The organism is Aquabacter albus, assembly GCF_040049275.1.
In the GTDB taxonomy this organism is placed as follows: Bacteria; Pseudomonadota; Alphaproteobacteria; order Rhizobiales; family Xanthobacteraceae; genus Aquabacter.
The window spans coordinates 112,605-207,048 of the sequence record NZ_JBDZDT010000012.1 but is presented as its reverse complement, the minus strand read 5'-3'; the positions used below and the strand labels follow the sequence as shown (position 1 = coordinate 207,048).

Annotated in this window: 70 protein-coding genes and 11 pseudogenes (1 of these 81 running past the window's edge); 35 read left to right on the top strand and 46 right to left on the bottom strand. The window is 64.9% G+C overall.

Features of this window, described 5'->3' with window-relative positions:
• Positions 1 to 240: 240 nt before the first annotated feature.
• On the bottom strand, positions 241 to 1,170 hold the full coding sequence (locus tag ABLE91_RS26255) for a LysR substrate-binding domain-containing protein (RefSeq protein WP_348935488.1): 930 nt from the start codon (positions 1,168 to 1,170) through the stop codon (positions 241 to 243).
• Positions 1,171 to 1,321: 151 nt separating this feature from the next.
• Between ABLE91_RS26255 and ABLE91_RS26250 the strand changes: the two genes are divergently transcribed.
• The 4 genes and pseudogenes from ABLE91_RS26250 (at position 1,322) to ABLE91_RS26235 (ending at position 6,458) form a co-directional block, all read left to right on the top strand.
• Positions 1,322 to 2,449, top strand: coding sequence for an MFS transporter (locus ABLE91_RS26250; protein ID WP_348935487.1), 1,128 nt, complete (start codon positions 1,322 to 1,324; stop codon positions 2,447 to 2,449).
• Positions 2,450 to 2,507: 58 nt separating this feature from the next.
• On the top strand, positions 2,508 to 2,933 hold the full coding sequence (locus ABLE91_RS26245) for a GFA family protein (protein WP_348935505.1): 426 nt from the start codon (positions 2,508 to 2,510) through the stop codon (positions 2,931 to 2,933).
• A gap of 498 nt (positions 2,934 to 3,431) precedes the next feature.
• Positions 3,432 to 4,928: a GGDEF domain-containing protein gene (locus ABLE91_RS26240; protein ID WP_348935486.1), complete on the top strand. Its 1,497-nt coding sequence runs from the start codon at positions 3,432 to 3,434 to the stop codon at positions 4,926 to 4,928.
• Positions 4,929 to 5,075: 147 nt separating this feature from the next.
• Positions 5,076 to 6,458 (top strand): annotated as a pseudogene (locus ABLE91_RS26235) (IS1182 family transposase).
• A 366-nt stretch (positions 6,459 to 6,824) separates the two neighbouring features.
• Here ABLE91_RS26235 and ABLE91_RS26230 read toward each other — a convergent pair.
• Positions 6,825 to 8,543, bottom strand: coding sequence for a tetratricopeptide repeat protein (locus ABLE91_RS26230; RefSeq protein WP_348935485.1), 1,719 nt, complete (start codon positions 8,541 to 8,543; stop codon positions 6,825 to 6,827).
• A 195-nt stretch (positions 8,544 to 8,738) separates the two neighbouring features.
• Between ABLE91_RS26230 and ABLE91_RS26225 the strand changes: the two genes are divergently transcribed.
• A complete protein-coding gene (locus tag ABLE91_RS26225; RefSeq protein WP_348935484.1) occupies positions 8,739 to 20,024 on the top strand; it encodes an Ig-like domain-containing protein in 11,286 nt (3,761 codons plus the stop codon).
• On the opposite strand, the pseudogene ABLE91_RS26215 reads toward ABLE91_RS26225, so the two are convergent.
• The 3 genes and pseudogenes from ABLE91_RS26215 to ABLE91_RS26205 form a co-directional block, all read right to left on the bottom strand.
• A pseudogene (locus tag ABLE91_RS26215) lies at positions 20,017 to 20,515 on the bottom strand (recombinase family protein). The gene ABLE91_RS26225 and the pseudogene ABLE91_RS26215 sit on opposite strands and share 8 nt — an antisense overlap.
• Positions 20,516 to 20,581: 66 nt before the next feature.
• Positions 20,582 to 20,875: pseudogene (locus ABLE91_RS26210) on the bottom strand (MucR family transcriptional regulator); the annotation flags it as partial.
• A 652-nt stretch (positions 20,876 to 21,527) separates the two neighbouring features.
• On the bottom strand, positions 21,528 to 21,893 hold the full coding sequence (locus ABLE91_RS26205) for a PRC-barrel domain-containing protein (protein WP_348935481.1): 366 nt from the start codon (positions 21,891 to 21,893) through the stop codon (positions 21,528 to 21,530).
• A gap of 271 nt (positions 21,894 to 22,164) precedes the next feature.
• On the opposite strand from ABLE91_RS26205, the gene ABLE91_RS26200 reads away from it, so the two are divergent.
• On the top strand, positions 22,165 to 22,635 hold the full coding sequence (locus tag ABLE91_RS26200) for a Ros/MucR family transcriptional regulator (RefSeq protein ID WP_348935480.1): 471 nt from the start codon (positions 22,165 to 22,167) through the stop codon (positions 22,633 to 22,635).
• A 468-nt stretch (positions 22,636 to 23,103) separates the two neighbouring features.
• On the opposite strand, the pseudogene ABLE91_RS26195 reads toward ABLE91_RS26200, so the two are convergent.
• From ABLE91_RS26195 to ABLE91_RS26175, 5 genes and pseudogenes are all read right to left on the bottom strand, one after another.
• A pseudogene (locus tag ABLE91_RS26195) lies at positions 23,104 to 23,857 on the bottom strand (IS5 family transposase).
• Positions 23,858 to 23,901: 44 nt separating this feature from the next.
• Positions 23,902 to 24,486, bottom strand: a complete 585-nt coding sequence (locus ABLE91_RS26190) for a DUF2182 domain-containing protein (RefSeq protein WP_348935479.1) — start codon at positions 24,484 to 24,486, stop codon at positions 23,902 to 23,904.
• Positions 24,483 to 24,918: pseudogene (locus ABLE91_RS26185) on the bottom strand (DUF899 family protein); the annotation flags it as partial. The gene ABLE91_RS26190 and the pseudogene ABLE91_RS26185, both read right to left, overlap by 4 nt.
• A 107-nt stretch (positions 24,919 to 25,025) precedes the next feature.
• On the bottom strand, positions 25,026 to 25,151 hold the full coding sequence (locus ABLE91_RS26180; RefSeq protein ID WP_348935478.1) for a hypothetical protein: 126 nt from the start codon (positions 25,149 to 25,151) through the stop codon (positions 25,026 to 25,028).
• A 550-nt stretch (positions 25,152 to 25,701) separates the two neighbouring features.
• On the bottom strand, positions 25,702 to 26,247 hold the full coding sequence (locus ABLE91_RS26175) for a hypothetical protein (RefSeq protein ID WP_348935477.1): 546 nt from the start codon (positions 26,245 to 26,247) through the stop codon (positions 25,702 to 25,704).
• Positions 26,248 to 26,387: 140 nt separating this feature from the next.
• Between ABLE91_RS26175 and ABLE91_RS26170 the strand changes: the two are divergent.
• A pseudogene (locus ABLE91_RS26170) lies at positions 26,388 to 26,694 on the top strand (response regulator).
• A gap of 178 nt (positions 26,695 to 26,872) precedes the next feature.
• Here the strand turns inward: ABLE91_RS26170 and ABLE91_RS26165 are convergent.
• Positions 26,873 to 28,108: a TSUP family transporter gene (locus ABLE91_RS26165; protein WP_348935503.1), complete on the bottom strand. Its 1,236-nt coding sequence runs from the start codon at positions 28,106 to 28,108 to the stop codon at positions 26,873 to 26,875.
• Between the two features lie 217 nt (positions 28,109 to 28,325).
• Here ABLE91_RS26165 and ABLE91_RS26160 point away from each other — a divergent pair, with 217 nt between their 5' ends.
• From ABLE91_RS26160 to ABLE91_RS26135, 6 genes and pseudogenes are all read left to right on the top strand, one after another.
• Positions 28,326 to 28,697 carry a hypothetical protein gene (locus ABLE91_RS26160; RefSeq protein ID WP_348935476.1) on the top strand — a complete coding sequence of 124 codons (372 nt, stop codon included), beginning with the start codon at positions 28,326 to 28,328 and terminating at the stop codon, positions 28,695 to 28,697.
• 94 nt (positions 28,698 to 28,791) lie between these two features.
• Positions 28,792 to 30,662, top strand: a pseudogene (locus ABLE91_RS26155) (DUF3141 domain-containing protein).
• Positions 30,663 to 30,678: 16 nt separating this feature from the next.
• On the top strand, positions 30,679 to 31,257 hold the full coding sequence (locus tag ABLE91_RS26150; RefSeq protein WP_348935475.1) for a Spy/CpxP family protein refolding chaperone: 579 nt from the start codon (positions 30,679 to 30,681) through the stop codon (positions 31,255 to 31,257).
• Positions 31,258 to 31,326: 69 nt separating this feature from the next.
• The gene (locus ABLE91_RS26145; protein ID WP_348935474.1) at positions 31,327 to 31,626 is read left to right on the top strand and encodes a DUF2933 domain-containing protein; all 300 of its coding nucleotides are present in this window, start codon (positions 31,327 to 31,329) and stop codon (positions 31,624 to 31,626) included.
• A pseudogene (locus ABLE91_RS26140) lies at positions 31,623 to 32,263 on the top strand (methyltransferase family protein). The gene ABLE91_RS26145 and the pseudogene ABLE91_RS26140 overlap by 4 nt, the downstream one beginning before the upstream one ends.
• Positions 32,256 to 34,640, top strand: a pseudogene (locus tag ABLE91_RS26135) (heavy metal translocating P-type ATPase). Before ABLE91_RS26140 ends, ABLE91_RS26135 begins: the two co-directional pseudogenes overlap by 8 nt.
• A gap of 350 nt (positions 34,641 to 34,990) precedes the next feature.
• Here the strand turns inward: ABLE91_RS26135 and ABLE91_RS26130 are convergent.
• The 10 genes from ABLE91_RS26130 to ABLE91_RS26085 form a co-directional block, all read right to left on the bottom strand.
• Positions 34,991 to 35,275, bottom strand: a complete 285-nt coding sequence (locus tag ABLE91_RS26130; protein WP_348935473.1) for a copper-binding protein — start codon at positions 35,273 to 35,275, stop codon at positions 34,991 to 34,993.
• A gap of 20 nt (positions 35,276 to 35,295) precedes the next feature.
• Positions 35,296 to 35,769 carry a cupredoxin domain-containing protein gene (locus ABLE91_RS26125; protein ID WP_348935472.1) on the bottom strand — a complete coding sequence of 158 codons (474 nt, stop codon included), beginning with the start codon at positions 35,767 to 35,769 and terminating at the stop codon, positions 35,296 to 35,298.
• 36 nt (positions 35,770 to 35,805) lie between these two features.
• A complete protein-coding gene (locus tag ABLE91_RS26120; protein WP_348935471.1) occupies positions 35,806 to 37,206 on the bottom strand; it encodes a multicopper oxidase family protein in 1,401 nt (466 codons plus the stop codon).
• A gap of 13 nt (positions 37,207 to 37,219) precedes the next feature.
• Positions 37,220 to 38,629 carry a TolC family protein gene (locus ABLE91_RS26115; RefSeq protein WP_348935470.1) on the bottom strand — a complete coding sequence of 470 codons (1,410 nt, stop codon included), beginning with the start codon at positions 38,627 to 38,629 and terminating at the stop codon, positions 37,220 to 37,222.
• Positions 38,629 to 38,847, bottom strand: coding sequence for a hypothetical protein (locus ABLE91_RS26110; protein ID WP_348935468.1), 219 nt, complete (start codon positions 38,845 to 38,847; stop codon positions 38,629 to 38,631). The genes ABLE91_RS26115 and ABLE91_RS26110 overlap by 1 nt, the downstream gene beginning before the upstream one ends.
• Before the next feature lie 277 nt (positions 38,848 to 39,124).
• Entirely contained in the window at positions 39,125 to 39,592 is a 468-nt protein-coding gene (locus ABLE91_RS26105; RefSeq protein ID WP_348935467.1) for a hypothetical protein, read from the bottom strand.
• Positions 39,593 to 39,937: 345 nt separating this feature from the next.
• Complete coding sequence (locus ABLE91_RS26100; RefSeq protein ID WP_348935466.1) at positions 39,938 to 43,102, bottom strand: efflux RND transporter permease subunit; 3,165 nt, start codon at positions 43,100 to 43,102, stop codon at positions 39,938 to 39,940.
• Positions 43,099 to 44,502, bottom strand: coding sequence for an efflux RND transporter periplasmic adaptor subunit (locus tag ABLE91_RS26095; RefSeq protein ID WP_348935465.1), 1,404 nt, complete (start codon positions 44,500 to 44,502; stop codon positions 43,099 to 43,101). Before ABLE91_RS26095 ends, ABLE91_RS26100 begins: the two co-directional genes overlap by 4 nt.
• Positions 44,499 to 44,906, bottom strand: coding sequence for a FixH family protein (locus ABLE91_RS26090; RefSeq protein WP_348935464.1), 408 nt, complete (start codon positions 44,904 to 44,906; stop codon positions 44,499 to 44,501). Before ABLE91_RS26090 ends, ABLE91_RS26095 begins: the two co-directional genes overlap by 4 nt.
• Positions 44,907 to 45,034: 128 nt before the next feature.
• Positions 45,035 to 45,388, bottom strand: coding sequence for a hypothetical protein (locus tag ABLE91_RS26085; protein WP_348935463.1), 354 nt, complete (start codon positions 45,386 to 45,388; stop codon positions 45,035 to 45,037).
• A gap of 239 nt (positions 45,389 to 45,627) precedes the next feature.
• Between ABLE91_RS26085 and ABLE91_RS26080 the strand changes: the two genes are divergently transcribed.
• Complete coding sequence (locus tag ABLE91_RS26080; protein WP_348935462.1) at positions 45,628 to 46,857, top strand: Fic family protein; 1,230 nt, start codon at positions 45,628 to 45,630, stop codon at positions 46,855 to 46,857.
• A 223-nt stretch (positions 46,858 to 47,080) separates the two neighbouring features.
• Here ABLE91_RS26080 and ABLE91_RS26075 read toward each other — a convergent pair whose 3' ends face one another.
• The 6 genes from ABLE91_RS26075 to ABLE91_RS26050 all read right to left on the bottom strand — a co-directional run bounded on the left by ABLE91_RS26075 (position 47,081) and on the right by ABLE91_RS26050 (position 51,009).
• Complete coding sequence (locus tag ABLE91_RS26075) at positions 47,081 to 47,908, bottom strand: ABC transporter ATP-binding protein (protein WP_348935461.1); 828 nt, start codon at positions 47,906 to 47,908, stop codon at positions 47,081 to 47,083.
• Entirely contained in the window at positions 47,901 to 49,064 is a 1,164-nt protein-coding gene (locus ABLE91_RS26070; protein WP_348935460.1) for a hypothetical protein, read from the bottom strand. Before ABLE91_RS26070 ends, ABLE91_RS26075 begins: the two co-directional genes overlap by 8 nt.
• Positions 49,065 to 49,126: 62 nt before the next feature.
• A complete protein-coding gene (locus ABLE91_RS26065; protein ID WP_348935459.1) occupies positions 49,127 to 49,525 on the bottom strand; it encodes a periplasmic heavy metal sensor in 399 nt (132 codons plus the stop codon).
• Positions 49,522 to 49,965: a hypothetical protein gene (locus ABLE91_RS26060; RefSeq protein WP_348935458.1), complete on the bottom strand. Its 444-nt coding sequence runs from the start codon at positions 49,963 to 49,965 to the stop codon at positions 49,522 to 49,524. The genes ABLE91_RS26065 and ABLE91_RS26060 overlap by 4 nt, the downstream gene beginning before the upstream one ends.
• Positions 49,962 to 50,543 (bottom strand): RNA polymerase sigma factor, encoded by a 582-nt coding sequence (locus ABLE91_RS26055; RefSeq protein WP_348935457.1) that lies wholly within the window; start codon positions 50,541 to 50,543, stop codon positions 49,962 to 49,964. Before ABLE91_RS26055 ends, ABLE91_RS26060 begins: the two co-directional genes overlap by 4 nt.
• 31 nt (positions 50,544 to 50,574) lie before the next feature.
• The gene (locus tag ABLE91_RS26050; RefSeq protein WP_348935456.1) at positions 50,575 to 51,009 is read right to left on the bottom strand and encodes a hypothetical protein; all 435 of its coding nucleotides are present in this window, start codon (positions 51,007 to 51,009) and stop codon (positions 50,575 to 50,577) included.
• Positions 51,010 to 51,246: 237 nt separating this feature from the next.
• Here ABLE91_RS26050 and ABLE91_RS26045 point away from each other — a divergent pair, with 237 nt between their 5' ends.
• The gene (locus ABLE91_RS26045; protein WP_348935455.1) at positions 51,247 to 51,699 is read left to right on the top strand and encodes an EF-hand domain-containing protein; all 453 of its coding nucleotides are present in this window, start codon (positions 51,247 to 51,249) and stop codon (positions 51,697 to 51,699) included.
• Positions 51,696 to 52,124 carry a VOC family protein gene (locus ABLE91_RS26040; protein ID WP_348935454.1) on the top strand — a complete coding sequence of 143 codons (429 nt, stop codon included), beginning with the start codon at positions 51,696 to 51,698 and terminating at the stop codon, positions 52,122 to 52,124. Before ABLE91_RS26045 ends, ABLE91_RS26040 begins: the two co-directional genes overlap by 4 nt.
• On the opposite strand, the gene ABLE91_RS26035 is transcribed toward ABLE91_RS26040, so the two are convergent.
• Complete coding sequence (locus ABLE91_RS26035; RefSeq protein WP_348935502.1) at positions 52,010 to 53,482, bottom strand: ParB/RepB/Spo0J family partition protein; 1,473 nt, start codon at positions 53,480 to 53,482, stop codon at positions 52,010 to 52,012. The genes ABLE91_RS26040 and ABLE91_RS26035 overlap by 115 nt on opposite strands.
• 331 nt (positions 53,483 to 53,813) lie before the next feature.
• Here ABLE91_RS26035 and ABLE91_RS26030 point away from each other — a divergent pair, with 331 nt between their 5' ends.
• Both ABLE91_RS26030 and ABLE91_RS26025 read left to right on the top strand, forming a co-directional pair.
• On the top strand, positions 53,814 to 54,164 hold the full coding sequence (locus ABLE91_RS26030; RefSeq protein ID WP_348935501.1) for an antitoxin Xre/MbcA/ParS toxin-binding domain-containing protein: 351 nt from the start codon (positions 53,814 to 53,816) through the stop codon (positions 54,162 to 54,164).
• Positions 54,165 to 54,173: 9 nt separating this feature from the next.
• Positions 54,174 to 54,671 carry an RES family NAD+ phosphorylase gene (locus tag ABLE91_RS26025; protein ID WP_348935500.1) on the top strand — a complete coding sequence of 166 codons (498 nt, stop codon included), beginning with the start codon at positions 54,174 to 54,176 and terminating at the stop codon, positions 54,669 to 54,671.
• A gap of 535 nt (positions 54,672 to 55,206) precedes the next feature.
• Here ABLE91_RS26025 and ABLE91_RS26015 read toward each other — a convergent pair.
• The 3 genes from ABLE91_RS26015 to egtB all read right to left on the bottom strand — a co-directional run bounded on the left by ABLE91_RS26015 (position 55,207) and on the right by egtB (position 57,977).
• Positions 55,207 to 55,566 (bottom strand): hypothetical protein, encoded by a 360-nt coding sequence (locus tag ABLE91_RS26015; protein ID WP_348935453.1) that lies wholly within the window; start codon positions 55,564 to 55,566, stop codon positions 55,207 to 55,209.
• A 165-nt stretch (positions 55,567 to 55,731) separates the two neighbouring features.
• A complete protein-coding gene (gene egtD, locus ABLE91_RS26010) occupies positions 55,732 to 56,715 on the bottom strand; it encodes an L-histidine N(alpha)-methyltransferase (protein WP_348935452.1) in 984 nt (327 codons plus the stop codon).
• Positions 56,715 to 57,977 (bottom strand): ergothioneine biosynthesis protein EgtB, encoded by a 1,263-nt coding sequence (gene egtB, locus ABLE91_RS26005; protein WP_348935451.1) that lies wholly within the window; start codon positions 57,975 to 57,977, stop codon positions 56,715 to 56,717. The genes egtD and egtB overlap by 1 nt, the downstream gene beginning before the upstream one ends.
• A gap of 683 nt (positions 57,978 to 58,660) precedes the next feature.
• Here egtB and ABLE91_RS26000 point away from each other — a divergent pair.
• The 4 genes from ABLE91_RS26000 to ggt all read left to right on the top strand — a co-directional run bounded on the left by ABLE91_RS26000 (position 58,661) and on the right by ggt (position 63,689).
• Complete coding sequence (locus ABLE91_RS26000) at positions 58,661 to 59,311, top strand: glutathione S-transferase family protein (protein WP_348935450.1); 651 nt, start codon at positions 58,661 to 58,663, stop codon at positions 59,309 to 59,311.
• A gap of 100 nt (positions 59,312 to 59,411) precedes the next feature.
• On the top strand, positions 59,412 to 60,185 hold the full coding sequence (locus tag ABLE91_RS25995) for a haloacid dehalogenase type II (RefSeq protein ID WP_348935449.1): 774 nt from the start codon (positions 59,412 to 59,414) through the stop codon (positions 60,183 to 60,185).
• Positions 60,186 to 60,322: 137 nt separating this feature from the next.
• Entirely contained in the window at positions 60,323 to 61,726 is a 1,404-nt protein-coding gene (locus ABLE91_RS25990) for an NAD-dependent succinate-semialdehyde dehydrogenase (RefSeq protein ID WP_348935448.1), read from the top strand.
• A 193-nt stretch (positions 61,727 to 61,919) separates the two neighbouring features.
• Positions 61,920 to 63,689, top strand: a complete 1,770-nt coding sequence (gene ggt, locus ABLE91_RS25985) for a gamma-glutamyltransferase (protein WP_510182002.1) — start codon at positions 61,920 to 61,922, stop codon at positions 63,687 to 63,689.
• Between the two features lie 67 nt (positions 63,690 to 63,756).
• Here the strand turns inward: ggt and ABLE91_RS25980 are convergent.
• Positions 63,757 to 63,999, bottom strand: a pseudogene (locus tag ABLE91_RS25980) (hypothetical protein); the annotation flags it as partial.
• A 151-nt stretch (positions 64,000 to 64,150) separates the two neighbouring features.
• Here ABLE91_RS25980 and ABLE91_RS25975 point away from each other — a divergent pair.
• The gene (locus tag ABLE91_RS25975; protein WP_348935446.1) at positions 64,151 to 64,726 is read left to right on the top strand and encodes a TetR/AcrR family transcriptional regulator; all 576 of its coding nucleotides are present in this window, start codon (positions 64,151 to 64,153) and stop codon (positions 64,724 to 64,726) included.
• Complete coding sequence (locus ABLE91_RS25970) at positions 64,723 to 65,436, top strand: DNA-3-methyladenine glycosylase I (protein WP_348935445.1); 714 nt, start codon at positions 64,723 to 64,725, stop codon at positions 65,434 to 65,436. Before ABLE91_RS25975 ends, ABLE91_RS25970 begins: the two co-directional genes overlap by 4 nt.
• 12 nt (positions 65,437 to 65,448) lie before the next feature.
• Here the strand turns inward: ABLE91_RS25970 and ABLE91_RS25965 are convergent, their stop codons facing one another.
• The 6 genes from ABLE91_RS25965 to ABLE91_RS25940 are packed head-to-tail and all read right to left on the bottom strand — an operon-like array spanning position 65,449 to position 70,345.
• A complete protein-coding gene (locus ABLE91_RS25965) occupies positions 65,449 to 66,006 on the bottom strand; it encodes a chlorite dismutase family protein (RefSeq protein WP_510182005.1) in 558 nt (185 codons plus the stop codon).
• 48 nt (positions 66,007 to 66,054) lie between these two features.
• Positions 66,055 to 67,743: a methyl-accepting chemotaxis protein gene (locus tag ABLE91_RS25960; RefSeq protein WP_510182001.1), complete on the bottom strand. Its 1,689-nt coding sequence runs from the start codon at positions 67,741 to 67,743 to the stop codon at positions 66,055 to 66,057.
• Between the two features lie 45 nt (positions 67,744 to 67,788).
• Positions 67,789 to 68,298: a DoxX family protein gene (locus ABLE91_RS25955; protein WP_348935443.1), complete on the bottom strand. Its 510-nt coding sequence runs from the start codon at positions 68,296 to 68,298 to the stop codon at positions 67,789 to 67,791.
• The gene (locus ABLE91_RS25950; protein WP_348935442.1) at positions 68,295 to 69,080 is read right to left on the bottom strand and encodes an HvfC/BufC N-terminal domain-containing protein; all 786 of its coding nucleotides are present in this window, start codon (positions 69,078 to 69,080) and stop codon (positions 68,295 to 68,297) included. Before ABLE91_RS25950 ends, ABLE91_RS25955 begins: the two co-directional genes overlap by 4 nt.
• Positions 69,070 to 69,993: an MNIO family bufferin maturase gene (bufB, locus tag ABLE91_RS25945; protein WP_348935441.1), complete on the bottom strand. Its 924-nt coding sequence runs from the start codon at positions 69,991 to 69,993 to the stop codon at positions 69,070 to 69,072. The genes ABLE91_RS25950 and bufB overlap by 11 nt, the downstream gene beginning before the upstream one ends.
• A gap of 46 nt (positions 69,994 to 70,039) precedes the next feature.
• Complete coding sequence (locus ABLE91_RS25940; protein WP_348935440.1) at positions 70,040 to 70,345, bottom strand: BufA1 family periplasmic bufferin-type metallophore; 306 nt, start codon at positions 70,343 to 70,345, stop codon at positions 70,040 to 70,042.
• 255 nt (positions 70,346 to 70,600) lie between these two features.
• Between ABLE91_RS25940 and ABLE91_RS25935 the strand changes: the two genes are divergently transcribed.
• The 3 genes from ABLE91_RS25935 to ABLE91_RS25925 all read left to right on the top strand — a co-directional run bounded on the left by ABLE91_RS25935 (position 70,601) and on the right by ABLE91_RS25925 (position 72,668).
• Positions 70,601 to 71,212, top strand: coding sequence for a carboxymuconolactone decarboxylase family protein (locus ABLE91_RS25935; protein ID WP_348935439.1), 612 nt, complete (start codon positions 70,601 to 70,603; stop codon positions 71,210 to 71,212).
• Positions 71,213 to 71,481: 269 nt separating this feature from the next.
• Entirely contained in the window at positions 71,482 to 72,036 is a 555-nt protein-coding gene (locus tag ABLE91_RS25930; RefSeq protein ID WP_348935438.1) for a sigma-70 family RNA polymerase sigma factor, read from the top strand.
• A complete protein-coding gene (locus ABLE91_RS25925) occupies positions 72,033 to 72,668 on the top strand; it encodes an NrsF family protein (RefSeq protein ID WP_348935437.1) in 636 nt (211 codons plus the stop codon). Before ABLE91_RS25930 ends, ABLE91_RS25925 begins: the two co-directional genes overlap by 4 nt.
• Before the next feature lie 9 nt (positions 72,669 to 72,677).
• Here the strand turns inward: ABLE91_RS25925 and ABLE91_RS25920 are convergent, their stop codons facing one another.
• Both ABLE91_RS25920 and ABLE91_RS25915 read right to left on the bottom strand, forming a co-directional pair.
• Positions 72,678 to 73,328, bottom strand: coding sequence for a DUF1109 domain-containing protein (locus tag ABLE91_RS25920; RefSeq protein ID WP_348935436.1), 651 nt, complete (start codon positions 73,326 to 73,328; stop codon positions 72,678 to 72,680).
• A 532-nt stretch (positions 73,329 to 73,860) separates the two neighbouring features.
• Entirely contained in the window at positions 73,861 to 74,832 is a 972-nt protein-coding gene (locus ABLE91_RS25915) for an AraC family transcriptional regulator (RefSeq protein ID WP_348935435.1), read from the bottom strand.
• Positions 74,833 to 74,860: 28 nt separating this feature from the next.
• Here ABLE91_RS25915 and ABLE91_RS25910 point away from each other — a divergent pair, with 28 nt between their 5' ends.
• From ABLE91_RS25910 to dinB, 3 genes are all read left to right on the top strand, one after another.
• A complete protein-coding gene (locus tag ABLE91_RS25910) occupies positions 74,861 to 75,865 on the top strand; it encodes an SDR family NAD(P)-dependent oxidoreductase (protein ID WP_348935434.1) in 1,005 nt (334 codons plus the stop codon).
• Between the two features lie 202 nt (positions 75,866 to 76,067).
• On the top strand, positions 76,068 to 76,244 hold the full coding sequence (locus ABLE91_RS28995) for a GNAT family N-acetyltransferase (RefSeq protein ID WP_510182004.1): 177 nt from the start codon (positions 76,068 to 76,070) through the stop codon (positions 76,242 to 76,244).
• A 266-nt stretch (positions 76,245 to 76,510) separates the two neighbouring features.
• Complete coding sequence (gene dinB / locus ABLE91_RS25905) at positions 76,511 to 77,617, top strand: DNA polymerase IV (RefSeq protein ID WP_348935433.1); 1,107 nt, start codon at positions 76,511 to 76,513, stop codon at positions 77,615 to 77,617.
• Between the two features lie 60 nt (positions 77,618 to 77,677).
• Here dinB and ABLE91_RS25900 read toward each other — a convergent pair whose 3' ends face one another.
• On the bottom strand, positions 77,678 to 78,148 hold the full coding sequence (locus ABLE91_RS25900) for a Ros/MucR family transcriptional regulator (protein ID WP_348935432.1): 471 nt from the start codon (positions 78,146 to 78,148) through the stop codon (positions 77,678 to 77,680).
• A 413-nt stretch (positions 78,149 to 78,561) separates the two neighbouring features.
• Between ABLE91_RS25900 and ABLE91_RS25895 the strand changes: the two genes are divergently transcribed.
• Both ABLE91_RS25895 and ABLE91_RS25890 read left to right on the top strand, forming a co-directional pair.
• On the top strand, positions 78,562 to 79,800 hold the full coding sequence (locus ABLE91_RS25895) for an MFS transporter (protein WP_348935431.1): 1,239 nt from the start codon (positions 78,562 to 78,564) through the stop codon (positions 79,798 to 79,800).
• Complete coding sequence (locus ABLE91_RS25890; RefSeq protein WP_348935430.1) at positions 79,797 to 81,011, top strand: amidohydrolase; 1,215 nt, start codon at positions 79,797 to 79,799, stop codon at positions 81,009 to 81,011. The genes ABLE91_RS25895 and ABLE91_RS25890 overlap by 4 nt, the downstream gene beginning before the upstream one ends.
• Positions 81,012 to 81,225: 214 nt before the next feature.
• Here ABLE91_RS25890 and ABLE91_RS25885 read toward each other — a convergent pair whose 3' ends face one another.
• The 3 genes from ABLE91_RS25885 to ABLE91_RS25875 form a co-directional block, all read right to left on the bottom strand.
• On the bottom strand, positions 81,226 to 82,842 hold the full coding sequence (locus ABLE91_RS25885; protein WP_348935429.1) for an FAD-dependent oxidoreductase: 1,617 nt from the start codon (positions 82,840 to 82,842) through the stop codon (positions 81,226 to 81,228).
• A 135-nt stretch (positions 82,843 to 82,977) separates the two neighbouring features.
• A protein-coding gene (locus tag ABLE91_RS25880) for an IS5 family transposase (protein WP_348935428.1) occupies positions 82,978 to 83,732 on the bottom strand; the annotation gives its coding sequence in 2 pieces (ribosomal slippage) (positions 82,978 to 83,399 and positions 83,399 to 83,732; 756 coding nt in all).
• 615 nt (positions 83,733 to 84,347) lie between these two features.
• Positions 84,348 to 89,357: an autotransporter domain-containing protein gene (locus ABLE91_RS25875; RefSeq protein ID WP_348935427.1), complete on the bottom strand. Its 5,010-nt coding sequence runs from the start codon at positions 89,355 to 89,357 to the stop codon at positions 84,348 to 84,350.
• 285 nt (positions 89,358 to 89,642) lie between these two features.
• Here ABLE91_RS25875 and ABLE91_RS25870 point away from each other — a divergent pair, with 285 nt between their 5' ends.
• On the top strand, positions 89,643 to 89,978 hold the full coding sequence (locus tag ABLE91_RS25870) for a hypothetical protein (RefSeq protein WP_348935426.1): 336 nt from the start codon (positions 89,643 to 89,645) through the stop codon (positions 89,976 to 89,978).
• Between the two features lie 268 nt (positions 89,979 to 90,246).
• On the opposite strand, the gene ABLE91_RS25865 is transcribed toward ABLE91_RS25870, so the two are convergent.
• Positions 90,247 to 91,140 carry a helix-turn-helix transcriptional regulator gene (locus tag ABLE91_RS25865; protein ID WP_348935425.1) on the bottom strand — a complete coding sequence of 298 codons (894 nt, stop codon included), beginning with the start codon at positions 91,138 to 91,140 and terminating at the stop codon, positions 90,247 to 90,249.
• 280 nt (positions 91,141 to 91,420) lie between these two features.
• Here ABLE91_RS25865 and ABLE91_RS25860 point away from each other — a divergent pair, with 280 nt between their 5' ends.
• Positions 91,421 to 92,005 carry a DsbA family protein gene (locus ABLE91_RS25860; RefSeq protein WP_348935424.1) on the top strand — a complete coding sequence of 195 codons (585 nt, stop codon included), beginning with the start codon at positions 91,421 to 91,423 and terminating at the stop codon, positions 92,003 to 92,005.
• 139 nt (positions 92,006 to 92,144) lie between these two features.
• On the opposite strand, the pseudogene ABLE91_RS25855 reads toward ABLE91_RS25860, so the two are convergent.
• Positions 92,145 to 93,147 (bottom strand): annotated as a pseudogene (locus ABLE91_RS25855) (3'-5' exonuclease); the annotation flags it as partial.
• 553 nt (positions 93,148 to 93,700) lie between these two features.
• Between ABLE91_RS25855 and ABLE91_RS25850 the strand changes: the two are divergent.
• Positions 93,701 to 94,444: the 5' portion of an MFS transporter gene (locus ABLE91_RS25850; RefSeq protein ID WP_348935423.1), read on the top strand. 630 nt of this gene lie beyond the right edge of the window; 744 of the gene's 1,374 nt are visible here — the first part of the coding sequence; its start codon is at positions 93,701 to 93,703; the stop codon falls past the right edge of the window.

The window sequence follows — 94,444 nt, the reverse complement described above, 5'->3', positions numbered from 1 at the left end:
GACCCCTCTCTCGGACGAGATTCTGGACCGCGCGAGAAGGCGCCTGCGCCGCTAGATCGGCCGGACTGCGTCAACGGCGGAATTGGTGAGATGCCAGAAACCGGACTTTTTCTTTTTTAAAGGTGGAAGGAATCGAACCTGCGACCCGTGCCCGCTAGCCTGCTGCTAAGCGCCAGGAGCGGTCGTCAGCGCTCTGCCGGCAAGCGGACATTTAAACAACGCCACGACGGTGGCCGATCTCTACTGCTCACCGATTTGCGTTAGGGGCGTGCTGTCGAAGCCCTCGATCCACGCACATACTCGGTCGCTGGCGACGCGCAGCGGCGAGTCAAGTGGCGTGTAGGCAAAATAGGTGCGCGACGGCAGCCAGACGTGCGGAAAGGGCGTTATCAGCCGCCCGGCGCGTAGGTCGTCCTCTATCAGGGTGGACGGCGCCATCGCCACGCCGAGGGCGTCCACGGCGGCCTGGATCGACAGATAGAAATGGTCCAGCGTCAGCATCGCCTCCGGTTCGAGAGAACCATGCCCGGCCTTCGCTAGCCAGTCGCGCCAGAGCCTCGGCATGCTGGCGACATGGAGAAGCGTGTGCCGCGCCAGATCCCCCACCTCATCCAGCGGCTGGCATCGCAGCAACGCGGGGCTGCAGGCGGGGAGCCGTCTCTCCGGGAGCAGCGGGCGGGCCGCGAAGCCGTGGAAGGCATCAGGCCCGCCGCGGATGATCAGGTCATAGTCGCCGGCTAGCCCGTCCACCGGCTCGTTGCTGGTCGTCAGCTCGATCTCGATCTCGGGATGTGTCTCGCGCAGCAGCCCGAGCTTCGGCACCAACCAGCGCAGGCTGAAGGTGGCGAGCGCGTTAACCCGAAGCACCACCGTGCCGCCGGCCTTCCGGCCGTGGACTGCCGCCGCTCGGCCGATGCGCTCGAGCGCCGGCTGAATTTCACCGAGCAGCACGTGGCCCTCCGCCGTCAGGGCAACCCCGTGGCTCAGGCGGCGGAACAGCGCTGGCGGGCCGAGCCACTCCTCCAGAAGCCGAACCTGCCGGCTGACCGCGCCATGGGTGACGCCGAGCTCCGCCGCGGCGTCCTTGAAGCTCGACCGGCGCGCGGCCGCCTCGAACGCACGGACGGCGTTGAGAGGCGGCAGAGGACGGTCTTTCGAGGGAGCTGTCATGTGAGTTTATCTGACATCGACAGGGCGAATTAGTCGTTTGCGCGCCGCATTCTAGCAGGTGCACAGTCGCGAAGTGACAAATTCATCCAGCGACGCCTCCACCACCACATCGTTGGCGCCGACCTGCGCGCCGCCGACCCGCAGGCGCACTTTGGCCCTTTCCGGCCTCGCGCACGCGCTGCATGACGGCTACACCGACGCCATCTACGTGCTCCTTCCGGTATGGCGGGCCGAGTTCGGGCTCGACTATGTCGCGCTCGCGCTGCTGCGCGGTCTCTATGCCGGCGCCATGGCCGTGCTGCAGGTGCCCGCGAGCTGGCTCGCCGATCATGTCGGCGGACGGGCGGTGTTGATCCTCGGGACGGTGCTCGCCGCGGCCGGCTATGCGTTGGCCGGCTTCAGCGGCGGCGCGATGGGGCTGTATGCCGCGCTGCTCGTCTCCGGCGCCGGCTCCAGCGTCCAGCATCCGATCGCTTCCAGCGCGGTAGCGCGCGGCTACGGATCGGCGGCGCGCGGGCCGCTCGGCACATATAATTTCAGCGGCGACCTTGGGAAGGCCATTATCCCGGCCGCGCTGTCCCTCAGCCTGTCCATCGCGCCGTGGCGGCCGTCGCTGTGGCTGCTAGCCCTCGCCGGCCTCGCCGTCGCCGCACTGCTCGCTCTGTCCATGCCGAGGATCGAACCGGCGCCGCCGACCTCAGCCTCTCCACCCGGGACGCCGCGCCGCAGCGGGCGTGGTTTCCCGTTGCTGCTCTCCATCGGGGTGATCGATACCGGCGTGCGTATGGGCTTCCTGACGTTCCTGCCGTTTCTGCTGCAACTGAAGGGCGCGTCGCAGCCGCTCATCGGGGCGGCGCTCGCCCTCGTTTTCCTGGGCGGTGCGTCGGGTAAACTCGCCTGCGGCTGGCTCGCCCAGCGCTGGCGCATCGTCGCCGTCACCCTGTGCACCGAGGGGATTACGGCCCTTATGATCGCGCTTGCCACCGTACTGCCGCTCGTGCCGCTGATGATTGTCCTGCCACTGCTGGGGCTCACCTTGAACGGCACCTCGTCGGTGCTCTACGGCACCGTGCCGGAACTGGCGCCAGCTGACCGAACCGAGCGCGCCTTCGCCATCTTCTATACGGGCGTGATCGGCTCTGGAGCGCTGTCGCCGCTGCTATTCGGCGCGGTAGGCGATCAGGCCGGCCCCGTCGTCGCGACGCTGGGGACCGCCGCCGCGGCGCTGGTCAATCTGCCGCTCGCCCTTGCCCTCGGGCCGCGGCTGGCAAGGCGGTGAGTGGCGACCGTCGCGCCTATACATGCCCGCGCCGCGCGAGAATTCGACAAGGAACGACATGGTAAGCGATACGAAGGCCCGGGCTGGCCAGTGCCATTGTGGAGCCGTGCGCTTCGAGGTGGCGCTCAGGGACGGCTTCAACTCGATCAGGCGCTGTACCTGCTCCTATTGCCGCATGCGCGGTGCGGTCGTCGTGATGGCCGAAATGGGCGGGATCCGGATCCTCGAGGGCGAGGAGATGTTGACGACCTACCGCTTCCATACTGGAGCCGCACAGCACTTCTTCTGTTCGCGCTGCGGGATTTACACGCACCATCAACGACGATCCGATCAGAGCCTGTACGCTGTTAACGTCGCGTGCCTCGACGGAATAAGCCCGTTCGATTTCTTCGAGGTGCCCGTCATGGACGGCGTCAACCACACGAGCGACACCGGAAAGCCAACGCGTCGAGCCGGCACCCTGCGTTTCATTCCGGCAGGCTGACCGTCACGGCCCCCCAAATTCTACTCAGCGTTAAGGCGCCGGCACCATCGTCTCCGTTTGCTATATCCGGTCCAAGCGCCCTTGTTGCTACCGCGCCAGGAGCGGAAATTGGTTCGCTCTCGCAAACGGACTTTTCTATTTCCGACCGGGCCGCTAGCTGTCGAGGACATATAATCTCGAAAACTGCGGTGCGATGCGGGCGCGCCGCCATGCGGCATATCGGGGTTGTGCTGAGCCGGATCGCAGGAGGTACGCGCCAAGACATGCCCCGTGAAATGAGGCTGGGGACGGGGTGCCGTTCACCGCACCCGGCCCGGCTTTGTCTGTTGGCATTCGCGGCACTTGGATCTGTAGATAGCATCAGGAGTTGGCAATCGAAATAGCGGCAGGTGTTGCTGGAGTCATTGCTCGGAACGTTGGATATCGTGCGTGAGATGACGCATGGCTTGAATTAAGGGCACCGATTGGAAGCGAAGCCATTTCATCAGAGAGGGAAACATGCGTTCCTCAAAGGCGAACTGGAAGGGCCTTTCCCCCTTTTTCCTGCTCTCCGGCTGTCTGTTACTGACAGGGCTCTACCTGGTCCTCGACTTCCGTCAGGAACGCGCCCGTATCATCGATGACGCGGCGCGGCTCGCTCTCCAGAAGAGCCAACTTATTGGCCGTTCCTTCGGGGACACGTTTCTGGCCGCCGATTATGTGTTGCGAGACGTCATCGGGCGGGTGGATGTGTCTAAGGATCTCTCCTATCCCCCCACCGATCCATCCCGCACAGACCAACTAAGAGCGCTTCTCCGGGAAAAGGCGCAGACCATGACAGGATTGGTGGATCTGGCCCTTCTCGATGACGACTGCACCTTCGTCGCCGTCGGTTATCATCCCGTGGAGGGTAGGAAGAGCATCCAGACCATCTGCCGCGATGCCCGGATCAAGCCCGGTCAGAGCCTGCATTTCGAATACATGACGGCTAAGAATTCGCACTCCGGCCGCCCGGTGATCCTCATGACCCGCTTGATCGGCTCGCCCGACGGGCATCTGGTGGGCGCGGCCATGGCGGTCATCGACCTGGATTTCGCCCAAGGCTGGATTTCGACCGTGGACGCCGACAGCAACGACGTGTTGTGCATCGTCGATACAGACGGCCTTGTCATCGCGCGCAAGCCGTCCCTGCCGTCCGACACCGGCTATCTGTACAAAGCGGCGTTTCTCTCTGCGCTCCGTGCACCAACTTCCTCGAGCGCCGATATTGCAGGAGATGGGCGGAAGCGGATTGCCGGTATCGCTCCGCTCGAGCAGGTCCCGTTTGCCTCGATCGTGGCCTTCGATCTCGATCGTGTGCTGCGCGAGTGGAGGCACCGCGCCTGGCAGTTCGCCATCGGCTTTCTTGCTCTCGCCGGGCTTTCCGTGCTCGCGCTACGCGGGCATCTGGATGTCTTGAAGCAAAGGGAAAAAGCGCACCGTCTCGCAAATCTCGATCCGCTCACCGGGATCTACAATCGTCGCTACTTCATGGAGGCTGGATCGCACGAGTTCGACCGCGCCAAGCGCTATGACCGGCCGCTGTCTGTCCTTGTGGTCGACATCGACAACTTCAAGAATATCAATGATTGCTGGGGGCACCCCACCGGCGATGTGGCCATTCAGGCTGCGGCGAATTCGATCTCGAGCGTTGTGCGGGACCAGGACCTCGTGGCGCGGCTCGGCGGAGAGGAATTCTCTGTGATCTTGCCGGAAACCGATCCACCGCGGGCTCTGGCGATTGGCGAACGGCTGCGCGCCTCCATCGCAACGACGAGCGTGACCAGCGAGGATGGGACGTCCATTCGCTTCACGGTGAGCATCGGGGTGTCGTCGCTGCAGGCGGACGATCCATCATTCCAAGCGATGTCCAACCGCGCAGATAAAGCCTTATACCGGGCCAAGGAGAGTGGGCGAAATCGCGTGATCATTCTCGACTGGACGCACCACGGGGAGACCGCGGGGTTGTCCACCTGAGGACGCGGCGAGGTGAACCCGAGCATCGGTGTCGGAGGGCGTGATCAAACACCCTGGCTCCAGCTCCTGGCGGATGTCGTTGAAAAAGTCGGCATTGCTGCAGGGTGAAGTCCTGATTCAGTCGTCTTCGGGATGGAGGTCGGCGTGATGATGGGCGAGCGAGCAGTGGCGCAGGAGGCGCTGTTCTACGAGTTCAGCCTGGAACGGCACGTCCCGGCCGATCATATGCTGCGCGCGATTGACCGCGTGGTCGACCTGTCCGGCCTGCGGGCCAATCTGCGCCCCTTCTACAGCGAGATAAGCCGTCCTTCCGTCGACCCCGAGCTGATGCTCCGGATGTTGATCGTCGGCTACTGCTTCGGCATCCGCTCGGAGCGACGCCTATGCGAAGAGGTTCATCTGAACATCGCCTATCGCTGGTTCTGCCGCCTTGGCCTCGAAGGCGCTGTTCCCAATCACTCGACCTTCTCGAAGAACAGGCACGGCCGCTTCCGCGACAGCGACCTGCTGAGAGAGCTGTTCGAGATGACCGTCCGACGCTGCATCGAAGAGAGGCTGGTCGGCGGCGAGGGCTTCGCCGTCGATGCCAGCCTAATCAAGGCGGATGCCAACAAGCAGCGCTCCGCGGAAGGCTCGGAGCAGGTGGACTGGGAAGCGCTCGCTGAGACACGCCGCTCGGTTCGGGAATATCTCGACACGCTGGACGAGGCGGCCTGGGGCGCGGCCAGCGAGGTGAAGCCGAAATTCGTCTCCAGATCAGATCCGGCGGCCCAATGGACCGGTGCCTTGAAAGGGCATGCCTTCTTCGCCTACGCCACCAATTACCTGATCGACCTGGACCACGCTGTCATCGTCGATGTGGAAGCCTGCCGCGCCATCCGTCAGGCGGAGGTCGGGGCGGCACGCACCATGATCGAGCGTACGCAAGATCGCTTCGGCCTCTGGCCAGCGCGCCTTGCCGCCGACAGCGCCTACGGTTCGGCCGAGAACCTCCCCTGGCTGGTCCACGAGCGCGGAATCGAGCCGCACATCCCTGTGTTCGACAAATCCGAGCGCCAGGATGGCACCTTCTGCCGGTCCGACTTCACCTACAATCGCGATGCAGATGCCGATATCTGCACGGCCGGCAAGCTGTTGCGGCAGCGGCAGAAGGCCTACCGGATGCCGCGCCACTTGTCGATGATGACGGCATGATGCGCTACCGTGCTAGCAAATTGGACTGCGAGGCCTGCGCGTTGAAGCCCGAGTGCTGTCCCAATACACCCGCCCGCAAGATCCCGCGTTCGATCCACGAAGGGGCCGCGACATCGCTCGGGACATCGCCGCCACGGACGACTACGTCACCTCACGCCGGCAGCGGAAGAAGGTGGAGATGCTGTTCGCCCACCTGAAGCGGATCCTGAGGCTCGACCGGCTAAGGCTACGCGGGCCAAATGGAGCCCGCGACGAGTTCCACCTCGCCGCCGCGGCGCAAACCTCAGGAAGCTCGCGAAGCTCCTGCCGAACGGGCCGCGCTCCGTGACAGCATGAGGTGGAAGGCGCGCGTCTCCGCCCCGGACAGCTATGCCCCCGAGGTTCCGGAACCGACTTTTTCAACGATATCGGCGCAGGTCCGAAACTGGTGCCAAGTGCCTAAACATCCGGGGCGCGATCGAGCGCGGTCATCACAGGCTGAGTTCTACGCCCATTCTATTGCAAGGCGGCTGGATCATCTCGATCGGTCCGGCTTCAAGTCCAGCGGCGGAATTGACTGGCAACCCGTTCCATTCGAGTGCGGGCGGTGTTGCTGAATAATCTCGGCAACGGTGTCGGCCCCCAGCAGCTCCCGTAGGTTCCGCGGGTATCGCAGGGAGCCGGCGATAGGCTTGCCGGTGCCACCAACGCCTGCGAAAACAGTCAGCGCTCCGGCAATCCGATCTCGGCCATGGTGCGCATGACCAGCTTGCTCGCCTCGAGATAAGCCTGGCCCGCGTTCACGGTCGATGGCTGTACGTTGAGGACCGTCGACCCAGGTCTCAGCTCCATGGCTTTTGCGAAGGCCGCGTTTGCCTCGTCCGGCCGACCCAGGCGCTGATAGGCTACGGCCAGCAAGAAATAGGAGCGCCCCGACGCCGGCGTAATGGCGATCGACCGCTTCAGCCAGGACACCGCATCTTCGTTGCGGCCCATGAGCAGGGAAGTCCATCCTGCCCCAAGCAGCCAGGTCCAGCGCGAGACTTCGGGCGTGTCGAACCGATCGGCCTGCTCGAACGTCGCCAGCGCATCCTCGAAGCGTCCCAACTGAATTTGCGCAAGGCCGATGTTGTAAAGAGCCGCCCCGTTCCACGGATCGAAGCTCAACGCTCTCGCGCAGGCCACCAGGCTTTCCGCAAACTGATTGGTCGCCGTCTGGAAGCGGCAATAGGCGTCCAGCACTGGAATGTAACGGGGCTTGGCGCGCAAGGCGCGTTCCAGCAACGATCTGGCGTTGCCCTCAGCCGCCGCGCTCTCGGCGGGATCGTACCAGACCATCATGATCCCGCGCAGCTGAAGCGCGGCAAGCGCGACTTGCAGATCGGCATTGTCGGGTTCATCGGCGAGAGATGTCTCCAGCATGGTCTGCGCCGTGGCAAAACGCTCACGGGTCGTTCGGTTGATCGAGGCGAGCGCCTGTTCGATGACGACCTTGGCATCGCCGGCCCGACGGGCACCGGCTTCCAGGAGCGCGTTCATGCGACGGGCCAGCGGATCACCTGCTCCAGCAGCAAGCCGCGTTTGCTGGAGTTGCAGGTCTCCGACGTTGATCTCAACCGAAGCCGTTGCGACCGATTCTACCTCGCCGGTGACGGTGTTGAGCATGCGTGCCCGTAAGGTCCACGATTGCTCACTCTTCTGCAGATCGCCTTGCAGCACGAAGTCCGATTGCGCGGAGGATGTGGACGCCGGTTCGGAAGCGGCCGCCACTCCTGATCGCGGTGTCGCCACGCGGATATTGCCGATCTCGGCGAAACCCTCGATCAGGCGATCGGTCACGCCTGCCGCCATGGCGCCGCCCTGACGGTCGTCGCTTGCATCGACGATCGGCATCACCGCAATGATCGGCGGCGTCCGCTTGAAGAGAGAATCAGACCGAAGGACCGCAATAGCGACGGCAATCCCGACAATGGCGCACAGGCTCGCCACGGCGGCGGCGACCGCCGGCCCGCGCAGGCCAAACAGGGGCCGCCGCGGCTTTGCAACCTCGGCCGCGGCCTCCACATTCGCCGGTGGATCAACGTGCGGCTCCGGAACGGGCAACGCCGCTTCGGCTGAAGCCGCAGGGCCGACCGGCTCGATGGATGCTTCGGCGGCGAACAGGTATCCACGGCCGGACACGAGCTTGATGATCTGCCGCTGATCGTCGCCGAGCGCGGTGCGAATCTCGCGGATGCATTGGAACAGGCCGTCCTCGCTGACGTGGACGTTGGGCCAGACCGCCTCCATCAACTCCTGCTTGCTGAGGACACGGCCAGCGTTCCCCGCGAACAGCCGGAGCATCTCGAAGGTCTTCGGCCGAAGCTTGATCGCCGCCCCATCGGCTCCGCGCAGCTCAGCACGCTGCTCGTCCAGTTCAAAGCTGGCGAAACGAAACACCATGCCCCCGCCGCCCCGGCAACCCGCCCGATGCGGCGGAATATGAAGAGCAATCCATAAAAGACGAAGCCCAAAAGGCAATTTCAGAAAAATTTCAGAACGCCATCCCCGCCCTATCAGGATGTTTTCCGGCAGCCATGAGATGAGAAACCTGTCGCATTTCGCGAAGATTCCTACCCGACAGGCTGGGCCCCACGCGTGACCACCACGTTCAATATCTCAAGCGCTGCTGATCTCAGCAGCGCGATCGCCGAGATCAGCAGCGGCGGCGCGAGCGCGGCTACCAATACATCCTATACGTTCAATTTCCTGACCGGCTTCACGCTCGACCGCGCGCTGGGATCGATCAGCCTCCTTGCCGCCTCAAGCCTGACGATCCGTGGCGGCAACTTCACCATGGATGGCGCCAATGCGTTTGGCGGCTTCATGGTGATGTCGGGCAGCGTCAGCATCGACCATCTGACCATCGCCAACACCGTGCAGCGCGGCGGCGACGGCGAAGACGGCAAGATGTGGGTCAATGCCGTCGGTGGTAATCCTACCAATGGCGGGGGCGGCGGCGGCGCGGGGCTCGGCGGGGGGCTCTTCGTCGCCGCCGGCTCAAACGTCACGCTCGACACCGTTTCGTTCTCGGGAAACCGGGCGGTGGGCGGCGATGGCGGCGATGCGTCCCGGACGTGGCCGACCGAAACCGGCGGGCCGCATTTCGCCGGCGGCGGACAGCTGAACGGCGTCGGTGCCCTCACGCCTGCGGCCACGAACGGCGCCTTTGGCGACGGCGGCGGCGGCAGCGCAATTTCGGGCACCAGCACTAATGATTATAGCGGCCAGCCCTCAGGTGATGGCGGCTTCGGCGGCGGCGGCGGCGGCGGCTTCCCGCTCAGCTATCCCTACGTCTCCGATCGCGCCCAGGGCGGGTGGGGCGGCGGCATTGGCGGCCTGTACGCCCTCGGAGCGGACCGGAGCCCGGGCGGCGGCGGCGGCGGCCTCGGCGCCGGTGGCGCCATCTTCGTGCAGGAAGGCGGAAACCTCACCATCGCCGGCGCGGGCTCCATCTCGGGCGGGTCCGCGACGGGCGGCGCACGCGGATACACCACCCCCGAAACGAGCTCAAATGCATCCATGCAGGCCGCGGCCGGCATGGGCGTCGGCTCCGGCCTTTTCCTGCAGGGCAACCAGAGCCTGACCTTCGCGCCAGCGGCCGGGGTGACGCAGACCATCAGCGACACGATCGCGGATCAGGGCTATTTCAGCGGCGCGGGCTACGGCTACGGCAAGCTGGTGGTCAACGGCTACGGCACGCTGGTGCTCTCGGCCGCGAACCTGTTCGGCGGCGGCATCCTGGTCAATGACGGCACGCTGTCGCTGCTGAACAGCGCTGCGGCCGGCTCGGGCGCGATCACGCTGCGTGACCACGGCACGCTGCGCCTCGGCGCGGCGGTCGATCCGGCGAACATCATCAAGGGCTTCGACGGCGGCGACGCCTTCAGCTTCACGAGCTACAGCGCGACGTCGCTCTCCTTCAACTACAGCACCAATGTGCTGAGCGTCACCAATGGCAGCGCGACGCGGACCATCTATCTCGATCCCACGCGCAATTATACGGGCACGCATTTCGTCGCGACGTCGGACGGAAGCGGCGGCACCACGGTCACGCTCGGCAATCTGCTCGTCAATGGCGACTTCGACGCGACCGACCTGAGCAGTGGCGCGTCCGGCGTGACGGTGGACGCGGCGGGCGGCAACTATACCCAGGCCGCGCCGACAGGGTGGGTCAGCAGCGGCGGCACCGGCACCCAGGCGCCTGTCGCCAGCCAGCTGGCGGCGTTCGCCGACGGCAACAACAACGTCGCCTATCTCAACGCCGGCGCCTCGCTTTCGCAGACGTTCAATCAGGTCGGCACCTATCGCAATTACGATTTTGCCGTCGATATCGGCCGCCGCACCAATGTGGCTGGCACCACGGGCGTGGTGAAGATTTTTGCCGGCTCAGACCTCATCGCTCAGCAGGCATTCGACACCACGTCGCTATCCGCCGGCACGGTCATGCATCTCTTCCTGAGCGGAGAGATTTTGGCCGCCAACCTCGGCCAGCCCATCAGGATCGAGATCCAGAACACCGGCGCAGCGCAGATCTTCATCGACAATGCGGTCGCCGCCGGCGCGAACCTGCTCAACCAGCCGACGATCTCCGTCGCGGGCGCGACGATGGCGATCGAAGGCGGCGCGGCCGTGACGGTGCTCTCGGGCGCGCCGGCGATCACCAGCTCCCTCGGCACGCTCGACAGCGCGACGGTATGGATCTCGGACTTCAAGGCGGGCGATATCCTCGCGGCGGCGACCGCCGGCACCACGATCACCGCAAGCTACGCGAACGGCGTTCTGACGCTGTCCGGCACCGACACCGTCGCGCACTACGCGCAGGTGCTGGCCTCGGTCACCTATCGGGACACGGGACACGACACCGCCACGAGCGGACGGCCAGAGCGCCATCTTTCGTGGAGCATCGACGACGGCACGTTGAACGCCACCGCGCCGATGCAGATCGAGGTCGCCATCAACCGTGTTCCGGACACCACCAACATCGCGGTGATCCCCGGAATAGCCTCGTATGTCGGCCACATTACCCAGTCGGCACCCGATTATGACGGCGACGGCGTCGCCATTCTCTCGTTCGAGGGAAGCGCCGCCAATGTCGGTGGCTACATGGCGGGCAGCTTCGGCGTGCTGCGTCTCAGCGCGGACGGCAGCTACGAATACATTCCCAACGCCGGGGTGCTTCAGCAGACCGGTGTGAAGCACGACAGCTTCACCTACACGGTGCAGGACAGCACCGGCCATACGGTCGACGTGACGCTCGATGTCGCGATCCTTGGCCCGCGCATCACCACCGCGGACCTGACCGCGAACGCGGCGGCGATCGCCGCGAACCCTGCCGTTCCGTTCTCGATCGTCGATACCGCAGCCAACATCGCGTCCCATGCGGCGGCCATCGATGCGCTGACGGGGGCCGGCCGCATTCTCTCCCAGCAGGTGGTGGACGGTGCGGGCAATATCGTCTCGACCACCTATTTCATCAACAATGCGGAGGATCTGAACGCCGCGCTCGCAGAGATCAATCAGGGCGGCGATCGCGCGACCGCGACGCCGGCCTTCACGTTCGAATTCCTGAACAGCTTCATCCTCGACCGCCAGCTCACCCCGATCAATCTCGACGCCGCCGCGACGCTAGTCATCAACGGCAACGGCTTCGAAATGAACGGCGCCGACACCTATGGCGGCTTCGTCGCAAGGTCCGGCAACATCAGCATCGACGGTCTGGGGATCGTGCACACCACCCAGCGCGGCGGCGATGGCGAGGCGAGCCACTACGGCAGTGGCGGCGGCGGTGGCGGCTTCGGCGGCGGCCTGCTGGTGTTCGCCGAAGCCGCGGTGGAGCTGGGAGACGTCTGGTTCGACGGCAACCGGGCCATCGGTGGCAACGGCTATAACTTGATCTATGGCAGGCCCGGCGGCGCGGGCGGGCAGCTGAACGGCTTTCTCGGCGGGGGCGGCGCGGCCGGCTTTGTGCTCGGCCAGGGCGGCGTTCCCGGCGGCTTCGGCGGTGGCGGTGGTGACGGCCAGGGCGTCGGCGCCGCCGGTGGCTTCGGCGGCGGCGCTGGCGGGAGCGGTGACCAGATTCCATACCGTGCTCCCCCTCAATTCAGCGAATTCGGCGGCGGGGCTGGCTATGGTGGCGCCGGCGGCGGCGCCGGTCTTGGCGGTGCGATCTTCGTGCAGGAGGGTGGCACCCTCTCGTTCACCGGCAGCGCCGCCATATCGGGCGGGTCGGCGATCGGCGGCACCGGCATTACATACCTTTACGACGGCAATGGCGTGGGCCTCGGGTCCGGCATCTTCCTGCAAGGCAATCAGACGCTGACCTTCTCGCCCGAGGTGGGCGAGACCCAGACGATCGGCGGCTCCATCTATATCCAGACCGGCGGCGCCATCGTTCTCGACGGCCCGGGCACGCTTGCGCTCGGGGCCGGCAATTCCGTTGCCGCGACCACCATCAACGAAGGCACGCTGGCCCTGCTGGCGACAGGGGCCGCGGGCAACGGCACGCTCAACTTCGCGGCGCGCGCGCAAGGCACGCTCGCGATCGGGGCGAACGCCGACGTCGGCAACACCATCGTCGGCTTCGACATGACCGACGCGATCGATCTTGCGGGCTATGGCGGATCCATAAGATTCTACGTCGCGCCGAACAGCAACGTGCTGCAGGTGACCAACGGCACGCTGACCGAGTTTCTGACCTTCGATCACACGGTCAATGCATCCCAGTTCAGCGCGACATCTGATGGCATTGGCGGCGCGCTCATCACGCTGAGAAACTTGCTGACCGATGGCACCTTCCGGGCGGTCGATCTCAGCACTGGCGCCGCAGGCGTCATGGTCGATGCCGTGCACGGCAATCACACCGCGACCGCGCCGTCCGGCTGGACAGGCACGGGCAGCGTCGGCGCCATGGCGCCGACCGCCGCCGTGTCCCCCGACTTCGCCAACTCGCAGGTCGCCTATCTCGATGGCGGCGCGAGCCTGTGGCAGACCTTCACGCAGGCCTCGCATTTCTACCAATATCAGGTGTCGCTCGATCTCGGCCGCCGGCTCGACGCGACAGCGGCGACGACCGGCATTATCAAGGTCTATGCCGGCTCCGATCTCATCGGGACGCAAAGCTTTGACACGGGCAATATTGCCCCCGGCGCGGTGACGCATCTCACGCTGACCACGAACGGCCTCGCCGAAGCGCAGTTCGCGCAGCCAATCCGGGTTGAGATCGACAATACCGGCAGCGGACAAGTGCTGCTCGACAATGTGCTGGCGAGCCCGATGCGGCCGCTGACTTACGAGATTGCGAGCGCGCTGGACTTCAACAATGCGCTGGTATCGATCAATGCCGGCGGCGCCGATGCCATCGCGAACGTGCACTACACGTTCAACTTCGCGAACGGCTTCACGCTCGATAGCAACCTCGACACCATCAATCTCCTAAGCTCAGCCTCGCTCACCATCAACGGTGGCGGCTTCACCATCGATGGCGCCAGCGCTTTCGGGTCGTTCGAAATTACATCTGGCGCGCTCGAAATCAACGACATCGCCATCCACAACACCGTCGCGCGCGGCGACAATGCGTCCAACTATAATGGCGGGAATGGCGGCGGCGGCGCCGGGGTCGGCGGCGGCTTGTTCGTCGGTAGCGGCGCGTCTGCCGTGCTGTCCGATGTCAACTTCAGCGGCACCGCGGCGGTTGGCGGCAACGGCTCTTCCGGTGGTCAGTTCTCGGAAGGGGGACCTGGCTTCGGCGCCGCGGGAAGCGTTCCCGGCGCGACGTTCACAGGGGGAAATGGTTCTCAAATCGGCGGCGGGGCACTTATTACAGGCGGAGCCGGCGGCGGAATCAATGGATGGGGCGGTGGCCATGGCACGACGGGTGGTCTGTGGGCCGATCCCGGCGGTTCCGGCGGCGGTGGCGCCTTTGGCGGCGCGATCTTCGTGCAGGACGGCGGCAGCCTGTCCATCGCCGGAGACCTGGATATCAGCGGGGCATCGCTCACCCACGGCCTGGGTTACAATGGCGGCGGCTTTGGCGGTGAGTACGGCGCCGGCATCTTCCTCGCCGACAACCGGCCCCTGATCCTCGCGCCGGAGGCTGGCGCGGTCCAGACCATCTCCGGCCAGATCGACGACCAATATGATCACGGACGGCTCGTGCTGGACGGGCGTGGCACGCTGGTCCTCTCCACCGCCAACTTGTTCGGTGGCGGCGTCACCATCAATGGCGGCACGCTCTCGCTGGCGACCGCAACAAGCGCGGGCACCGGGGGCATCGCCTTCGGCGCGAACAAATCGGGTGCCCTTGAACTTGCCGCCGGCATCGACACGGCGAACATCATCTCAGGCTTCACCTCCGACGACGTGATCCGCCTCGTCGGCTTCGGCGCCGCGACAACCTTCTCATTCGGCGCCGACAGGGTGCTGACCGTCGGCAACGGCACCGACACCGTCACGCTCGAATTCGATCCGCTCGGCGGCCTCGTGGCCTCGCAACTGGAGGCGGTCTCAGACGGCAATGGCGGCACGCTCATCACGTTCGCCAACCTTCTGACCGACGGCAATTTCCAGGCGGTCGACCTCAGCACCGGCGCCGCGGGCGTCGTCGTCGATGCCGTGCACGGCAATCACACCATGACCGCCCCGTCCGGCTGGACCGGCAGCGGCAACGTCGGCACGCTGGCGCCCACCGCTGCGGTTTCCAGCGGGCTCGGGTCGAACGTCGCAACGCTTGGCGGCGGCGCGAGCATGTCGCAGTCGTTCGCCGCACCGGGCGACTACAACAATTACGACATTGCGCTCGACATCGGCCGCAGGCTCGACGACACGTCGCCGACCACGGGCGTGGTGAAGGTCTATGCCGGCAGCACGCTGATCGACACGCAGACGTTCGATACGTCGTCGATCGCACCGGGAGCGACCGTACATATCGCGTTCACCAGCGACGGCGTCGGCATTGCCAACCTGGATCAGCCGATCCGCATCGAGATCGAAAACACCGGCACCGGCCCGCTGCTGGTGGACAATGTTTTCGCCGCGAGCGCGAACCCCGTGCCGACCGCCACCATGTCCGTGGTCGCGGCGGATGTGCACACACAAACGATCCAGTTCAATGTCTCGTTCTCGAGCAGCGTGACCGGCGTTGACGCGAACGCGTTCAGCATCGTCGCCAACGGTATATCCGGGGCGACCATCACCAGCATCACGCAGACCGGTGCCTCCCACTACCTGGTGACGGTGACCGCCGGCACCGTGACCGACAACGACAGCATCGGATCCGTTCAGCTCGTCCTGACGGGAGGCAACGTCACGAGCCTGACCGGCGCGCCGTACGACTCGCGCGGCGACGTCAGCGCGGCGCGCGATGTGTCGAACATTTTCGTCATCGCCGATGCTGAGGATTTCAACGCCGCTGTCGCGCTCATCAATGCGGGCGGCGGGGCTTCGGCGGCGAACAGCCACTACATCTTCGACATTCAGGACAGCTTCACGCTCGACCGCAGTCTGGCGCACATCCAGCTCTTGAGTTCGGCAAGTCTCTCGATCGTCGGGCACGACGAGACGCTCGATGGCGCCGATGCCTTCGGCGGCCTGACGATTCTCTCAGGCACTGTTTCGGTCGAGTACCTGACGCTGAGCCACATGAAGACCGCGGGCGGCACCGGCCAGTCCGGTTCCTACAACGATCAGATCGCGGCCGGCGGCGGCGGCGCGGGCCTCGGGGGCGCGTTGTTCGTCGGCGCAGGCGCATCGGTCACGCTCGACACTGTCGATTTCGCCGGCAACCAGGCGGTCGGCGGCGCGGGGGGAAGCTCGCACGGCTTCGGCCCGGACTATTACTGGGACTGGGCGAGCCCGATCGGCAGCGGTGGCGGCCTCAACGGTGCGGACGGCGGCGCGTACTTTGACCTGCAGGCCGGTGTGTTTCGCGACGCGGCCTTCGGCGGCGGCGGCATGGGCGCCAATGGGGTGTTAGCCGCGGGGATCGACGGCGCGTTCGGTGGCGGTGGCGGCGGCTGGGCCCCCCTCTATAACCTATCTGGTGGCGCCGGCGGCTGGGGCGCTGGCAGTGGCGGCAATATCGCAGAGGGCGAATATCCGCCCGGCGGCGGCGGCGGCGGCCTCGGCGCGGGTGGCGCGGTGTTCGTGCAGCAAGGCGGCTCGCTCACGATCCGCGGCGACGGCGCGATCGATGGCGGCGCGGTCACGGCCGGACTGGGGGGCGGTGACGGCGCGCAGAACGGCTCGGCCTTCGGCTCCGGCCTCTTCCTGCAGGGCAACCAGAGCCTGACATTCGCGCCGGCAACGGGCGAAACGTTCACGATCTCGGAGGTCATCGCTGACCAGGCGGGATCGATTGCGACGACCACCGGCGCGGCCAGCCTCATCCTGGACGGCCTCGGCACGCTGGCGCTTTCGGCGGCGAACACCTTCACGGGTGGCGTCACCATCAAAGGCGGCACACTCTCGCTGATGAATGACACCGGCGCGGGCAGCGGCGCCATCACCTTCGCAATGACCGCGCAGGGCACGCTCCATCTCGGCGCCGACATCGACATCGACAACATCATCAAGGGCTTCAACACCGACGACAGGCTCGATCTCGCCGGCTTCGGCGCGGGCACGACCGCGTTCTTCGACGCGGACAACGTGCTGACCGTGACCTATGGCGGCACGATCGAGACCTTCCAGTTCGATCCGACCGCCGCCTACGGCGCCTATCTCGCGCAAACCACAGCGGATGGCAGCGGCGGCTCATACGTCGCCATCGCGCTGAACGGCGGCCCGACCGCGACGCGTGCGATCGCGACCTATGCGGCGACGGAACGCGAGGCCCTGACGCTCGCCGGCACCGGGCTTTCGGTCGCGGACGCCGATGACGTGGGCGCCATCAATCGCATCACGCTCTCGGTGGGGCAGGGCCAGCTCGATGCCACCGTGGGGGCTAGTGGCGTCACGATCGTATCCGGCAACGGCACATCGTCGCTGGTGATCGACGGCACGATCGCGCAACTGGACGCGTTCCTTGCCAGCGATACGCTCAGCTACATCAATTACAACGATGATCCAGATCTCGCGACCACGCTGACGCTGAAGATCGACGACCGCAGCAACATCGGCGGCATTCTGAGCACCACCGCGACGGCCACGATCGATATCACGCCGGTCAACAATGCGCCGGTCGCCGTGATCGCACCCACAAGCTATGCGGCAACCGAGCAGACGACGCTGTCGCTCAAGAACAGCGGCCTCTCCGTCAACGACGTCGACGGCAATCTCGGCGTCGTGACGGTCACGCTGTCGGTGGGTGAAGGCTCGCTGGACGTAACCGCAGGCGGCAGCGGCGCGACTGTCAGCGGCAGCGGCGGCAGTGCGGTCACGATCACCGGCACGCTCGCGCAGATCAACGCGCTGTTCAATGCGGACGCCTCCAGTACGCTCAGCTATCTCAACACTTCCGATACCCCGGCAGCCCATGTGACGCTGACGCTGCTGGTCAATGACCGCGGCAACACCGGCAGCGGCGGCGCGCTGATCGCGAGCGACACCGCGGACATCGCCGTCGCGGCCGTGAACGACATACCCGTGCTGAGCGCCAACACCGCGCCGACACTCGCCGAGGGCGGCAGCACGACAATCACGGCCGCACTCCTCGACGTCAACGACGCCGACAACACCGACGCCCAGCTCACCTACACGATCACGACGGCGACGGCCCACGGCACGCTGATGCGCGACGGCGTCGCGCTCGGCCTTGGCGCAACCCTCACGCAGCGCGAGATCAACACCAACCGCATCACCTACGTCCATGACGGCGGGGAGACGGTGAGCGATGAGTTCGGCTTCTCGGTCAGCGATGATGCGGGCGGGACGATCACGGGCGAAACCTTCACGTTCGCGATCACGCCGGTGAACGACGCGCCAGTCGCCACGGACGGGTCCTTTAGCGGCAGCGAGGACACCATCATCACCGGTACGCTCAGCGCGAGCGATCCGGAGGGATCCGCGCTGACCTATGCGCGCTTCAGGCAGGCGCAGCACGGCACCGTCGTGGTGAATGCGGACGGCACTTTCACCTACACGCCGGATGCAGGCTTCGGCGGCGCTGACAGTTTCGCCTACACCGTTTCCGACGGCAGCCTGACGGACAATGGCACGGTCTCCATCAGGGTGAACGGGCGTCCGGTGGCCGTTGGCGACACCTTCACCACCGTCCGGGACATTCCTGTCACCTTCGACGTGCGCGCCAATGACACCGACGCCAACGGCGACGTCCTCACCGTCACCCAGGTGAACGGCATGGACATTTTCGCCCACGCTCCAGTCACCCTCCATGACGGTTTCGGCGACATCATCGGCATCATCGTCCTGGGGAGCGACGGCAACCTCACCTTTACTCCGACCGCTGGCTATAACGGGCCGGTCAACTTCACCTACACCGTCTCCGATGGCAGCTTGACGGACACCGGCGCCGTCTCGGGCACCATAACCGTGCCGCCAGTGACGCCGGTCAACCGCGCCCCGTTCGCCCATGGCGATGTCTTCACCATGCCTCAGGACGGAGGGGCAGTAGCGGTGGATGTGCGGGCCAATGACGGCGACCCGGACAACGACCTCCTGCACATCACCGCCATAGGCGGGCATGCCATCGTCGCGGGCGGCTCCGCTGCGGTGGACGGCGGCATGGTAACGCTGACGGCGGACGGACGGCTTATCTTCACCCATGCCGAAGGCCATTCCGGGCCGGCCATCTTCAGCTACACGGTCGCCGATGCCGCGGGGGCCGAAGCTTCTGCCATCGTCACCAGTTCGGCGGTTCTTTTATCGGTCCTGCTACAGCTTAAGGACGTGCTGGGCGAGCATGGCCTCTCCGTCGGCGACCCTCAGACCTTGGTCTCCATCCTCTCGGTGGTTGCGCCGGGGGTCCTGGAGGATGCCCACATCAGCGACGCCGATGCGCTGCTCGGCACGCTCGCCTCCCTCGCCGTCGGCCTGTCCGACACCGCCCCCGGCCTCGTTTCGCCCGGCACCGCGGGGGATTGGCTCAGCGCCAGCGATCAGAGCCTCCTCTTCCAGGCGGTTTCGCCCGGTGGGCACGATGTGGAGCTGCAGCTCGGAGATACGGCGGCCGCCTTCGGCAGTGGCGTGCCGGCGGACGGGGTCTGGTCACGGGAGTTCGCGCTGAAGGCCCTGCGGTCAGACTTTTCCGCCTCGACCATCACCGCCCAGGACGGGCATGCGCAGGCCAACGCCCATCAGGCGGACGTGGCGGACGGCGCGCGGCTTGGGATGAAGATCGACGGCATGGCGGCGGGCGCCCCGCATGCGGGTCTCACCAGCCCGTTCGGCCTCATGGATTACGCGAGCGCAGACGGCGACAACGCGGTGAACGTCTCGCGCCTCGTCACCCACGCGCAGACCCTGGGCGGCACCGATGACCAGGACATGCTCGTGCGCCTGCGCCAGAGCGGCATGCAGGACGTGAAACTCATGTTCTATGCCGTGGATGATGACTTCGGTACCGTGGACGGCCTGCGGCCGGGCGATGCCGGCTATGACGCGGCGAGCCGCGCCCATGCCTATCTCACGGATATGGGCGCTACCTGGGTCTCCGGCGCCGGCTACGGCCAGTATGGCGAGGCGACCATCACCGGTGTCGACTCCGGTGATCTCATCGCCATGCGCCTTTCTGCCGGCGGGCACGACTTCTACATGTTCCTGCAGGCCAACGAGCAGGCGAACGGCGCAAGCGTCAACCACGTGTGGAATTACGGCCTCAATACCTGGGGGTGGGAGGACCTCTACGGCGGGGGCGATCGCGACTTCAACGACCTCCTGGTGCAGATGGACTTCGTGTCCCCCGCCATCCACGACACCATCATGTGAGGCGGAAGCGAACCGGCGCGGCGGGACCGGGGGACCGTGCTTTAAGGCTGGAACCCGGCGATAGCTTGGGCTTGCGGCCGAATCGGATGCCTCGTGCCTTTGCCCGAATCCGCCCCTCACCTGTGCGGGATCGAATCAGTTCCCGCTCGAACTCGGCCAGATCGCCGAGGATGGTGAGCATCAACCGGCCGTGTGGCGTTGTGGTATCCCCAACTATCCGAGATTGATCGGAAAGCCGCTCCCCGATCGCTAACTTCGGCAAGCACATTGAGCAGGTCCCGAGTAGAGCGGGCCAGACGGTCCAAGCGAGCGACGATCAGGATATCACCGGTCTTGAGCTTGCTGATGCAATTGCGAAGCTCTCGCCGCTCTGTCTTCGTACCGCTGGCGGTTTCGGAGAATACCGCCTCGCATCCGGCTGCCTTGAGATGTTCGATTTGGGCTTCTAGAGACTGATCATCTGTCGATACACGTGCGCAGCCGAAAATCACGCTCGACTTATAAGACTATAATATGAGACACACAAGTTATTGATTTATTTATACTTGAGGGTCGTCTCAAAATTTTTGAAATATCAGACACCCGGAATCATGTTGCTCACATTGCGCAGAATGCCCGAAGCGCGCCGATATCGGCGGCGCCGATCGACCACCAGAAAGCTCAGGACGACTTACTCCGCTTTGACGTCGCCTTCCAGGCTTGGCTTCCGCCGCTTTCTTGCGCTGCTGGCCGAGCCCCATCTGCTTGGCGAGTTTCGACCGCGCCGCCGCATAGTTAGGAGCCACCATCAGATAGTCCGCGGGTAAATTCCACTTGGCGCGATACGCGTCCGGCGTCGTGTCGTAGGCCGTCCCCGCCGGCGGAACCAAAAGGAACATCAATGCCAGCGTGAGCGTTTTTTCATGCCGATCTAAGGTGGCTCAGTCGTCCCCCAGCAACAGGAGCGGCAATTATGAAATCGGCAATCTATATCGCGGCGGTGTGCAGCCTGTTTGCTCACCCGAGTGGCCCCGCGCAGGCGGGCGCATGCACTGGCGAAATTGAAAGTCTCACGAAAGCAATATCTGCGCGGGACGCTGGCTCTGGCCCCACAGCGGGGGGCACCATGCCGGCTGGAACCCCGGCGCAGACCGACACGCAGCAGCATCCTCCGACCGGTAGAATGACCCAGGAAGCTCGAGGAAAGGCGACTTCACCTGAAGATGTCCGCCGTCAGACCCAGGGACAGCCGACGGCCGCCGATCAAGCGCAAAGTGGTCGCCCCTCCGTCCAGGCCAACGCGGCTGAAGCTTCGGCCGCACTTGAACGCGCGCGAGGCTTTGATCGGGCGGGCGAGGAGACAGAGTGTCTGGCGACAGTTCAGCAGGCGAAGCAGCTGTCGGAATTGTAATCGGTCGTGACGGGCGAAACGACCCGTTCGAGACCCGGGAAGCCCCGCACGGCGGTGAGTCGGCGGGGCTGTGGGACTAGATCGAAGCCGTCGTGATGCGGCGTAGCCGGCCGCTACATGTCCCAATAAGGACGTGACCTATAATAGTCGTGAACGCGCGTTTCATAGTCGCGATCCCAAGTGGGCGGCTCGCTCTCGGCGTAATGTGGCGCCCCTTCCAGCTGTTCACGCGTGAGATTCACCACATAGCCACCTTGCTGGACGTTGTAGTTCAGGGTCGACCAAGGCAGCGGGTGATAATCGTTGCCTATGCCTAGAAATCCGCCGAACGACATGATGGCGTATGCGACTTTTCCGGATTGCTTTTCGATCATGACGTCGTAGATCGATCCCAGCTTTTCGCCAGCAGCGTTGTACACGTTCGTACCTGAGACCTTGTCGCCAGAGATTAGGTTGGAGGTTTCACCCTTCACGTCCATCGCAGGCTCCTAGTTCTTCGACAATGTTGAGAACGGCAGTCACTTCGTATCGTGACTTCCGCTTGCCGACAGAACTGCAGATTGGCAAAGATGTTCCGCTGATCAGAGGATTGTGAGGGCCATTGTCACGCGCCAATTGCTGATTTCGCTGAGACCTGCAAATCTACATTCTAGAATGTTCGAGAATGTATATTCCAGGCGCCTTGCATTTGTCGCAAATTCTATTAATACCTTCTCTGATCGAATTGACAGCAACGGTTAGGTGATTCAAATGGAAGCTCAATTGATTAAGATGGAGAGTGACGACTTCATTGGCCTGTCGGCGGATATCGTCTCGGCGTATGTGAGCAACAACTCCGTTGCAGCGTCTGATTTGCCGGCACTCATCGGCAGCATTCATGCGGCCCTGAAGGGGCTTTCATCGGCCCCCGCAGCTGCAGCGGAACCACAGCAGCCGGCGGTTTCAATCAGGAAATCCGTCACCCCAGATTTCATCATTTGTCTGGAAGACGGCAAGCAGTTCAAGTCTCTAAAGCGTCATCTGCGGACGGCGTACGACATGACGCCAGAGCAGTACCGCGCTAAGTGGAACCTGCCAGCCGACTATCCGATGGTTGCTCCGGCGTACGCGGCGGCGCGGTCGGAACTCGCCAAGAAGATGGGGCTCGGCCAGCAGCGGAGAAATGCTGTGGTGAAGGCGGCTGTGCCGGCGAAGCGGGGGCGGAAGGCAACCGCGGCCTAGAGATCCCCCCACACCCAGGGACAAAAACGGACAGTGGATGGTATTTCACGCGTGCGTACTCGCTTGCGCGCGCGAGAACCGCTGTCCAATTCCCGACACCCGACCTGCAAAGGCAATGTAGTTGGCGCCCGACGGCGATGATTGGTCGGGCCGCTGCCACCTGCGGCAATGCCTACGATGAGGATTGGCTGCTACGCTAGCTAGTGGAAAGCCGTGGAGAATCGCATGCAGGGCGATCGCGCGTGCGGCCTCCGTGTCACCGACAGAAAGTCATTGGTCTTTGTATGAAGCTCCACCAGGCAAGACAGCCGCACGAGACGGCTCAATCGCCTCGGTCGCCAAGTGAAAGCCTGCACTTCGGATCGATCATCCGACCCCGGCTGCTTGCGCCATCAGGATCAAGCCCGTTCCGACTGCGCCGACCCCGACGGCGCGGGCCATGCGCCACCTAGGCTCAGGGCTCACTAATCAGAGCCAGAAGATGACTGTGGCTGCGATGCATATGGCTGAGAAGAAGGTGTGGGCGCAGCGGTCGTAGCGGGTGGCGATCCGGCGCCAGTCCTTGGGCTTCGCGAAAAGATTCTCGACCTTATGCCTCTGGCGGTAGAGGACCTTGTCGTAGGCAAAGGCCGCTTGCGGCTGCGCGATGAGGGAATGCAGGGCGCGATACCCTTGGCGGCGAGCGCGTCCCGGAACCAGGCGCTGTCGTAACCCCGGTCGGCGATCAGGCTGGCAGCCGGTGGCAAGGCATTGAGGACCAGGCGAGCCCCCTTATGGTCGCTCATCTGGCCTTCCGAGAGCAGCATGATAATCGGCCGGGCCTCGCCGTCACAGACGGTGTGGAGCTTGGAGTTCAATCCGCCTTTGGTGCGCCCGATACGGCGGGGAACAGCCCCTTTTTGAGCAGGCTCGCCGCCGTCCGGTGGGCCTTCAGATGCGTGGCGTCGATCATGATCCGCTCGGGTCTCGGCCCTTCGCCGGCGAGGCTGGCGAAGATGCGGGCGAACACCCCAAGCCGGCTCCAGCGGATGAAACGGTTGTACAGCGTCTTGTGCGGGCCGTAGTCCTTCGGCGCATCTTTCCACTGCAGCCCATCGCGGATCACGTAGACAATCCCGCTTACCACCCGCCGGTCATCGACCCGCGGCACCCCACGGGCCAAGGGAAAGAACGGCGAGATCCGCGCCATCTGCCGCTCGCTCAGCAGGAACACGTCACCTATCACAGCCTCCTAAACGGAGGCTGTGAATCACATCTCAATCCCAATTAATAGGTCCTGAGCCTAGTCGGGGCGAGGCGTTCGAGGGTGATAGCGGCCGTCACAAGGATCATCGCACGCAGGTCCATAACGCCCACCGCGAGGAGGATCGCCATCAGGTTGGCGCAGCATTTGATGCAGCGGATGCCGAGGCGCAGGCCGTGCTGCAAGGCTGTGGAGCCATCGGCCGGGAGTACATGGGCGGTTTCCGCTTCACCGCAGCAGGCAAGGCGATGTGTCTTCCAAGCGCTGAACTGGAGAGCGCCAGCGATGAGAACTACCACACCAGCTGCCATCGGAGCCGCACGCGCGAGCATTGGCTGCTGCGTCGCCGCCGCTGCCAGCGCAGCGCCCAGCGGAAAAACCACCAGTCCCGCAAGGATCCAGACCAGGAAGTAGCCGGCCCCCACCAGCAAGGTCAGGAGGCCGAGATGCGGCCCACCGACGGCCCGTCGATAGCACCGGAGCATGGGCGTCAGGGATGGCAGCATCATCGCCACCATCATCACGGCCCACATGCCGAGGAAGGCGCGCTCGCACGCGTCTTCGAAAGCCGTGCATCGCCGGGCGACGATGCGCGCAGCCCGGCTCATAGCTGGGCGTATTCATCGTGGCGGCGCCACCAGACGCCGGTCTCGTTGCGCCCCTTGGGCGCGCGGTCGAGCCACTGATAGGAGGCCCAGAGGGGTGTCCAGCCCGCGCGCATAGGCGGAGTAGGTGTGATAGATCACGCCATCCTCCCGCACGAAGGCGGAAAGGCCGGGCCGATCGCGGGTAAAGGGCGGCGCGTCGGTTCCGCAACTGGCCGCGAACTCGGCGACGGGCGGAGGGACCGGCACCAGATCCATGGCATGGCCGTTGCGCCGGTAATTGTATTCGATTTACCCTTCGCGCTGCTGCTCCTCGGTGAAGGCGACGTTGAAATCGTAATTGAAGTCACCGCCCTGGGAGGACGCCCAGGGGAAAATCCAGCCCATCCGCTTCTTGTAATCCTGAAGCTTTGCCAGCGGCGCCCGTGAGACGGCCCAGGTGGCGTGACGCAGCGTTATGAACGATTATTCACGAGCCGACCCAAACCGACGGGTTGGCACCTTGTTTCCGAGTCCAGGGCTGAGCGGCAATTGCGTGCCGCTCAGCCCGCCCGGCTCATGCCACTCAAAATTGCATCCGGCGTGGTATCGATCAGCAAATTCAATACCTTGGCAGGGTCGGCGTTGCTAAATAATTTGCGGGCTCCGCCTTCGGACTGGTCAGCCACCGGCCGAAGCGGAGGGGCTGGACCGAGATCAGCAACCGGCCCAGCCTCCTCGCTCCCCTATCGATCTCTTTTCGCGTGGGTGATGTCGTTCATCTCCCGTTGGATTTTGGTTTGTTATCTTTTATTTCCCTGCAGGTCCTCCCCCCCGGGGACCCTTCGGGTTTCGATGAGCCTAGCCGGCTCCCCCGCGTCGGCTAGGCTCATCACTTCCCAATTCCATACGCCCAGCTATCGGCTTTTCTTCGCGGCACGAGCTTGCGCACCATGTTGATCAGACGAGGCATGCCGGCCCTCCTATGCCGAAAAGGCCACCTCAGAGGGCGGTGGTGGCGTCCATTTTTCGGAAGGTCTGATTAGACGCCATAGCGGCCTGGCCATAGTGCCGATGGCGTAAGCCATGGAAATTCCTAGAATGCAAAACCGCTCGGCAAGGGGCGCTGAGGTGACGCGGGGGCGGCGGGCGGCGTCGCACTAGGCCGTGGATTCACAAGCTCGCAGCCACAGACAGATCCCTCAGGGGGAAATTGTAAATCTCGGCAATTTCGTACGGTCAAAGGGCAGAAGCGCCCGTATCCAGGTTACCGATGCTCTGCGGCCCCTGCGGCGGGTCAACCGGTGTTCCGGAGTGGAGGTTCTGAATGATGGGCATCTCCCCACTGTCCAGCCACAGGCCGGTTATCGCAGATCGCTGCTCTCCGGCGATGTTCCAATCAGGCTTGGTCGAAAGCGTGCCCTGCCAGAAGAACATCTTGTCGCCGTCGCTGTCGTTGCCGAGCACCAGTAGGTCTGTTCCAAATATGCGCGTGAACTGCTCCGCGTTGACGTCAATCCAGATTGTCCGCGATTCCGGCGTCGAAACAAAACCGCCAGTGTTCAGAATATTGATACCGTCAGCTTCGAGATCAGACCTGATTTTATGGAACTCATCACCGTTCGCTCCGAACATTGTCCATAGCTCATTTTTGCCCTCCAGCCGGGCGATCTCCTTCTGGCGATCACCCCAATTCAAGTTTAGGAAGTTGCTTGGATCGACTTTCCGCTCGAGGACGAGGCCGATCGCGATGCTACCTTCCCCATCGGCCGAGCGAGGACTCATCGCCATAGCCGAATGCCCGACCGATGCTGGTCTCATTTGTGAGTGATCAATTCTCAGTCGTCGCAAAAGACGGCGATCTCTGGCGATGATAATACGCCGGAGCCGGCGAAGCTCCTCGGCTTACACAACCCGAGCAGTGAATGTTTAACGGCAAGGCAGTCGTACTCGTAGTCGAAGACAGCCCGATCATCCGAATGGGTGCTGTCGACCTTGTGCGATCTGCGGGTTACGCGGCGCTAGAGGCCGACAGCGCCGATGAGGCAATTCGGATGCTGGAGTCGAGAGCCGATATATCTGGTGTTCACTGACGTGCAGATGCCGGGGACAATGGACGGCATCAAGCTATCCCATTACATCCGCAATCGATGGCCGCCGATACGGTTGATTGTTGCTTCCGGTAAGGCAGTCATCGAAGAGAGCAGCCTTCCTCAGGGAAGCCGGTTTTGAAGCGTATCACGGCATTGACCTGCGGCTCGAAGATGCCGACGGCCGCCGCCGCCCCATAGATGACGAAGGCGAATTCGCCCCCCTGGGCGAACAGCGCGGCAAGTTAGATCGCCTCGCGGCGGCTGGAATCGTGTGCTCCGACGCCTGCCAATCACGATTCTCGAGCTACATGGCTGCCTCAGAAGGCGGCCACCTGCCCGTCCTTCCGGCTGTCCGAGCCACCCACATAGGCGCCGTCCTCGCCCCTCAGGATGAGCTGCGCGCCGCCGAAGGCGAAGACCGCCTCGGGCGGCTCCACCACGATCTCGTGGCCCAGCGCCTTGAGGCCCTCCAGCAGCTCCGGACCGACACTGGGCTCCACCGCCACCTTGCGACCGGAGACCACGCGCCAGCGGGGTGCGTCGGCGGCGGCCTGGGGGCCCTGGCGATATTTCAGCGTGCGCAGCACCATCTGGGTGTGTCCCTGGGCCTGCATGGGCCCGCCCATGACGCCGAACGACATGAGCGGCGCGCCGGCCGCGTCCATGGCGAAGCCGGGGATGATGGTGTGGAACGGGCGCTTGCGTGGGCCCACCTGATTGGCGTGTCCGGGCTTCAGCGAGAAGGAGGTGCCGCGGTTCTGCAGGCTGATGCCAGTACCCGGCACCACGACGCCGGAGCCGAAGCCCATGTAATTGGACTGGATGAAAGACACCATCCTCCCCTGCGCATCCGCCGCCGAGAGATAGACCGTGCCACCCGGCTTAGGCCCCTTGAAGCTGGGCAGGCCCGCCTTGCCGGGGTCCACCTCCTTCGCCCGCTCCGCGAGATAGGCAGGGTCCAGGAGGCTGCGCGGGTCGATACTCATGGTGTCGGGATCGCCGACGAATTCGTCGAGGTCCGCCAGCGCCAGCTTCGTGGCCTCGATGACGAGATGGGTGGTCTCCACCGGCGCGGTGCCGACCCCCAGCGCGTCCAGCATGCCCAGCGTCATTAGGGTGGCGATGCCCTGTCCGTTGGGCGGCAACTCGTGGAAAGGAGGCTCGGCGGGGGTGGCCGACGGGCGCTCAGATGCTCCCCTCGCCATGCGCAGCATCTGAGCCGCCGACAGCAGGAGGATCTCCCCGACCGCCGAATAATAGATGTTCGCCGGAAGATGCACGGCGCCGCCGATGAGCGAGAACGGGAATCCCAGGACGGCGAACGGATAGAACGTGCGCCAGGAGAACAGGCCCATCCGGCGCGCCTGGATAGTCCCGATCGCTGCGACCAGGAGATTGAGGGCAAGGGCGGTTGGCTTCATCACCGCGGGCGCAACCCCGAAGAGCGCCATGACCGCCAGATACCCGGATGCTCCCGCCTGACCCACGGCCGCGTAAAGGGCCGCGATCACGCCGAAGAGGATCGCGAGCAGGATTACGCCGTCGGTGAACATCACGCCCCGTCGCCTCCGACCGAATCGATCGCGGATCATGGGTTAACTGACGCCTCGCTGCACCAAGTCGATCGGTTCTTCATTTACATCGGGCAGGACATCTGCGGGGGGATGCCGATTGGCGCCCGCCATGCCTGGCGACCGTTGATCCCGATCAAGGCGCGCGTTCCACGAGATGCTAGGATGGTGTAAGGTTTCCTTAGGACAGGCCAGGAACATGATCGGCTTCAGGCGAGCGATCGGGCACGTGAAGTTGCTGTCGGCCATGCTGGTCGCGGCGGCGATGCTGCTCGCCCCGGTCGCCCACGCCATGCCGGTCGAGTGCCATGACCATGCCGAGGATGCTCCTCCCCACGCTGCTGTTGCGGACGACCACGGCGCCGCAGTTGCCGATGACCATGACGGCAAGGTAGGGATGACCGACCACGGAGCCTGCTGCGACTTGGCATGCAGCGTCTGGAGCATCACGGTCCAAACCGAGGACGGGGCGATCCTCCACCTGAAGTTCCTCGGCCATCATCCCTTGCCGTCGGATCGTGTGTTTGCGGGCCTTGCCGTCCCGCCGGGCCTCGATCCCCCTCGTTCCTGATCTGAAGCCGTCTCGTACGTAGCTGGCGGGAGCGCCTCCGGGCGTCCCTCGGATCGACGTCGGCCGCAAGCCGACAGGAAACGAGCATATCGACATGACCTATAGCGATTTTCTCGGCCGTCCCGCGGCCGGCGCCGCTGTGCTTGGCGAGAGCCGGGCGCTTCCGGCCCCGGATGCCCGCTCGGCCCCAGGCGCGATCCTTGGCGATCTCCTGGCTTATGTCGTCGACGCGGGCGAGCGGTCGGTCCTGTTCTGGGACACGCTCCGGCAGCGGGCCGACAACATGCTGGCGCACGAGCGCGCGGGCAAGCCGCCCTTGCTGGATTTCGACTACGAGGTCCTGGTGGATGCCCGGCGGTTCGAGCAGCCCGTCAACTACCTGCTCCTGCGGGTGACCCCGGCCGGGGACGATTGCCTGGATGACTGCCTCGATCCGTCGAAGCCTCCGGTCCTGATCCTCGATCCCCGGGCCGGGCACGGTCCCGGCATCGGCGGCTTCAAGCTGGAGTCGGAGGTCGGCATCGCCCTGCACCAGGGCCATCCGGTCTACTTCGTCGCCTTCACGCCGGAGCCCATGCCCGGGCAAACGCTCGCCGACGTGCTCCATGCGCTGCGGCGGTTCGTGGAGGAGGTGGCGAAGCGCCATCCCGATACCGCGCCGATCCTCTATGGCAATTGCCAGGCCGGATGGGCGGTGACCCTCCTCGCCGCCGACTGCGCCGGGCTGACCGGTCCCACGGTCCTGAACGGAACCCCGCTGTCCTACTGGGCGGGCGAGCCCGGCGTGAACCCGATGCGGATCGCGGCCGGGTTCGAGGGCGGCACTTGGCTCAAGCATCTGCTCGCCGATCTCGGCGGCGGCCGGTTCGACGGCGCATGGCTGGTCCAGAACTTCGAGGGTCTCAAGCCGGAGGCCGTTTGGGAGAAATACGCGAACCTCTACGTCGCGATCGACACGGGGCGGGATCGATTCCTGGATTTTGCACGATGGTGGAACGGGTTCTTCTTCCTCTCCCGAGAGGAGATCTTCGCCATCGTCGAGAACCTGTTCGTCGGCGATCGGCTGGAGCAGGGACGGCTTTGGATCTGCGAGGGATGCCATGCCGACCTCCGGCGCACCGCAACCCCCTCGTGATCTTGGCCTCCTACGGAGACAACATCACGCCACCCCATCAGGCGCTGGGCTGGATACCCGCCGTCTATGCCGACACGCGGGACTTGAAGGAGGCGGGGCAGCGCATCGTCTATCTCGTCAATTCTCATGTCGGGCACCTCGGCATCTTCGTCTCCGCCAAGGTCGCCCGCCTCGAGCATCGGGCGATCCTCCAGAACCTGCCTCGGATCGAGGCCCTGCCGCCCGGTCTCTACGAGATGAGGATCGACAACCCGACGCGGGACCCGGACTGCACGGCCGATGCCTTCGAAGTGCGCTTCGAGGAGCGGCAGGTCTCCGACATCCGCTTCACGCGCGCCGGCGCCGCGTTCGAGCGGGTGCGTGACCTGTCCGAGACCAACGAGCGGCTCTACCGCACCTTCGTGAGCCCTTGGGTCCAGGCGGTCACGACGCCGTGGTCCGCGGCCACCCTCCAATGGCTGCATCCGATGCGCACCAGCCGGTATCTCCTCTCCGAGGGCTTCATTCCCTGGATGCGCGGCATTCAGTTCCTTGCGGAACGCATCTGTGCGCATCGCCATCCGGCCGCGCCCGACAATCCCTTCAAGGTCCAGGAGACCCGCTTCGCCGACGGCGTTGCCGAGACGATCGAGGCCGGACGCAGGCTGCGGAACGCCTTCTTCGAACGGGTCTTCGACGCGGCCTACGGCGGACCGGCTGCGCTTCCGGTATCCGGCCAATCACGCCCGGCCCGGATCGCCATCGAAACCGGATCCGCCGATGGCGGCCCACCCGTGACGCACACGACGGACACCATCCCTAACCAGAGAGCGGCCGCGGCCGCACCATGAGAGGAGCAGGAAGATCATGACCAAGTCCCCCAACCTGATGACGGCCATCGCCTTGGGCGCAGCCCTGATCGCATCCACGCCCGTCCTCGCCGAGGATGCGCACCATCCGGCGGGCGTACCGTCCCCTGCGGCGCCCCAGTCGAACGCCCCCATGCCGATGCCGCAGCCTCCGGCGGCGACCCCCGCTCAGGATCAGCAGCAAGGCGGAATGGGAGGCACGGGGCCCATGGGCATGATGACCCAGATGATGGCCCCGGCCCGCATCGAGGGACGGATCGCTTTTCTCCGGGCCGAGCTCGGCATCACCGCCGCGCAGCAGCCGCTATGGGACGCGTTCGCCGAGGCGCTCCGTACCAATGCCCGGGGCATGACGGGAATGATGTCCGCCATGCAGGAGCAGATGATGTCCGGGCAAGGCGCTACGGCCGCCACCCTCCCGAAGCGGATTGAGGCGCACGAAAGCATGCTAGCCGCGCGCCTCGAGGCCCTGCGCAAGGTGAAGACGGCGCTGGACCCGCTCTACGCCTCTTTCGGCGACGCCCAGAAGCGCACCGCCGATCAGCTCCTCATGCCCATGCCGATGGGCTTGATGTGACCCCAGCGGCGCCCGCGGAACGGCTTCCCGCCGCGGGCGCGGCCCCGACCCATCCCGGAGAATCCGACCATGTCCATGCACCATAACGCAGATCATCTCGCCGCCGCCAACGACGACCGCGGTCGGCCAGCCGATCGCCCGTCGGGCGGCTTCTGGCGATCCAAGGGAGGCCTCGTCGCCATCGGCTTCCTGCTCATCGCGGCTTTCCTGCTGTTCTCCGAGCACCGTGCCCACGTCCTGGGCTACCTGCCGCTCCTGCTGCTCCTCGCCTGTCCCCTGATGCACCTGTTCATGCATCACGGTCATGGCGGCGGGCACCACCACGGCGCAGGAGCCGCTCCGAGCCGCTCCGAGGGAGGTCCCCGATGAACGGATCTCCCGCCTACGGCCTCTGGGGCCTGGTGATCATCAATTCCGCGGTGTTCATCCTGTTCGCCGCGAGCTTCGTCCGGCTGCGCACCTCCCTGGACTGGCGGTCGCTCGGCGCCTTCTCGGCCTTCGTCGTCGCGCTGTTCACCGAGATGTACGGCTTCCCCCTGACCATCTACCTGCTGTCGGGATGGGCTCGGGCGGCAGTTCCCCGGGGTGGACTTCCTCTCGCACGATGCGGGACACCTGCTCGAGACGATGTTCGGGTGGCGCATGAACCCGCACTTCGGCCCGTTCCACATCCTCAGCGACGTCCTGATCTTCGCCGGGTTCTGGCTGCTCGCCACGAGCTGGCACGTGCTCCATGCGGCCCAGCGGGAACATCGGCTGGCGACCACGGGCGCGTACGCCCATGTTCGGCTTCCTCATGCAGTGGCCGACCCTCGTGACCCTCGCCATGTTCCCGATCCTGGCGTGGGTCTACGTCCGCCTCGCCCGGCGGGAGGAGGACGCCTTCAGGGCCGAAGTCGGTCCCGAATGGGACGCCTACGCGCGCGCCGTGCCCGCGTTCATCCCTCGGATCGGCACCGCATCCGGCCCGAAGCCCCACCATCCCGGAGCTCCCTCCCATGACTGAACCGCACACCCATTCGGGCCATGCCCACCACCACGACCATGGCACGCATTCCCACGCAGGCACGGACGGGTCGCATGCCTCTCTCGTGAAGGATCCGGTCTGCGATATGGAGGTGGATCCGGCGACCGCCACCCACCGCTCCACCCGCGACGGGACGACCCATTACTTCTGCTCGGCGGGCTGCCAGGCGAAGTTCGAGGCGAACCCTTCGGCCTACCTCGCCGGGGTGCCCACTCCCAAGGCGGGCGGGGGCCAGCCCAAGGGCGTGATCTACACCTGCCCCATGCATCCGCAGATCCGGCAGATCGGTCCCGGCAATTGCCCCATCTGCGGCATGGCGCTGGAACCGGAGGTAGCGACGCAGGAGACCGGTCCGAGCGCCGAGCTCGTGGACATGACGCGACGGTTCTGGATCGGCCTCGTCCTCACCGTGCCGGTCCTCGCACTGGAGATGGGCGGGCACCTCACCAACCTCCACATGCTGCTCGGCGCCAAGGCCGCCAACTGGGTCCAGCTCGTCCTGGCGACCCCGGTGGTGCTGTGGGCAGGCTGGCCGTTCTTCGTGCGGGCGGGGCGCTCCCTCGTAACGCGCCATCTCAACATGTTCACGCTGATCGCCATGGGGACGGGGGTGGCCTGGATCTACAGCGTGGTGGCCACCGCCGTGCCGCAGGCCTTCCCGGATACGTTCCGCGCCGCCGACGGATCCGTCGCCATCTACTTCGAGGCGGCCGCCGTCATCACGGTCCTGGTGCTGCTGGGCCAAGTCCTCGAGCTGCGCGCCCGGGAGCAGACGGGCGGCGCCATCCGTGCCCTGCTCGACCTCGCCCCCAAGACCGGCCGCCGCGTGCGGGACGACGGCTCCGACGAGGACGTCTCGCTGGACGTGGTCGCCGTCGGCGACCGCCTCCGGGTTCGTCCCGGGGAGAAGGTTCCCGTGGACGGGGACCTGCTCGAGGGCCGCAGCTCCGTGGACGAATCCATGATCACCGGCGAATCCATGCCGGTCACCAAGGAGGTCGGGGCGAAGCTCATCGGCGGCACGCTCAACCAGACCGGGGGCTTCATCATGCGGGCGGGCCGCGTCGGGCGGGACACGATGCTCGCCCGGATCGTCCACATGGTGGCGGAGGCCCAGCGCTCCCGCGCGCCGATCCAGCGGCTCGCCGACGAGGTGTCCGGCTGGTTCGTGCCAGCGGTGATCGCCATCGCCATCCTCGCCTTCGCCGCGTGGGGTATCTGGGGACCCGAGCCGCGCTTCGCCCACGGCCTGATCGCCGCCGTCGCGGTCCTGATCATCGCCTGTCCCTGCGCGCTCGGCCTCGCGACGCCCATGTCCATCATGGTCGACGTCGGCCGGGGCGCCGGTCTCGGCGTCCTCATCAAGAATGCCGAGGCTCTGGAACGCTTCGAGCGGATCGACACGCTGGTGGTCGACAAGACCGGGACCCTCACCGAGGGCAAGCCGAAGGTCACGGCCTTGAAGGCCGCGGCGGGAATGGACGAAGCGGAGCTGCTGCGCCTCGCGGCGACCCTGGAGCGGGCGAGCGAGCATCCCCTGGCCGCAGCCATCGTCGCCGCGGCGCAGGAACGCAACCTTGCGCTCGGCACCGCCGAGGACTTCGACAGCCCCGTCGGCAAGGGCGTGACGGGAACGGTGGACGGGCGCAGGCTGGTCATCGGCAGCCACCGCATCATGTCCGAGGAGCATGTCGACCTCTCTGCCCTCGCGGGGGAGGCCGAGGCGCTGCGCGGCGAAGGCGCGACCGTGATCTTCATCTAGATCGACGGACGCCTCGGTGGCCTCGTCGCCATTGCCGACCCCGTCAAGGCGACGACGCCCGCCGCCGTCACGGCGCTCCGCGGCGCGGGCATCCGGGTCGTCATGCTGACCGGCGACAACAGGACGACCGCGCAGGCGGTCGCCCGCAAGCTCGGCATCGCGGAGGTCGAGGCCGAGATCCTGCCCGAGGACAAGGCGAAGGTGGTCGCGAAGTTGCGGAAGGAGGGCCGGATCGTCGCGATGGCGGGCGATGGCGTGAACGACGCCCCGGCGCTGGCCGCCGCCGACGTGGGCATCGCCATGGGCACGGGCACGGACGTGGCCATCGAGAGCGCGGGCGTGACGCTCCTGAAGGGCGACCTCCAGGGCATCGTGCGCGCGTGTCAGCTCAGCCGGGCCACCATGGGCAACATCCGCCAGAACCTGTTCTTCGCCTTCATCTACAACGCTGCCGGGGTGCCGATCGCGGCGGGGGTGCTCTATCCCGCCTTCGGCCTGCTGCTCTCGCCGATCATCGCGGCCCTCGCCATGGCGCTCTCCTCGGTCAGCGTTATCGCCAACGCCCTCAGGCTGCGGCGGGCGTCGCTGGGATGAGGAGCAAGCGGTCGCCCGATCAGTTCGCCGGTATGCGAGGCGTCGCCGACGCCCCATGCGGCGCCGTGTTCCTGGGGCACTGAAGGAGTGGGACCTGGCCGCGCTGGACGTCACGGAACTCGTGCCGTTCCTTCTCCCTTTGCGACAGTCGGGAGGAATCGGGATCGGAGAGGGCGGGAGCGACCGAAAGCACGGTCAGCACTCCCGCCAGAACGAGGGACCTGATGGTCATGGGGGTCTCCTTTGCCTTCGCCCCATTCCCGGATCGAGATACGGAATGATCCATGTCCCCGATCCGCCGGAGCGCTTGTTTGCCTGTGGGACGGTACCCCGCCCCACGGGCGTTCGGATCACTTCGCCTTCTGGATCTTGGTGACGGTGAGCCGTCCGTTCACCCGGTCGGCCTCGAAGGTGACCTTGTCGCCAGGCTTCACGGCCTTGAGCATCGCCGGATCGCCGGCAGCGAACACCATCGTCATGGCGTCCATGTCCAGGTTCGGGATGGCGGCGTGCTTGAGGGTGATCTTGCCTTGCGCCGCGTCGACCTTGGTCACCTCGCCGCTGACGGGAGCGACCTGGGCAAACGCCGCGGCGGTCGTGAGCAGGAATGCGGCGGACAGCAACAGCTTGCGCATGATGAGTCTCCTTGATTGGGTCACTTGACGATGATGGTGCCGAACATCCCGGCCTCTCGGTGGCCCGGGATGAGACAGGAGAAGTCGAAGGTTCCCGCCTTCGTGAACTTCCAGACGATCTCGCCCGTCTTCTTCGGCATCAGGCGCTTGGCGTTGGGATCGTCGTGCTCCATGTCGGGGTTCTTGCGCATCTCCTCGGCGTGCTTGAGGTTGTCCTGAAGCGTCGCGAGGACGATCTCGTGGTCGAGGTCGCCGTTGTTGCGGATCACGAACCGGACCTGTTCGCCGGTCTTGATCTCGATCTTGTTCGGGATGAACTGCATCTTCCCGTCCGCTTCGCTCATGACGATCTGAACCACCCGCGCGGGCTGCTTCGGATTGCCTGGCTCGCCATAGGCTCGTTCGTCGCCATGGGCATGTCCCGCGTCGGCGAAGGCGGGAGCGGCGGAAACGACCGCCGAAAGCAATGCGGCGGCGATGAGGCAAGTCTTCATGGTTGGTCCTCTCGTTGAACTTGGGATCGGGGAAATTCAGTGCCGGTGTCCACCCGCCCGCGCGGTGCCGGGCTTGACGACGTCGACCTCGATGGTCCGGGCGGGGTCGTAGGCGGGCGCGGGCGCGCGCTCGGCGGCCTTGTTCTCGCCGGTCCACTCGAACGCGACGGTGCCCGGCGGGTTCTTGAACCAGCCCGGGTCCTTGTAGTCGTTGCGCTCAAGGCCCTCGCGCACCTTGACCACCGAGAACATGCCGCCCATCTCCACCGGGCCGAACTGGGCGAAGCCGGTCATCATGGGCAGGGTGTTGTCGGGCAGCGGCATCTCCATTTCGCCCATGTCCGCCATGCCCTTGGCGCCCATGGGCATGTAGTCGGGCACGAGCTTGCGGATCTTGCCGGCCGCCTGCTTCAGGTTGGCCCCGATGTACGTGCGCACGTCGTGGCCCATGGCGTTCATGGTGTGGTGGGACTTGTGGCAGTGGATCGCCCAGTCCCCCTCGTGATCGGCCACGAAGTCGAAGGCACGCATCTGGCCGACCGCGCAGTCGATGGTCACCTCCGGCCAGGCGGCCGCCTCCGGCACCCATCCGCCATCCGTGCACGAGACCTTGAAGTCGTAGCCGTGCATGTGGATGGGATGGTTCGTCATGGTGAGATTGCCGAACCGGATGCGGACCTTGTCGCCCTTTCCCACCACGAGCGGGTCGATGCCGGGGAAGGCGCGGCTGTTCCAGGTCCACAGGTTGAAGTCGAGCATCGTGTTGACCTTGGGCACGTAGGCCCCGGGCTCGATGTCGTAGGCATTGAGGAGGAAGACGAAGTCCCGATCCACGCGGCGGAAGGACGGGTCCTTCGGATGCACCACGAAGAAGCCCATCATGCCCATGGCCATCTGGACCATCTCGTCCGCATGGGGGTGGTACATGAAGGTCCCGCTCTTTCGGAGCTGGAACTCGTAGACGAAGGTCTTCCCCGGCTTGATGTGGGGTTGGGTGAGGCCGCCGACGCCATCCATGCCGTTTGGCAGGATCTGCCCGTGCCAGTGGATGGTGGTGTGCTCCGGCAGCCTGTTGGTGACGAAGATGCGCACCTTGTCGCCTTCCACCGCCTCGATGGTGGGGCCGGGTGACTGGCCGTTGTAGCCCCACAGATGGGCCACCATCCCCGGCGCGATCTCCCGCACCACGGGCTCGGCGACGAGATGGAATTCCTTCCAGTCACCGTTCATGCGCCATGGCGCGGTCCAACCATTGAGGGTGACTACGGGCTGGTAGTCCGGGCCCGTGGTCGGGAACAGGGGCGGCTGCATGGTCGCCTCCTTCATGGTGGCGGCCTCGGGAATGGAGGCCGCCTGGACGCGGCCGGAGACCGCGCCTGCGCTCACCAGCGCCAGGGCGCCGGAGGCTCCGAGGAATCCTCGTCTTGAAACGGGCATGGTTCGTCTCCGATCAGTCGCTGGCACCGGCGGCCGCAGAGGCGAGAACGGTTTCCCTGCCTCCCGCACCGCCGCCGATGATGGCCGTCTGGAAATCCACCTCCGCCAGGAAGAAGTCGCGCTGGGCGCCGATGGCGGAGACGTTGCTGTCGATGCTCTCCCGCTCCGTGGTGAGCAATTCGAAGACGTCGATGAGCATGCCGTTGTATTCCAGCAGCGCCTGCTCATTGATGGTCTTGCGCAGGGGGAGGATCCTCGCCTGGTACTGGCGGGCGATGTCGTAGCTCGCCCGGTAGGTCACGTAGGCGGCCCGTGCCTCGGAGCGGACGTTCACCGCCTTCTCCATGAGGAGGTTCACCGCCTGCATGTAGGTCTCCTTCGCCCGGCGGACGTTGGTCTCGCCGAGGTCGAAGATCGGCACCTGGACCTCCAGCTCGAAACCCTGGGGACGCAGGGTCTCCCCGTCCGCGCGCTGGTAATTGCCGCGGTATCCCCCCTCGATGAGGGAGACGAAGCGCGTCGCCTGCGTGAGGCCGAGGGACTTCGCCATGGCGTCGAGCTCGAGCCGAGCCGCGATGAGGTCGGTGCGCTTGAGCACCGCCTCGACCTCCACCTGGGGTTCGGTCCGGATGCGCCCCGGCAGCCGCGGGAGCTGGGACGGCAGCCTGTAGCCGACGTCGTTGCCCCACAGGCCGAGTTGCCGGGTCAGGGCCTCCCGGTCCGTCGCGGACTTGAGGCGTGCCCGGGCGAGCTCGTTCGATACCTCGGCGTAGAAGGCGCTGGCCCTCGCCTGGTCGAGCTTCGTCGCCGCCCCCGTCTCGCCGAGCTTGACGGTGAGGTCGGCGGCCGCATCCGCCGTGAGGCGGGCCTTCTCGAGGAAGGCCTCCGTCTGGCGCGCTGCCACGGCCCGGTAATAGGCGCGACGAGCCTCGGCGGCGGTTCTGAGGGTCGCCTCGATCGCCCGCTGGCGGGCAGCCTCGAACTGGACGCCGGCGATCTCGCTGCGGGCGGGAAGCGTCAGGAGCGCCAGCACGTTCGCGACCAGCCGCCGCTCCACGTCGAGTTCCCCACCGCCATTCAGCCGCTCCACCCCGAAGCTGGGATTCGGTGGAAGGCTCGCCGCCACGTAGGCGGCCTCGGAGATGCCCAAGGCGTTGTATTGCGCCTGGAGTCCCCGGTTGTTGAGGAGGGCGACCTGGAGGGCGACACGGGCATCGAGGGGCCGGGACAGGAGCGCGGACACGCGTGCCCGCACCGTCGCGGCCTGTTCCTCGGACGTGATCTTCACCACCTGCCCGCCGATGTCGGCCGAGACCTGGCTGGCGACGGGGGCCATGCCGCCGTCGGGAGTGAAGGTCACGCATCCGCCCAGCAGCAGCGCCAATGGGATGGCGAGCACCATCCCGGAAGGAAGCGGAGCCATCACCGCCCTCCCTGACCGGGCGTCAGGCCCTGGTTCTGCTCGATCCAGGAGCGCGGCGGCACGGGTCGGTAGTCGATGTCGCCCGCCAGGACCGGAGCGTACCGGACGGCGGGCACGACAACCGAGGGGTCGGCTGGATCCGGGCCGCTGGTGATGGGCGGCGGACCGGAACATGCGGAGACGAGGACGGCGAGGGCCGTCGGAACCAATGACTTCATGAATGACCTCGGGGGTGCGGACCCGTCGGGGGCGCCGCTCTACAGCCGGGAACGGATGGGCTATGGGCGCGGGCGCGCAGTGCGCGGCCGCGGCCTGCCGTCGGCTGGGTCAGGGACCGGTCGAGGAGAGGAGGATTGCCAACCACCGTGTCCGGATGCCATGGCAACCGGGGTCGGACGGCCTTGGTCCGTAGACGTCAGCACCCGCTCGGTAGGGATGAGCGAAGATCATCCGCGGCGAGCGGGTCTGATGCGTCCTCGACGATCGTGAGACGGATCAGCCGATCTGGGAGCTGGAGAACTTCGGCGGCCGATCGAGCCGCATCATCGAGGCCTGGATGCCGTCGGTATCGGGCGGCAGGGCCTGTGTGCCGAGGGCCAGCAGGGTCACCGACGGCGCGTGGAACGCGGTCGGGATGGCCATATGGCACGCCGCCGCGCAGCACGAGCTCGCATCCCCGACGTGGGCGTGGCCCTCGCCGCAAGCCGCCTTGTCCGTGCAGGGATCGGCAGCCTCCGAGGCATGATGATGGGCGTCGGAGGCGTGCTGCGCCTCGTGCCGATGCCCATCTTGTGCTTCGGCCATCGCCCGATGATGGGCGGTGTCCCCACTGCCAAGAACGGCGCTTGCGTTGGCATAACCCCAGCTGATCCCGGACACCGCGAACGTGATCGCGGCGACGAGCAGCAGGAGGTTACGAAGGGCACGAAGCATGCGGCGCAGGATAGGCGGATCATTCCGCATGGCAACCCCGACTTCGTTTCGCCACCGTGCTCCATTCGCCCGAAGTTCCGTGCCGGCGGAACATCGCGTGGTTGGCCGAGTTCAAAAATTCGCGAGCGAGCGCCAGGGGCAGGACCGATCGAGCTGCGGCATGAAAGGCAGGACACATCTGCGGCTACCGGGCTACGACCCTAACGACCGGAATCGGCGTGTCTGGGCCTGTCTGCGGATCCTCGATCATCGAAAGAAGACGTACTTCACGAGTGCCGCCACCACCAGCAGGAGCACGATGGCCCCGATGAGGCTGACGAGCCCCATGGGCCAGTCGATCCCTCCCATCATGTCGTGCATCATGTTCTCCTCCCTTCATTCCGCCGCGCCGAGCGCGGGATCGCGCACCCGCGCGTCGGCTTCCATCTCCCTGGGCACATGCCAGCCCTTCACGAGGGCATAGATGGCCGGGATCACCACCAGGGTGAGCGCGGTCGAGGACACCATGCCGCCGATCATCGGCACGGCGATGCGCTGCATCAATTCCGAACCGGCGCCGGTGCTCCACAGGATGGGCACGAGCCCTGCCATGATGGCGACGACGGTCATCATTTTCGGCCGCACCCGCTCCACGGCACCGAGCATGATCGCCTCGTGGAGGTCGGCGCGGGTGAAGGGGAGCCCGTCCCGCGCGCGCTTCTCCCGAAGCTCTCCCAAGGCCTGGTCGAGATAGATCAGCATGATGACGCCGGTCTGCACCGCGACCCCGGCGAGGGCGATGAAGCCCACCGCCACCGCGACCGACATGTTGAAGCCGAGCCACCACATCAGCCAGATGCCGCCCACCAGGGCGAACGGCAGCGAGAGCATGACGATCAGCGTCTCTGTCAGGCGCCGGAAGTTGAGGTAGAGCAGCAGGAAGATGATGAGCAGCGTGACGGGCACGACGATCTGCATCCGCGCCTCGGCCCGTTGCAAGTATTCGAACTGCCCGCTCCAGCCGATGGACGTGCCGGCCGGCAGCGTCACCGATGCCGCCACCGCCTTCTGAGCATCGGCCACGTAGCCGCCGAGGTCTCGACCCTCGATATCCACGTAGATGTAGACGGCGAGCTGGCCGTTCTCGGTGCGGATCGAAGTGGCGCCGCGCGTGAGCTCCACCTTCGCCACTTCCCCAAGCGGGACCGTACCTCCACCGGGCAAGGGGACCTGAACGTCGGTGGCGATGGCACGCGGGTTTGACCGCAGATCCCGGGGATAGCGGATGTTGACGCCGTAGCGCTCGCGTCCCTCCACTGTCGTGGTGACGGTCTCCCCGCCTAGGGCGGTGGCGATCACGTCCTGCACGTCTCCGACGGCGAGGCCATAGCGGCCGAGCGCCGTGCGGTCCGGGACGATATCAAGGTAGTAACCGCCGATCACTCGCTCGGCATAGGCGCTGGATGTACCCGGCACGGTCCTCAGCACGGCCTCGATTTGGCGCGCGATCTTCTCCATCTCGGCGAGGTCGGTGCCAAATACCTTCACGCCGACGGGGGTGCGGATGCCGGTGGAGAGCATGTCGATGCGGGCGCGGATCGGCATGGTCCAGGCGTTCGAGACGCCCGGGAACTGGAGGGCCTTGTCCATCTCCGTCTTCAGGCTGTCGACGGTGACGCCGGGGCGCCACTGGTCCTTCGGCTTCAGGTTGATGATGGTCTCGAACATCTCGGTGGGCGCCGGGTCCGTCGCGGTCAGGGCGCGCCCTGCCTTGCCGTAGACGGACTCCACCTCCGGGAACGTCTTGATGATGCGGTCCTGCATCTGGAGGAGTTCTGCCGCCTTGGTGACGGAGATTCCCGGCAACGTGGTGGGCATGTAGAGCAGCGTGCCCTCGTCGAGACTTGGCATGAACTCGGAGCCGAGCTGGCGCGCGGGCCAGACCGTGACCGCCAGCGCCGCCAGCGCGAGCAGGATCGCCAGTGTCTTCGCCTTCAGCACGCCCCGGATGATCGGGCGATAGACCTGGATCAGCCCGCGGTTGATGGGGTTCCTGTGCTCGGGGATGATCCGGCCGCGGACGAAGATCACCATGAGCGCGGGTACCAGCGTCACCGACAGGAAGGCCGCCCCCGCCATGGCGAAGGTCTTGGTGAAGGCGAGCGGGCCGAACAGCCGCCCTTCCTGCGATTCCAAGGTGAAGATGGGCAGGAAGGAAACAGTGATCACGAGCAGGCTGAAGAACAGCGCGGGCCCGACCTCGCTCGCCGCCTCCACCAGAATCTCGATGCGGGGCTTGCCCGGCGGTCCGCGCTCCAAGTGCTTGTGGGCGTTCTCGATCATGACGATGGCGGCATCGATCATGGCGCCGACTGCGATGGCGATGCCGCCCAGGCTCATGATGTTCGACCCGATGCCCACCGGCTTCATGGCGGCGAAGGCCATGAGGATGCCCACCGGCAGCATGAGGATGGCGACCAGCGCGCTGCGCAGGTGGAGCAGGAAGACGATGCAGACGAGGGCGACGATGACGCTCTCCTCCAACAGCGTGCGCGTCAGGGTGTCGATCGCCGCCCCGATCAGGTGCGAGCGGTCGTAGACGGGCACGATTTCCGCGCCCTTCGGCAGGCTGCCCGCAATCTTGGCGAGACGCTGCTTCACGTTGTCGATGACCGTCAGGGCGTTGGCACCGAAGCGCTGCAAGACGATGCCGCTCGCCACCTCGCCCTCGCCGTTTAGCTCGGTGATGCCGCGCCGCTCATCCGGACCGATCTCGACACGGGCGACGTCCCTAAGGCGCAGCGGAACGCCGCCATCGGACTTCAGGACGATGTCCTCGATGTCCGCCGTCGTCTTGATGTAGCCGCGGCCGCGCACCATGAACTCGAACTCGGAGAGCTCCAGCGTGCGCCCGCCCACGTCCCGGTTGCTGGCGCGCACGGCGTCGCGCACCATCGCCAGGGAGATGCCCTGCGCGCGCAGCCGCAGCGGGTCGACGACGATGTTGTACTGCTTGACGAAGCCGCCGACGCTCGCCACCTCCGCGACGCCCTCGGCCTTGGAGGCGGCGAAACGGATCACCCAGTCCTGGAGCGAGCGCAGCTCGGCGAGCGTCATGTCCTTGGCGATGACGGCATATTGGTAGACCCAGCCGACGCCCGTCGCATCCGGGCCGAGGCTCGGGGTGACGCCGGAGGGCAGGCGCTGTGCGGCCGTGTTGAGATATTCGAGCACCCGGCTGCGGGCCCAGTACGGATCGGTGCCGTCCTCGAAGATCACGTAGACGAAGGACACGCCGAAGAAGGAGAAGCCGCGCACCACCTTCGACCTGGGCACGGTCAGCATGGCCGTGGTGAGGGGATAAGTGACCTGGTCCTCCACCACCTGGGGCGCCTGACCGGGATAGTCGGTGTAGACGATCACCTGGACGTCGGAGAGGTCCGGGATGGCGTCGAGCGGCAAGGTTCTCACCGCATAGATCCCAGCCGCGACGGCAAACACGGTGCCGACGAGGATTAGGACTAGGTTGCGCGCGGACCAGGCGATGAGCCGGGCGATCATGGCGTCTCCTCCGCCTTGGCCATGCCGCGGAGCGCGGCTTTCAGGTTGCTTTCGGCGTCGATCAGGAAATTGGCGGAGACGACGACGCGGTCGCCCGGACTGACCCCGGCGCGGATCTCGGTGTAGCCGTCGCCCTGAAGGCCGATCGTCACGTCACGCGGCTCGAAGCGGCCCTCGCCCTTGTCCAGGATCACCACCTGGCGCATCCCTGTGTCGATCACCGCGCTGTCGGAGACCGCCACCACCGGGCTGCCGCTGCCCGCCGCGATCTCGACGTCGGCGTACATGTCCGGGCGCAGGACGCCATCCGGGTTGGGGATCTCGATCCGCACCTTGGTGGTCCGCGTCTCCTTGGCCACCTGCGGATAGATGAGGGCGACGCGCCCCTCGAATGTCCGGCCCGGCAGGCTGCGGACGCGGACGGTGGCGGATTGGCCGGGTGCAATGCTGGCGAGGTCGTATTCGGGCACGTCGGCCAGGACCCAGACCGTCGAGAGGTCGGCAATCCGGAACAGGACCTCGCCCGCCGACACCTTCATGCCTTCGACGGCGTTGCGCTCCAGCACGACGCCGTCGCGTGGGGCGGACCAGCGGAATGCCGGCGGCACCTTCCGCGTCCGTTCGATCTCAGCGATCACCTCTTCCGGGACACCGAGATTCGACAGGCGCCGGTGGGAGCCTTCATAACCGGGGCTGATCAGGAGCTGGACGGCGGCCGTGGCGATGTCGGCGGAGCGCAGCTCCAGGAGGGGCTGGCCCTTGCGGACCCTGTCGCCCGTGGTGACCTTCTCCACGGCGCCGACGAAAGAATCCGCGGGGACCGCCACCACCGAGATGCTGCGCTCGTCCGGCTGGACCGTTCCGGGCACGCGCACTCGCCGCAGGATCGCGCGTTCCGAAGCCGTCTCCGACCGCACGCCCGTCCGTTGCAGCTTACCGGGTGCGATCTTGACGACCGTTCCGTCCTCATCCTCGCCTTCATGGACGGGGATGTAGTCCATCCCCATGGAATCCTTCTTCGGCACGGGCGAGGTATCCGGCAGGCCCATGGGGTTGCGGTAGTAGAGGATCTTCCTCGGTGCGGCGTCGGCCGCCGCCACCGCCGGGGCGGGTGGACGGTCCTCGAAGCTCACGTCCTCGCTCGCCCGGACGGGCAGGAAGTCCCGCCCGTCGTCGGTCTTGCGTAGATCGAGCGAATAGGCCGGGCGGCCGTCGGGGTCCCGGTAATAGATGATGGGACCCGAAGCGACGGGAGGCGTCCGCCCCGCAGCATTCATTGAAGTGGACGCAGGGGTGGAGGAACCGGGGAGCACGACGCCGTGCTGCCCGGCCCAATAGCCTCCGGCCCCCGCCGCCAGAACGGCGACGAGGGTGAGGCCCGCAAGGGCGGTCCGTGTCACGGCACGGCCTTCAGGACCAGCTTGTCCTCGACCGTTCCGGTCTCGCCCTGGACCTTGGCGCCGAGCGACAGTCGCCAACCGCCTTCCATCGAGAGCTTGGTCTTGAAGCGGTAGACGCCCGGCTCGGTGGAGGTGACCTGCTCGATGGGGGAGGCCATCATCTCCATGCCGTCGGGCGCCATGTCGATGCGCTTGGCGAAGATGACGGCGTCGGGCACCGCCTTCCCCGACTTCTTGTCGATGAGCCGGACGGCGACGATGGCGCCATCGCCAACCTTCACCTCGGTCTGGACGAGCTGGAACTGGTAGTCTTGTGGGTCCGCCCACGCCGAGGTCGCGGCGACGGATACGGCAAGGGCAGCGAGCCCCGCGAGGAGGGGCCGCTTCATGCGGAAGGAAGTCATTTTCCGGTTTCCTGAATCATCGTGAAGACGCGCAGGAGCGGCAGCTTGGTGCCGCATGGCTGCGCATTCGCGCCGCGCGGCTTAAGCCACGCGCGCGGTTCGGCTCCCGGTGGGAGCCGACGATGGTCTCAGGTTCGCGGTGGTCTTGGCGGAGGTTCGGCGGCCAGGCCCGATGGAAGGGCATCGTCCCGCAGGGCGATGATATCCGTCAGGCGAAGCGCCAATCTATCCCAGGCCGATGCGGATGGCCCCGGCTGGAAGCACTTGGTGAGGCACGACATCATCAGCGGGCAGAGCTTCTGGCAGTCGGGCAGCACCGGCTTCTCGTCCGGGCAGCACGGCATGTCGCCGGCCATGGCCTCGTCCGTCATCGCCGCCGACGGCTCCATCGGCCCGACGGCCGCGGAGGCGGCGAACGGCCCGGCGGTGAGACCCACGACCACCAGGATCGCGAGCAGACGACGGAGAAGGGACCCGGACATGGCAGGAAGGTCTCACAGGTCGTCGGCGGATGGAAGTGAGGCGCTCCATCACATCCTTGCGTCCTGCAGCCTCGAGCACTGCGGCGCGCTTTGAGGCTTGGCTGTGCGGCGATCTGGGGGTCGGAAACAGTGCCGCCCCAAAGTTGCCAGATCGGCAACCCAGATCGGCAACCCATTGCGCTGCCCAAGCCAAATGGCAATATATGTAAGGATTTCCCTGCCAAGTATGATCGGCAAAAATGACCGAGTCTCCCAGCCGGATCGAGCCCTGCTTCTTCGAGGACGGAATCCCCCCGGTCCTGGCGGACCTCGCCGTCGACCTGCAGCGCGAGGCCAGCGATCTAGGACGGGGCCTTCCTCCCGATTCCCTGGCAGAGCTCGCCGACCTCGTCAGGATGATGAATTCATATTATTCGAACCTGATCGAAGGGCATAACACCCGGCCAAGGGACATCGAGAAGGCCTTGGCGGGCGCGGAAGTCGAGCCGGAAAGACGAGCGCTTGCGCTTGAGGCCAAGGCCCACGTCGTCGTACAGCGCCAGATCGACGACATGCACATGCGGGGAAACCTGCCCAGCCCGACATCGGTGGAGTTCATTAAGTCGGTGCACCGGGCGTTTTACAACGAGATGCCGGAGGAGTTCCGGTTTGTTGAGCGCCCAGACGGATCTACGGCGCCCATCGTTCCCGGAGAATTCAGAAAGAGCGAGAGCGACGACGTCGCCGTCGGAAGGCACATTCCCCCGTCGTCCGGACGTGTCGATGAATTCATGGCTCATTTTTCGCAGCGCTTTGGAAATGCTGAGAACTGGGCGAGCACTCGAATCATAGCGATCGCCTCCGCTCACCATCGCCTCAACTACATCCATCCCTTTCCGGATGGAAATGGTCGCGTGAGCCGGCTGATGTCCCATGCCATGACCCTCAGAACGGGAATCGGGGGGCATGGCCTCTGGTCGATCTCCAGGGGGCTCGCACGCGGCCTCCGCGACCGAGGCGAATACAAGCAGATGATGGACCATGCGGACAGTCCGCGCCGGGGCGACCTCGACGGGCGCGGTAATCTTTCCACGGCCGCCCTGAAAGAGTTTTGCGAGTGGTTCCTTTCCGTGGCCCTGGACCAGATGCGTTTCACAAAGGTCATGTTCGACCTTGAGCGCCTAGAAGATCGATATCGGTCTCTGGTCAAGGATGTCGACGACGACAAGAGGGCGCCGGACTTGATCGCTGCAGTCCTGAAATATGGGTCGATCGAGCGAGGGGACGCCTCCATCGTGCTGAGAACGTCCGAGCGAACCGCTCGGAACACATTGTCCTCGCTGGCAAAGAGGGGTTTTCTCAAGTCGAGCACGCCGAAGTCTCCTGTTCGGATCGCCTTCCCGCTCGATTTTCGTGAACGGCTTTTCCCCAATCTCTTCACCGAAGCCGAGATCAGCCCGCCCGAGCCGAGACAGGCTTCATTCAGCTGAAGCCGAGGGGGAGGGCCACTCCGCTCTAGAGGTGCCACCAAACCCTTTGCTCGAGCTCCGCAGGCTAGGCTTTAAGGGGACGGCCTGGCTAGCGCCAACGGCGGTATTTTGCGAGATGTCGAGGACCGGACAGCTCCCTCTCGAAGGTGGAAGGACTCGAACCTGCATGTCGCCATCGGCACGGCATTGCACAGTCGGAGCGATTGCGGGCCGTGCAAGCCTGCTAGGCACTCTGAGAATAAGCTCTTCCCGCCGCTGTGGCGCCGTCAATTGCCGCAGCGCCCTGACCTTTAGTCAAAGCTTGCATCATACTGTCTTCGAAGCCGCCGGGTGCGGCAGCCGCCCTGCTCAGTTCCGCAGTGTCCCACGCCGTGACGACCCGGCCCTCGGACAAGAGCACAGCTCGGGTGCAGAATGCCGGCACCGCTTCCACCGCATGGGTCGAGACGATCGCCGCGTGGCTTCCGCCGCCGACTAATTCCGCGATAAGGCACTTGGCTTCCCACACTGCAACGGGATCGAGGCCATTCAGTGTTTCATCAAAGATGAGGAGCGGAGGAGAGCCAAGCAAAGCCGCGGCGATCGATAGCTTCGCACGGGTGCCCAGGGAATATTCAGCGATCGGTCGGTCCAACCACGGCGCCAAGCGCAACCGCGCGATGCGGCCTGCCCATTCGTCATCCGCGATGCGGCAGCGCCGGATAGAAGCGACCAGATCAAGATACTGCCGGCCAGACAACGGCGCCGGCAGTTCCGGTCCATCCACGGCCAGCCCGAACCCCACCTTCGCCGCTTCCGGCCGAGCGGCGAGGTCGATCCCATTGATGGCGACGCGTCCGCTCATCAGGCGGATCTGCCCAGTGATGGCCTTCAGCAATGTGGACTTCCCCGATCCATTGGCGCCCAGCAAGCCGACGATGTCGCCCGCGTTCACGGTCAGGTCGATGCCGGTGACGACCTGCCTGCCGCCATAGCCCGCACCGACGCCGCAAACCGCGAGAAGTTCATCGCGTTCGATGCCGCTGGATCCATCTCCGCTTGGCTTATCCATAATTGTATCTTGAGCGAGCCTTGTGCCACAGCCATGCGACGAGTGTGGCGAAGCCAATAAGCACCGTGCGGCCGTATTCAAAGGATTCGTAGCCGCAAAAGGCGATGGCGGCGGAAAAGCTGACTACGGCGAGAAGCGGCGCCGTCATGAAATAAGCAGCGAAGGCGGCATAGGCCGCGTTCAGCGCCAGGAGCGCGATGCCGCTGCCTGCGGCCACCTCCCATGAAGCCGGTTCTGCGGCCACGGCCACGCTCGCCGGCAGGACGAAGGTGGCCACCGACAATTTGAACGGGAGGCGCATCAGGCGCAGCCTGGCGTGCGTGAAGCCGATCGGTGAGGCGCGGAGTACCGGCGATCCGAGCGGGTGGAACCGGAGGCTCAGCATGAATACGGCAATGCCAACCGCGAGCGCAGCCATGGCCGCGGGAGCCGCCGCGTGACTGACCAGGCTTGCAGCCATCGAGATCGTCACCACGATAAAAAGCACCAGCGCGGACGCCACAAGCCGCCAGGTGATACGAACCCGCCCGGGTATATTCCAGGCCCAGGAACTGAGCCAGGCCGGCCTGCCCCGGTCGAGCAACCCCAGAATCCCTGGATGGCTGCCATCTCCACATGACCGCGAGGTCAGGACCGGATCGGCTTGGTCCCCGCGCCGAGCGCGTGCGATCCCCAGGGCCAGCCCCGCCAGGTACCCGGTAGCGAACAGCCCAGACGCGAGGAAACCATAGGCCAGGGGAAATGGCGGTCCCGCGATGGCGCTCGCAGCGGCGCTCATGAGGCCCGCCGCGACTAAGAGAGGGATTCCCATTAGCAGAGCCGCGATACCAGCCGCACGGCAACGGGCTTCGAGCGAGATCGGCAACGCCTTCAGGAATGGCGCGAATGCCCGGGCTGCCGTCAGCCGCCCGATCGCCGAAGCCGTGAGACCGCCGAAGCCGAACAGTCCGGACGGCACTGCGATCATCCAGAGCAAATCCTCATGCCGCAGGACGGCCGAGGCATTCCTGAGCGCAACGACAGCATCGGCCACGCCGTAGCCGACGAGTATACCGCCGCCCAGCGTAATCCAGGCCAGGTCGTACGGGCGCTGGGTTCGCATGGTGCCACGCAGTTCGTGCCACAGCAGGATTAGAACAAGGCCGTCATACCGCATCTTCCCGTGACCTCCTCCGGCCGCCTTGCGCTGAAATCTGCGTACACTACCCGCACGGCGGCTCAGTTGGACGGCCGATCCTTGACGCGCTTCAGCGCGACCAGAAGATAGTCCTGCATTGTCGCCTGCACGTTCCCCGTGGCGGTCCGCACGCTCTGCATCGCCCGCTGGATCGCCGTCTCGTCGTAGGAAGGGGCGTTGACGGCCGCAGCCAGCATTGCCCGGGCGTTCCGCAGCTCCTGCAGTGCCACCACCGAGCGACCGCGGTTCTCACGCAGCACGGCGCGGAACTCCTGGCGCACGTCCGACGGATAGACACTGGCGACGGTGTCGATCAGGGCGCGCACCGTTCCGCCCTCGCGCACCGTATGGAGGGCATAGCCGGCGAGGAAGAGGTTCAGCGCGACCGAAAAGCAGAGCAGCGTAAGGATTGCAATCCACAGGCGGGGCCGCCGGCTCACAGCAGGTCCTCCCCTCTCGCTTCGCCCAGAAGCGGGGCACCGGTCGCAAGCGCGAGCAGTTCAGCCTCTGCGGACAGATCGTGGAGATGCGCCATCTGCACGCGGGCCATCTGATACCCTCCCAGCGCGATGATGACGGCCACGATCGCAGTGGCAGCCCCCAGTGCAGCTGGCCGTAGCAAGATCTGCTGAAGGAAGGACAAGGGATGGCTCTGCCCGCGGGCACGGATGCGGCCGAGCACCTGTCGCGTCAGCGCCCCGTCGTCCGCCTCCATCATGGCTGCATCGAGGATGAGGCGGTCAAGCGCCTGGTCCGCATCGACCGCTTCGCGCTCCTCCCGTGCTCCCATGGCCAGGGCATATTGCCGATAGGGCGCGGGCCAGGATGCCACGTCGTCGCCGAAGCGAAGCCTGTATCGTTGGAACCCGTCGCCGTTCATGACCTTGTCCTTTCGCGGCCGTCGTCAGCCGCCGTCATGTGATCCCTGAGGGCGCGTCTCGCCCGGACCAGCAGTTGCTCGGCAGAGCCGGTGCTGGCTCCGATCACTTGCCCGATGGCGGCAACGTCGAGGTCCGCCACCACCTTCAGCAGGAGCGCCATCCGCTGGCGCTCCGGCAGCCGGGCGATGCCGGCTCGGGCCAGCGAAAGCTCCTGCCGCGCTTGCATCGTCGTCTCGGCGCCCGGTGCATCGGAGGCGAGGTCATCCTCGATGTCCTCCAGGCCGACGACGCTGCGGAACGTCTGGCGTCGCCGCTGGTCGATGCAGCGATGCGCCGTGATCTTGTAGAGCCAGGTGGACGCGCGGGCCCGCTGCGGGTCGAACCGGCCGGCATGCCTCCACACGCTCACGAACACGTCCTGGACCACATCGTCGGCATCCGCCGCATTGCCGAGGTAACGGGTCGCGAAGACCCGCAGGCCGCGGCCGTGGCGGGCGATGAGCTGAGACAGAGCGCCCTGCTCGCCCGCCGCGATCCGCGCCAGCAGTGTGTCGTCCGGGGAAGGGTCATGCGGCACAGCGGCTCATATCCGTCGGTGCCTCTCCATCTCAATAGCGGAACCGACGGAAATCATAGGCAGTCCTGCCATTGGGGCCGGTGAAACCGCTGACCGACCGCGACCCGTAGGGTCCATAGGCAGACATCCGGGATCCCCAGAAGGATTTGCCGTTTGCCCCAACACCGGAATAGCTCCGGGAGCAGCCACCGACAATGCCGCCGCTGCATGTGGAGCTGGACGTGAAGCTCCCGCCGTTCGGTCCGGTACGCGTGGTGCTGCCGGTCGTGACGCCGTTCCCGGCGTTGGTGAGGCTGCGGGTGAGTTCGCCGCCGGATTCGGTGGGGCGCGACCATTGCGCTGCCAACGCCGGATCGGCAACCAGCACGCCAGCAAGGAGAACGCCGAGCTTCGAAAGAAGCGAGAGCCCGCCCCCTCTGAACAAAGGAGCGTAGGATCGATAGTCATGCCTGGAACTGGCCTTCATTGCGCGCCGCCTATTTCCGTTGGTTCGCCCTCACGGCGATCTGCTTATCGGTACGCAGTTGCACGAGCACCCCTACGCGGCCGAGGCGAATTTTGTCGGATCGGTGCGCGAATACGGATCAAGAAAATTGGGAGCGGCACGCGTAGGAGCGTGCGCCGGTATGCGTAACGCTTGAGGGATCCGCGCAGCGCCGGAGAGGCAATGCACGCGGCTCGCCCCTGTCCAGCGGAGAGCGGAATGTTACGGAGTGTGATGATTGCGGTCCTTCTAGTGCTGGGAGCTCGCGGAATTGCCCTAGCGGCACCGGGCAATGAGCGCATTCGCGAAATCTTCCTCGAGATCGATACTAACGGCGACAAGAAGCTCGAATTCACTGAAATTCAGGTTGCACGGGGAAAGCTCTTCGATCGGCTTGATACCAACCATAACGGCCGTCTCGATCCCGGCGAAGCGCGCATCGAGACGGAACGGGAAAGATCCGGCGCCGGGGCCGGTTTCGTCGGATCGCTGGCTGACATAGAGGCGCGCAGGACGCAGATCGATACCAACCATGACGGCACGATCTCGCGCGCCGAGTTCTCCGCGTTCATTCCCGATCGGTTGGTCAAGGCCGATGCTGACGGTGACCGCACGCTCTCCTTCCTCGAACTGCTTTCGTTGCGCGGACAGAAAGGCCCGGTCGCCACATGATTCAGAACCGCTCGATGCCCACGTGCACCGTCATTCCGGAGCTCGGCTACCCCAACGTGACGCAGGCTACGGATTGGCTGTGTGGCGCCTTCGGCTTTGTGGTGAGGCTGAAGATCGCAGATCATCGCGCGCAACTCGGCATCGGCGATGGCGCGATGGTCGTTACGTTGTTGGGCGCGGCTGCCTCGGCGGGCGGGAAGGGACTGGAAGCGGCCTTTGCGGTGATGGTGCGGGTGGAAGATGTGGACGCTCACTACGCCCGCGCCTCGCGTTTCGGTGCCGAGATTCTAAGTAGGCCGACCGACTACCCCTATGGTGAGCGCCAATACAGCTGCCGCGACCTCGGCGGCCACAGGTGGACATTCTCCCAGACCATCGCCGACGTTGCGTGCGAAACGTGGGGAGGAACACTTGTCAACGGATAGGAGCGACCGCTTCCACGCGGAGTGTCGAGGCGGTCGGCGCCGATGGCATCGCCGGCGATCCGGGCGACAACGCCGGAATCGGTGCGGTTCTCCCGGCAAGACAGCACGTCGATGAGGACGCCCCGGGCCACCTGCTGCAGCGTCTCGCGGTCGAACGCGAGCTTGCCGTCCTCTCCGAGCAACCGAATGGCGTGGCGATCCATCCGGGCATAGCCATAGACGTCGCCCGAGGCTCCGGAGGCGACGGAGATGTTGCGTCCGGCGAAGGCGAGGACGAGCAGCGCGAGCAGCGTGTCGTCCTCGATCGGCGCGCGGGCGAGCGCCTCGTGCAGCGCGTCGGTCCGGAAGTCGCCGATCATCTCGATGCCCTTGCGGGTCACATCCGGGCGAAGCTTGGGAACGCCGATGCCACCGTCTCCTCCGAGGCCGGTGGCATCGCCGCCCTTGCCCGTCACCTTCTTGGGCTCGGGCATCCGATAGTGGACGGTCTGCACCTTGCCCTCGCGATCGAGGAACATGGCCGCATGGTCCGACCTGCCGGGCTTGCCATAGACCCGCTCGGCCTTGGGGGGCAGCTTCGCGCGTCCCCAGGTGTCGGCTTCGACGATGATTCCGCGCTTCGGCAGGTGGCTCGCCATCCACTCCTGCTGGGCGCCGAGGAAGGCCTCGACGTCCGTCGTATAGCGGCTGTCCTCATCGGCCGAAGCGAACAGGTCCTCGACCCACTGCAGTCCGTAAGCCTGCGCAAGATCCTCGCCGAAGCTGGCGTCTCTCGCGTACATGCGGGTCTTTTCGAGGCCGTTCGCCACGTTGTACCAGGCGACCTGGGGATCGGCTTTCGACGGCTTGTGCTTCTTCCAGACCTCCTTCTGCTCCTCCAGCGAGGCCGCTGCGATGGTGCGCAGCTGCTTCTCGTTCGGCATGTCGCCCTTCGCCATGTGATCGAGCATGGCCGGCAGGACGTTTGCGAGCAGGCGCAGCTTCCTGATCTGGCGCACCGGCAGGGCGAGCGCGACCAAACGCTCGATGGCCCGCCACTGGTCGATGGGGTTGAGCGGCTCGCGGGCAATGTTTTCGACCATGGAGCGCATGGCGCCATTGTCGTTGGCAGCCTCATCAACGAGGACGTCGATCTCCTCGAGACCGGCGGCAATCGCCTGCTTCACGCGGCGATGACCGGAGTTGATGACGTATCCGTTGCCGCCACCGGCCTCCGGCGCGATGACGGGCGGCTGAACGATGCCCAGCGCCTTGATCGTCGCCAGCAGCAGGGTGTCCGCCTGCGGCGAGGATTTCGTCCGGCGCGAGCGGTCGGGATTTTCCTTCAGTGCACGCGGATCTATTTTCATGAGATGCATGGGGTGTTCCTTCGCGGAGGGTTCCGGGGCACCGCCTCCGACGGTCCCTTTCTCGTCTTCTTCCCGAAGACGTCCCCGGACCTGCGGAGCGGTCGACCCGGCACAACTGCGGCTGAGCATCCCCGCCCGGCAGGACGAGCGGGGCCAGAGCCCCGCGAAGGACGACGGGTTGGGATCGCGCGCGCCGCGGTTGCGCGCCAGCGCTGCCGGTCCGGCCGCTCTGCGAGCGGAATTTTTCCTCCCTTTTCCCTCTCTTTTCCCTCCCTATTGAAATCCACTCATTCTGACGCCATATTGCGTCAGAATGTTTGGCAACGTGATGGTGAACGTCATGGGCCTCGCCCAGTACGCGGATGACGGGATTTTCGCACCGCGAAAGATCGCGGATGTCCTCCGCACGACCAGCGAGGAGGTCGCGCGCACGGCTGGTCTCGGAAGGGATGCGATCCAGCGCAAGGACCGGATTCGGTCCAGCCGCACGCAGCGGCGCCTGCGGGAAATGATTGAGGTGATCAACAAGGTGGAGCCGCGCTTCGGCTCGGCCCTGATGGCTTATGCTTGGTACCGCTCGGAACCCCTGTCCGGCTTTTCGGGCCAGACAGCCATGCAGCTCGTGCGCAGCGGGCGCGCCGATGACGTGCTCGACTATATCGATGCGGTCGACGCTGGCGTGCACGCTTAGCCCGTGTCGATCTCCTACGACGGCAAGCTCTACCGGGCGCTCAATCCCGTCTATGCGCGCGACCCGCTATCAGGTCGTGGCGCCGAGCTTCATGGCGGCCGCTTCAATCCGAAAGGCGTGCCGGCACTCTATGCATCCCTGTCGGTGATGACAGCGCTCAGGGAAGCAAACCAGGTTGGCAACCTCCAGCCGACGACACTCGTGTCCTACGACGCTGAGATCGGCGTCGTCTTTGACGGCCGGGACAATGTCGCGCTCGCCGCCGAGGGTATGGATATGGCCTCTCTCGCGGGCACCGCGTGGCGCGACGAGATGAGGACAAACGGCGAGGCGCGAACGCAGACTTTCGCACGCCGACTGATAGCCGGGGACCATCATGGCCTCCTTGTCAGGAGCTTTGCCCCCGGCGCGACCGTAGACGACCTCAACCTGGTGATTTGGAGATGGGGCGCAAGCGCCCCATCTCGCTTGGTGCTGATCGACGACGAGGGGCGATTGTCGCGGTGATCGCCGGGTCAGCAGACGGACCAGCCTCCCGATCATGGGCTTCAGCACGCCCTTCCGCGATCCTCCCCGTGCCCGCGGCCACGTATCCGAGCTGGCGCCCCTCCGTTGTCCATGAGGCAAGCTCGGACATGGGGTGGGTGCGGACCTCGACGCTCTCACGAAGGCGCCGACATCGGCAGCGGAGCTCCAGGGCGCGCTGACCGCGCGGTGACGTCGGAAGGTCCGAGGTCGGTGGGCTGCAAATCGCGCGGCGCGGAAACGTTGCGCTCATGCGCCGGATCGAGCGCACACGCCGTTTTGGCCGCGGCAAGCTTCAAGCGGACCGCCCCCGAAAAGCAGGCAACCTCAATCCGCGACGAGCTGTCGGAGAGATCGCTCCGGGGGCTTCCATGGAAGGTGAAAGGCGAAGGAATTCGCAATCCTCAATGATACCCACCAGCAGGTAGACTCGTTGCAGAATGCCTCCGGATCCAACCTCTGCGAACGTCCCGCAGAAGCCAATAAATCAACAACGGCCTATTCGGGCTGTGGCGGACTAATCCTCCGTCACTCCGCAGCAGCCGGTCAGCCCGACGAATGGCACTTCGCACGCGGCGACCCAGAGCACCGATGACTGCGCGAGTCCCCTGATCGCCGCAATGTTACCCTCAATCGCCACTTTGATGGAATGGCAGGCCACCAAATCTTGCGCCTCAACCCGGGCCAGAATGGCGCAGCTCTCGATACGGATGAGCGCCCGTCCGATCTCAAAATCAAGTATTCGATCAGCTCCCTTGCCGCCCGTCTCCGCGCCCAATTCGCTCAAACTGCGGCAAAGTTGATCAAGATGAAAGCGAGGATTAGGCACAACAACGCGTGTTTCATAGACAAAACGACGATTTATCGCGCCTTTCATTAAAATACCTCCATTTACAATACTTGATATTCAAAATATTAATTTCCAAAGTTATCCAACTCGGCATGAAATTTCCGCTGATCAACCCCCAGCGCGATTGATTAATTTTCAGTGAGTACGGACAATCCGACATCAGAGGCATGCATTGCCGACCACGTTTGATAATCACGGAGCTAGATTTGGGCGATTCGTCTCAGCCAGAATCAAAGAGAAATATTCCTGCCTATCTGTCCAATCTGCTATTGGCCTCCACCCCCCAGCGCGCAGCAAGAGCCGCGCTTCTCTTAGACTATATTTCAAACTATTTTCAGTATGGATAGTCTCTCCGCCTGCCATGCTGAACGGAACGCCATCAATATGGAAACGCACTGTGTGCTTAGCTTCCAAATGCATCTCAATTCGCGATTCGTCCTCGTTCCATCGAATGAGATGATTGAAGGCATCGACGGGAATTGAACCACGCAGCTCGCGATTGATCCGCTGGAGGAGATTGAGATTAAAGGCAGCGGTCACGCCCTGAGTATCATCATAGGCTGCCAGCAAGGTCTCGCGGTCCTTTATGCGATCGATTCCGATCAGCAGCATTGCGCCGCCTCCAAGAGTCGACCCGATCGCGCGTAGGAGATTCACAGCGTCAGGAACCCGCAGATTCCCGATCGTCGACCCGGGGAAGAAGCCGATGCGCGCGTGCCCGTCAATGCCTGATGGCAACGCCAGAGGTTGGGTAAAATCTCCTTCCACCTCATGGATTGGAAGGTGCGGAAAATCGAGTCGCAGGGCATTGCTCGAGGCTCGCAAAAACTCTCCGGAGATATCGACCGGCACATAGGAGGACGGCTCGATTGCGGCGAGGAGCGTGCGTGTCTTCGCCGACGATCCCGAGCCAAATTCCACCACCACGCGCCGGGCGCCGATGGTACTGGAGATCTGCGGCGCGGCTTCCGTCAATATCTCCTGCTCTGCCCGTGTCAGGTAGTATTCGGGCAGGGCGGTGATCTTCTCGAAGAGCTCAGAGCCCCTAAAATCATAGAACCACCGCGCGGGGATAGTTCGCTCACGCTGCCTGAGACCGGAAAGTACATCTCTTCGGAACGTCGGGTCGATTTCGGGAGAGGGGCCGGGCGAGGGAATGTTGGACTGCAGTAGCATTAGAGGTCCTTGGCAAGACGGACGCCGGTGAACTGCCAGCGCTGGTGCGGGTAGAAGAAATTGCGGTAGCTGGCGCGCACATGCCCACGCGGTGTTGCGCAGCTTCCACCCCGCAGGACGAACTGGCCCGACATGAACTTGCCGTTGTATTCGCCCACGGCCCCGGGTGCGGGCCGGAAGCCCGGATAGGCGAGGAATGCTGAACCCGTCCACTCCCACAGGTCACCGAACATCTGCTTGAGGTGCGGCTTACCACCGGGAGGCGGGAGGGCTCCCACCGCACCCGCCCGGTCCAGGAAATTACCCCCACGGGGATCGAGGCACTGCGCAGCGCTTTCCCACTCGGCTTCGGTCGGCAGCCTGGCCCCGGCCCAGCGGGCATAGGCATCCGCTTCGTAGAAGCTGATATGCTGAACCGGAGCGTGCGGATTCAATGAAGTGACGCCATTCAATCCAAACTGGGATGCCCAGGCGCCACCCTCATCGCGGCGCCAGTAGAGCGGCGCTTCGATCGCGTTATGCCTGACCCAGGCCCACCCGTCGGAGAGCCAGTGTCCGACGACCTCGTAGCCACCCTCGGTAATGAACTCGAGCCATTCGCCATTGGTGACGAGACGATCAGCGAGGGCGTGCGGTGCCAGCCACGTGGTGTGCCGTGGCCCCTCACTGTCGAAGGAAAACCCGTCGCCGGCGTGCCCGATGGAAACAGCGCCCTGACGTCCTTCCACCCATTGGAGGGCCTCGGCTGAAGCTTTCGGGCCATGGAAACCGGTGGGCCAGAGGGCGGGAGCGAGAGGGCTCTGAGCGAACAAATGGAGGATATCCGTCAGAAGCAGCTCCTGGTGCTGCTCCTCGTGATGGCATCCCAGCTCGACCAGACAGAGGGCGGAGCGCGCCATTGCCGGGAGGGCCTCGAGCAACGCCGCATCCACGTAGCGACGATATGCGAGGATCTCATCGAGAGAAGGGCGCGTCATCAGCCCGCGCGCCGCTCGACCGATCCGAGCTCCCTTGGCTTCGTAATAGCTGTTAAAGAGGAACGGAAATCGCGGATCGAAAGGCTCATAGCCCGGCAGATGATCGGCAAGGATGAACGTTTCGAAGAACCAGGTCGTGTGCGCGAGATGCCATTTTGCAGGCGACGCGTCGGGCATGGATTGAGCACACGCGTCGCTGTCTGAGAGCCCTTCGGCGAGACCGACGCTCAGCCCACGTACCTGATTGTAGCGGTTTGCGAGCAGGTCCGTTTCGTTGAATGCCATGGCCGTCATCTTGTTCCTATCGGCTTGGTGGCCGACTCTGATAGAGGCGCGGAGGGCCCTCGCCAAAGGACGCCCTTCGCACGCAGGTGAGGCTCAAATCTCATCGCAAAGGATGTCGCCTACTTATCGATAGATCAGGGCATTTGCGTACGATCCGTGCCTGAGCGTGTCAATTGCTATCTATCGATAGATCGCGGAGATACGCCTGTGGCTGGGGGAACGAGACGTCGGTCCATAGTGACCCCGTCCTGCTGGGCTTCGGCGCAGAATTACCTGTCGATAGATTGATATCGTCGCTGTTAACTAGAGCGTCACGCCGTGTCAATTTTTACCTATCGGTAGATAGCCATTGAGATCAAGAACGCCGTTCACCGCAACGGCAAGCGCCCAATCGATGTGGCGAACCCTTCCCGGCAGAGCGAGATGTCATCCCCCCGTCAGCCTTGCCATTGTGCGTGTCCCACGTCATTTTGGAACGAATGGATCAAAACTCAATGGCTGGCGGATGCTCGTCGCACGGGCTCAGAGGAGTTCTAGCGTTCAGGTGACGACTGTGACCGAACGCGCGAGGAGATATGCGGCGAAGGGTGATCATCCGGTGGCGAGGGTCCAGCGCAATGACAGGATGTGCCTTCGCCATGCGGCGGCGCCACGATAAATCTGAAACATATGGGAGGACGCCGATGTCGCAAGCTGTTGCCCGCTCGCCATTGACGATCTGGGGACGCGCGAACTCTGTCAATGTGCAGAAGGTGCTGTGGTGCTGCGACGAACTCGGCTTGAGTTTCGAGCGGATCGATGCGGGTCTACATTTCGGCCGCACAAGGGAGCCGGGCTATCTGGCGCTCAATCCAAATGCCCGAGTGCCGACGCTGGTCGACGAAGATTTCGTTCTCTGGGAGTCCAACACCATCTTGCGTTATCTCGCGCAGAAATACGGCGCGGACACTGAGCTTTATCCAGCAGATCTGCGCCACCGCGCTATCGCCGACAAATGGCTCGACTGGACGTTGTCAACCTATGCTCCGGTTGAACGCGACCTTTATTGGAGCTTGATTCGAACCGAAGCGAACAAGAGAGATAAGAGTGCGGAAAACCGATTGGCTGAACAGCTCTCCAGCTTCTGGCAGATGCTCGCCTCCGATCTCGATGATCGGCAATATATCGGAGGAGAGGCGTTCTCGATCGCCGACATCTGCTTAGGGGCGTTCGCGAGACGGTGGTTCGGCTTCGAGGGCTTGGAAAAGCCATCGCTTCCAGCTCTCGCATCCTGGTTTGAAAAGGTGTCCGGCCGCCCCGGTTTTCAACGCCACCTCACCACTCCGATGACATGAGACAGCACACGGTTCTCCTGTTTTAACCCAAGAGTCGAAAGGTCGTCCCGCTGAGGAAATCAGGCCCGGGGGAGCGGCGTTCGAAACGGGGAGAGGCGTAATGATCAAAGCGTTCGTATTCGACGCATATGGAACACTTTACGACGTGCAATCTGTCGCCGATATCCTGGAAACGTCATTTCCCGGATGCGGTGATCTGGCGACGCAGATGTGGCGCATCAAGCAGCTGGAATACAGTTGGCTGCGCTCGATGATGCGCGACTATCAGGATTTTTGGGCCGTTACGCGGCAATCCTTGACCTACACCCTCGATGTCTTGGGCTTGACGCCCACCGAAGCTCTATTCGAGACGATCGCCGAGGCGTACAACAATTTGCGGCTCTATCCTGACGCTGAAGACGCTCTGGGCGCGCTGAAAGGTTATCGGCTAGCGATCCTTTCTAACGGAAGCCCCGATATGCTGGCGATGCTTGGCGCTAATTCCGACCTGGATCGCCATGTCGACGCGATAATCAGCGTCGATTCCAAGAAGGTGTTCGAGCCGGATCCGCGTGCCTATGAGCTCATCGAGGAGCGGCTGGGACTGAGCCCGGCCGAAGTCATTTTCGTTTCATCCAACGGCTTTGATATTTCCGGCGCCAAACATTTCGGCTTCCGCGTGGCGCGAATTGAGCGCGTTTCGCAACGCAGCTTATTGGATGAAATCATCGATCCGGGTGCTCTCCGGCCGGCAACGATGTTTAAGGCTCTTCGCACGCAAGCTGAGGCGCTCGGCCAACAGCCCGATTTCGTGATCTCATCGCTGCTAGAGCTTGCGCACCTCCCATCGGCGATCGAGGCGTTACCGGCGGGCCCCGCTTCCGAACGTCCATGAACGCATGAAGCCTACGGCGCGACGAAATCCTGGTTCCTTCGCTCAAATGCCGTAAGCCGAAGTGCCACCTGATAACATCACCCCCGCACGCCGCCGGCGCGCGGCGCCCTTGCCGCAACGATTAGCGAGCTACGCCCATGTCCTTCACCGTCATCAATCCCGCCACCGGCCGGGACGGCAAGCGTTACGAGGCAACGTCGGAGGCGGAGATCAGGACCGCCATCGAGAAGGCGGATGCCGCCTCCCGCGCGTGGCGGAAGCACGATTTCGCGGAGCGGGCCCGGCTCATGAAACAGGCTGCAAAGGTGTTGCGCGACAATGCCGAAGCCTATGGGCGGATGATGACGGAGGAGATGGGCAAGCCCATCAAGCAGGGCATTGCTGAAGCCCAGAAGTGCGCCATCGCCTGCGACTATTTCGCCGACAACGCGCCCAGGTTCCTGGCGCCCGAGCCCATCGAGGCCGGCGCGAACAAGGCGTTCGTCACCTTCCAGCCCATTGGCGTGGTGCTGGCGGTCATGCCCTGGAACTTCCCGTTCTGGCAGGTCTTCCGCTTCGCGGCCCCCGCGCTCATGGCCGGCAATGCCGGCATCCTGAAGCATGCGTCCAACGTGCCCGGCTGCGCCCTCGCCATCGAGGACGTGTTCCGCCAGGCGGGCTTTCCCGAACATCTCTTCAAGACGCTGCTGGTCAGCTCCCGCGAAGTCGACGCCATCATCGAGAACCCGCTGGTGCGCGCCGTCACGCTCACCGGCAGCGGCCCCGCTGGCCGCGCGGTGGCGAGGAAAGCCGGCGAGGTGCTGAAGAAGTCGGTGCTGGAGCTGGGCGGCAGCGACGCCTACCTCATCCTGGAAGATGCCGACATCGACTTTGCCGCGGCGGCCTGTGCCGGCGGGCGGCTGGTGAATTCCGGCCAGAGCTGCATCGCGGCCAAACGCTTCATCGTGGTGGACGGCGTCCGCGAGCGCTTCGAAGCGGCCTTCGTCAGGGAGATGGCCGACGCCAAGGTGGGCGATCCCACGCTGGCGGAGACCGACGTGGGCCCGCTCGCCCGCGTCGACCTGCGCGACGATCTGCACAAGCAGGTCGAGGACAGCATCGCCAAGGGCGCGAAATGCCTGCTCGGCGGCAAGGTGCCGGACGGCCCCGGCGCCTTCTACCCCGCCACCGTGCTGACCGATCTGAAGCCGGGCATGCCGGCCTATGACGAGGAACTGTTCGGCCCGGTGGCGTCCGTGATCGTGGTGAAGGACGAGGCGGAAGCGCTGGAGGTGGCCAATGGCTCCATCTTCGGCCTCGGCGGCGGCATCTTCACCCGCGACCTTGCCCGCGGCGAGCGGCTGGCCGCGGAAGCGATGGAAGCGGGCGCGGTGTTCGTGAATGGCACCGTGGTGTCCGATCCCAAGATGCCCTTCGGCGGCATCAAGGAGAGCGGCTACGGGCGCGAACTCTCCCACTACGGCATCAAGGAATTCGTGAACATCAAGACGGTGGTGGTGGCCGACGGCAAGGCAAAGGGGCCACGGCAGGTCACGGAATAGGCCGGTCTATTCGGCGCGGGCGATGCCCACTCCCCGCCGCGCGGACGGAGCTTCGGCGACGTCCGCCGGAAGTTCGCTTCGACTTGGACGGGGAGAGCGGAACAGTCGGCAACGATTATAAGCTAGAGCCACGGGGCGGGCCGAGGAACTTAACCTTGCGCGTGCCTCCGCGCCTTCTCCAGCGGTCATTTTAATGAAGCATGCCACTCTCATCTCCTATTTCGCGCTTGCGGCGCTCCTTCTGATCGCCTTCGCGTCGCAGGCGGGTGCCGTCTCACCTGTTCCGGTCGAGGGACGGCGTGGCATGGTCGTGAGCGAGCAGGCGTTGGCGGCGAAGGTCGGTGCGGACATCTTGCGCCAAGGTGGCAATGCAGTAGATGCGGCGGTCGCCATGGGCTATGCGCTTGCGGTGGTCCACCCCTGCTGCGGCAATCTCGGCGGAGGCGGGTACATGGTGGTGCGGCAAGCAAGCGGCGCCGCCGCTTTCATCGATTTCCGCGAGGCCGCGCCACTGGAAGCCCGGCCCAGCATGTATCTAGACGGGACCGGCAATCCCGTCGCTGGGGCAAGCCTCAAGGGGTGGCGGGCGGTAGCTGTGCCCGGCTCGGTGCTTGGCCTCGATACAGCGCTGGAGCGTTTCGGCTCAATGCCGCGCGCGCAGGTGATGGCGCCAGCCATTGCATTGGCACGCGACGGCTTTGTCCTCTCTCCTGGCGACGCGGCAATCCTCAGAACGGGCGCCGCGGATTTCCGCGCGGACCCGGTTCTCTCTGCGATTTTCCTGCGTAACGGCGAGCCCCTGAAGGCCGGCGAGCGGCTGGTCCAGAGTGATCTCGCGCGGACCCTTTCGACCATTTCCGTGCACGGCCCTTCCGCCTTCTATGAAGGGGACCTTCCCCGGCGCATCGCGGCAGCGAGCGCGGTTGGCGGCGGCATTTTGCGCGAGAAGGACTTTGACGATTATGCGGTTCGGCTCAGCCCACCACTCGCCTGCACCTACCGCGGCTACGATATCCTGACCGCTGCTCCCTCTAGCGCCGGCGGGACCGCCATCTGCGAAATCCTGAACATTCTCGAAGGCTACGAGCTTTCAGCAAGCGGTGTTGGTGCCGCGGAAACCATCCATATAATGGCGGAAGCCATGCGCCACGCCTTCATAGATCGCAACTCCGCGCTGATGGATCCTGCCTTCGGAGCCAATCCCCTGGATCGGCTTCTGTCCAAGGATTACGCGGCGGCGATCCGCGCCCGCATCGATCCGCAACGAGCCTCTGCCTCGACGCAGGACGATTTTGGCGCAACGCCGCACGAGGGCACCGAGACCACGCACTATTCGGTCGCCGATGAGGCTGGGAACACGGTCGCCGTCACGACCTCGCTCAATGCCTATTTCGGCGCGAAGGTAATGGCGCCGGGCACCGGCGTGTTCCTGAACGACACCATGGACGATTTCACCATCAAGGTCGGCAGCGGCAACGCTTTTGGCCTGATCCAAGGCGCACGCAACACCATCGCGCCCGGCAAGCGGCCCTTGTCTTCCATGAGCCCGACTATCGTGGTGCACGACGGCAAGCCCTTCCTGGTCCTAGGGTCTCCTGGGGGCTCACGCATCATCTCGTCGGTGGTTCAGACCATCATCAATGTCATCGACCACGGCATGACCGTGCAAGAGGCGGTGGATGCCCCACGCATCCATCATCAATGGCTGCCAAACGTGATCTACGCTGAGCCTTATGCATTGTCGCCGGACACCGTGCGCCTGCTGACCGCCATGGGACATCAGGTGGTCGTGCAGCGCCCCTGGAGCGCGGTAGAGGCGATTCAGTTCCCGGGGGCAGGCGCATCGCCGCGCCAGCATCCTGTCTCCGCAGCCGACACCTTGCGGCTGTGGTCTCCGGCGCCGAACACGATCCACGGCGCCAACGACAATCGCCGGCCAGCAGGCGCCGCAATGGCTCCGTAAGTTGGACGCCTCCAGCCCTGTCACACCGGAGGTTCGGGCGGCGAAGGCGCGCGGCGGGAAGCGGTTGCCCGAGGGCGAGCAACTCCTCCAGCATGATCGTGACCTTCTGGCCGTTGGGCGTGGCCGGCGAATAGAGCAGGAGCGGGTGGCGCCCGACAGGCAGTTCCTTTTAGTGCGTCGGCCCTGCGACCGGGCGGTCGATGCTGGCGAAGGTGCCGCCACTGGGCTTTGCCCACGTCCAGACCTTGGACGGCATGTAGCTGGGGAATCCACCATGTGCTTCTCCGGAGAAGACCCAAGGCTGGCTCATCCTTCGCGATGGCGGGCCATGGCCGAATAACATTGAGTTGTAGTACGGCCATTCTAGAATGCAGTGTGGCGGCGCCCGTGACAGCATCGCCGGGCATGCAATGGACAGGTGGAGAGGAATGGCGAGACCGCGGGAGTTTGACGAGGACGCCGTGCTCGATGCCGCGATCCAGTGCTTCTGGAATCGCGGCTACGAGGCGACCTCCATGAAGGATCTGGTCGGCCGAACCGGGATCAGCGTTGCCAGCCTCTACAATGCCTACGGTGATAAGCGCGCGCTCTTCAGGACAGCGCTTGATACCTATGTTGAGACCAGCATCGGCGAGCGCATCCGCCGGTGCGAAGCGGCTCCGCCGCGCCAGGCCATCGAAGCCTTTTTCGGGGAGATCGTGACCCGCTCCCTGACGGATGGCGACCAGAAGGGGTGCATGCTCGTAAACTCGGCGCTCGAAGTGGCGCCGCATGACGAGGAATTCCGTCAGGTCGTTGCCGATGCGCTCGTTCGTATCGAAGGATTCTTCATCCGTTGCATCGAGGCGGGACAGGCCGATGGGACCATCAGTTGCGCTTTGACCGCGCAGGCCCTCGCGCAGCATTTTCTCGCGGTTCTGATAGGCATTCGCGTGCTGGCCCGAGCCCGGCCACAAGGCGCGTTGCTCGAAGGCATTGCAAGCTCCGCCCTTGCGATGCTCGGAGCCACAGGCGCAAAGAAGAAGGCCCGGCAATGAAAACGTTCGCGGACATTTTCGCCCTCACGGCGGAGCGCAAGGGCGGCAATGCCAAGCTGGACAAAATCCTGGCCGAAACGGCTCCGCGCACACCCGCGAAGATCGCCGCGATACCGGACGATCGCATCCTTGCCGAGATGACGCGGCGGATCTTCTATGCGGGGTTCTCCTCCAAGGTTATCGATAACAAATGGCCGGCCTTCGAGGAGGCGTTCGGCAATTTCGACCCAAATGCCTGCGCCTTCATGACGGAGGGCCATTTCGACGAGTTGCTCCAGAACAAGGGCATCGTACGCAACGGCGCCAAGATCCGCGCGGTCCAGGCGAATGGACAGTTCCTGCTGGCGCTGAAGACCGAGCACGGCAGCGCGGCGCGCTTCTTCGCGGACTGGCCTGACAGCGATTATGTGGGCCTGCTGGATGTCCTGAAGAAGCGGGCCAGCCATCTCGGCGGAGATGCCGCTGGCCGTTTCCTCCGGGCGATCGGGAAACCGGCCTTCATCGCGACGCCGGACGTGGTCGCCGCGCTGATCCGTGAAGGCGTCATCGACAAGGCGCCGGGCGGCAAGCGCGACCTCGCCGTCATCCAGGCCGCCTTCAACGCATGGTCGGAAGAATCCGGCCGTGACCTCACCGCCATCAGCCGCGTGCTGGCCATGAGCATCGACGGGCCGGGATATGGCGTGGTCCATCGCCACGCGGGTCATTGACCCACAGGCCGGTTACGGGCGGCTGAGGCGGATGTCGACTTCGCGGTCGACGAAGGTCCATTCGGGCGAGAGCCGCAGGCGATCGACCAGTTCCTCGAATGCATTGGCATCCTGCGGCGCATACTCGAACCACGTCAGGAAATCGAACGGTTCGCCGAGCTCGCGGCTGTGGTGCAGGCGGCGCGCGATGGCGGGAAGATAGCCGAGGCCGATCTCGATATGGTGCGATTGTTCTTCCAGGATGGCGCGCCGCTCATCCTGGGCGAGGTTCCACCACGCTGGCGTCTTTCGCACGGGGATCAGGGCTGCGCGGGTCGCGTCCCGTCGTCCCAGCCCCTGCTGGAGCGCCGCGAGCGCGTTCGTCTCGGATCGGGATGTGTAGCGGGTGTTGCTGGTCGCTCCCCGCAAGGTCCAGCCGCCGGGGGATTGCGAGGCGAGAGCGGCAGAGTCGATTATCGGAGTTTCCGTCGTCATGAGTCTTGGGGCGAATGCCAGGCTTTCGCCGACGACCGGCGTGATCCGGTCGATCCGCCATGGCCCCGAGGCGCCGGCCGAGAAGGCCACCAGCAAGGGCGGCTGAGAGATGCTCGCAACACCGGACATGGGCATTCCTTTTGCTCAGGCCGCGCGCACGATGGAGAGGAAGCGGTCGACCTCGACACTCAGATGTGCGGACTGACCCGAGAGGGCAGAGGCCGAGAAAAGCACCTGCCGGGCGGATGTGCCAGCCACCTCGGCCGTCTCGGCGACGCCGGCGATATTCGAGGTGACCTCGCTCGTTCCCGTAGCGGCGCGGGATACGTTGGCGACGATCTCCTGGGTGGCGGCGGTCTGCTGCTCCACCGCGCCGGCGATGATGGCGGCGAAGCTGCTGATGTCGCGGATACGCGTCGCGATGACGTCGATGGCCGAGACGGCCTCGCCGCTCGATCCCTGGATGCGCTCGACCAGTTCCCTGATGGTCTTCGTCGCGCCCGCCGTGCGGTGGGCGAGGTCCTTCACCTCACTGGCCACAACGGCGAAGCCGCGGCCCGCCTCGCCCGCATGGGCCGCCTCGATGGTGGCATTGAGGGCCAGGAGATGGGTCTGCCCGGCGATGGTCTCGATCATCGCCGCGATGTCGTTGATCTGCGTGACCACGCCGCCCAGTTCCCGCACCGAGGCCGCCGTGCCGGTCGCCTCGTCCGCCGCGGTGCGCGCGAGTGTGGCGGAGCCGCTGGCGTGCCGTCCGATCTCCAAGGCCGACGACCCGAGCTCCTCCGCGGCGGCGGCGACGGTGTTGACGTTCGAAGCGGCGGCCGCAGCCGCAGCCGCGACTGTGCTTGATTGCCCGGCAGCACGACTCGCGATGGCGGTCATGGCCTGGGCCGTGCCCTGCAGCTCGTTCGCCGCGGTGGTGACATTGCCGATGATGCCCCCGACCGTGCGCTCGAAATAATCCGCAAGCTCGACCATGGCGCGACGGCGTTCGGATGCCGCTGCCGCATCGGCCGCCTGCAGCGCTTGGGCTTCGGAAGCGGCCTTCGCGGCGACCATCGCCTTGATTCCCTCGACGGCCCGGCCGACCGCACCGATCTCGTCTCCCCGGGCGGCCTCTCGGATCTCCGCATCCACATCGCCGTCAGCCATCTTTTGCAAGCGGTCCACGAGCCGTCCGAGGGGGCGGCTGATGCCGAAGACGCTGACGCCTGCCACGGCCAGGATACCTGCGGCGATGCCGAACAGGCTGGCGAGGGCAAGACCCAGACGGGCCTGCCCGGTCTCCATGGCGAGGGTGGCCGAGCGCTCCTCCATAAAGGCCTGAATGTCGGCGCCGAGCTTCTCAGACGCCGCCACCATCCGGTCGAAGCCGGGATCGATCTCGCCGTGCATGATCGCGAGCGCCCGGTCCCGGTCGCCCGCGATGGCAAGCTGGCGGACGGCGGCGACATCGGTGGTGAAGCGCTCCACCTGCCCGACGACCTGCGAGATGCGGTCCGCGAAGGCCGGCGCCTGCTCTGCCAGCACACGGCCGAGGTCCTGCACCTGGGGCAGGATGTCGTCGAACTGGGCATCGGCCAGATCGCGGGCGTCTTCGTTGTTCTCTGCGATCATGCGCAGGACGGCATAGTCGAGCACGAAGATATAGCGGCTCATCAGGCGCGTGCCCGCGACGGCCTGGGCCTCCCGCGCTGCAAAGCCCCCATAGGCCTCCGCAAGCGCCGCCATGCGGCTCGTGGCGTCCCAGACGAAGCCGCCCATAACGCACGAGAAGAAGATGATCACGAGGAGAAGCTTGTGAAGGACTTTCAGGCGGCCGAACGTCACGAAACTCTCCCCTATTGGATCACGCGCGCGGGTTCAAAAGGCGGCTCAGGCAGGCCGCCGGAGCGTGCCGATCACGGCATCGAGCGAGATGCGGCCAGGCCCTCCTGCCATGATTGCGAGCGCCATGGCCGCCCATGTGAGGTGGACGGGCCAGCCGTCCGGCACGGTCAGCTCGACAATGGCGGTCATGAACAAGAGGCCGAGCGCGGCGAAGCGGGTGCCGAGCCCCATCACCAGGAGAGCGGACAGGCCGACTTCTCCGCAGGCCGCGAGAAAGGCCGTGAGCATGGGGGCGGGGAACGGATAGGGCCCGCCCGGCAGGTGCAGCATGAACTCGTCGGTGAAGAGCGTGACCGCGGTGTCGCTGAGCTGGAGGAAGCTGTCCCATTTGAGGATGCCGGAGCGCCAGAACGGCACCGCCAGGGCGATCCGCAGCGCGAGCTGGACGAGGGAAGGCTGCGCGATCCAGCGGACGAGGCGATCCGCCCGGTCTACCAGGACGCCGAGCCTGCCGGCCACCGGTCCGGCGGCCATCTGATGTTCGATCGTCTTCATGTCATCTCCTCCAGATCGAGGGCTGTGAAGACGCCGGCTGCGAGCATGTCCGCGATCCCGGCACCGAGGTCGAAGCCGGGCGCCTCCTCCATCGCCGCCGCCGCCGCCTCTCCAAGCGGCCGCCCTGACGTGAGCGCGCCGAGGAACGCCGCTCCGCCCGGCGGCAGGCGGTGCACCGTCACCTCGTGGGCGGGGCGGGTGATCAGCGCGTCTTCCGGTGTGCCGGCATCGATGGTGTCGATGGGCCCGTCGCCGCGATTGGCGGCGAAGATGGTCATGGCGGCGAAGGGCGAGCGGACGATGCGGGTCGCCGGGTGCGGCGTGAAGGTGACATGCGCGAACCGGTCGGGTGGCACAACAGCAAGGGTGCTGGCGCCAAGCGGCTCGGCATCGGCAGCATGATAGGCATCGAGCCACGCCCGCTCAATGCGGGCCGTGTCCGCGAGCCAGGGCATGGTCCGGGCGTGCTCGTAGGTTTCGATGAAGGCCGGAAAGTCCCGGCCATATTCGAACAGCAGCGGCGATACCGGTGGGGTCTCGCGGACATGGAAGCGGGCCATCGCCCGGAAGAAATCCACGCCTGTAATGCGCTGCACCGCCGGATAGATCGCGGCAAGCGCGTCGATCAGGCTCACCGTGACGTTGTTGCGGTAGACGTTGTAGCGCTTCACGGCGGCCTTGCCGTTCGGTCCCGCAACGATGTCGGGCGTCCCGCGTCCAGGGTCGATTAGCCCCGGCGAGAAAGCGGCGGCATAGCTGCTGGGCAGAGGATCAGGCTGCATGGCTCTCATCTCCCGCGAGGCGTCGGGCGTGGCGGTCGAGGATCGCCTTCGCGGCCGCGGCCTCCGCTTTCAGGACGGGCCATTCGGGAATGTTGCTGTCCCACTCGATGAGGGTCGGCACCGGCCCACGCCGCCCGATGACGATCTCGAACAGCGTCCACACCGCGTCTGCGACGGGCCCGTCATGGCTGTCGATGAGGAGAAGCTCTCCCTCGTCGTCGGCCTGCGCGGCATGCCCGGCAAGATGGATCTCGCCGACGCCGGCGAGCGGGAAATCCGCAAGGTAATCGAGCGCGGAGAAGCCGTGATTGGTGGCGGACACAAAGACATTGTTCACGTCGAGCAGCAGCCCGCATCCGGTGCGCCGGGCGATGGCGCGGATGAAGGCGGTCTCGCCCATGGTCGAGTGCCGGAAGGTGACGTAGGTGGAGGGGTTCTCGAGAAGAATCGGCCGCCCAATCACCTCCTGCACCTCGTCGATATGATCGCAGACCCGGTCCAGCGTCGCCTGCGTGTAGGGCAATGGCAGCAGGTCGTTGAAGAAGGTGGTCTCGTGGGTGGACCAGGCGAGGTGCTCGGAGACCAGGGCTGGCTCGTAGCGATCCACGAGGGCCTTGAACCGGGCGAGGTGCGCCCTGTCCAGGGGCTGGGGGCCGCCGATCGACATGCACACGCCGTGCAGCGAGACCGGGTTGTCGCGGCGGATGGCCTCCAGCGCGCGATGGGGCGGACCGCCCGCGCCCATATAGTTCTCCGCATGGACCTCGAAGAAACCTTTCGGCTTTCCGTCGGCGAAGATCGCCGCGAGGTGTTCGTGCTTGAAGCTGGTGCCGGCCTCACCCGCGACCGAATGCGCCGGGAGACGGAGGGCCTGTGCCGCGGACGCGACGTGGAATTCGGCTTTTGCGTTCATGGCATGCCTCCGCCTTCCGGCGATCGGTTGATCGGGAGCTGGGCGCTCAGATTGCCTTCAGGGAGCCGTGCTGGCCGTTCGGCAAGGTGATGGAGGTGCAGGTGCCGCCCTGCACGAACTTCCAGGCATTGCCCTGGAAATCGACGGTCGAGGTGCCCTGGCAGGTGGTGCCGGGGCCGGCGGCACAGTCGTTCTGTCCCTTCAGCGCCACGCCGAAGCACTTCTCCTTCTTGGCGGCGATGGCCGCGTCGGCCTCTGCCTTTGTGAGGGGGGCGGCGCCCGCCATGGAGGCGAGGGCGGCGGCCATCGCGCTGGCAAGGACGGCTGAGGTCACAACAGTCTTCACGGACATCTGTCTCTCCGTATCTGGTCGCTGGTGCCCACGCTGGACACGACGGGAATACGGAGGGGCGGGCGGGCCTGTTACAGGGCCAGCGAGATTTTTCGCGCTGCTGCTTGCCGAGGAGATACGCGGCGATGCGCCCCGGGGCGCGGGGCCGATAGTGTGGCCATCGGCACCGGGAAATGGCCTCGACAGGGGACCGCATTTTAGATTGAATGATCCAAAACTAGGATCAATCCAATCCAGACCTTCATGAGGACGGGAATGTCTCGGCTGCCAATGATTCCGCGTAGCGAGCTTAGCGAACTGGAGCCTCTCTTCTCCCGCGTGGAGCAGCAGGGCGGCACGGTGCCGAACGCCTGGCTCATGATGGCCCATGTGCCTGATATCGTCCGCGCCTTCAGCAATCTCGCCTATGCAGTGCTGCGCGTGGATCGCAAGGTGCCAACGGTGCTGAAATGGATGGTGGCCCATGTGGCCAGCCGGGCGGCGGGCTGCAACTACTGCATGCTCCATGCGGTCGCCAATGCGGATGGGCTCCCGGTTGCCGTCGACCAGAAGGAGAAGATCGACGCCGTATGGGAGTTCGAGAGCAGCCCGCTTTTTTCCGAAGCCGAGCGTGCCGCACTCCGCGTCGCGATGGGCGCGGCGATGGTTCCCAACGCCGTCGAGGATGCGGACTTCGAGGCCTTGAAGACTTTCTATTCCAGCGAGGAGATTGTCGAGATTGTCTCGGTGATCTCGCTCTTTGGATTCCTCAACCGCTGGAACGACACGCTGCAATCCGAGCTTGAGGACAAGCCGCTCTCCTATGCGGCGAAACATCATTTGTCTGAGCGTGGCTGGTCATTGGGGGCGCACGGAAAATCCGCCTGAATGACGCCCACCCGACAAATGCGCGCTCCAGATGTGGTGTTGGAGGATGCGCCGCCGTGGGCAACCTTGCATTAGCGAGCAATCATTCTAAAACTCCGGCAATCATTCGTTCTGGGAGCAAAAGGCCCGACCTGTCGAATGGCATTTGTAGGCGGATGGTGCCGCGGCATGCGCGTGTTCTCTAAGAACCTGCCGGATTTGGCGCGGCATCCGTTGCCCGCTTCGGCAGGATTGTCGCGCGCTTCAGGCAGCATGCCGAGTGGACGGTCATGAGCCTCTCGGAGCGTGAAGCGCAGTGGTCCGGCTGGCTGAGATCGGCCATGGCCGGCGATGCGACCGCCTATCGCCGGTTCCTGGATGCGGTTACGCCGCACCTGCGGGCGATGGCCCATCGCCATTCCCGGGCTTTCGGCGGAAGCCAGGACGATATCGAGGACATCGTGCAGGAAGTGCTTCTTGCCGTGCATCTGAAGCGCGGGACGTGGGATACATCCCGCCCGGTCGGTCCCTGGCTCTCCGCCATCGTGCGCAACAAGCTGGTGGATGTGCTGCGCCAGAAGGGGCGCCGCCCGACCGTCCCCATTGAGGATGTCGTCGAGGCGCTCGCGGCGCCCGAAGATGACGATGGTTTACAGGCTTACGACATCGATCGCATGATCGACCGGCTGAAGGGGGTGCAACAGGACATCGTGCGCTCTATCTCGAGGGACGGATCCAGCGTTCGTGAGACTGCGGGCCGCCTCAACATGACCGAGGGCGCCGTTCGGGTCGCCCTTCACCGGGCACTGCGGGCGCTGGCCGCAGCTTATCGAGGACAGACGTGAAGACGGACGAACTCATCGGACTGCTCGCCCAGGATGCCCCCGTCCGCGACAAGCTCTTGGGGCGCCTCCTGTTGGCCTTCCTTTTGGGAATGGCGGTGGCGACCGGCCTGTTCGCGGCGCGCGTTGGTATCCGGCCGGATGTCCTGTCCGCCGGGCAGACGGTCCGCTTCCTGTTCAAGGTTCTTCTAGTCTTTGCTTTGTTCTGCATTTCCGCCGCCGCAGTCTCGCAGGTCGGCCGGCCGGAGGCGCGCCTTGCCCCATGGGGCATCGCCTTTGCCGCCCTTACCATTGCACTGGGGATAGCGGTCGCGGCGGAGCTGTTCGTGACGCCGGAGAGCCTGTGGGGCGTGCGCCTCGTCGGCCAGAACGCCGTCTTCTGCCTTGTCGTCATCCCGACGCTGGCTGTCGCGCCCTTGGCTTTCCTGCTGTTCGCGCTGCGTGGGGGTGCACCAGCGCGTCCGGGGCTTGCCGGTGCCATCGCGGGCCTTGCGGCAAGCGGGATGGCGGCGACACTCTATGCCATCCACTGCCCCGACGACAGCCCGCTTTTCGTGGCGACCTGGTATTCCATCGCCACCGCGCTCGTGACCGGTGTAGGTTATGTCGCCGGCTCACGCCTGCTGCGCTGGTAGCGGCGGCGTTCACCATCGCAACAGCCGCGGCCCGATCACCGCGCCGAAGAGCGACACGGCGGTGATTGCGAGCCCATACCAGAGAAACACGAACGGCATGCCGGATTCATCGCAGGCGATCGCATAGACCGCGGCGGAAAGCGCTCCCGCGGTCAGCCCGGCCGACGCTCCCGTCAGGCGGAGCCGCGTGGGCGCTGTGAATCGCAGGGCCAATAGGGTCCCACACAGGATCGGCGCCGAAAGTGCCATGATCAGCCAGCTGCATATCCCCGACGTCGCGCCGAAAACGAGGGGAAGGCGCGCGCCCGGCTGAGCCAAAGCCAGTTGCAGCCCGGCTGTGATGCCCATGACAAGGATCGTCGTTCCAATGGCGCGTGCCGCCAATGGCGCGGTGCATTCCGGCCGCGCGAGCTTCAGCAAGGCTGCATATCCAGAAAGGCTAAGCGTGGCCGTGAAGGCTGCCTTCATCCAGAAAGAGATACGGAAAAGAGCCTCGTTCCAGTCTGACCTGGGGCCCCATGCAAGCAGGACCACGGCCGATGACACGAGCATGCCCAATATCAATCCAGCCCCGATGTAGCGCGCGGGTGATCCTGGCCGGATCGGAATGAGATCGGCAACGAGGAGATCGATGATGGTTTCCGACTTCGCCCTCGTCACCGCGGATTGTCCACGGCATGAGCACAAAATGACGGCACGCGCGCCCACTGCGGCTGCGTGCCGACGCGATAGACGCTCAAGCGAAAGCCGCTCGCCTGAAACAAAGAGCCTCCTCCTTCCGACGTCCTCTGCGCCGTGCCACAACACGATATGGTGTCTCTCACGCACCTAGTTCGTCGGTTACGCCAGATTTGTTACACCGAACGTCCGGGGCGCGCGGGACGGTGAAGATCGTTAATTTTCAAAAGCTCATCGCGGATGTCATGACCCTGGGCGCTGAGGAGCCATTGGCTCGGACCACGAATAGTGACTGGCCGCGCGACATTCCCCGCTGTTCCGTGGACCCACCTTGATCGAGACCTTTTCGGCGACACGCCTTGTCATCCGGCGCGGCGTGATGGAACGACAGGGGCTGTCCCGCTCCGTATGCGCCAACTGGAGCAACATCGCGTCTGGCCGTGGGCGTTGATCGCCTAATCCAGTCTAGCCATGACGAAATGAGAGGGCCGGCGATATCCTCATCACGCCGGCATCATATCTGCACACCGCGCCGGGGTGAGCGCCCCATGACACGCTTGAAGGCCGTACTGAACGCGGCCTCCGAACCGTAGCCCACCGTGTTCGCCACCTCCGCCACCGAGCTGCCTTGCCGGCGTAAGGCACGGTCGGCCTGGCGCATGCGCCATTCGGTGAGGTAGGTGAGCGGTGGTATGCCGGCCACCGACTTGAAATGGGTGGCAAACGCCGTGCGGGACATAGCGGCCGCCCGCGCGAGATCGGCGAGTTGCCAGCGCCGCGCAGGGTCGGCGTGCATAAGTTGGAGGGCGGGAACGAGCCTGGGATCACAGGCCGCGCGCAGCCAACCGGTCTCCATCGCCGCGCCGTCTGACAGATGCCGCCGCAGGATTTGGATCATCAAGAGATGAGCGAGGCTGGAGCACGCCATCTGCGCGCCCGGTGCGTTGTCGGCGGCTTCCGCGACCAACTCGCGGATCAGCGCGCCCAGCCGATCCGCGTCGCTCTCCGCACCCGAGAGATGAACGAAATCCGGCAGGCTTTCCACCATCAGGCGCCCACCAGCGTGGTCAGTATCGAGATGGCCGCCGAGGAACAGGAAGTCGTCGCCCTCTCCCACTGGGATGATCGAGGCACCGGCTCCCGCGAACACCTCAGACGAGAGGCGGGCAGGCGCCGAGAGGTCACTCGCCACCGTGAAACCAGCATCGCGCGTCAGCAGGAAGATGTCGCCAGGGACGAGCCGAAAGGGCTGCTCGACCCCGTCGAGGGCGAAGAAGCAGCTACCGCGGCCGATGGCAAAGAACTTGATCTTGCGCGGCGGCGGAAAGCGGATGGCCCACCGGCCGCCACCGATGAAACCACCGGCATAGATCGCGCGGGCGTCGATGAGTTCGAGGATCTGGGACAGGGGATCGCGGGGCATTTTGAACGCTGGCGAAAGAATGGAGGATTTCTGCGCATTCAAAGTACAAGGCTGCGCGATCATATCCAAGCCATCCAATGGAGGCATTGAAATGACGACCCCCCAAGTGCCGCTCGGCTCCGGCTTTTCCGCTCACAGCACTTCGCTCGACATCATCCGCGGCATCGATCTCACCGGTCGTCTCGCTATCGTCACGGGAGGCTATGCCGGCCTCGGCCTGGAGGCTGCCCGCACACTCGCCTCTGCCGGCGCCCGCGTCATTGTGCCGGCCCGGGATGCGGAGCGTGCGCGCCACGCCATCGCCGAAGTCGGCGGCGCGATCGAAGTCCGGGCAATGGACCTCACCGACCCCACCTCCATCGAGGTCTTCGCGCACAGCATCGTTCAATCGGGGCTCGCCCTGCACATGCTGATCAACAGCGCCGGCATCATGGCGTTGCCCGAGCTGGCGCACGATGCGCGCGGCAACGAGCTGCAATTCTCCACCAACCATCTCGGCCATTTCCAGCTCACATTGCGGCTGTGGCCCGCGCTCGCGCGGGCCGGCGGCGCGCGGGTGGTCTCGGTCTCCTCCATGGGTCACCGCTTCTCCGACATCGTCTGGGACGACATCAATTACGCACGCCGTCCCTATGATCCCTGGAGCGCCTACGGCCAGTCGAAGACCGCTAACGTGCTCTTTGCGGTGGAGTTGGACCGACGGGGACGAGATCTCGGCATCCGCGGTTTCTCGCTCCATCCCGGCGGCATCATCACCGGGCTCGCGAAGCACATCTCGCTCGCACGGCTGAAGGAGATGGGCAATGTCGACGCGAGCGGCGAACCCGTGATCGATCCCGAGCGCGACATGAAGTCGATCTCCCAGGGTGCCGCAACCCATATCTGGTGCGCGGTCAGCCCGCAGCTCGATGGCAAGGGCGGGGTGTTTTGCGCCAATTCTGACATCGCGCCACTCCAGGAGGGAGAAGTCGTCATGTCTCTAGAGGGACGCGACCGGCGCACCTCCAAGGTCGCGCCGTACGCGATCGACACCGCCTCGGCCGGGCGGCTATGGGCCGTCAGCGAGGCGATGACTGGGGTGAGCCTGCCGGGCTGACCCCTTCGGTGTGAGCGCGACGGCGGACCCATCGCCTCACCCCACTGCTGCGTCTCATGTGGCCTGGAGCCGGTCGGGCCGGAACTCGGACGCGATTTCAATGTTCTCCGGCGATGGACGACCTGTTTGGTGACGTGACCCGCCACCAAAGCGCCGGACGCAGGCGCTACTTTATCCGCCTCGCCCCCAGGCTGAGGCTGAGCTGAACTATTGCTGGTCAGGCAAGCGCACGATGGTCATCGACCATACCTACGTTCCTCGTGCATTTGAGGGTCGCGGGATCGCAGCCAAGTTGGTCAACTCCGTGATCGCAGACGCGCGGAGCGAAGGGTTTAAGATCACGCCCCTTTGCTCCCATGTGTCCACCCAGTTCGCGTGACACCCGAGTAGAGCAACCTGCTCGCGGCGACGATGCCACCCGGTCGCGACATCACGCCCTCCCATGACCGGCAGGTCGTCATTCTGGATCGCGCGGTGTGGAGCGACTGGCCGGATTCGGGCGTTCCGGCGCGATCGCTCCTACGGCCGCTGGAGCCGGGAACGCTAAAGGTCGAGCAGATCGGTTGAGGCAGATCGTCCCGAATCACCTGCTCTCTAGTATGCTCAATGGTCCCACCATCCGAGAGCCCAACGGCGCAGTCCGCGATGATCGTCCCCTTAGATTCACCTGGGACAGCCGGACCACACAGGAAGATCATCCATGTGGACATGGATGCTTTCTACGCGTCCGTCGAGCAACGGGACAATCCGGACTTGCGGGGAAAGCCGGTCGCCGTTGGAGGCTCCGCCTCGCGTGGAGTCGTTGCCGCTGCGAGCTATGAGGCACGCGTCTATGGCGTGCATTCGGCCATGCCGTCGGTGACGGCAAAGCGGAAATGCCCCGAGCTGATTTTCGTCGCACCTCGGTTTGAAGTTTACCGGGCGGCCTCTGCCCAGATCCGCGAGATCTTCGCCGAGCACACAGACCTGATCGAGCCACTCTCCCTTGATGAGGCCTATCTGGACGTCACGGTAAACCACCAGGGCCTCCCAGCCGCCACGACGGTCGCAGAAGTGATCCGGGCGAAGATCAAGGAGGTGACTGGGCTGAACGCCTCGGCGGGCATCTCCTATTGCAAGTTCCTCGCAAAGATGGCGAGCGACCTGAACAAGCCCAATGGTCAGGCCGTCATCACGCCACGCATGGGGCCAAGCTTCGTCGAGACTCTGCCTGTGAAGAAATTCCATGGGATCGGACCGGCGACCGCCGCGAAAATGGAGGGGCTCGGAATTGCCACTGGCGCGGACCTGAAGGCGCAGTCGCTCGAATTCTTGCAGCGGCACTTCGGCAAATCCGGCCACTGGTACTTCAGCATCTCGCGCGGCATCGACGAGCGGCCTGTGGAGCCAAACCGCCCCCGCAAGTCCATTGGCGCCGAGGACACATTCGCGGCTGACATCTTCGATTTCGAGATTGTCCGCCAGGAGATGGCCGCACTCGTCGCTAAGGTCTGGCGCCACTGCGAGGGGCGTGGCTTGAGCGGCCGGACGGTCACGCTGAAAGTGAAATATGCCAACTTCCAGCAGATCACGCGCAGCCGCACCGCCGGCGCTGCGATCTCAACGGCAGCGGAGATCGAGAATTTGGCCGCAAGCCTACTGGAGCCGCTCTTCCCGACGGAGAAAGGCATTCGGCTGATCGGGGTGACGCTGTCGTCTCTCGAAGAGCGAGCTGGGTCTCGCACAAGCGAGACCCAGCTCTCGCTGCTCTAGATCACATCGTCGACCGGTAGCGAAGAGGCGCAGGCGATGCACTGCGTCCCCCTCACTTCCTCAAGATGCCTTGGTGCGTTTCGGGGCTGTCTTTTTCGCGGCAACCGCTTTCTTCCGCTGCTGACCTAGGCCCATCTGCTTCGCCAGCTCGGAACGAGCCGCTGCGTAGCTTGGCGCCACCATGGGATAGTCCGCCGGCAAGCCCCATTTGGCTCGATATTGCTCCGGCGTCAGATCGTAGGTCGTCCGAAGATGCCTCTTCAGCGACTTGAATTTCTTTCCGTCTTCCAGGCAGACGATGAAGTCCGGTGTCACCGACTTCCTGATCGGAACAGCCGGCTGAAGCGGAACGGTCGGCGCCTCTTGTCCGGTCTGGCTCTTAGCTATGCCAATGAGCGCAGCGTAGACACTTCCGATGAGTCCCGCGAGATCAGCCTGAGCCACTGAGTTGTTGGTAACAAATGTGGAGACGATATCGGCGGACAGTTCAATAAAGTTCGGTGCATCTGAATTCTTGGGCTGTTCGTCCATCGCGATCCTCCTCCGTACGGGATGTAAGAGCTTGTGCCGATTGAAATCGACAACGCAAGCGTTGACTTACATCGACCCCCCGTCGCGTCGCTAATTGTTTTTAAGCCCACGTAATGGGTCCGAAAACGACCCTAGACGGTTGATATGCTCTCAGAATTCGCGTCCGGGATGGTTGGGTGCTTCAATCTGAACAACCACCATAAATGAGGGAGACATCCCCCCGCGTCACCATGGACGCGGCTAATAATCGACGATACGTTGAATATTGAGAAGTAATTGCCCGCCTCCATGACGTAACGGTGCATCTGCTCGCCCGCGCCGGGATAACAATTAGTATGGTCGAAACACTTTCTGAATCCCCTATTGCCCAAAACGCGACGCCAGCCGAAAGGCGAACCACCAAGAAGGCCCTGGTGGCAGCCATCATCGGCAACGCGCTCGAAATTTACGATTTCACGGTCTATGCCATCTATGCGGTGATCATCGGTCGCCTGTTCTTCCCGTTGCAATCCGAGTTTGGGCAATTGCTGTTGTCCGTGTCGGTCTTTGGCATCGGCTTCATCATGCGCCCCCTCGGCGCCATCGTGCTCGGCGCATACGCGGACCGCGCCGGGCGGAAGGCGGCCCTCACGCTCACTATCCTCATGATGGCGCTCGGGACAGGCATGCTTGCCATTACTCCCACCTATGAGGCCATCGGCATCGCGGCGCCATTCATCGTCGTCGCAGCGCGTCTGTTGCAGGGCTTTTCGGCGGGCGGCGAACTGGGGGCCGCGACCACCTTCCTGCTGGAGATGGCGCCGCCCAAACAGCGCGGCTATTTCGCAAGCTGGCAGAGCGCGAGCCAGGGCCTTGCCATCTTCGTTGCGGGATTGATCGGCTACATTCTCTCAGTTTCGCTAACGCCCGAGGCGCTGAATTCCTGGGGCTGGAGGCTCGCCTTCCTCGTCGGCCTCCTGATCGCACCGGTCGGGCTCTATATCCGCTCCCAGGTGGACGAGACCATGGATCTGAGCGCCGCCCACACCACTTCGCTCGCGGTCATCAGGAACCTGTTTCGGGACCATTGGTACGACGTGCTGATCTGCACGGGAATGATTACCGGCGGCACCATCTCCGTCTATATCGTCAGCAACTACATGACGACCTATGCGGTGACCGCGCTGCACCTGCCGACGTCCACCGGAATGCTGGCGACGCTGACAGCCGGCATTTTCGGCCTCTTCGCTGCAGTCGCCGGCGGCATCCTCTCCGACCGGTACGGCCGCCGCCTCCTGATGATCGCCCCGCTGGTGGCGCTGATCCTGGCGATCTATCCCGCCTTCCTCATCATCACCAAGTTCGGCACCATGTGGGCGCTCGTGTCCATGGTGGCGGTGCTCACCACGCTCAGGGCCATGGGCAGCGCCGTGGTTCTGGTGAAGCTCGCCGAAGGCTTTCCCGCCGCGATACGCAGTTCCGGCGTGGCGCTCGCTTACGCGCTCGGCGTCACCATTTTCGGCGGCAGCGCCCAGTCCATCATCACCTGGCTCATCCGCGTCACCGGCGATCCAATGGCGCCGTCCTGGTATCTCATCGCCGCGAACGTGGTAACTCTGATCTCCATCCTGCTGCTGCGTGAGCACAAAAACCAAATAGGAGCGGCCCCATGACCGATCCGGTCCTCGCTGAAATCGACACGTTCGTGCCGGAGCTCGTCGCCATCCGGCGCGACATCCATGGCCATCCCGAGACCGGCTTCGAGGAGGTGCGCACCAGCGCACTCGTGGCGAAGACCCTGCGCAGCTATGGCCTGGAGGTGACGGACGGCATCGCCGAGACCGGCGTGATCGCAACCCTGAAGGGATCGCGACCGGGCCAGCGCGCCATAGCGCTGCGCGCCGACATGGACGCGCTGAACATCGCCGAGAAGACCGGCGCTCCCTATGCCTCCTCCATCCCCGGCAAGATGCATGCGTGCGGCCATGACGGCCACACCGCCATGCTGCTCGGCGCGGCGCGCTATCTCTCGCGGCACCCCGACTTCGGCGGCACCGTACATTTCATCTTCCAGCCGGCGGAAGAGGGCCTCGGCGGCGCGCGGCGCATGATCGAGGAGAAGGTGCTGGAGCGTTTTCCCTTCGACGCCATCTACGGCCTCCACAACAAGCCGGGCATCCCGGTGGGCCGGTTCGCCACCCGGGTCGGCCCCATGCTGGCCGCCGCGGACAGCTGGGTGGTGACCTTCAAGGGCACGGGCGGACACGGCGGGTCCGGCGCGCATTTCGCCACCGACCCGACCATTCCCCTCGCGCACTTCACGCTGGCGCTGCAGGCCATCATCGGCCGCAACGTGCCCGCGCTGGAGACCGCCGTCATCAGCATCGGCCACATCTCCGCCGGCCTGCCCGGCGCCTACAACATCATCCCTTCGGAAATCCGCGTGGAGGGGACCGCCCGCAGCTACCTGCCGGCTATCCGAGACCTACTGGAACGGCGCATCGGCGAGGTGGCCAACGCCCATGCGGCCGCCTCCGGCTGCACAGCCGTCTATGACTATGACCGCCGCTATCCCCCGCTCATCAACCATCCCGAAGCGGTGGCCCAGGCCATTGCCGCGGCGCAGGCGGTGGTAGGGGAAGCTGCGGTGGACGGCAACACCACGCCCATCACGGCAGGCGAGGACCTTGCCTTCTTCCTGGAGCGGCGGCCCGGCGTGCACATGATGATCGGCAATGGCATCAGCGCGGACGGCAAGTTCCATAACCTCCATACGCCGCTCTATAATTTCAACGACGAGATCATCCCGCTCGGGGTCCGCTACTGGGTCAGCGTCGTGGAGAAGGAGCTCGGCGGGAAGGACGCTGTGGTGCAGGCGGCCTGAGCCGCTTGCTGAGCGCTCGCATCAAACGGATCGGCTTCGGTGCGTCACGCGGCCTTTCAGCGCCACATGCTGCGCATACGGGCCCTGACGTCGATACGGACATTCCGAGCGTCGGCCTGTGCCGGCGTCTCCCGGCTTGCGGAGGGCCACGTTACCTGCTCGAACTGGCCCCGCAGGGTCTTCGGGATAAACCGGGTCCGAGAGCCTCCGTGGGTTACCGGTTCAGGAACTCCCAGACCTTTGAGATGACGACCGAGCCCTCTCCAACGGCTGAGGCGACGCGTTTGATCGACCCTGACCGCACATCGCCAACCGCGAAAATACCGGGTCGGGATGTTGCGTAGGGCGAGTCGCCACCAGTTGCATCGCCGGTCCGTATGAAACCTTTGTCATCAAGGTCGACGAGCCCTGAGAGCCAATGGGTATTCGGCGCGGCCCCGACCATCACGAACACTGCGCAAGCCGTGATGGAACGCTCTGTCCCGTTACGCACGTGGCGGACGGTCACCGCATGAAGTTTATCGTCACCGTGCAGGGCAGTGACTTCGGCCCCGTATTCGATCGTGATGGCGGGGTCCGCCTCCAGGCGGCTGGACAGGTAGTTCGACATCGAGGCGGCCAGTGACGATCCCCGCACGAGCAAGCGCACGTGGGTCGCGGCCCGGCAGAGAAACATCGCGGCCTGCCCCGCCGAGTTGCCCCCGCCGATGACAATGGTCTCGGCGCCCCGACAATAGCGCGCCTCGTTCTCGGTCGCGGCGTAATAGACCCCTGCCCCTTCGAACTCAGCAAGCCTGTGGATCGAAAGGCGCCGGTACTGCACGCCCGTTGCCACCACGACCGCACGCGAGCGGACGCGCTGGCCATTCTCGAAGGTGCCGCAGAACTGGCCGTCCTCGAGCGTCTCCAGCCGCACCACGCGCCGCGGCGTTGCGAACTGCGTCCCGAACTTCATGGCCTGGACCTCGCCCCGCCAGACCAGATCGGCACCCGAAATGCCTGTCGGAAAGCCCATGTAATTTTCGATCCGGCTGGACGTGCCCGCCTGGCCGCCGATCGCTACGTCCTCCACCACCAGCGCCCGCAGCCCTTCGGCGCCGGCGTAGACGCCGGCGGCGACACCGGCCGGCCCGCCTCCAACGATCAGGAGATCGAAATCCTGATCCTCCGAGAAATCCCGGCTGAGACCGAGCAGCCCGGCAACCCTTTCGGGCGACGGCGGATCGACGACAATGTCGCGCCCGAAGATCACTGCCGGTCGCACGGGAACGATGGCGGCGCTCCCGGCCGTGGCCTCGGCCTCCGGGCTTCCGAGCGCCAGCGAGGTGTGCGGGATCTTATTCCGGCTTGCGAATTCGGCCACCCGCCGGACCTCGCGATCGACGTCCTCGCCGATCAACACTAGCGAGCTCTCCCGCCCCTCCAAATGGCGGCGACGGCGCGCGGCCAGCACCGTTATGACGATGTCCGACATCTCCGGGATCTCCGACATCAGCCGGAGCATTTCGATGCGAGGGACTTCGATCACACGCGTCTTGATCGTGGCGCGCATCGGCATCGTCCAGTTGCCGCCACTGAGAAGCGAGATCTCCGCCATGAACTGGGTCGGCCCGATTGTTGAAGGCACGAGGCGCTCACCGGTGAAGGCGTTCACCACCTCGATTTCCCCTTCCTCTACATAGGTGAAGCGGTCCACCGGCTGCCCGGGGCGCGCCAGAAAGTCACCAGGTTCGTAGTGGACGATGCCGCCGGCGCGCCGCAGCGTCTCGACGTGAGAGGGCGCAAGAGGGACCCGTTGCATCTCCCGCAGGTCGCGTCCGATCGCCTCCATGCTGCGCCTCCTATAGCCTTGCGCAGCCTGCCATCAGGCTACCTTTCCGCGCGGCTATACTAGCGGCGTGGCCGACCTCCGTCTCCCCGTTCCGTCTCCCCGTAGCGGGGTTGATCTAGGCTCAGGACTCACTAATCAGAGCCAGAAGATGACTGTGGCTGCGATGCATATGGCTGAGAAGAAGGTGTGGGCGCAGCGGTCGTAGCGGGTGGCGATCCGGCGCCAGTCCTTGAGCTTCGCGAAAAGATTCTCGACCTTATGCCTCTGGCGGTAGAGGACCTTGTCGTAGGCAAAGGGCCGCTTGCGGCTGCGCGATGAGTGAATGCAGGGCGCGATACCCTTGGCGGCGAGCGCGCCCCGGAACCAGGCGCTGTCGTAACCCCGGTCGGCGATCAGGCTGGCAGCCGGTGGCAAGGCATTGAGGACCAGGCGAGCCCCCTTATGGTCGCTCATCTGGCCTTCCGAGAGCAGCATGATAATCGGCCGGGCCTCGCCGTCACAGACGGTGTGGAGCTTGGAGTTCAATCCGCCTTTGGTGCGCCCGATACGGCGGGGAACAGCCCCTTTTTGAGCAGACTCGCCGCCGTCCGGTGGGCCTTCAGATGCGTGGCGTCGATCATGATCCGCTCGGGTCTCGGCCCTTCGCCGGCGAGGCTGGCGAAGATGCGGTCGAACACCCCAAGCCGGCTCCAGCGGATGAAACGGTTGTACAGCGTCTTGTGCGGAACGTAGTCCTTCGGCGCATCTTTCCACTGCAGCCCATTGCGGATCACGTAGACAATCCCGCTTACCACCCGCCGGTCATCGACCCGCGGCACCCCATGGGCCAAGGGAAAGAACGGCGAGATCCGCGCCATCTGCCGCTCGCTCAGCAGGAACACATCACCCATCACAGCCTCCTAAACGGAGGCTGTGAATCACATCTCAATCCCAATTAATAGGTCCTGAGCCTAGCCGTTCGCCATGCCTTCCATTCCGTCCCCGGCGCCCGACATGCCGATGACAAGGCACCCGCGCCCGAGGTGGCGGCCATCCGCTTTCTCGGCAACGCTTTGAACATTGTTGACGTCCGCTTAGCTGGCTCGTGAGGGTCGCGTCAGCAGCGGGATTTGGCGAATTGCTGGAAGTCGAACCTCAATTTTTTAAAGGTGGAGGGGACCACGACGCGAATTGCAGAGCCCTCCGGGGAAAAACGCAAAGCGTACGTCGGATTCATCCGTCGAACTTGACCAGGTCCTTAAAGATCAGTTGACCCCAGCTATTTCCGCGCGAACCACCGTCCACCGCGCGAAAGCGTGATCGCCGATCATAATTAGACAAAAATCTGCCTCCGGGTCCGCGCCAATTCGAGACCCTCGCTTTCTCGCCAAGTAGCGGAGCTTGTTCGGGAGCTTCCACGATCAATTCTCTTTGAGGTGAAGGGAATCGAATCTGCCGGATACGCCACTGTCAAAGATTGGCCCGTCGCCCGGAACCGGAGGTTTCGCGTTTTTCCAAAGGATCTCTCAGAACCTCAGGGTGAAGCTGCCTTTGACCATGTTGCTGGTGTCGGTCTCGGCGAGCTGGCCGGCATAGAAGATGGAGAGCGAGGCGTTGGCCGAAAACGCCATGTCGAGCCCTGCCTCGATGAGGGCCGCATCGTTGGCGGTGGGAACCCCGGAGACGGTGAAGGGGGCCGTGCCGGGGCCGAAGGCGAACAAGGTCTCGGGCGTCGTGTCACCGAAGGCGTGCTGCCAAGCCAGCGTGCCCTTGAAGGCCGTGGGGATGGTGCCGAGGGCGAACGGCACGCTGATGCGGGCGCCGAGCGTGGAATAGGTCACCCCCTCGCTCGCCCCGGAGGAGGTCAGCGCGGCCGGGCCGCCGATCTCGGTGAAGTCGCTCATGTCCACGTTCACATAAGCGAGGCCCGCGAACGGTTCCACATTCACCTGGGCAAAGCTGAGCCCATAGCCCACTTCTCCGAACACCTGGCCGGTGCGGGCCGAAGTGTTGGCGGAAAGCGCATTGAAGAAGCCGGGGAAGACCATGCTGCGGTCCGCGCTGATGTCCGCCCAGCTATAGGCCCCGCCGAAGCGCAGCCCGAGCGACCCGAAGCTCGTCCCGCCATAGACCGCTACATGGGCGTTGTCGCTGGAGAAGGAGGAGGAGCGGGCATCCACCTGGTAGCTGGAGGCGGAATAGCCCGCGGCAAAGCCGAGCCGCCAGTCACCCAGGCCGGGGGAGAAGGTGCGGTCATAGCCCACGAACACGCCTGACGTGTTGCCCGAGATGGTGGCGGCATTGCCGTTGCCGTCGATCTGACCCCAGGCGCCGAAGCCCTGGGCCCAGAAGGCGTTGGGCGTGCCGGGCAGCTCCACCACATCGCTGCCGGCACTGAACGGGCCGGCAGCAGCCTTGGCGGCATAGGCGAGCGGCGCGTTCGCAGGCGCCGCCACCGGCACCCGCGCCCGGTCCAGCACCGCCCGGCGCAGGATCAGGCTCTCATTCTGGAAGATCGACAGGGCCGAGGGATAGACCTCGCCGTCGAGCGCGTTGAAGGCCTGCTGGGCGCCGGCGACGCTCGTCTGTGACACCACGGCATTGTAGAGCGCATTGCCCTGCCCGAGGGCCTCCACCGCGCCCGCGGTGGCGACCTGGTTCGCCGTCACCGCCACGTTGGGGAACGAGACCTGGTTGCGCACCACGTTCAAGGTGACGTCGGTGGGGGCGTAGGAGAGCGCGAGGTTGATGAAGGGCAGGTCCTGCGTGAGCGGCCCGAACGTGCCCGCCACACCGCCCTGGGCGGTGAGGATGGTGTAGCTGGTCCCCGGCAGGTAGCTGCCCGGCGCCTTGGTCACCGAGACGGTGGCCCCGTTCAGCGTGGCGCTGCCGGTGACGGCGATCCGGTCCGACTGGCCCTGGGGATTGATCTCCACCGCATAGGTGGATCCGGACGCGAAGGTGAGCGGGCCGTTCACCGTCAGCGTGCCGATGGAATTGCCCGGCGCGATGGTGCCGCCGGAGGCGATGGTGGTCGCCCCCACCGTGCCATTGCCCTTCAGCGTGCCGCCGGAGAGCACGTTGACGCTGCCGCCGAGGGTGCCGTTCACCGACAGGGTGCCTGTGACACTGGTGGTGCCCGCGAAGGCCGAGCTGTCGCCGGTGAGGGTGAGAAGGCCGCCGCCGGTATAGGCAATGTTGCCCGACCCACTCAGCGAGCCGGAGGCTATAGCGCTACCCGAGGCGAGGTCGAAGGTGACATTGCCACCCAGAACCAGAGCATTGGCGACGCTGATGCCGCTGGCGAAGCCCAGGGCGGTGCCGCCGGAGAGGGAGACCGCCCCCGTGCCCGCCGCCGTCGAGCTCCCGAGAACGAGCATACCGGAGGATACTGTCGTGCCTCCGGCATAGCTATTTGCGCCGGTGAGGATCAGCGTTCCCGGCCCCGTCTGCGCCAGCCCGCCCGGACCGGAAATGGTGCCGCCCGCGGTCAGCGTCGTGCCGCCGGCCACGGCGAGGGCACCGGTGCCGTTGAGCGTCACGCTGCGGCTGGTGGTGAAGCTCGCCGTGGTCGCGAGGGTGCCGCCATTGAAGGTCAGCCCGCCGGAAGCGGCACCGAGATTGGCGTCGGAGGAGACGGAGAGCACGCCGGCATTGATGGTGGTGCCGCCGGCATAGGAGTTGTTCCCCGAGAGCACGATGGTGCCCGCGCCGGTCTTCACCAGCCCGCCCGCACCAGCGATGGAGGCGGCGATGGTCGCCGAGAGCGACGGGTCGATGCGCACCTCGGTGGGATTGATCACCACCAGCGCGCCCGGGCCTTGGAGCGTATAGCCGCCGGTGGCGAACTGGAGGCCCTCCACCTGCTGGTTCGAGACTAGGGTGACCGTGCCGCCGGCCGGGCCGGCGAACACCGCCGTGAGGATCGGCCCAGCGTACGCCGCGGTGCCGATCTGATTGGTCCAGTTGGTGGTGGTGGTGCCCCAGATGCCCGAGCCGCCATTGACGATTCCGTTCGGCGTGGTGACGGAACCATTCCAGAACTGCAAGCTGTTATAGGTGGTGAGGAGGTTCACCTGCCCCGGAGTGCTGGTGCTGACCGTGAACGCATAGCCCGCCGGAACCGCGCCGAGCTGAAGGCCGCCATTGCTCGACATGCTGCCATAGGTGATCAGGGTATAGGCGCCGGTGCCGAAGCCCGCTTGCGGGTCGATGTTCAGCACACCATTGAGAGCGAGGCTGTTGGTGAGATTGACGAGGTCGTTGACCCCGGCGCCGACGACGCCCGGCGTGCCGAGCTGATAATCGAGCTGCGAGGTGGGATTGAGCGTGAGCGAGCCCACGGTGAGCGTGCCGGGGCTGCTGCCCGGCGCGAGGACGCCGCCATTGGCAATGGTGACCGCGCCGGCGATGCTTCCCGAGCCGCCCAGCACTGCGCCGCTGCCGACGCTGACCGCGGTGTTCCCGAGCGAACCCTCCACCAAGAGCGTGCCGCCGGTCACGGTGGTGGCGCCGATATAGGCGCTCGTGCCCGACAGCGTCAGGACACCGGAACCCGCTTTGCTGAGGGTGCCGGTTCCAGAGATGTTGGCGGCCAGCGTGAGGCTCTGGGTAAGATCAAAGTTGGCAACCACCTCGCCTGCGTTAGCGATGGTCGGGACGGTGAGTGTGCCGGCAGTGCCGCCCGTGCCCAGATTGAGCACGCCGAGGCTGCTGATCTCCACGGCCGCAGCCGTCACCGCCCCGCCGGCGGTTATTGTGAGCACACCGAGTTCATCGCCACAGCCGCAATCCGTCTTGCCGATGAGAAGCGGACCGCCGGCCACCACCCAGGTGGAGCCGCTTCCCGTCACCGTAGCGGTGGGCGTGAATGGGCCGACGGTGGCAAATCCGGCGATGGCCGCGCCAGCGTTGCTGGTCATGGTGGCGCCGCCGCTGATGGTGAGGCGGCTGTCGGCGAACATCGTCGAGATTTCCGTGGGGCCTTCGACGGTGACGGAGGACCCTGCGCCGTTGACGGTCATGTTGCCAGCAAACAGCAGCGCTGAAGCCTGCAATGTGGCGCCGGCAAGGACGTTGAGGGTGCCCTCGACAATGACCCCTGGACTGAACAAGGGATCTCCCACGTCCACAACGGAGGCCCCCGCCCCGGTGATCGTCAGATGGCCGCAGTCGCAGATTGCCAGGCCGTCGATGGTGCTGGCGCCGGTCAATGTCAGAGAGCCTCCATCGAGGGTCAGGCCACCGCCGGTGATGGCGCCAGCGAACGTCGTGGAGACCGTAGGATCAGCCAAGCCCACGCTGAGCAAAGCGGCCGAATCTATTGTCACATTGCCGCTGCCTGCCAGCGAACCGATGGCTTCAATGTCGATGATTTCCAGCGTCGCGCCCGAAGCCACGGTCACCTGCGTGGTATCCGGAAGCGCCAAGCCACCTTCGACAGCCAAGCGGCCGGCATTGATGGTGGTGGGCCCGCCATAGCTATTGAAGCCGGACAGCGTGAGCGAGCCGGCGCCCTGCTTGGTGATGCCGCCGCCGCTGCCGCCGTCGGACAGTGCCGTGGCGAAGGTGACGTCATTGCCATTGGTGTCGAACACCGCGCCGCCGGCGCCGATGGCATTCAGCTTGTTAGAAATGTCGGTGGTGTTTCCCGTCGCCCATTGCAGGCCGCCGCCATTGAGCGTGATGTTGTTGGAGCCGAAATTGTTCACATCGCTGAAATTGATGAGACCGCCGGTCACCGTTGTGCCACTGCTATAGGTGTTCGTGCCGGAGAGAATGGTGACGCCGGTCCCGGCCTGATTGACATGACCCGTGCCGCTGATATTGGCCGCGAAGGTGTAGGAGCCGTTCGACTGGTTGAAATTGATGGTGCCGTCATTGGTCAGTGAGGTCAGGCCGGCGATCGGACCGGCGGTGGATGCCCCCGGAGTGGCACCGCCGATATTCAGGGTGCTGCCGGCGTTGATCACAAAGCTTGCGCCGCTCCCAAATGTCAGGGAACCGCTGAGATTCAGCGTGCCGGAACCTCCCAGGCCGCCGGCCGTTGTCGTTCCGCTCTGACCATTGGCGCCGCCGATGACGAGGCTTCCACCGCTGCCGATGGCAATGGACGAGGCGGCGTCGACCGAAACCGTGCCGACACCACCGCTGCCGCCGACAGCGCCACCGTTCCAACCACCGCCACCGGCACTGCCGCCGATCAGAAGGGTTTCCGAAACCGCAAGCGCGCCGCCGTTGATGATCGTCAGCGTGCCAGCGCCACCAGCGCCGCCGACACCGAAGCCGCCGGCGCCGCCGCCAGCACCGCCGACCAGGATCGAGTTGTTCACAGTCAGCGTGACGCCGACGCCGCTCACATTAAGAAGGCCGGCTGTGCCCGCCCCGCCAGCCCCGTTCCAGCTACCGCCACCGCCGCCGCCGCCAATGCCCACGAAGTCATAGGTCCGGCTCGAGGTTACCTCGCCTGTGCTCGCGCCAGCCGCGCCGAAGCCGGGCGTCTTGCCGGAAATATCTGCACCGGAGAGATCAACCACCCGGCCGCCGCCCCCGCCGCCGTCGCCCCATGCAGCTCCGCCGCCGCCATAGAGACTGCCAGCGCCGCCGCCCGATCCGGAGCCATTTTCTCCGACTCCGCTGCCGGCACCCGCAATGCCACCAGGGCTACCATCGCCGCTTGTACCACCGGCACCACCAATCGCCCCGCCTCCGCCCGCGGCGTCGGCGTAACCACCACCACCACCGACACCGCCGTTGCCTCCGGATTGGGGACCGCTTGTCCCTCCGGAGCCACCGACCGCGCCGCTTCCGCCATCGCCCCCATGAGAGCCCACGACGGCTCCGCCACCGCCACCAACACCGCCGCCGCCGCCGCCGGCCTGCCCGCCGATGCCGCCGCCGCCGCCGCCAATTCCACCACCACCACCGCCGCCGCTCGACGCCTGAGCAGCGCCGCCGTTTCCGCCGGCTCCGATCAGCAGGCTCTCCGCGTGAACGGTTCCCGCCACCAGCACCAAGGCCAGGATGGAAACACCCGCCAACGCTCCCCGGCGCCGCGCGTCAGCTCGCGTGAAAACCAGTCCCATGATTTCCTGCCCCCTATGCCCTGCAACCGCGCGACGGCTGCATGCGCGCGGTTGTCGATCGAGATCCAGTAGCTCGATGTATCACGGCGGAAGTCCGCGGCGTGTTCGCACGAACTAGGAATATGCGTAACTTCAATGGGAAGGGAGGCGTCATCATACCGTCATTTGGTTTGTTGCGCACCGAACCGCCCGTTCGAAGCCCCGTTATGCGGCAGTGTTCCACCGAGCCCACTTTCTCCGGCGCAAGGAAGCCCCTGCGTCAGAATCGCAAGCCGGAAAGATAGGCGCGGAGTTTTCGCCCCTCCTATCCTCTAAATAGAGGAGGCGCCGGACGGCAGGATCATCCGCCGCTGTTGAGCCACAGGCTCATCAGTTCGGCGCGGCTGCGGACGCCGAACTTGCGGAAGATCGCCGTCACATGCTGATGGGCCGTGGAGGTGGCGATGCCCTTCCGGCGGGCGATCTCCTTTTCCGACGCCTTGGAGAGCAGCAGCTGCAGCACCTCGCACTCGGTGGAGGTCAAGGGCGTGGACGCCATCAGCAATCCGCTGCCCAGCAGCAGCTGCCGGTGGAACCATTTGATGCCGCGCAGCGCATAGGCGAGGAGTGCGATCTCCTCGTCGCGAAAGGTCCTCGCCGAATAGAAGCCGCAATGGGACTCGCAGTCGTCGTTGAGGGGAAAGGCGACGAAGACGGCATCATGGGTGCCGACCGAACCGTAGTGGTGGGCATAAAAATCTGATTCGAACCATTCGGCCGGCAATTCCCGGCGGAACGAGTAGGTGCGGAACGTGCCGACGCCGCGCATCGGCAGCAGCAGAAAGGAGGGGTCGATCTCGCGCCGGTCCCAGACGCGGCGAATCTCCTTGAAATGCCCCTCGTCCGGGTGAGGTTCGATGGCGCGCAACGCCTGCACCGCGCCGACGCGCCAGCCCTGAAGCGGATCGTCCGCATCGCCGCCATCGAAGCGTATGGCGCCGGCCCAGGTCGCGTTCCAGGCCTCCACCAGACCGCAGAGCTGCGCCATCAAATACGCGCAGGCGCGATCCGGCTGACTGGCTTGGAAATCGGAGAGGTCGTCCCACAGGCAATGTATGTCTTCGGTCTGCATGGCGCCTTTCTTAAGCGCGAGCGGATCGGCCCATGAAGGCATAGGCCGACCCGGCACAGGACGATCTCCATGGCAGGCCTTCACGCTGTCCAGTCCGCAAGTGGTTCCGGGAAGCGATGCCACGCTTCGCCGCCTAGTCACGGATGGCGCCGGTGTCCTAGGCCCTGTCGGCGAGAAGGATGCTCGCCGGATGCGAGACGGGCCAGCAACTCGCGCCCCACCGGCGCATCGCCGGTGTGACTGCCGGCGCAAGTGCGGGTCGCCTTAAGCCGCCCTTAAGGCACGAGGGCAACATCGCGATTCAGCCGCCGCCTGCATTGGAACAACGCCTCCGAAGGAGATCGATCGTATGCCCTCCCTCTCTCGCCGAGCGACACTGGCAATGCTTTCGGGGACGCTCGTGATGAGCCAGACAAGACTTTTGTCCGCGCAGTCGCGGCAAATGAACGTTTTGACGGCGCTGTATGACGACCCTGATTCACCAAGAGGTGGAAACCCGCAAGGTGACGTCACTATTGTTGCTTTCTTGGACTATAATTGTCCGTTTTGTAAGAAATCCGCCCCGGACCTTGCGCGCGCAGTTAAGCAAGACAGTGGTATTCGTGTCATCTATAAGGATTGGCCAGTTCTTACATCGACGTCACGATTTGGCGCCCAGTTGGCTTTAGCGTCAAACTATCAGGGACGGTACGAAGACGCTCACCGAGCGCTTATGCAGGTTCCGGGTTTTGACGTTCCCAAGGACAAGATGGTGGAGGCAATTCGAAGCGCTGGGCTGGACATGTCCAAGATCGCATCGGATACCGTGACGCACGCTGCTGACATTGACGCGGCCATAAAGCGCAATCTAGCGATCGGTGATGCGTTGGGATTTCGGGGCACGCCAGTCTACCTCGTTGGGCCTTTCCAGGCCTCGACGCTCAATCCAGCGGGCTTCAAGGAAGCGGTGGCGGCAGCGCGGTATGAGATCATGAAAAAGCCGGACTAATCGCGGCATGTCCGGGACGGGGAAAACGCGTTGCGGCGAGCGGCTCCTACCATCTCTGCTCCGAATCGTACGCTGTGCGGGCGAGACAGAGCGAGAGTCGGCGCCAATGCACCTTCAAGCAACTCCCGCTCCGGCCGCACTACCGCCACATCTTTCGCATGCGGGCGCCAACATCGATGCGGGCGTTCCGTGCGGCAGCCTGGCTTGCGTCTCCCGGCCGGCGATCGGCCAGGTCGCGTGGTCGAAATGCCCGAGCAGGGATTTCGGGATGAAGCGCGTCCGGGATGCGTAGACGTGGCGGTCACCCAGCGCCGCCTGGCCGTGCGTGAAGAAGCGCTGCGGGACTACGAGGTGCAGACTGTCCCTCGCCCGCGTCATGCCGACGTAGAGCAGGCGCCGCTCCTCTTCGATCTCGTCAACGTGCCCAACTCCTAGGTCGGAGGGAATGCCTGTCGACGACGTTTAGGATGAACACCGACTTCCATTCCTGCCCCCTTGGCGGAGTGGAGGGTCGATAGGATCAGGTAGTCCTCGTCGAGGGTCGGCACGCCGGCTTGGTCGCTGGTCGCGTCGGGGGGATCGAGCGTGAGCTCGGTGAGGAAGCGCTCCTGCGACGGGTAGCCGGACGCGATCTGCTCAAGCTGGATCAGATCGGCCAATCTCGTGCAGCATCCTCGTAGATGCGCTTGAGGTGCGGCTCGTACCAACGCCTGACTGCTTCCATCTCCGCTGGCCAACCAACATCGTTGGCGCTGACTTGGCGAAGCATGGAGACGAAATTTGTCCAATCCTCCCCGGCCAGCGCCGGTGGCGGGACCGCGGCGAGCGCTTCCATCGGATTGGAATGGGCCGCCATGGCATCGAGCGCGCGCTGGGCGGAGGCTGGACCGACGCCTGGGAGCAGCTGCATGACCCGAAAACCAGCAACGCGGTCGCGGATTCTGCACGAGGCGCAGCGATGCCAGCATGTCCTTCACGTGCGCGGCGTCGAGGAACTTCAGCCCGCCGAACTTGACGAATGGGATGTTGCGCCGGGTGAGCTCGACCTCGAGGGGCGCGCTATGGCTGGACGTCCGGAAGAGGGCGGCCTGCTGCTTCAGCGCCATCCCCTCTTCGCGATTCTCCAGTTCGGGGGTGACTAGTCCGGCGACCGGCATCCTTATGGCCCAAGGGAATTTCTTCGGATCTCCGCGACATCGGACCGAGCATGTGTGCCGGGCGCCCATCGCCCGGCAACGCTGTCGATGGTTGGTACCCAAGCTTCGATCTCGTCGTGGGATGATGACCACGGTAGCCGTATCTGGGCCATCTGCCCAAGATGTCGTTGGGAGCACACCCTTTACATCTGTCGAAGATGCAACGGCAGGCCGCACGCTTCAGGTCCCCAGCTCCGTCCTTCGTCAGGCGGATCCCCTCGAACTGCAGCACATGACCGTCTACTCAGCCGGTATCGCGACCAGTGCGCGGCAGCACAAAGCCAGGGCGTGAGTAGATCCATCCTCGCCGGCGCCAGCCGCCAGTGCTGGAGAGAATAGCCCTTATCCCATTCGGCAGCCGAGCCATGCACGCAGCTGTTGCGTGGCAAGGCGCCGCCATTGCCTTTCAAAAAATTTCGCTTGATTGTCTGGCCCAGCGGCGCAGGCGCGGGTGGAGACCTCCGAACTCCCCAGCACCCGTCAATAGGATTCGAGACACGTGAGCCAGCCCGAGATTACCGAACAGCCGAGCGGGACCTATCGGGCAAGCGCTCCCTCCGGCGGGCCACTGAATGCGCGCGTGAAACACCGATGGCGATCTCTGGCGGTCCTAACCGCCATGCTCGGCATGAACAATGCCGAGGGCGGCATACTCGTGATCCTGTTCCCGGCCATCCGGGCAAGCCTCGGCCTTTCGCTGACCGACCTTGGCGTGTTGACGGCCGGCGCAAAGGTGAGCGGCGCGATCTTCAGCCCGCTCTGGGCGTGGCTGGCACGGCGGTGGAACCGCAAGGCGGTCTTGTTTGCCGCTGCTGGCCTCTGGGGCGTCTGGGGCATCGGCGCCGGTTTTGCCGACAGCTTCGCCACCCTGCTCGTCTTCTATTGCGTCCTGGCAGCCGGCTATGCCGGTGTGGTGCCGATCATCACTGCCATTCTCGCGGACCTGTTCGACGATGCGACGCGCGGTCGGGCGGTCGGGTATCTCTATGGCGCCCTAAGTCTCATCGCCTCGGTGCTTGGTCCAGCACTCGGGCAGCTTTCTGGCATCGAGAACGGCTGGCGCATTGGGCTCTGGACAGTGGGATCGCTCAACATCGCGATAGGTTTCCTCGTTTTCGCGGTCTTCCGTGACCCCGGGCTCGGCGCTTCGGACACAGCCAACGCCAGCCGGAACACCCACACGGACGTCTCGGTACCGCATGCGCTCGCCGCCCTGTTCCGGATCCGTAGCTTCAACATCATG

What these genes read in the sequence shown, in the direction of transcription:
- ABLE91_RS26080 (WP_348935462.1), top strand. Translation starts at nt 45,628, where the DNA reads ATGACCGAGTCTCCCAGCCGGATCGAGCCCTGCTTCTTCGAGGACGGA.
- ABLE91_RS26115 (WP_348935470.1), bottom strand. Translation starts at nt 38,629, where the DNA reads ATGGCTCCGCTTCCTTCCGGGATGGTGCTCGCCATCCCATTGGCGCTG.
- ABLE91_RS25990 (WP_348935448.1), top strand. Translation starts at nt 60,323, where the DNA reads ATGTCCTTCACCGTCATCAATCCCGCCACCGGCCGGGACGGCAAGCGT.
- bufB (WP_348935441.1), bottom strand. Translation starts at nt 69,993, where the DNA reads ATGAACGCAAAAGCCGAATTCCACGTCGCGTCCGCGGCACAGGCCCTC.
- ABLE91_RS26230 (WP_348935485.1), bottom strand. Translation starts at nt 8,543, where the DNA reads ATGGTGTTTCGTTTCGCCAGCTTTGAACTGGACGAGCAGCGTGCTGAG.
- ABLE91_RS26200 (WP_348935480.1), top strand. Translation starts at nt 22,165, where the DNA reads ATGGAAGCTCAATTGATTAAGATGGAGAGTGACGACTTCATTGGCCTG.
- ABLE91_RS26110 (WP_348935468.1), bottom strand. Translation starts at nt 38,847, where the DNA reads ATGAAGTCATTGGTTCCGACGGCCCTCGCCGTCCTCGTCTCCGCATGT.
- ABLE91_RS26100 (WP_348935466.1), bottom strand. Translation starts at nt 43,102, where the DNA reads ATGATCGCCCGGCTCATCGCCTGGTCCGCGCGCAACCTAGTCCTAATC.
- ABLE91_RS26125 (WP_348935472.1), bottom strand. Translation starts at nt 35,769, where the DNA reads ATGAAGACTTGCCTCATCGCCGCCGCATTGCTTTCGGCGGTCGTTTCC.
- egtD (WP_348935452.1), bottom strand. Translation starts at nt 56,715, where the DNA reads ATGCTACTGCAGTCCAACATTCCCTCGCCCGGCCCCTCTCCCGAAATC.
- ABLE91_RS26000 (WP_348935450.1), top strand. Translation starts at nt 58,661, where the DNA reads ATGTCGCAAGCTGTTGCCCGCTCGCCATTGACGATCTGGGGACGCGCG.
- ABLE91_RS26190 (WP_348935479.1), bottom strand. Translation starts at nt 24,486, where the DNA reads ATGAGCCGGGCTGCGCGCATCGTCGCCCGGCGATGCACGGCTTTCGAA.
- ABLE91_RS26035 (WP_348935502.1), bottom strand. Translation starts at nt 53,482, where the DNA reads ATGCATCTCATGAAAATAGATCCGCGTGCACTGAAGGAAAATCCCGAC.
- ABLE91_RS26120 (WP_348935471.1), bottom strand. Translation starts at nt 37,206, where the DNA reads ATGCCCGTTTCAAGACGAGGATTCCTCGGAGCCTCCGGCGCCCTGGCG.
- ABLE91_RS25950 (WP_348935442.1), bottom strand. Translation starts at nt 69,080, where the DNA reads ATGCAGCCTGATCCTCTGCCCAGCAGCTATGCCGCCGCTTTCTCGCCG.
- ABLE91_RS25885 (WP_348935429.1), bottom strand. Translation starts at nt 82,842, where the DNA reads ATGGAGGCGATCGGACGCGACCTGCGGGAGATGCAACGGGTCCCTCTT.
- ABLE91_RS26240 (WP_348935486.1), top strand. Translation starts at nt 3,432, where the DNA reads ATGCGTTCCTCAAAGGCGAACTGGAAGGGCCTTTCCCCCTTTTTCCTG.
- ABLE91_RS25970 (WP_348935445.1), top strand. Translation starts at nt 64,723, where the DNA reads ATGAAAACGTTCGCGGACATTTTCGCCCTCACGGCGGAGCGCAAGGGC.
- ABLE91_RS26045 (WP_348935455.1), top strand. Translation starts at nt 51,247, where the DNA reads ATGTTACGGAGTGTGATGATTGCGGTCCTTCTAGTGCTGGGAGCTCGC.
- ggt (WP_510182002.1), top strand. Translation starts at nt 61,920, where the DNA reads ATGAAGCATGCCACTCTCATCTCCTATTTCGCGCTTGCGGCGCTCCTT.
- ABLE91_RS25870 (WP_348935426.1), top strand. Translation starts at nt 89,643, where the DNA reads ATGAGAGCCCACGACGGCTCCGCCACCGCCACCAACACCGCCGCCGCC.
- ABLE91_RS25940 (WP_348935440.1), bottom strand. Translation starts at nt 70,345, where the DNA reads ATGTCCGTGAAGACTGTTGTGACCTCAGCCGTCCTTGCCAGCGCGATG.
- ABLE91_RS26245 (WP_348935505.1), top strand. Translation starts at nt 2,508, where the DNA reads ATGGTAAGCGATACGAAGGCCCGGGCTGGCCAGTGCCATTGTGGAGCC.
- ABLE91_RS26060 (WP_348935458.1), bottom strand. Translation starts at nt 49,965, where the DNA reads ATGAACGGCGACGGGTTCCAACGATACAGGCTTCGCTTCGGCGACGAC.
- ABLE91_RS25910 (WP_348935434.1), top strand. Translation starts at nt 74,861, where the DNA reads ATGACGACCCCCCAAGTGCCGCTCGGCTCCGGCTTTTCCGCTCACAGC.
- ABLE91_RS25915 (WP_348935435.1), bottom strand. Translation starts at nt 74,832, where the DNA reads ATGATCGCGCAGCCTTGTACTTTGAATGCGCAGAAATCCTCCATTCTT.
- ABLE91_RS26105 (WP_348935467.1), bottom strand. Translation starts at nt 39,592, where the DNA reads ATGCGGAATGATCCGCCTATCCTGCGCCGCATGCTTCGTGCCCTTCGT.
- ABLE91_RS25930 (WP_348935438.1), top strand. Translation starts at nt 71,482, where the DNA reads ATGAGCCTCTCGGAGCGTGAAGCGCAGTGGTCCGGCTGGCTGAGATCG.
- ABLE91_RS25995 (WP_348935449.1), top strand. Translation starts at nt 59,412, where the DNA reads ATGATCAAAGCGTTCGTATTCGACGCATATGGAACACTTTACGACGTG.
- ABLE91_RS26160 (WP_348935476.1), top strand. Translation starts at nt 28,326, where the DNA reads ATGATCGGCTTCAGGCGAGCGATCGGGCACGTGAAGTTGCTGTCGGCC.
- ABLE91_RS26015 (WP_348935453.1), bottom strand. Translation starts at nt 55,566, where the DNA reads ATGAAAGGCGCGATAAATCGTCGTTTTGTCTATGAAACACGCGTTGTT.
- ABLE91_RS26070 (WP_348935460.1), bottom strand. Translation starts at nt 49,064, where the DNA reads ATGCGGTATGACGGCCTTGTTCTAATCCTGCTGTGGCACGAACTGCGT.
- dinB (WP_348935433.1), top strand. Translation starts at nt 76,511, where the DNA reads ATGATCGTCCCCTTAGATTCACCTGGGACAGCCGGACCACACAGGAAG.
- egtB (WP_348935451.1), bottom strand. Translation starts at nt 57,977, where the DNA reads ATGGCATTCAACGAAACGGACCTGCTCGCAAACCGCTACAATCAGGTA.
- ABLE91_RS26175 (WP_348935477.1), bottom strand. Translation starts at nt 26,247, where the DNA reads ATGAGTCCTCGCTCGGCCGATGGGGAAGGTAGCATCGCGATCGGCCTC.
- ABLE91_RS26255 (WP_348935488.1), bottom strand. Translation starts at nt 1,170, where the DNA reads ATGACAGCTCCCTCGAAAGACCGTCCTCTGCCGCCTCTCAACGCCGTC.
- ABLE91_RS26205 (WP_348935481.1), bottom strand. Translation starts at nt 21,893, where the DNA reads ATGGACGTGAAGGGTGAAACCTCCAACCTAATCTCTGGCGACAAGGTC.
- ABLE91_RS26075 (WP_348935461.1), bottom strand. Translation starts at nt 47,908, where the DNA reads ATGGATAAGCCAAGCGGAGATGGATCCAGCGGCATCGAACGCGATGAA.
- ABLE91_RS26145 (WP_348935474.1), top strand. Translation starts at nt 31,327, where the DNA reads ATGTCCATGCACCATAACGCAGATCATCTCGCCGCCGCCAACGACGAC.
- ABLE91_RS25955 (WP_348935443.1), bottom strand. Translation starts at nt 68,298, where the DNA reads ATGAAGACGATCGAACATCAGATGGCCGCCGGACCGGTGGCCGGCAGG.
- ABLE91_RS26030 (WP_348935501.1), top strand. Translation starts at nt 53,814, where the DNA reads ATGGGCCTCGCCCAGTACGCGGATGACGGGATTTTCGCACCGCGAAAG.
- ABLE91_RS26130 (WP_348935473.1), bottom strand. Translation starts at nt 35,275, where the DNA reads ATGCGCAAGCTGTTGCTGTCCGCCGCATTCCTGCTCACGACCGCCGCG.
- ABLE91_RS25935 (WP_348935439.1), top strand. Translation starts at nt 70,601, where the DNA reads ATGTCTCGGCTGCCAATGATTCCGCGTAGCGAGCTTAGCGAACTGGAG.
- ABLE91_RS26150 (WP_348935475.1), top strand. Translation starts at nt 30,679, where the DNA reads ATGACCAAGTCCCCCAACCTGATGACGGCCATCGCCTTGGGCGCAGCC.
- ABLE91_RS26050 (WP_348935456.1), bottom strand. Translation starts at nt 51,009, where the DNA reads ATGAAGGCCAGTTCCAGGCATGACTATCGATCCTACGCTCCTTTGTTC.
- ABLE91_RS26085 (WP_348935463.1), bottom strand. Translation starts at nt 45,388, where the DNA reads ATGTCCGGGTCCCTTCTCCGTCGTCTGCTCGCGATCCTGGTGGTCGTG.
- ABLE91_RS25860 (WP_348935424.1), top strand. Translation starts at nt 91,421, where the DNA reads ATGAGCCAGACAAGACTTTTGTCCGCGCAGTCGCGGCAAATGAACGTT.
- ABLE91_RS26090 (WP_348935464.1), bottom strand. Translation starts at nt 44,906, where the DNA reads ATGACTTCCTTCCGCATGAAGCGGCCCCTCCTCGCGGGGCTCGCTGCC.
- ABLE91_RS26165 (WP_348935503.1), bottom strand. Translation starts at nt 28,108, where the DNA reads ATGTTCACCGACGGCGTAATCCTGCTCGCGATCCTCTTCGGCGTGATC.
- ABLE91_RS26040 (WP_348935454.1), top strand. Translation starts at nt 51,696, where the DNA reads ATGATTCAGAACCGCTCGATGCCCACGTGCACCGTCATTCCGGAGCTC.
- ABLE91_RS25900 (WP_348935432.1), bottom strand. Translation starts at nt 78,148, where the DNA reads ATGGACGAACAGCCCAAGAATTCAGATGCACCGAACTTTATTGAACTG.
- ABLE91_RS25890 (WP_348935430.1), top strand. Translation starts at nt 79,797, where the DNA reads ATGACCGATCCGGTCCTCGCTGAAATCGACACGTTCGTGCCGGAGCTC.